We start from the raw sequence: 94,367 nt of genomic DNA on the forward strand, positions 1-94,367 counted from the left end.
GCCCGCGAGGAACTCGGCGTGGACCCGGAGGACCTGCCCTCGCCGCTGGTCGCCGCCGGCTCCTCGTTCGCCTGCTTCGCCCTGGGCGCGCTGCTGCCGGTGCTGCCGTACCTGCTGGGCGCGACCGCACTGTGGCCGGCCGCGCTGCTGGCGACGCTCGGCCTGTTCGGCTGCGGCGCGGCGGTGGCCCGGGTGACCGCCCGCACCTGGTGGTTCAGCGGCCTGCGCCAGTTGGCGCTGGGCGGCGTGGCGGCGGCCGTCACCTTCCTGCTGGGCCGCCTGATCGGCGGGGCGATCGGCTGACCGGCCACCTGGCAGGGCCTGTACGAACACCCGGATCTCTGCATGGTTATGCACTGCGGCGCGTGATGTTCCACACATGGGCAGCGGCCTCCGCCTTGCCCTAGTCTCAACATCCGATCGCCGAACCGAACAATCCCCACCGTGTCCGGCGCCCGGCCAGGGAATCCCAGGCCGGCTCCGGACCGGGGGCGTTCCGAGGGTGTTTCGCCCCTGTTTCACCCCCCTGGACACCGGGCACACTGGTCTGGACGCGCGACGCTGCGCCCTCCCCCCGTCCGTCCCGTGACCTGGGGTTGCGTCCGGGATGTGGACGCAGATTCCACTTCCCGGGACGATCGGCATCATGTAACCTGCACCGACACATCGCATCAGGGCCAACGTCGTCCCTTTGCATCAAGCAACTGATCACGACGACGGGAGAGCCGATGCTGTCTGCATCCATGCACTCCGGCCACGAGGACGCCCGGGCCACCCGCCCCTACGCCCTCGTTCCGGACGCGCGTCCCCAGGCCCAGGGTCTGTACGACCCGCGCAACGAGCACGACGCCTGCGGCGTCGGCTTCGTGGCCACGCTGACCGGTGTCGCCGACCACCGGATCGTCGAGCAGGCACTGACCGTGCTGCGCAACCTGGAGCACCGCGGCGCCACCGGCGCCGAGCCCGACTCCGGCGACGGCGCGGGCATCCTGACCCAGATCCCGGACGCCTTCCTGCGCGCCAGCACCGACTTCGAACTCCCCGCCGCCGGGTCCTACGCGGTCGGCATCGCCTTCCTGCCCCAGGACGAGGAGGCGACCGCCGCCGCCGTCGCCCGGATCGGCGCGATCGCCGCCGAGGAGGGCCTGGCCGTCCTCGGCTGGCGCGAGGTCCCGACCGCCCCCGAGCTGCTGGGCGCCACCGCCCGCTCCGTCATGCCGCGGTTCCGGCAGCTCTTTGTCGCGTCGGCGCCTTCCGGCGAGCACGGCGGGCGGGCCGGGATCGAGCTGGACCGGGTCGCGTTCGTGGTGCGCAAGCGCGCCGAGCGGGAGGCCGGGGTGTACTTCCCCTCGCTGTCCGCCCGGACCCTGGTCTACAAGGGCATGCTGACCACCGGGCAGCTGGAGCCGTTCTTCCCCGACCTGTCGGACCGGCTGTACGCCTCCGCGATCGGCCTGGTGCACTCGCGGTTCTCCACCAACACCTTCCCGAGCTGGCCGCTCGCCCACCCGTACCGCTTCGTCGCGCACAACGGCGAGATCAACACCGTCAAGGGCAACCGCAACTGGATGACCGCCCGGGAGTCCCAGCTCGCCACCGACCTGATCCCCGGCGACCTGGGCCGGATCTTCCCGGTCTGCACTCCGGACCACTCCGACTCGGCGTCCTTCGACGAGGTGCTGGAGCTGCTCCACCTCGGCGGCCGCTCGCTGCCGCACGCGGTGCTGATGATGATCCCGGAGGCGTGGGAGAACCACGCCACCATGGACCCGGCCCGCCGCGCGTTCTACCAGTACCACTCCAACCTGATGGAGCCCTGGGACGGCCCGGCCTGCGTCACCTTCACCGACGGCACCCGGATCGGCGCCGTCCTCGACCGCAACGGCCTGCGCCCGGCCCGGTACTGGATCACCGAGGACGGGCTGGTCGTGCTCTCCTCCGAGGTCGGCGTGCTCGACATCGAGCAGGACAAGGTCGCCAGGAAGGGCCGCCTGCAGCCCGGCCGGATGTTCCTGATCGACACCGCCGAGCACCGGATCGTCGAGGACGAGGAGATCAAGTCCGCGCTCGCCGCCGAGAACCCTTACGAGGAGTGGGTCGCCGCCGGGCAGATCCAGCTCGCCAAGCTCCCCGAGCGCGAGCACATCGCCCACACCCACGCCTCGGTGACGCGCCGGCAGCAGACCTTCGGCTACACCGAGGAGGAGCTGCGGGTCGTCCTCGCGCCGATGGCCAAGACCGGCGCCGAGGCGCTCGGCTCGATGGGCACCGACTCGCCGATCGCCGCGCTCAGCGAGAAGCCGCGGCTGCTGTTCGACTACTTCACCCAGCTGTTCGCCCAGGTCACCAACCCGCCGCTGGACGCCATCCGCGAAGAGCTGGTCACCTCGCTGCACAGCAACCTCGGCCCCGAGGGCAACCTGCTGGACGCCACCCCGGCGCACTGCCGCTCGGTCGGCATCACCTTCCCGGTGATCGACAACGACGAGCTGGCCAAGCTGATCCACATCAACGCGGACGGCGACCAGCCCGGTCTGAAGGCCGTCACGCTCTCCGGCCTGTACAAGGTCGCCACCGGCGGCCAGGGCCTGGCCGCCCGGCTCGCCGAGATCGCCGCCGAGGCCGACGCCGCGATCGCCGACGGGGCCAGGATCATCGTGCTCTCCGACCGGCACTCGGACGCCGAGCACGCCCCGATCCCGTCGCTGCTGCTCACCTCGGCGATCCACCACCACCTGATCCGCACCAAGCAGCGCACCCAGGTGTCGCTGCTGGTCGAGGCCGGCGACGTCCGCGAGGTGCACCACGTCGCGCTGCTGATCGGCTACGGCGCCGGCGCGGTCAACCCGTACCTGGCGATGGAGTCGGTCGAGGACCTGGTCTCCCAGGGCGTGTTCGTCAAGGGCGAGCCCGAGAAGGCGATCAAGAACCTGATCAAGGCGCTCGGCAAGGGCGTGCTGAAGGTGATGTCCAAGATGGGCATCTCCACCGTCGCCTCCTACCGCGGCGCGCAGGTCTTCGAAGCCATCGGCCTGTCCCAGGAGCTGGTGGACGCCTACTTCGCGGGCACCACCAGCAAGCTCGGCGGCATCGGCCTGGACGAGCTCGCCAAGGAGACCGCCGCCCGGCACGCCAAGGCGTACCCGGCGTCCGGCATCTCCGCCGCGCACCGCGCGCTGGAGATCGGCGGCGAGTACCAGTGGCGCCGCGAGGGCGAGCCGCACCTGTTCGACCCGGAGACGGTGTTCCGGCTCCAGCACTCCACCCGCACCAAGCGCTACGACGTCTTCAAGCAGTACACGGACCGGGTGAACGCCCAGTCCGAGCGGCTGATGACGCTGCGCGGTCTGTTCCGGCTGGACGCGCTCGGCCGGACCCCGATCTCCGTGGACGAGGTCGAGCCGGTCTCCGAGATCGTCAAGCGCTTCTCCACCGGCGCGATGTCGTACGGCTCCATCTCGATGGAGGCGCACGAGACCCTCGCGATCGCGATGAACCGGCTCGGCGGCAAGTCCAACACCGGCGAGGGCGGCGAGGACCCGGAGCGCCTGTACGACCCCGAGCGCCGCTCGGCGATCAAGCAGGTCGCCTCCGGCCGGTTCGGCGTCACCTCCGAGTACCTGGTCAACGCCGACGACATCCAGATCAAGATGGCCCAGGGCGCCAAGCCCGGCGAGGGCGGCCAGCTGCCCGGCCACAAGGTCTACCCGTGGGTGGCGAAGACCCGGCACTCGACCCCGGGCGTCGGCCTGATCTCCCCGCCGCCGCACCACGACATCTACTCCATCGAGGACCTGGCTCAGCTGATCCACGACCTCAAGAACGCCAACCCGGACGCCCGCATCCACGTGAAGCTGGTCTCCGAGGTCGGCGTCGGAACGGTCGCGGCCGGCGTGTCCAAGGCGCACGCGGACGTGGTGCTGATCTCCGGCCACGACGGCGGCACCGGCGCCTCCCCGCTGACCTCGCTCAAGCACGCGGGCGGCCCCTGGGAGCTCGGCCTCGTCGAGACCCAGCAGACCCTGCTGCTCAACGGCCTGCGCGACCGCATCGTGGTGCAGACCGACGGCCAGCTGAAGACCGGCCGCGACGTGGTCATCGCCGCCCTGCTGGGCGCCGAGGAGTTCGGCTTCGCGACCGCCCCGCTGGTGGTCTCCGGCTGCATCATGATGCGGGTCTGCCACCTCGACACCTGCCCGGTCGGCGTCGCCACCCAGAACCCGGTGCTGCGCGAGCGGTTCTCCGGCAAGCCCGAATTCGTGGTCAACTTCTTCGAGTTCATCGCCGAAGAGGTCCGCGAGCTGCTCGCCGAACTGGGCTTCCGCTCGATCGAGGAGGCCGTCGGCCACGCCGAGCACATCGACGCCCGGGCCGCGATCGACCACTGGAAGGCCTCCGGGCTCGACCTGGCCCCGCTGTTCCACGTCCCCGACCTGCCCGAGGGTGCCGCCCGGCACCGCACCACCGAGCAGGACCACGCGCTCGACAAGGCACTCGACAACCAGCTGATCGAACTGGCCGAGGACGCCCTGGAGCGCGGCGACGCCGTCCGCATCCAGCTGCCGATCCGCAACGTCAACCGCACCGTCGGCACCATGCTCGGCCACCGGGTCACCAGGAAGCACCGCGGCGAGGGCCTGCCCGAGGGCACCATCGACGTCACCTTCACCGGCTCGGCCGGCCAGTCCTTCGGCGCCTTCGTCCCCCGGGGCGTGACGCTGCGACTGGAGGGCGACGCCAACGACTACGTCGGCAAGGGCCTGTCCGGCGGCGTGATCGTGGTCCGCCCGGCCCGGGACGCCGCCGCGATCGGCGCCGACGCGCAGCAGCACGTGATCGCCGGCAACACCATCGGCTACGGCGCCACCTCGGGCCGGATCCACCTGCGCGGCAAGGCCGGTGAGCGTTTCGCCGTCCGCAACTCCGGTGCCACCCTGGTGGTGGAGGGCGTGGGCGACCACGGCCTGGAGTACATGACCGGTGGCCGGGTGGTGATCCTCGGCGAGACCGGCCGCAACCTGGCGGCGGGCATGTCCGGCGGCATCGCCTACGTGCTGGACCTGCGCCCCGCCAACGTCAACAGCGGCATGGTGGGCATCGAGGCCCCGGGCGCCGCCGACCGCGAATGGCTGCGCGAGACCGTGCAGCAGCACTACGAGGAGACCGGCTCCACCGTCGCCGCCGAACTCCTCGCCGACTGGGGCAGTGGGGTCTCCCGCTTCTCCACGATCATGCCGACCGACTACAAGGCAGTGCTCGCCGCCAAGGACGCCGCTGAGCGCGATGGCCTCTCCGAGGCCGACACCACCGCGAAGATGATGGAGGCGGCACGTGGCTGACCCCAAGGGCTTCCTGACCACGCCCAAGCAGCTGGCGGAGCGCCGTCCGGTGGACGTGCGACTGCGCGACTGGAACGAGGTCTACGTCGAGCGCAGCCTCCTTCCGATCATCAGCAAGCAGGCCGGACGCTGCATGGACTGCGGCATCCCGTTCTGCCACAACGGCTGCCCACTCGGGAACCTGATCCCCGAGTGGAACGACCTCGCCTACCGGGACGACTTCGTCGGCGCCATCGAGCGGCTGCACGCCACCAACAACTTCCCGGAGTTCACCGGCCGCCTGTGCCCCGCCCCGTGCGAGTCCGCGTGCGTGCTCGGCATCAACCAGGACGCGGTGACCATCAAGAACGTCGAGGTCAGCATCATCGACAAGGCCTGGGACCGGGGCGGCGTCACCCCGCAGGTCCCCGAGCGGCTGTCCGGCAAGACCGTCGCCGTGGTGGGCTCCGGCCCGTCCGGCCTGGCCGCCGCCCAGCAGCTCACCCGGGCCGGGCACACGGTGGTGGTGTACGAGCGCGCCGACCGGATCGGCGGACTGCTGCGCTACGGCATCCCCGAGTTCAAGATGGAGAAGCGCCACATCAACCGCCGCATCGAGCAGATGCGCGCCGAGGGCACCCGGTTCCGCACCGGGGTCGAGGTCGGCGTCGACCTCACCGGGCAGGACCTGCGCTCGCGCTTCGACGCCGTCGTGATCGCGGCCGGCGCCACCACCGCGCGTGATCTGCCCGTCCCCGGGCGGGAGTTGAACGGCATCCACCAGGCGATGGAGTACCTGCCGCTGGCCAACAAGGTCCAGGAGGGCGACTACGTCGACTCCCCGATCTCGGCCAAGGGCAAGCACGTCGTGGTCATCGGCGGCGGCGACACCGGTGCCGACTGCGTCGGCACCGCACACCGCCAGGGCGCGGCCTCCGTCACCCAGTTGGAGATCATGCCGCGCCCGTCGGACGCCCGTCCGGCCGGGCAGCCGTGGCCGACCATGCCGATGACGTACAAGGTCACCTCGGCCCACGAGGAGACCAACTACCTCCTGCAGGCCAAGAATGGCGGGATGCAGGCAGAGGGACCCTCCTCGCCGAAGGCGGGCAAGGAGGGACGGATCTACTCGGTCTCCACCACGCACTTCTCGGGTGACGCGAACGGGAATGTGCAGGAGCTGCACCTGGTCGAAGTCGCCTTCAAGGACGGCAAGTTCGAGCCGGTGCCCGGGAGCGAGAAGGTGATCCCCGCTCAGCTGGTCACCCTCGCCATGGGGTTCACCGGGACGGACGTCAAGAACGGCCTGGTCGAGCAGCTGGGTGTCGAGCTCGACGCCTGCGGAAACGTCGCCCGCGACGGCAAGTTCGGCACCAACGTCGATGGGGTGTACGTTTGCGGTGACGCCGGTCGCGGTCAGTCGCTGATCGTCTGGGCGATCGCGGAAGGCCGCTCGGCCGCCGCGGCGGTCGACACCTACCTGGGCGGCAGGACAGCGCTCCCCGCGCCGATCAAGCCGACCGACCGGCCCCTGGTGGCCTGACCCCCACCACCCCGAACACCGACCCGCCAGCGTTGCCGGGATCCGGTCGACGCCTGCCCCTTTCCCCGACCAGGTTGAGGGCAGGCGTCGTTGTTTTGGCTCTCCCTGGTTGCTCACCCCCTACGCGGCTGGCACCTTGTCCAGGAAGCCCACGACCGTGGCAACGCGACCGTCCTCCGTGGCCGTGAGGACGTCGAAGCCGACGATCAGGGCCTCCTCCGCGCCTTCGGGGGCGAGTTCCCAGGTGAAGCGGGCGGCGTTGTGGTGGGCGTCGATGGGGCTGCCGAGGCGGAAGACGAGGCCGGCGAACTGGGTCTGGACGGCGGCGACGGCGGCGTCGAACTCCTCGCGGCCGCGGGTGGCGACCATCGGGTCGGTGTAGGTGCCGTCGGTGGCCCAGACGTCTTCGAGGAGCTTGCGGCGGGCGGTCGAGTCGGTCTCGTTCCAGACGGCGAGGTAGCGCTCGACGAGGTTCTGCAGGTCCATGGTGGGCTCCGTTTCGAGTGTTTCTGCCTTGCGGGACAAGAAGTTACGGATCTTGCGGCGCAGGGGAATCAGTCACGTATAGGTAGGGTGCTGAGCATGCTGCTGTACGGGCGGGGAACGGAGCAGGCGGCGGTCGGCCGGCTGCTGGCGGAGGCGGGTGCGGGCCGGGCCGGGGTGCTGGTGCTGCGCGGTGAGCCGGGGGTGGGGAAGAGCGCGCTGCTGGCCGCGGCGGCGGAGGACGCGCCGGGGCGGGTGCTGCGGGCGACGGGCGTGGAGCCGGAGGCCCGGCTGCCGTACGCGGCGCTCAGTCAGCTGCTGGCCCCGGTGCTGGACCGCACGGACGCCCTGCCGGGGCCTCAACGGGCGGCGCTCGAACGGGTGTTGGGGCTGGCGGACGGCCCGGCCGGGGACCGGCTGCTGGTCGGGCTGGCGGTGCTGACGCTGCTGGGCGACCTCGCCGAGCAGGGCCCGCTGCTGTGCCTGGTGGACGACATGCAGTGGGTGGACCGGGAGTCCGCGGAGGCGTTGCAGGTGGCGGTCCGCCGGCTGGGCGCGGAGGCGGTGGTGGTGCTGCTGGCGACCCGGACGGACGGGCCGGAGCTGCCCGGGCTGCCGGAGTTGCGGGTGGAGCCGCTCGGCGAGCAGGCCGCCGCCGAGCTGCTGGCCGCCGTCGCGCCCGAACTCGTCGATGTGGAGCCGGTATTGACGGCGGCTCAGGGCAACCCGCTGGCGCTGGTGGAGCTCGCGGCGGCCGGCGCGGCCGGCGTGCTGCCCCCGGCGGGGCGGTTGCGGCTGACGTACCACGGGCAGGTGAGCCGGCTGCCGGGTGGCGCGCAGCGGTGGCTGCTGCTGGCGGCGCTGGAGGAGACCGGTTCGCTGGAGGTGCTGCTGCGGGCCGCCGGGGAGTGCGGGCTGGCGGTCGCGGATCTCGCACCGGCCGAGCAACAGGGCCTGGTGCGGGTGGAGTTGGCGGCGGGCCGGGTGGTGTTCCGGCATCCGCTGCTGCGTTCGGTGCTGGTGGACCGGGCGCCGCTGGTGGACCGGCTGGCCGCGCACACCGCGCTCGCCCGGGCGTGCGGGGAGCGGGAGCCGCTGCGGCGGGCCTGGCACCTGGCGCTGGCCGCGACCGGCCAGGACGCGGCGGTGGCGGAGGAGTTGGCGTCGGCGGCGGCCGGCGCGGCGTCGCGGGGCGGGTACACCGGCGCGTCGGCGGCGTACGAGCGGGCCGCGCGGCTGAGCCCGGACCCGCTGCGGGCGCGGGAGTTGACGGTGGAGGCGGTGGAGGCGGCGCTGGAGGCGGGCGAGGTCGGCCGGGCCGAGGCGCTGGCGGCCGCGGCGGACGCCCCGGGGCTGGACGCGGTGACCCGGGCGCACCTGCTGTGCGCCCGCGGGGTGGCGGAGTTCTGGCGGGGCGAGCACCGCTCCGCGCACCGGCGGATGGTGGAGGCGGCGGGCCTGGTGGCGGAGCTCGCGCCGAACCCGGCGGCCCGGGTGCTGGTGCAGGCGGTGCACGCGGCCTGGTACCTGGACGCGGCGGTGGTGCGCCGGACGCTGGCCCGGCTCGGCGCGCTCCCCCTGCCGGCGGGCGATCCGCTGGTGCCGGTGGCGGGCTACCTGATCGGGGCGCTGGGGGACGCACCGGACGGGCCGACGCTGGCGGAGACCGAGCGGGCGGCCCGGGCCGCAGGGGCGGTGGCGCCGGTGGACCTGGCGCTGCCGTGCGGGGCGGCCCTGCTGCCGGGCCGGGACGAGGATGCCCTGGACCTGGCGGGCCGGCTGGTCCGGGAGGCCCGGGAGAGCGGCGCGTTCGGGACGCTGCCGACGCTGCTGTTCTTCCTGGCGGAGGCCGTGCTGTTCACGGGCCGTCCGGGCACCGCCGACGAGCACGCCGCAGAGGCGCTGCGGCTGGCCGAGGACTGCGGGCAGCCGCTGTGGACCGGGCAGTTGCACGGCTTCCTGGCGTACCTGGCGGCAGCCCGCGGCGAGGACGCCGCGTGCCGGGAGCACGCCGGGCTGGCGCGGGCCCGCGGCGCCTCCGGGATGCCGTGGGCGCAGTGGGCGCTCGGGGTGCTGGAGTTGGGCGCCGGCCGGGCCGAGGACGCCTTCGCGCAGCTGGCGGCGCTGGCCGGCGGCGGGCAGAACTTCCAGGTGTCGGCCGTCCGTTCGGTGCCGGACCTGGTGGAGGCGGCGGTGCGGCTGCGCCGGCCGGAGGAGGTCGCCGAGCCGCTGGACCGGTTCGAGCACTGGGCGCGGCGCAGCGGCCTGCCGTGGGCCCGGGCGCTGGTGCACCGCTGCCACGCGCTGCTGGCCCCCGAGGAGTTGGCGGAGGAGCTGTACCTGGCGGCGCTGGCCCGGCACGCCGAGCAGCCGCGTCCGTGGGAGCAGGCCCGCACCGAGCTGCTGTACGGCGAGTGGCTGCGCCGGGCCCGGCGCAAGGCGGAGGCCCGGGTACCGCTGCGGGCGGCCGAGCAGACGCTGCGTCACCTGGGCGCGCTGCCCTGGGCGGAACGGGCCCGGCTGGAGCTGGACGCCGCCGGCGCGCCCGCCGCGCGCGGCCCGGTCAGGGCGGTGGCGGGCCTGACGCCGCAGGAGTCGCAGATCGTCCGGCTGGCCGCGCAGGGCCTGTCCAACCGGGACATCGCCGCGCAGCTCTTCCTGAGCGCCCGCACCGTCGGCCACCATCTGTACAAGGCGTATCCGAAGCTCGGGGTGAGTTCGCGCACCGATCTTGCGGAGGTGCTCCCGGCGCTGTCCTGAGCGGGGCCGAAGCACAAGTGTGCAACGGCTCGGCCAAATGCCGGAAGCCCCTCGCGGAGTGTCGCCGGGCAGTGGCAGACTGCATCCCTACGGGGTCCAACTGATGGTTCGGGGCGGAGGTTTGCATGACGGGCCTGCAGACGGGCAGCGGTGCGACCGCGCGTCGCATCCAGTTGGGCGCCCAGTTGCGGCGCCTGCGCGAGGCCCGGGGGGTGACCCGGGAGGACGCGGGCTACTCGATCCGCGCCTCCGAGTCGAAGATCAGCCGGATGGAACTCGGCCGGGTCGGCTTCAAGCAGCGCGACGTGGCGGACCTGCTGACGCTGTACGGCGTCGAGGACGAACACTCCCGGGCGGCGCTGCTCGGCCTGGTCGGCGAGACCAACGCCCCGGCCTGGTGGCACGGCTACGGGGACGTCATCCCCGGCTGGTTCCAGACGTACCTCAACCTGGAGGACGCGGCGAACCTGGTGCGCAGCTACGAGGTGCAGTTCGTGCCCGGGCTGCTGCAGACCCCCGAGTACGTGCACGCGGTGATGCGGGCGGGCAGCCCGGGCGTGGCGGAGGAGGAGATCACCCGGCGGGCGGCCGTCCGGCTGCGCCGCCAGGAGCGCTACCTCGCGCCGGACACCACCGCCCGGCTGGAGCTGATCGTCGACGAGACGGCGCTGCGGCGGCCGTGCGGCGGGCCGGAGGTGATGCGCGGTCAGCTGGCGCGGCTGGCCGAGCTGTCGCTGCGCGAGACCATCAGCCTGCGGGTGCTGCCGCTGGGCATGGGCGCGCTTGCGGCGGACAGTGGGGCGTTCACGGTGCTGTGCTTCCCGGAGCCGGACTTGGCGGACGTGGTGTACGTCGAGCAGTTCACCACCGCGCTGTACCTGGACAAGCCGAGCGAGGTCGCCGAGTACACGGCCGCGCTGGACCGGGTGTCGGCGGCGGCGCTGTCCGAGGAGGAGACCCGGTCGCTTCTGGCGGAGATCCTCCAAGAGAGCTAGCCCGCAATTAAGATGATGATCCGTCAGTAGGTGATCGTTAACGCCGAAAGGGATCAGATGTCCTTGATCGCGGAACTCGCCCAGCAGTACATCGACGGCCAGTGGCGGCCGGGAACCGGCTCCTGGGACATCGTGGACCTCGATCCCTTCAGCGGGGAGAAGCTGGCCTCCTTCACCGTGGCCACCGCCGAGGAGATCGACCAGGCCTACCGGGCCGCCGAGCGGGCCCAGCCCGCCTGGGCCGCCACCAGCCCCTACGAGCGCCGGCTGGTGTTCGAACGGGCACTGCAGGTGGTGGAGGCCCGCGAGGCCGAGATCCTCGAGGTGATGACCGTCGAACTCGGCGGCACCCTGATGAAGTCCGCGTTCGAACTCTCGCTGGTCAAGGACATGCTGCGGGAATCGACGGCGACGGCACTGCGCGGCGAGGGCAAGATCCTGCCCTCCCCGGTGCCCGGCAAGGAGAACCGCCTCTACCGCCTGCCGGTCGGCGTGGTCGGCGTGATCAGCCCCTTCAACGCCCCCGTCTTCCTGTCGCTGAAGGCCGTCGCGCCCGCGCTCGCCCTCGGCAACGCGGTCGTCCTCAAGCCGCACCAGGACGCGCCGGTGGCCGGCGGCACCCTGATCGCCAAGATCTTCGAGGAGGCCGGGCTGCCCGCCGGCCTGCTCAACGTCGTCCTCACCGACATCGCCGAGATCGGCGACGCGTTCATCGAACACCCCGTGCCCAAGGTGATCGCCTTCACCGGCTCCGACACCGTCGGCCGGCACGTCGCCACCGTCGCCGCCGGCCACCTGAAGCGGACCGTGCTCGAACTCGGCGGCAACAGCGCCCTGGTGGTGCTCGACGACGCCGACGTCGACTACGCGGTGGACGCCGCCGTCGCCAGCCGCTTCGTCCACCAGGGCCAGATCTGCATGGCCGCCAACCGGATCCTGGTCCACCGCGGCCTGTTCGCCGAGTTCAGCGAGAAGTTCACCGCGAAGGTCGCCTCGCTGCGGGCCGGCGACCCCGGCGACCCCGCCACTCAGCTCGGGCCGCTGATCAACTCCGCGCAGGCCGAATCCGTCACCGCCGAGGTCGACCAGGCGATAGCCGCCGGCGCACGGCCGCTGCTGCACGGTGCGACCGTCGGCACGCTGGTGAAGCCCACCGTCCTCACCGACATTCCGGCCGACGCCCCGATCCTGCACCGCGAGATCTTCGGCCCGGTCGCCCTGCTGATCCCCTTCGAGGACGAGGACGAGGCCGTCCGGATCGCCAACGACACGCCCTTCGGCCTCTCCGGCGCCGTCCACACCGCCGACATCGAGCGCGGCGTGCGGTTCGCGCAGCGCATCGACACCGGCATGATGCACGTCAACGACGGGACCATCGCGGACGAGCCGATCGTGCCCTTCGGCGGCCAGAAGAACTCCGGCCTGGGCCGACTCAACGGCGAGACCAGCGTGGACGCGTTCACCACCGTCAAGTGGATCTCGATCCAGCACGGGCGGTCGCGCTTTCCCTTCTGAGAGAACGCGAGAGCACAACCAGGGGCGCGGGGAACTGCGCGAAGCGGAAGGATCCGACCGCAAGATCGCGATGTGGGCAATGACTTGCACTTGATCGCGACCTTGCGGACGTGGTGTGCGCTTGTCGCGCAGTTCCCCGCGCCCCCGGTTTCGCACCCTCCTGCGTTCGCGCCCAAACGCTCGCGTCCGCGTTGCTCAGCCGAGGCGGAACGCCTCCATCTCGGTGCCGTACCAGCGGTCGGTGCGGCCGAGCGGGGTCATGCCCAGGCGGTGGCAGACCGCCATGGAGCGGGTGTTGTCCGGGCGGACGACGGCGTACAGCTCGGTGAGGCCGTCGGTGAAGGCGCGGTCGCGGATCGCGGTCGCGGCCTCCGTCGCGTAGCCGTGGCCCCAGCTGTCGGGGTGGAAGTGCCAGCCGATCTCGATCTCGCCGGCGCCGTCCGGGATCGGGATCAGCAGCAGCGTCCCGGCGATCACACCGGTCTCGCGGACTTCGACCGCCCACACGCCGTACCGGCCGTCCGGGGTACAGCGGGAGCGGAAGCGGGTGATCACCTCGTCCGCCTCGGCCGGTTCGGCGAGGGCGCGGGGCTCGCGACCGAGCCAACGGGCCACCTCCCACTGGGAGTACAGGTCGAAGGCGCGGTCGCGGTCGGCGGGTTGCCACGGGCGCAGCACGAGGCGTTCGGTGGTCAGCATTCCGTCAGGCTACTGGGCTGTGCCCGTCTCGTCCCAGGGGTCAGCGCTTGCCGCGCGGGGACTGCGGGAGTCCGTCGTCGAGGCCCAGGACGGCGCGGGTGCCGAGGGGGTGGGAGAGGCGGAACTCGACCGGGGCGAAGCCCAGCCAGGCGGCGCAGGCGGTGCCCTCGGGGAGGCGGCGTCGGGTGGTGCGGCCGATCAGGACGACGGCCTGGTCGGTCTCGTGGACCTCGCCGGGCTGGACGAGGTCGCAACTGCCGTGCGGGACAGTGGCGGTGAGGACCAGGCCGTCGGGGGAGACGGAGACCAGCGTGGTGCCGCCGCTGCCGGCGGCGGGGCCGGGGCCGGGGGTGGGCGGGTTCTGGGCCTGGGTGAGAACGGCGGGGTAGCGGAACGGCTGGTCGTAGCCGGCGATGGTGAACTCCCAGACGGGGATGGTGGCCCGGCCCCGGCTGGTGGTGACGGTGGTGGTGCCGGGCTGGACGGCGGTGATGGACAGCCGGCCGTCGCCGCACCCGCCGAGACAGGGGTCCTTGCGGCTGGTCAGCCAGGTGAGGGTGTCCTTCGCGGAGCGCTGCGGGAGGGTCATCCGGGAGCCGTCCGCGAACTGCACCTCGGCGGTGCCGGAGACGTTCACCGGCAGCGTGGTCCGCAGGTCGATCCGGGCGGCCTCGTAGGCCTCCTTGTCGGCGCTGTTGTGGAACGCCCCCTGGGGGATCCACTGGGTGGTGTCCTCGGTGGGGTAGTAGCCGTGCGTCCAGGCCTGTTGGGCGGCCGACCCGGGCCACGCGGCCGTCACCTCGGCGGCCCGCCGGGCGGCGTCGCCGGTGGCGGGGCGCACCTCGGGTCCGGCCGTGATCAGCGTCGGCCCGGGCTCCAGGTCCGGTGCCTCCGGGGTGCTCGTGCACCCGCCCAGCAGCAGGGCCGCCGCCACCACCGTTACTGCGATTCGTCCGCGCATCACTGTTTCCCCTCAACGCCCATGTGCAGGTCGGGAGTTGGACGGACGCCGGGGCGAGTCGGTTCCGTGGGGAACGCGGCGGGGCCGTCCGGACAGCGTCCGAACGGCCCCGGGGCGGTGGGGTTTTAGAAGCAATGCCGTTCAGTTAAGGCCGCACACCGCCCGAGCCTCTGCCACGCCATCCACTCAGTTCCGGCCGCGCAGGAGAAGACGCACTCGCTGTAGTTGAGTGTCGAACTCCGCGGCACGGGTGTTGCGCTGCTTCCAAAGGACGGCGAGCCACCGGAGTGCGCAAGTGCGTTGAGCTGCCCGGAAGCGGTGTTCGTCGTAGATGCCGAGCAGCGGGATGGTCTGTTCCCAGTCGGCATCACCGATCTGGCGTGCGCTGATGTGCTCGATGAGATCGGCGGCATCGAAGTCGGTGTCACTCGATCCGGTGAATTCCCAGTCCACGCAGCCGATCTGGTCCCCATTCGCGAGCCAGTTGAGCAGGTTGGCGTCTCCGCGGGAGAGCACCGGTCGGGCGTCTCGGGCGACGTGCCGGCCGTCTTCGGCGTCCCACCACGCGTTCAGCAGCTTCCGCAGGTCGCGGGTCAGCGCGTCGTCTTCGACCTGTTCCGCGAGTTGCTTGGACCAGATGTCGGCGATGCGTTCGACGTAGTGCGGCCCTGAGTCGATCCGGACGAACTGGGCGATCGGCCCGGTGAGCGGCACCGCGTGGATCTCGCGCCAGAGTTCTGCCAGTGCTGGCAGTGCGGTGGCCGGGCGGTCAAGATCGGGGATCGGCGTCCCGGGCACGCGGGCCATGCCGATCACGGGGGCGCCCGGTCCGGCGTCCCACCACAGCGGGGCCGGGACGCCAACGGTTCCATAGCGGGCGAGAAGTTCGAGGGAGTGCCATTCCCGTTCGTCGCGGCGTCGTTCGTCGGTCTTGTAGATCTTGATGCAGACCTGGCCGTCGGGGCCGTCCCACAGGTAGACGTGGTTGTTACGGCCGCCCGTCATCGCGGTCAGCCCGAGTTCGGTGATGCGCTGTTCACGCTCGGCGGTGTCGGATGCGTGGGCGTCCCGGAGTCCCGTGATCAGCGCGACTGGGGGCTCGTGGTCGGTGGCCAGCAGCACAAGAAGCTCCGTGGTGAGGGACGGGTGGGCGCGGTTGGGCACTGCCCAGCCTAGGGTCTGGAGGCGCCCGGATCTGCCAGCTGCAACAGGCTGCGTGGAACGGGCTCAGTGGTGCGGGAGCGGTCCTGGCGCAGGCAGACCGCTTGTCGCACCAGGGCGTTCACCTGATCGATGTCGCGTCCGTCCGAGTCGATGCCGATCAGGGACTGGTCGCGTTCCTGGAGCTTTTCGTACGCGTGATCGACGTGTCCGAGGAAGATCTGCTGCTCGGTGTTCAGCGGGGTGCCGTCGCGCTCGCACGACCTCCGGTGGGCGATGTGGGGGGATACCCGCAGCCAGATCGCGAGGTCCGCTGCCCGGCCGGTCAGGGCGCCACAGGCTCGCGACCAGGCGGTCGCGGCTTCGAGGTCCATCCGGTGTCTGCTGGTGGTGGAGGCCAGGCTGTAGGAGTACATGGTGTGGATACCGCGGTCCTCGATGACCACGTGCCCGGCGGCGAGCGCGGGTTCGATCAAGGTGGCCACGATGTTCGCGCGGATGGCGGCGGCGAGGAAGGTTTCGGTGATCGCCGAGCTGTGGCGCTTGAACGGATCTCCGGATGAGGAGAACAGGCTGTAGAGCGTGTCTCCGAGGGGATCGGTGGCCAATGTCATCAGGTCGGGCAGGTAAGTGACCGGGATGTCCTGGGCGCGCAGGGCGTCGGCCAGCAGGCCGGCCTGGGTGGTCTTGCCCGCGCCGGGAAGCCCTTCGAAGCTGATCAGCATGTCGCATCCTCTCCGAGCATCGGTTGCGCAGCAGGAGTACTGGCGGCCTGCTGGAACAGGTCGAGCAGCGCCGGGGCGAGGTCGGGCGCGCAGACGATGGTGGCCCGGGATCGGCTGCTGTGGGGTGTGCCGTCGAGGTCGGTCACTGCGGCCCCGGCCTCGCGTGCGATACAGGCCCCGGCCGCCATGTCCCAGGCGTTGTTGCTGAGGGTGATGCTGGCCCCGAGGGTGCCATCCGCGACCCAGGCGAGGTCTACGGCCGCGGAGCCGAGCATCCGGACGCGGTGGACGGTGGCGGCCAGGGCCCGGTGGACGCGCAGGGCAGTCTCGTTGAGAGATTCGGCGCCGGGGCCGTAGCGGTAGTCGCCGATCGCGACGATGGCCTCGTGGAGCTTGCGGCCGGTGCGCGTGGTGATCTTCTGGTCGTTGCGGAACGCGCCGTGTCGGTCGGCTGCCAGGTAGCGGCGGCCGAGCGCGGGCAGGTCAATGATTCCGATGACCGGCCGGCCGTTGCGGACCAGGGCGAGCGAGATGCCCATCAGCGGCAGGCCGTTGAGGTAGTTGGAGGTGCCGTCGATCGGGTCGAGGACCCAACTGTTGGCCGCATCGCCGCTCTGGCCCTCCTCCTCGCCGAGGAAGCCGGTGTCCGGTGCCGCTCGGAGGAGGAAGGCCCGCAGGTTCCGTTCGATGGTCAGGTCGATGTCGGTGAGCAGGTCGCGGTCGCCTTTGGCGGTGACGGTGCTGATCGTCCGGTCGCGGACGACGGTGGCGGCCATGTCCGCAGCCCGTTGGGCTACGGGGAGGAGGCGGGTGACGTCATCGGGCATGGTGTGCTGGTTGTCCTTCGGGCCGGGGCCGGGGGTCGCGTGCCAGCTGCCGCAGGCACTGCTGGAGGAGGTTCGATGGGTCGGTGTCGGTGTCGAGGGCGATCTTGGGCGGCGGGATCGGGTCGGCGGTCGCCTTCAACTGCTGATAGAGGGCGTAGTTTCTGTTGGCCGCGACGTGAGCGGTGTCGGCGGCCAACCGGGTCCGCACGGTCCGGTCCGGGCACACGCACTCGACGATGTGCAACACCTGGCGGTGCTCGGCGGCGAAGCGGGTGACCTGCCGTACCTGGTAGGCGCGCAGGAGGGTCCGGCCGTCGAGGATCACGGTGGTGTCCGGGTCTTCGCCAATGAGGTGGGCGGCCGCCTGGAACAGCATGTCCACGCACAGGTCGTCCTGCGCGCGGGTGTAGGAGACCTTTGTGGTGAACACGGCGTGCCGCACCCGGTCCTTGTCCAGGACGGCCGCGCCGAGTGCACGGGCCAGCGCGGCGGCGAGGGTGCTCTTGCCGGTGCCGGGCAGCCCGGCCATCTGGATGATCACGGCGGTGTCTCCGCAAGGTGGGGATGCAGGGCCAGGAACCTGCGCAGGTCGGCGTGCAGGACCGGCTTGTCCGGCCGTCCGGCGGCCGTGCCGCGGGCGATCAGGGCAGCCATGTAGTGGTACTGGTCCTCCCCAGCCAGGACCGGAAGGCCTCCTGGCTCGGGCCGGGCCCGGGTCAGGGCTTCGCTGGGTCTCGGGCGTCCGTCGGGCCAGGTGGTGGAGATGTCCACGACGAAGTGCGGTGTGAGGAGGTTGCCGGTCGGCCGCCGGGCGGTCAACGCGGCGCCGTCCGTGCCGTCGGCCGGGTACCCGAGCGTGGCGAGCACTTCGGTGAGGTGGCCGAGGTGGGCGGGGTGGATGAGGAGGTCCAGGTCGCTGAACTCCCGGGCACCGCGGCCGCCGTACAGGGGCTGTTCGACGGCGAGGCCCTTCGTCACCGCGACGGGGATGGCGTGCTCCGCGGCCGTCGCGGTGATCCTGCGGGCCTCGCGGCGGTAGAGCGCGGTGGTGTGCTGGTTGGCCCGTAGGAACCTGTTCAGGGCCCGTCCGATGGGCGCCGGTGGGAGCTGCTGGAGTCCGTGCTGCGTGAGGGTATCGGCGAGCAGGCACAATAGCCGGTTGCTGATCGCGGCTTCGAGGAGCTGTCCCCAGGAGAATTCGGGCGCGCGGACCGCGGTCGCGAGGAGTTCGCCGGTGCCGGGGGCGGGAGCGCTCACGCAGGCGTCCAGCACGGCGCGCTCGGCGGCCCCCGGGTCACCACGGTAGGTGGGCGCCGGAATCGGGATCATCGGGGGACCAGCTCCTGGATGGCGTCGGCGAGGGCCGCGGTGTCGACTCCGGCGCGGACCCGGTAGCAGGGCACGGACGCGGCGAGGTGGGAGGCGATGCCCTCCAGTGCGGCTTGGCATTCGGTGGCGCCCGGCGTGGGCAGCAGCCAGTGGTTGACGTGGGAGCTGATCCCCGCGCCCGGGTCGGTCATGAACAGTCGGGTGCGGATCAGAGTGTCCCGGACCTCGGCGGCCTGGACCGGTTTGACGCTGATCCGGCTGTGGCCGGCCTGGATGTCGGGCCAGATCATCAACGCGGGCACGCAGGAGCCGCTCACATTGCCGCCGCTGATCAGCCGCCGGAAATCCGGGGGCTCGATGCTGACCTTCTCCCGAAGGCCCCACAGCTCCTCGCCCGGCAGGATGCGCAGGCGTTCGGGAACCAGGTCGGCGAGGTCCGGGTAGGCCAGCAGCGTGCCGATCCCGGCCCGCATGTGGGCCGGCCAGGCCCACCCGGCGACTCGGTTCCCGTCCCGGCCGAGCAGGAGACGGTCGTTGGTCACGAAGTCCCCTGGGAGGCGCCGCAGAAGGGCCAGCAGGGTCGTCGTCTTGCCGCGGTGCCGGTGGCCGCTGATCAGCACGCCCTGGCCGTTGATGCGGGCGGCGGCTGTGTGGGCGTACACGGCGCCGTCCGCGAGAAGCTGCGCGGTCATGGCCTGCCGGACGAGCCGGGCCGTGAAGTACACGGCTCCGCTGTCGTGGCCGAAGCTGGCGGTGATCAGGCGGGCGGCCCGATCGACGCTGATCAGCGCCTTGTGGTCCTCGACCCAGTACTCGGCGCCGTCCGGGAGCGGGTGGGCGAAGGCGTGCAGCCGTGGTCCGATCTCGACCACGCCGGCGTCCGCGAACCGGTCGCCCGGCTCCGGCCCGCCGAGGCCGACGCCGAGCCGCCACGAGGCGGTCGGTGAGCTGTCGCGTCCGTAGGCGTACAGGGTGGCTGCGGCATGGGCGAAGGCGGCCGGGATGCTGCTGGTGAGGCGGACGGCGGCGTGGTGCTGGGTGAAGCGGGTGCTGAAGGTTGCCAGGTCTAGCTGTGCGCTCATCACATCCCCATGACGGCTGGTAGTTGGGTGGCTGCGTGACGTGGGCGAACCGAGTGGCTGGTGGCTCAGGCGTACGGCCAGCCGCTGGCGCGGGCGTGCTGTTCGGCTTCGACGATCAGCCCGAGCGCGGGCCCGGCGAGGTAGTGCTCGGCCAGCACCGATCCCTTCGGGAGGACGTGTGTGAGCCACGGGACGCGGTTGAAGTCCGGTCCCGGAATGCCGTGGGCGGGCGCACTCGTGAGGGTGAAGCCGTCGGCAGTGCGGTGGACGGTGGTCTCGGGGCCGGGCGCGCGGTGGTACTTCCGCGCGGGGTCCAGCGCGCCCTGGCGGCTGGTGTGCCCGGATTCCTCGCCGGGCTGGTCGGTGTAGATGTTGAAGACCACCGCGGGCCCGTCGAGGCAGTACGTGGCGTGCCAGGCCCTCGGCGGGACCACGGTGATGTCTCCCGGTCCGCACTGCTGGGTCGTCAGGTAGGGCGTGCCGTCCGGGAACAGGTCGGCGATCAGCATCACCACACGGCCGGTCAGGGTCTGGAAGATTTCCAGCTGCCGTGCGGTGTTGTAGTGGCCGGTGGACCGGAACGGCTGTCCGTCGGGCAGCGTGCCGTGTCGGTAGGCGACCAGATCGGCGTACCAGAACTCATGGGCCCTCTCTGGGGCCGACAGCACGGTCAGGGCGCCGCGTCCGGTGGTGCTCTTGTGCCGGGGCGGCAGGATGTCGCGCCAGGCGTCGTAGAGCACCGGGTCCTCGCCGCGGGCTGCGGCCTGCTGGAGTCGGTGCCGGCCGGGGAACGGCAGGCCCGGCGGCGGCAGGATCTGGGACAGCGAGCGGGTGGCGGAGCGGCAGCGTCGCCCGGCGACCGCCAGGGTGTGGCGGTCTCGGTGGTAACGGGCGCCAGGGATACCGAGCGGGAGGAGCAGTCCGTCAGCGTTCCCGACCAGCTCGGCGCTGACGGTTCCGGCCCGCTCGAGATGGGTAAGCACCAGGCCGCCGAGTTCGCTTGTCTCGGCCGGCCTGGTGGTGGCGGCGGTCATGGGTGGTCAGACCTCGCAGAGGCAGGTGGAGGCGATGGTGGCGAGCGCGGCAGCGGTGTGCGACAGGTCGCCGATCGACAGGGCGCCGGGACGCGCGGGCTTACCGGTGGGGTTGAACCAGACGGCATGCCAGCCCGCGTCGATCGCTCCCTTGGCGTCGCTGTGCCACTCGTTGCCGATATGGACGATCTGCTGAGGACGGCATCCGGTATGGCGTTCGACAGTGGCGAAGACGGCGGGGTGGGGCTTGGCCACGCCGATGTCGCTGGAGAAGAACATCGCGTCGAAGGCGTCGTGCACGTCGAGGTAGTCGAGGAGGGCGCGGGTCACCGAGGCCGGGGTTGCCAGGGTGTTCGAGGTCAGCACGACGTGGTAGCCCGCAGCGCGGGCGGCGTCCAACGCGTCCCGGGCGTGCGCAAGCAGCTCGGGGTCCGCCCGCAGGACGGCGTGGGTGTGCGCCACGGTGAGCACGTCGGTCAGCACCTCGCTGGTCACGCCGATGCGGGCCAGCATCTGCGTGACCTGCTCGCGGGCCGCAGCCTGCCGGCCGGTCGCTCGTTGCCGGTCCAGGGAATCGCGGCGGACCCCGAGCACTGCGTCCTCGACCACCTGATCCGGCACCTGGCGTCCGAACTTGGCGATGACGGCCTTGAACTCCCGCAGCCGCCAGGCGGATTCAGCGTGGCGGTCGCCGTAGGAGATCAGCGTCCCCCACAGGTCGAAGCTGACGACCTTGAGCGTCACGAGTCGCCTCCGGTCCTGACGCCACGGCGGGTGTGGCCGTGTATCCAGTGCACCGTGACGGCAGGCTCTGCGGCGCCGAACAGGATCGAACCGGGAACCACACCGTCGGCTCCGGCCTCGAGGAGCGGTGCGACCGTGTGTCGGCGAATCCCGCCGTCGGCGAGGACCACGAACTCGCGGCCGGGTGCTTCCTTGTCGATCAACCTGCGCAACTGTGTGATGCGGTCGGCTGCCTCAGTTGATGCCTCGGTACCCTTGGTGCCGATCGGCGTGCCGATCATCACGATCACGTCGATGGCGTCCAGGTGGGGCAGGACGGCATGCACCGGGCTGTCCAGGGTGAGGGCGAGGCCGGCCGCCTTACCAAGGCCGCGGATGGCGCGCAGGGCAGTGGTGGCGCGGTCTCCGCTCTCGGCGTGGACCGTGATCAGGTCCGCTCCTGCCTCGGCGAACGCCGCCGCGATCCAGGCGGGGTCACGGACCATCAGGTGGGCGTGGAGCGGCACGCTGGTGCGCGGGCGCAGGGCGGCAACGAGGCTGGGGAAGAACAGCAGGTCCGGAACGAAGTGTCCGTCGGCGACATCGAGGTGGAACAAGTCGGCGTACGGCTCCACGCGCTTGACCTCGCTGGTGAGCGCCCCGAGGTCAGCCGACCACAGGGACACGTCGAGCAGCGGACGGTTCTTCGGCAGAACGGACGTCAGCTCGGTGCGGGCGGTCATGCGAGTGCCTTGCGGCAGTGCTCGACCGTCCCAGTGATCAGTCGGCGCACCTGCTGGTCGTCGTCCTCGAAGCGGGGGTAGACCTCGAGCATCAGCGGCACGTCGTCCAGGCCGGCCGCGCGCAGGTCCACGGCGAGGTCGTCGACGTCGATACGGCCCTGCTCGTGCGGCCAGCCCCAGTGCGGGTCGCCCTGGCCGTCGGAGTTGTCCAGGTGCACCAGGCGGATCGCGCTGCCGAGGGCACCGATCCACTCCCCTACCGTGGCGTCCGGGCCGTACAGGGGCTCGTAGATGGTGTGCCCGGTGTCCAGGACGATCCCAACCGGGACTTCGGCGCGGGAGGAAAGGTCGTCCAGCAGGCGGCGGGTCTGCTCGATGCTGGAGGGGATCTCCCGGGCAATGGGGGTCGGCTCGATCAGGAACTCGGCCAGGCCGGCCGCGCGGACGTGCCCGGTCGCCTTCTCCATGCCTGCGAGAAGGTCGTCCCAACGCCGCCGGCGGCCGTCTTCGGTGGAGGCGTCGGCCACGCTCATAGTGCCCAGCGGGCCGCCGACCGACCGCGCGCCGAGCGCGGCGGCGACATCGCTGGCGCGCTTCCACCACTCGGCGGCGATCGTGCGCCCCTCGGGATCAGGGTCGAGCAGGCTGGCCGGGACGTAGTGGGCCAAGCCCGAGTAGGCGCTGTGGATGGTGATGCCGTAGGCGTCCGTGGTGCGGACGGTCCGCCTGATCAGCGCGTCGCGCTGGGCGGCGGGCCACCAGGGGTCGAGGAGGTCGAAGGTGAACTGGACGGTGTCCAGGCCGAGGTCTTCACGCACCAGGCGGGCCCACTGCTCGGGCTCCAAGTAGCGCTTGACCGCGATGCACAGGTTGATGCCGAGCTTCATGCCGGAATCCCTTCGCCGTTGAGGGCCTTGAGGTGGGTGCCGATGATGCTGGTGAGGTCGTCGATGGAGTGGGCGATGCCGCCGCTCAGCGCGTAGTCGATCATCAGGTTGTTGGAGTCGGTGCCGCCGAAGCGCCGGATATCGGTCTGGAGTCCGAAGCAGGTCTTGCCGAGGGCGTGAGCCATGCCCAGCTCGACGCAGGCGCCCTCGTCGGGCACGCGGCCGTCGAGGACGAAGACGAACAGCTCGCAGTCCTTGACCGCGGTGCAGTCTGAAGTGAACAGGCGGTGCCGCACCTGGTGCTCGTCCAGGCCCTGGCGCACCAGCGGGGCGGCCTCTCCGCCGTCGCGCTGAGGAAGGTAGGTGGACAGGCCGAGTCGACTCAGCGCGGCGTCCACGGCCAGGTTGAACGCCTTTTCGGCGTCATTGAACAGCGGTGCGGCGATGTACACCCTCACGAAGTCCTCCTCGCGGTCGGGTGGAGCGGCAGGTCGGGGAAGTCCAGGCCGACGGTGGCGAGCGCGGCGAAGAACTCCTCGGCGCGGTGGGGAGGGTAGGTGCCGTCCTGCATCGCGGTGAGGTAGTAGGAGTACACGCTCTCCCACTGCCACGGCGGGTTCTCGAACGGCGCGTCGATTCCGTTGTTCGCCAGCGAGATCCACCGCCGCAGGCAACTGGAGCACTGCCCGCAGTGCAGGGGCTTGTCGTCGGAGCGCGAGCAGGAGAAGGTCAGCAGCAGGTCCGACACGGGCAGGCCCTGGGCGAGGTACCAGCGCACGATCTCGCTTTTCGTCATGTCCCAGAAGGGGCTGGCGAGTTGCACGCTGCGGCCGGTGTAGCGGGAGATGACGGCGGAGATGTCGGCGAACGCGGCGGGGCTCTTGTCGGCCGTGGCGTCGCCCTTCACGCCGACGCACCAGATCCTGTCGGCACGGTTGGCCGCGAGCATGGCCAGGTGGACATTGCGCATCGGGATGATCGCGTCGGGGGCTTCCCACGCGGACAGATCCAGCTCAGTGCTGATCTCCACCTGCATGCCGGCCGTGTCCCGCAGGGCGCTCACGGCGGCCAGCTCCTGGACTTGGTAGCGGTGCCGCAGGTCGAAGTAGATGGCCGGAGGGCGGCCGAGGTAGTGCCAGGCGGGGAAGGAGTCCATCCCTCCGCCGAACAGCAGGATTTCGCGGGTCACAGGCTCCTCCGGGGCGGCGCGGCCAGGGTGGTGAGGATCTTCTGCTCGATGAGGTGGGCCACGCCGTTGACGTCGAGGCCGCGGGGGACGATGCGGGTGACCGTCTCGGGGAAGGCGCGGGCGACGTGGCGGTGCGCGTGGTCGTAGCGTGGCAGGAACAGCAGGCGCTCCACCGAGTCGGCGTCCCCGCTGCCGTAGCCGCGGCTGATCGCCCGCTCGCGGGCGGTCGGCCATGGCACGTCCAGGTAGAACGCCTGGTCGGGTGTGAGGAACCACGGCTCGACCGTCGCGTGAAGCTCGGCGAGGAGGGTGCCGAGTGGCCGGCCGGGGTGCTGCTCGGCGAGGATCGCCAGGCAGTACGCGAGTTTGGAGTAGACACCGTGGTCGATGATCACCACGTCGTGCCGTTCCAGGGCCTGCCGGTAGGTGTGGGTGTGGTGGTGTGCCTCGCGGCAGAGCCGGAGGAACACGTCCACGGTGGCGTGGTGAGGCTGCTCGAAGCCCCCGAGTCCCGAGCGGCGCCGTAGCGGCTCCTTGGTGAGGTGGCGCGACAGCTCCTCAAGGACTGCGGGCAGCGGCCCGTAGTGCACGACGGTGGTGGACAGGCCCTGGGCTTCGGTCAGTTCGGCGACGCGGCGCGCGGTGGTGCTCTTCCCCGCACCCCAGAGGCCCTCGACCGTGAACAGCGCACCTTGGTGCGGGCGCAGTCGGTGTGCGGCCGATGTGAGCGGTTCACCGTCCACGGGTGTCTCCCCACAGGATGATGTGCTGGCGGGACGTCAGGTGCCAGCCGTACTGGAGCGCGGGTTCGGCAAGGGCGCGCATCCCGGCGATCACGCTGTCCTGCGTGGTGGCCTGTGGCATGACCCACACCGGGTCAAGGCCGTGCGCTTCCTGCAAGGCGGCGAGTTCGGGCACATCCGCAGGGCCGTTGAGTACGAACTTGAAGACCGCCCGGCCGTTGGCCTGGAAGGCCCGCAGAACCTCGGGCCTGATCCTCCGCTCGGTGCTCATGCCCATGTGGGCGAGCTTTGGGGACACCACGTAGAGGCTGACGTGCCGGTCGAGTTCGGGCAGCGGTGCGATGGTGCCGTTCGTCTCGATCTCCACCCGGCAACCGGCGGCGACGAGCGCGGCAGCCATCGGTGCCAGATTCGCCTGCTGCATCAGCGGCTCACCGCCAGTGATGACAGCCAGCTGCGTGGAGTACTCCAGCACGATGCGGACGACCTCCGCCACAGGCACCAGTCGGGTCTGCTCGGCGCGGGAGTAGGTCTTCCAGTCCCACGAGTACTTCGTGTCGCAGGAGTTGCAGGCCAGATTGCAGTCACCGAGGCGGACGAACGCGGCGCGCTGGCCGACCGACGGGCCCTCGCCCTGGAACGTCGGGCCGAACACCTCGCACAGCACAAGGTCCTCGCGGCTGGTCAGGGTCATTGCTGTCATGCCGCGGCCTCACGGTCCGGGGTGTACTCGGCCCAGGTCGAGGGCGTCTCCGAGACCCGGACCGACACCAGGCGGCCGGGGATGCGGGGTTCGAAGTCGGTGATGAACCAGTCCGCCAGGTGTCGGGCGATCATCTCGCTGGTCGGCTGGAACCCGAAGACCTCGTTCAGGTCCCTGTGGTCCATCTGCTGCTTGACACGCTCGCCGAACGGCTTGAGGTCGCCGAAGTCGGTGACGAAGCCCGGCTCGGTGAGGTCGTCGGCGATCACGGTGACCGAGATCATGTAGTTGTGGCCGTGCGGCCGGGCGCACTTGTGGCCGTCGGCGAGACCTTCGAGGTGGTGGCCCGCGCTGAATGGGCCGAATGTCTTGCTGATGCGGTAGCCCATGCTGTCCTCCGTGCTCGCGGTTGGTGGTTCGAGGGGTCTGAGCTGGTGCTGCTTGTGGTGCCGGCCGTCGTGCGGACGCCATCCACGGACGGCCGGCACCGGGGGATCCGCCGGGTCGCTGGTGCCGGGGGAGGCGTCGGCGCGGCCGGGCAGAGTCTTCGGGGTCACGCGGACGGATCGTGATCGGGGAGACTGCGCGGGATCGGCGCGGCCTGAGCTTGGAGTTCCTGCTGGGCGTGGACGGCGACGCCCATCACGACCGGGGCGGCGACGTGTCCGGCCGCCCATAGCACGGTGAAGGTAGTGCCGATGGGGTCGCGGTGCCATCCCTGACGCTTCCCTGCGGCCGGTGGCTGCTGGTGGCTCATCGTGCTCCGATCTCGGATCGCACGATCTTTCCGAACGGGGCTTCGTCAACGCTCCACTTGCGGCTGAGCTTGTTCACCAGCGCGAGGCCGCGGCCTCCCTCGGCGTCGGTTCCGGCGTCGATCAGGATGGGCCAGGCGCGGGAGGAGTCGCGGACGCTGATCCGCACCCGGGTGTCGGTCACCATCCGCACCGCGACCGTCATGTGCCGCGTGCACCCGGTCTTGATCGCGTTGCCGACCAGCTCGCTGACGATCAGCTCCGCGTCGTCCACCAGGTCGTCCATGCCCCACTCTCGGAGCTTGTTGCGGACCAGGCGGCGCGCGGCGGCAGCGGACTGCGGCTCGTACGGAAAGTGGGCGGTCGCCGGGTGGACGGTGCGCGCGGGCTGCTGGACTGCCGCCGTCACGACGGCCCCCGGTGCGGTTCCTTCCGGCGTCGGGGGGCGGGTGTACTGCGCGGGGACGGTGGCGGGCATGGGGGTACTCCCGGCTGGCGTGGTGTGGGTGCTTCGGCGTGTGGGTCAGGCGGTGTGGGGAGCGCCGTCGAGGGTGGGCGGGAAGGTGGCGAATCCGGCGGCGGCGTCGGCGAGGTTGCGGCGGCGAGTGAGGTCACCGGCGGTGCGGCGCAGGTGGCCGTTGCCGTGGCCCGGAGTGGTGGTGTGGATGGCGGCGAGGAAGCCGCCCATCTTGGTGACGTGACGGCGTACGGCCTCGAACGCGGCGGGCTCGGGGGCGACCATCGGCGGGGTGGGGGTGACGATGCCGCGAGCGGCACCGGACTGGAGCAGGTGGAGTACATGCGTCCAGCCGTGCCGCTGGTCGAGCGGCTGGTGCTGGTCCAGGTCCCGCACGGTCTCGATCACGGTCCAGTCGCGGGCGTGCGCGTAGTCGCGAAGGCGGTCGGTGACGAGGTCCGTGGCGAGGTCCGTGGCGAGATCGGCAGCGGTGCAGACGTACAGGGTGACCGGGACGCGGCTGCCGGTCGGAGGCTCAGTCAGCATGCATCCAGGGTCATCAAACGATCACGGTTGGTAAATCCACGGGGTGTAGCACTTCCGGAAGTCCTACCGGCCAGCAGCACCACGCCCCGTGGTAGCCCGCGCCGCCAACGGCGGTGGGTACCACGGGGAGTGGTAGTGGCCAGGGTTCAGCCCGCGAGAAGGTCAGCGCCGAGCACGCCGCCGAGCTTCTTCAGCGCGCCCTTGTTCGCCTTGCCGATCCGCCGTCCGAGGACCACCGTCAGCGCTTGGTGCCGCGCCCACTCCGGGCGCTCGGTGCACACCCTCATTAGCGTCTCGAACGCGGTGTCCCACATCCGCGCGTCGCACTGGGCCATCGTCAGGTCGAGGGCGAGGCGGTTTTGTGTGGCCTGCTGGAGCGCCGACCAGTCGGGCACGCTGTTGCCCAGCGCGAGGGCTTTGCCGGCCTGCCCGAGTGCGACGTTGATCCCGACAGCCTGAGCCGCCGCGTACACCGGACCGAAGCTGACACCGTTGGTGGTGATGTCGCGCCCCATCCGCGCGCCAACGGCGTGGGCGTGGCTGAGCAGGTCCCCGGCCCGGTCGGCGTCCCCGCGGCGGGAGGCGACCACGGAGGCGAAGACGACGTGGCAGCCGTACAGGGCCAGCCGCTGCGGATCGCTGTCGGAGTAGCGGGGTTCGATGGCGTTCGCGGCCTGCTCGGCGACCTGCTGGGCGAGGTCGAGCCGGGCGTCGCGCAGGTACACCCATGAGCGACCAGAGGCGACCAGCGCCACCCGTAGAGGGTCGGCGGCGGCTTCGGCGTGGGCCTGGGCATGGCCGACTGCCGCGTAGGCCAGGTCCCGCGCGCCCATGAGGTTCGCGCAGTACGCGGCGAGCCGGTAACTGTCCGACAGCACCCCGTGCGCCGTGCATACGCCGTCAAAGGGAGCGGCGGCCACCATCGCGGCGGCTTGCCGGATCAGGGGTGCTACCTCCATGGCCGCGCCGGTGTAGTCGCCGAGCTGGTACAGCTTCCACGCTCGTTCCAGGGCGGCGGCGTGACGGGTCGGCTCGGGCGGTTCCTCGCTGACGCCGAGTCCGGCGGCGGTGTCGTGGACGGCCAGTTGCAGGCCCCGCAGCGCGGCGCGGTCGGCGGCGGCCATCGCCCGCCGGGGTGCCTGCTGGCCGACCAGCACCGAAACGTCCGTGTGCAGCGCCTCGGAGATCCGCATCAGCGTGGGCAGGCTGACGTTTCCGCCCTGCTCGATCTTGCGGACCACCCCGACCGACACCCCCGCGGCTTCGGCCAGCCCTTCTTGGGTCAGGTCCGTACCGCGCAGGAGTTTGACGCGCTGTCCAGTGGTGTAGTCATCCCAACTCCCCATACCCTGGCTCCGATCCTGTGGGTGACCTCACAGGTGACGGTACGCGCGTGAAGGTGCGTCAGGTAGCCGTTCCGCCTCCACCTTCGAGTCCGGCAAGTGTGGCGGAACGGTGATCGCTACGCGGCGGCGGGGAGTACTCCGAGCAGGCCGGCAACACGCTGGACCGTGGCGGCCTGCCCGTCGGCGAGGACGGTGGTGATGCCAAGCGCCTCGGCGGGAGGCAGGTTCACGGGATTGTCGTCCACGAATACGCACGCCTCACCAGGGAGCCCCATCCGGTCGAGCGTCCGTCGGTAGATCACCGGATCGGGTTTCGCCACACCCTCGAGTTCGGAGATCACCCGGACGTCGAACAAGTCCCAGACTCCCAGAGCCTCGTAGGGGTTGTACGGGTTGAGGCCGAAGCTGTTCGAGAGCAGAGCCACCGTCAGGCCGGCCGAGCGCGCCGCCTGTGCCAAGCGCACCATGTCCTCCGCCGCCCGCGCGGCAGCCCAGGCCCGGCCCATCAGGTTGTGATGGTTCGCAACTCCCATCAGCGGAGCCGTCCGCCGGTTCCACTCGTCCTGCGTGATCCGGCCGGCCTCCAACTCGACGTACAGCCTGCGGCCCTCCGGGTCGTCCTCCAACGTGTTCGTCCACGCCGTCGCAGCGAGCCCCTGCGACAAACACCACGCCTGGTGCGCTTCCAGCACTCCCGCGGTCAGTACCCCCACGAAGTCCAAGATCAACCCCTTGGGCGTGCGGCTGTCAGTGTCGTTTGCCACGCTTCCACCACCTTCCCGGACAACTGGTCATCCGTGAAGGTACCCGCCCCCTCGCCGCTCCACGGCAGGGGACGGTTTCGTTTCACTCCCACCCAACCGGAGCTGTAGAGTGTCCGGTTGATCAGTTCAGGATGGGCTCGCCCGTGCAACGCAGGGCCTCGTGGCGGTAGTCCAGCGAAGTGCCCATCTGCGCCCGTAGTTTGATGCGGCGTCGGATCGTGAGGTCCGAGCATCCGGGCGAGGAGATTCGCTCGTGCCCGGAGCCTGGACCAGCGCCTGGACGACGTGGTCGAACACGACGCGGTCCGGTATGCGCCGCCGATGGCAGCCGAGCGGATGGCCGGGGTCGAACTCGGCCCGATCGGGCAGCAGGGCCCTGAACTGGTCCCAGGCGGGTTCAAGCAGACATGATGGCAGCGCGGGCACAGTCGTCCTTCGCGATCACAGAGCGTAGAGAACTCCGTGATCACGTGGGGGCCTGTGCCCGTTCTGCTGCCACCCCTCACAATGACCCGGTCCGCCACCTACTGCCGGTCGGTCTTGACTGAACGGCGTTGGTCCTAGAAGACCGGCACGCCGGCGCGGACCAGGCGCCAGCCGGACTGGCCGTAGAAGTCGGCCGGGTCGATGACGCCCTTGGCCTTCACCCAGGCGATCATGGTGTTGCGGATCTCGTCGGAGTTCGCCCACAGCTGCTGAGCCTTGGCGATGTGCGGGAAGTTGCCGCCGCCGTTGGCACGGTAGTTGTTGACGGCGAGGACGAACTGCGCGGCCGGGTCGACCGGCTTGCCCTGGTACGACAGGTTGACGATGCGGCTGCCGACGGGCTGCGCGATGTCGATGTCGTAGCTGACGCCGTAGAGCGAGTCGTAGTTGTAGTCGGGGGTGTTGTTGGCCTGGTTGGTCAGGGTGTCCAGGTTGATCGGCGCGCCCGGGGCGACCTGGGCGTAGTACTTGGCGGAGTACTCCAGGTAGTCCTTGATCTGGGCGCCCGTCAGGATCCGCGCCTCAAGCGTGTTCTCGTAGATGTACAGGCCGGCCGCGTCGCGCAGCTTGACCTGGCCGGCCGGGATCACCGCGGTGCGGTTGAACGGCGCGGCCTGGGCGATCACCGGCAGGCTCGCGTACTGGCCGCCGGCCAGCGCGGTGCGCACCGCGTCGGCCTGGACGCGGCCGATCAGGTCGATGATCGGGGTGTCCTTGAACCGGGACTCGGCGATGGAGAGGCTCTCCTTGCAGGTGCCGATGACCTGGTTGACGTAGGCGACGACCTTCTTGTGCTGGGCGTCCACCAGCTTGACGATCTTCGGGTCCTCGGCGACGGCGTTGGAGTTCAGCAGCCGCGAGGTGACGCCGGTGACGGTCCACTGGCCGCGGGCGAACTCGACCTCGAAGTCGAAGCAGGTCAGGCGCTCGCCCCAGCACAGCGGCTCGGACAGCACGACGTTCTTGCCGGTCTGGGTGTTGACCACGATCCGCTGGGCGATCTCCTTGTGGGCGTGGCCCACCAGCACCGCGTCGATGCCCGGCACGGTGGCGGCCATCGCGGCGCCCGCGTTCTCCGCGTAGGGCAGCTGGTCGCCCCAGGAGGACGGGTCGTCGACACCGGTGTGCGCGGAGACCACGACCACGTCGGCGCCGGCGGCGCGCAGCTTCGGCACCCACTTGGCGGCGACCTCGGGGATGCCCGGGAAGGTCAGCTTGCCCTGGACGTTGGCCTTGTCCCAGATGGCGATGCCCGGGTTGGTCAGGCCGAGGATGCCGACCCGGATGGGCCGGCCGTGGCCGAGGTGCAGCTCGCGGATCACGTACGGCGGGAAGGCCGGCTTCTCGTCCTTGGCGTTCAGCGCGTTGGCGCCGAGCAGCGGGAAGTTCAGCTGCTCCTGGTAGGCGCGCAGCAGCGGAATGCCGTAGTTGAACTCGTGGTTGCCGAGCGCGGCGGCGTCGTAGCCGATGGCGTTCATCGCGGCGGCCATCGGGTGGCGCGGGGCGCGCTTGCCGGTGATCGGCTCGACCCGGGCGTAGTAGTAGGACAGCTGGGTGCCCTGGATGGTGTCACCGGCGTCGATCAGCAGGGTGTGGCCGCGGCCCTTCTCGGCGCGGACCTGCTCGACCAGGGTGGATATCTTGGCCAGGCCGACGTCGTTGTGGGCCTTGTCGTCGAACTCGGAGTCGGTGAAGTACTCCCAGTTGAAGACGTGGCCGTGCAGGTCGGTGGTGCCCATCACGGTGAAGCTCGCCTTGAACGGGACGGGGCCCCGGCCGCGGAACTCGTCCTGGTTCTGGTCCGCCGCGGCGGCGGGGGTGGCCACGGCGGCGGTCAGGCCGCCGGCCAGGGCGGCCCCGGCCGCGGTGGCGGCGGAGCGGGTGACGAAGTCACGGCGGTTCAGGGACATCAAGACTCCAAGTCGGGCGGTACGGGCCGTCAGGCGGGCATGGCGACAGGGCGGCTGACACCCCGCCACCTTCCGCGACGCGCGTAGAAAAACGCGTGTGGCAGTCTGCCCTCTTCTCGCGTCCGGTACCAGCCCCGCGAGCTTTCCAACAGGTGAGATCTGGGCAACTCACCCGTGACGCCGACCCCCGATCCGCACGCCAGTGCGTCAACCGGAACCGGTCGTTCTCACCCCGCACACCACCGACCCGACTGTGCCGGTCCGTTCATCAAATCTTTCGCCAACTGCCATGGGACGACTGGCCGGAAGCGTGCTGTTACGGCCGGGTAATACCTAGGCTGCTGAGGTATGCGCCGAGCAAAAATTGTTTGTACTCTCGGGCCGGCCACGGACTCGTACGACCAGATCAAGGCCCTGGTCGACGCCGGAATGGACATCGCCCGACTGAATCTCAGCCACGGCTCCCACGCGGAGCACGAGGATCGTTACCACGGGGTCCGCAAGGCCTCGGACGAGTCGGGCCGCAGCGTCGGGGTGCTCGCCGACCTGCAGGGCCCGAAGATCCGGCTGAGCACCTTCACCGACGGCCCCGTCCTGCTGGAACGCGGCGACGAGTTCACCATCACCACCGAGGACGTCCCGGGCGACCGGGAGATCTGCGGCACCACCTACCAGGGCCTGGCCGCCGACGTGTCGCGCGGCGAGCGGATCCTGGTCGACGACGGCCGGGTCAGCCTGGAGGTCACCCACGTCGAGGGCCCCCGGGTGCACTGCATCGTCATCGAAGGGGGCCTGGTCTCCGACCACAAGGGCCTCAACCTGCCCGGAGTCGCCGTCTCCGTGCCCGCGCTCTCCGACAAGGACGTCGAAGACCTGCGCTGGGCGCTGCGGACCGGCGCCGACCTGATCGCGCTGTCGTTCGTGCGCAGCGGGAAGGACGTCGAGGAGGTGCACCGGGTGATGGCCGAGGAGGGCCGCCGGATCCCGGTCATCGCCAAGATCGAGAAGCCACAGGCGGTGGAGAACCTGGAGTCCGTCGTGGACGCCTTCGACGGCCTGATGGTCGCCCGCGGCGACCTGGGCGTCGAACTCCCGATGGAGCAGGTGCCGATCGTCCAGAAGCGGGCGATCACGCTGGCCAAGCGCAACGCCAAGCCGGTGATCGTCGCCACCCAGATGCTGGACTCGATGATCAACGCCTCCCGGCCGACCCGCGCCGAGGCGTCCGACGTCGCCAACGCGGTGCTCGACGGCACCGACGCGGTGATGCTGTCCGGGGAGACCTCGGTCGGCAAGTACCCGGTGGAGACGGTCAGGACCATGGCCCGGATCGTCGAGGCCGTCGAGTCCGAGATCCTGGGCGCCGGGCTGCCGCCGCTCACCGGGAAGAACAAGCCCCGCACCCAGGGCGGCGCGGTCGCCCGGGCCGCCGCCGAGATCGGCGACTTCCTGGACGCCAAGTACCTGATCGCGTTCACCCAGAGCGGCGACACCGCCCGCCGGCTGACCCGCTACCGCTCGCCGATCCCGGTCCTGGCGTTCACCTACGAGCCCGCCGTGCGCAGCCAGTTGGCGCTCACCTGGGGCGTGGAGACCTTCCTCGGCCCGTTCGTCACCACCACCGACGAGATGGTCGCCCAGGTCGACGCCCAGCTGATCGGCCTGGGGCGGTGCAAGCGCGGCGACATCGTGGTGATCACCGCCGGCTCCCCGCCCGGCCTGGCCGGCTCCACCAACCTGGTGCGGGTGCACCACGTCGGCGAGCTGGACAACTGAACCGCGGAAGGGGCCGCTGAACCGCGGAAGGGGCCGCCCCCGGCGGCCCCTTCCGTACCAGGCGTCACACCGTCAGGACGATCTTGCCGCGCAGGTGGCCCTGCTCGCTGATCCGGTGCGCCAGCGCGGCCTCGGCCAGCGGCAGCACGCGGTGCAGCGGCAGCACCAGGGTGCCCGCCTCGTGCAGGGCCAGCGCGGCCGCGAACGCCCGCGGGTGGTACGGCTCGACCTCCGCGCCGCCGGTGAAACGGACGCCGTGCTGCTCGCCGGCCATCGGCGAGGTGATGGTCACCACCCGGTCCGCGCTGCCGGTCAGTTCGACCGACACCGCCACCTCGTCGGCCTTCCCGGACGCGTCCACCGCCCGGTCCACCCCGCCGGGGGCGGCCGCCCGCACCCGCTCGGCCAGCCCCTCGCCGTACGTCACCGGGATCGCGCCCAGCTCCCGCAGGTAGCCGTGGTTGGCCTCGCTCGCGGTGCCCACCACGGTGATCCCACGGGCCCGGGCGAACTGCAGCAGCAGCGTGCCGACCCCGCCGGCCGCGCCGTGCACCAGCAGCGTCTCGCCCGGCCGCACGCCGAGCACACCGAGGATCCGCTCGGCGGTCTCCGCGGCCACCGGCAGCGCCGCCGCCTCCGCCCAGTCCAGCGAGGCCGGCTTGCGGGCCAGCAACTCGACGTCCGCCAGGGCGTGTTCGGCGTAGCCGCCACCGTTCACCGCACCGAACACCGCGTCCCCGACGGCGAATTCGGTCACCTCCGCGCCGACGGCCTCCACCACGCCCGCCACCTCGTGGCCGGGCACCCACGGGAAGGTGATCGGGAAGAAGCCGTCCAGCGCGCCGCTGCGCAGCTTGTGGTCCAGCGGGTTGACGCCCACCGCGCGGACCGCGATCCGCACCTGGCGCGGGCCCGGCGCGGGCAGGTCGAGGTCGGTCGGGCGCAGCACGTCCGGGTCGCCGTAGTGCGTGAAAGCAATGGCCTTGGTCATGGCAATGTCCTTGGAATCGAGGGGAGTTGATTGCTCCGGCGAGTTCCATCCTGGGCCTGCGGCACCCGCCGATCGGCCAGCCTTTCGGACAGTTCGACCTGGCCGGAAAGCCAGGGCGGGCCGGCGGCGCCCCAACTAGGCTGGCGGGTATGGACGAGACCGCCCCCTGGGCCCGCCCGCAGGACGCCCTGGCCCGCGTCGTCGAGGTGCTGCGCGAACCCCGCCCCGGACTGCTGCCCCGGCTGTCCGAGGTGCTCGAACCCCTGGTCCCGCACCTGGCGGCCGCCCAACTCAGCGGCGTCTGCGCGTACTCGCCGGCGAACACCGTCGGACCGGCCGAGTTCGCCGACGCGTTCGGCAGCCTGGTGATCTCCCGGCTCGGCGAGCGCGCCATGGCCGAGGCCGGGCCCGGCCGCCCCTGGCAGGGGAAAGCCCAACTCGCCGGGGAAGAACGGCCGTTGGTGGTCGTCACCACCACGCCCGGCGGCGGAAAGGGCGCCGTCCTGGTGCTGGTCCGGTCGGACGGGCGGCCGCTCACCACGGACGTCCTGGAGATCCTGCAACACCTGTGGGACCTGATGGTCGCCCACTCCGACCACCGCGCCACCGACTCCGCCCCCACCCAGGCCGCCGTCTCCCGGGTCTCCGCCAACGCCCGCGCCTGGGCCATCGCCAAGTCCACCGGCGCCCACAGCGCCGCACTCACCGCCATCCTCGCCCCGCTGCGCTCCGCCGACCTGGACGACGCCGCCGCCCGCCGGGCCGCCACCGAACTCGCCGTCACCGCCCTGCTCGACCTGCGCCGCTCCGCCGACCTGGACCGCACCCTCAGCGAGGAACCCGCCGACGCCGCGTTCGCCCGGCTGGCCCGCGAACTGCGCCCGCTGCTGCGCCACACCAAGGTCCGCCTGGATGTCGCACCCCCGGCCGACGCCGCCCGCTCCGTCCCCGCCGATCTGGCGTACACCGCCCGGGACGCCGTCCGGGTCGCCGTGCTGCTGATGCTCGACCAGGACAAGCCCGGCCGGATGCACGTCAGTTGGCAGTTCGCCGACGGCCTCGCGGGGCACGGCACCGTGCTGCGCGCGGTGGTACGCGGCGACGGCCTCGGCGTGCTGGCGGCCGACGCGCTGGGCGCGCACCGCACCGCGGAGCGGATCGCCGCGCTGGGCGGCCGCAACACCGTCGAGGCCGTCCCCGGCTGGGGCGCCACCGTCACCGTGGACCTGCCGCTCGCCCTGCCCGAACCCGCCGCCCGCGACCCGCTGGACGGCCTTCAGCCGCGCGAACTGGAAGTCCTCGACCAACTCGCCCGGGGCCGCCGCAACCGGGACATCGCCGCCGCGCTGCACATCAGCGAGTCCACCGTGAAGTTCCACGTCGCCAACATCCTGGCCAAACTCGGTGTCGCCTCCCGCGGCGAGGCCGCCGCCCTCGCCCACCGGGCCGGTCTGCCCACCGGGCTGCACCTGGCCTCCTGATCAGGCCAACTGCCCTGCGGCGGAGGGGATTTCACCGTACGGGCGCGGATTGGTCACGGCCCGGACCGCGCCTGCCCGGGCGACGGTGTCTCCCTGATGCTCGGCACCCCGGCAGCGAGCAGGCCGTCGTCCCACTGGGCGAGACGGACGTTCCGGAGACAGCGACGCCGCCGTGGTGATGATCACCGCGGCGGCGCGCACCCCAAGGTCGGTGACCTTGGAATCGAAGGAAAAGTGCCCCGAGTGGGATTCGAACCCACACCGGACGGTGTTTGAGACCGTTGCCTCTGCCGATTGGGCTATCGGGGCCCAGCGGTTCGAAGGTCAAACCCCCCACCGTGGTGAACCAAACATACCGTGTCTCGGTAGGCTCGTGCATGCAGCACCCCGCCGGACCGAGGAGCCCCGTGAGCACCGCCGACGAGCAGGCCCAGCCGCTTGACACCGACTCGCCCCAGATCACCCGAATCGTCATCGCCGAGGACGAGGCACTGATCCGCCTCGATCTCAAGGAGATGCTGGAGGAGGAGGGCTACACCGTCGTCGGTGAGGCCGGTGACGGTGCGACGGCGCTCCGGCTGGTCGAGGAGCTCAAGCCCGACCTGGCCATCCTGGACGTCAAGATGCCGGTGCTGGACGGCCTGTCCGCCGCCGAGCGGATCCACGAGCAGCACCTCGCCCCGGTGCTGATGCTCACCGCCTTCTCGCAGCGCGAACTGGTCGACCGGGCGCGCGACGCCGGCGCGATGGCGTACATCGTCAAGCCGTTCAGCAAGAGCGACCTGGTGCCGGCGATCGAGATGGCGGTCTCCCGCTACACCGAGATGCGCACCCTGGAGCAGGAGATCGCGGACCTCGCGCAGCGCCTGGAGACCCGCAAGCTGGTCGACCGGGCGAAGAGCGTGCTGCAGACCAAGTTCGGGCTGAACGAGCCCGCCGCGTTCCGCTGGATCCAGAAGACCTCGATGGACCGCCGGATGACCATGGCCGCCGTCGCCGAGGCCGTGATCGAGGAGGGCGCCGCCCAGGACCGCAAGAAGGCCGAGGCCGCCGAGGGCTGAGCCGGCCCGACCACAAGGCCCGGACCGCAAGGTCCGGACCGCAAGGCTTGGACCGCAAGGCCCGGACCACAAGGCTTGGACCAGGCCCGGACAACGCACCGTGCCCGCCGTCGGGGATTCCGACGGCGGGCACTGTGCCGGCGGCGGGTCAGTCCTCGCCCAGGTACGAGCGGCGCACCGTGTCGTCGCGCAGCAGTTCCGCGCCCGTGCCGGAGAGGGTGATCTCGCCGGTGGTCATCACGTACGCGCGGTCCGAGAGCGAGAGCGCGGCCTGCGCGTTCTGCTCCACCAGCAGGATGGTGGTGCCCGAGGCGCGCAGTTCCACGATGGTGGCCATGATCTTCTGCATCATCAGCGGCGACAGGCCCATCGACGGCTCGTCCAGCATCAGCAGCTTCGGACGGGACATCAGCGCCCGGCCCATCGCCAGCATCTGCTGCTCGCCGCCGGACAGCGTGCCCGCGGCCTGCTTGCGCCGTTCGGCGAGGATCGGGAACAGCGTGCAGGCCCGCTCCACGTCCTGCGCGATGCCTGCCTGGTCGCGTCGCAGGAACGCGCCCAGCAGCAGGTTCTCCTCGATGGTCATCCGCGGGAAGATGTGCCGGCCCTCGGGGGAGTGGGCCAGGCCCAGGGCGACGATCCGGTGCGCGGGCACCGTGTCGATCGGCTCGCCCTGGAACAGGATCTTTCCTGTGGTCGGCCGGAGCAGCCCGGAGAGCGTGCGCAGGGTGGTGGTCTTGCCCGCGCCGTTGGTGCCGATCAGGGTGGTGACCTCGCCCTGTTCGACGGTGAAGCTGATGCCCTTGACGGCCTCGATCTTGCCGTAGGCGACGCGGAGGTCCTCGACCTCCAGCAGAGCGGTCACTGGTCGGCCTCCGTTGCGGTGGTGTTTCCTTCGAGCGGGGCGCCCAGGTAGGCGGTGACGACCCGCTCGTCGTTCTGGACGGTCTCCCGGTCGCCCTCGACGATCTTCTCGCCCTGCACCAGCACCGCGGTGCGGTCGCACAGGTTGAAGATGAACTTCATGTCGTGCTCGATCACCAGCACCGCGATCCCGAGGTCCCGGATCGCGAACACCAGCTCCTCGGCGGCCCGGGTCTCCTGCGGGTTCATGCCGGCGGTCGGCTCGTCCAGCAGCAGCAGGCCGGGCTCGGAGGCCAGCGCCCGGGCGATCTCCAGCTTGCGCTGCTCGCCGTAGGGCAGGTTGCGGGCCAGGTGCTCGGACTTCGCGGCCAGGCCGCAGAACTCCAGCAGCTCCATCGCCCGCTCGCGGCTCTCGGCCTCGGCCCGCCGGTAGCCGGGGCCGCGCAGGATCGCCGAGAACAGGCCCTCCTTGGTGCGGGTGTGCCGTCCCACCAGGACGTTCTCCAGCACCGTCATGTTGGAGAACAGTCGGATGTTCTGGAAGGTCCGGGCGATGCCGGCCTGGGTGACCAGGTGCGGCTTGGGCGGCAGCACCTGGCCCTTGTACATGACGACGCCCGAGGTCGGGACGTACAGCCCGGTCAGGCAGTTGAAGAAGGTGGTCTTGCCGGCGCCGTTCGGGCCGATCAGGCCGACGATCTCGCCCTGGCGGACCGTCAGGTTCACCTGGTTGACGGCGGTCAGGCCGCCGAAGCGCATCACCACGTTCGTGGCGGTCAGCACGGGTTCGGCGAGCGGCGCGGGCCCGGCGGACGCGGTGTCGGTGGTCATGGTGCTCACGCCCCTGCCTTCGAGAGTGCGTCGTCGGTCGGGCCGCCCTGCGCGGGCAGCTCGGCCTCGTGGAACTCCAGCTTCTGTCGGCGGTTGGCGATCAGGCCCTCGGGGCGGAAGCGCATCAGCAGGATCAGCGCGATGCCGAACGCCAGCAGCTGGTAGGACTGCAGGAACTGGAGCTTGGCCGGGATCAGGAACAGCAGCGCCGCACCGACCAGCGGGCCGCTGATGGTGCCCATGCCGCCGAGGATCACCGCGGCCAGCAGGAACGCCGAGTTCGGCGGGACCGGCCCGGCGAACTGGTACTGGTCGGGGGAGACCGCGCCCGCCACGTGGGCCTGCACCGCGCCGGCCAGGCCGGCCAGGGTGGCGCCCAGCGCGAAGGCGATCAGCTTGACCCGGAAGCCGTTGATGCCCATCGCCTCGGCCGCCGTCTCGTCCTCGCGGATCGCCACCCAGGCGCGGCCGATCCGGGAGTTGGCGACCCGGCCGAACACCACCACGACGATCGCGGTGACCACCAGCATCAGCAGCAGGTAGTTGCCGAACTTGCCGAGCTGCACGAAACCGAAGTCGTGCGGCTGGCCGAAGTCGAACCCGAACAGGTTGACGTCGGGGATCGCCGCGACGCCGTTCGGGCCGTTGGTCAGGCTCGGGCCGGAGCGGCCGTCCAGGTTGTTCATGGCGATCCGGAAGATCTCACCGAAGCCGAGCGTGACGATCGCCAGGTAGTCGCCGCGCAGCCGCAGCGTCGGGGCGCCGATCACCACGCCGAACACCAGCGCGGCCAGCGCGCCGATCAGCACCGCGACCGGGAACGGCAGGTGCAGGCCGCGGAACACCGAGTACGGCGAGCCGGAGACCAGCGCGGCCGCGTACGCGCCGACGCCGAGGAAGGCGACGTAGCCGAGGTCCAGCAGACCGGCCAGGCCGACCACCACGTTCAGGCCGAGCGCCACGGTGGCGAAGATCAGGATGTTGGCCCCGATCAGCACGTACGTCTCGCTGCTCTGGGTGAACGGGAACGCGCCCGCGGCGGCGAACGCCGCGCCGGTGGTCACCGCGCGGTGGCGGGTGGTCAGTTCGCTCAGCCGGCCGACCGCTCCGCAGGCCAGCAGCGCGGCGGTGGCGAACACCGCGAGCAGCAGGAAGCCGATGAACAGCTCGCCGTACTCGGTGGAGATGCCGAACTCGACCACGCCCAGGCCGAGCGCGAACACCGCGGTGATCACCAGGATCTCCGCCCAGGACGGCAGCGCGCGGGCGGCGAGCAGCGGGCGCTCGATCCGGCCGATCCGCAGCCAGGCGTCCAGCAGCTGCCAGAGCCGGTAGCCGAGGATCGCGGCCGGCAGCGCGACGAAGAACCACAGGTTCTCGGTGAAGATCGGCCGGATCCCGGTCGGGACGGCGTTCAGCGCCCAGCCCTGGCCGAAGCCGAGGCGCAGCACCAGGGCGACACCGGCCACCAGGTACCACCACCAGGCCACGGCGGGCTGCTTGACGGTGCGGCGGCGGTCCAGCGGCAGGCCGAGCGCGCCGACCACGGCGAGCAGCGAGCCGACCGCGGCGACCCAGCCGCCCGGGTCGAGGTTGACCAGGCCGTCGAGCTGGACGGCGATCGCGATCACCGAGTACCAGCACACCGCGAGGGTGCCGAGGGCGGCGAACAGCACGCCGTTGTGGCTGCCGGACGGGCTCAGCCAGCGCAGGCCCGTCACGCCGCCCGCGGCGAGCGCCAGCAGCACGGTCAGCAGGCCGCCGGCCAGCGCCAGCCACTGCAGGCCGGCCGGGGAGCCGTAGTAGGTGAGGTCGCCGGGGAACTGGGCGGTCCAGGTCCAGGACATTGCCGCGGACGCGGCGGCCACCACCCCGCCGGCCACCGTCGCGGCGAGTGCAGCGGCGCGGGGCAGCGGCAGAACGGGCGTGGTCTCGTGGGAAGTTGTCGTCATCTGTTCACGCCCGATCCGCGACGCGCTCGCCGAGCAGGCCCTGCGGCCTCACCAGCAGCACGACGATCAGCAGGACGAACGCCCACACGTTGGCCCAGGCGCCGCCGCCGAGCTGATGCATGCCGGGGACGTTCTGGATGTACGCGGTGGCCAGCGATTCGGCGACGCCGAGGACCAGCCCGCCGAGCATCGCACCGTAGATGTTGCCGATGCCGCCCAGGACGGCGGCGGTGAAGGCCTTCAGGCCGGCCAGGAAGCCCATCATGAAGTCGACCTGGCCGTACCGCAGGCCGTGCGCCACGGCCGCGACGGCGGCGAAGGCCGCCCCCAGCGCGAAGGCGATCACGATGATCCGGTCGGTGTTGATGCCCATCAGCTTCGCGGTGTCCGGGTCCTGCGCGGTGGCCTGCATGGCCCGGCCGGTGCGGGTGAAGCGCACGAACGAGGCCAGGATCAGCATGCACAGCGGCGCGGCGGCCAGCAGGAACAGGTCGTTGCGCTGGAGGTGGAACAGGCCGAGGCTGACGGTGTCGCCCTCGAACTGCGGGAAGGAGATGGCCTTCTTGGCTCCTGGGTAGAACGCCCAGACCACCTGCTGCAGCGCGATGGACAGGCCGATCGCGGTGATCAGCGGGGCCAGCCGGGGCGCGCCGCGCAGCGGCCGGTAGGCGAAGCGCTCGGCCGCGGTGGCGGTGAGCACGGAGGCGATCACGCCGCCCAGGATCATGACCGGCAGTGCCAGCCAGAGCGAAGTGCCGTGCGGCAGGGCCGCGAAGGCGGTGAGTGCGCCGAAGCCGCCGATCATGAAGATCTCGCCGTGGGCGAAGTTGATGAGTTGGACGATGCCGTAGACCATCGTGTACCCGATGGCGATCAGGCCGTACATCAGGCCGAGCATCAGTCCGTTGGCCAGGTTTTGCGGCAGTTCGTGCACCGCGGGCCTCCGTGTTCAGGGGGTATGAGAAGGCGGGGGGCACTTGTGGCGCCCCCCGCCCGACGGGCTGGTGCGGTGCAGGTGGTCAGCCGTTGTAGGTGCCGCTCTTGACCGGCTTCCAGTCCGGGCCCTTGACGGTGTAGACGGTGAGCTGCTTGTTGGTGGTGTCGCCGTACTGGTCGAAGGAGACCTGGCCGGTGACGCCGGCGAAGTTCACCTTGGCCATCTCGGCCAGCACCTTGGCACGCAGGTCGCTCGGGACCTTGCCGTTGTTGTGCTCGACCGCGGCCTTGACGGCCTGGATGATCGACCAGGCGGCGTCGTAGGAGTAGCCGCCGTACGCGGAGTACGCGTCCTTGTAGCCGGCCGCGGTGTAGTCGGCGACGAAGGTCTTGGCGGAGTCCAGCTCCTCCACCGGGGCGCCGACCGAGGTGGCCAGGTCGCCCTCGCTGTTGCTGTTGGAGAGCTTGATGAACTCGGGGTCGACGAGGCCGTCGCCGCCCATCAGCGGGATCTTCGCGCCGGCCTTCTTGATCTGGTCGGAGAGCGGGCCGCCCTCCGGGTACTCGCCGCCGTAGTACACCGCGTCGGCGCCGGAGGAGGCGACCTTGGTGGCGACGGCGGAGAAGTCCTTGTCGTCCGGGCTGATGTGGTCGGTGCCGACCACGGTGCCGCCGAGCCGCTTGAACTCGCCCTGGAAGATGGCCGCGAGGCCCGCGCCGTAGGTCTTCTTGTCGTCGATGACGTAGACCTTGGTCTTCTTCGCGTCGTTGAACAGGTACTGGGCGGCGTACTTGCCCTGCACCACGTCGGTGGTGGCGGTGCGGAAGTACGTGGAGTACGGGCGGGTGAACTTGTTGCTGCCCCAGTCCGGGCCGAGCGACAGGTCGGGGGTGGTGTTGGCGGGGGAGACCTGGGTCAGCTTGCCGTCGTCGAAGACCTTCTGCATGGTCTGCGAGACGCTGGAGTTCAGCGGGCCGACCACGCCGACGACGTCCTTCATGTCGACCAGGGCGGTGGCGTTCTGCTTGCCGGAGGTCGGGTTGGCCTGGTCGTCCTTGGCCTCGATGGTGAAGGTGACACCGGGGACCAGGTTGTCCTTGTTGGCCTTCTTGGCGGCCAGGTCGGCCGAGTTCTTGATGCCCAGGCCCAGCGCGGACAGCTTGCCGCTGAGCGGGGCGTCCACGCCGATGACCACCTTGGTGGTGCCACCGTTCGCCTGGCCCGACCCCGATCCACCGCCACGCGAGCCACAGGCCGAGAGGGTGAGCGCTCCGGAAACTGCAATGGTCACGACAAGAAGTGAGCTCTTTCGCACGACGGGGGTCTCCTTCTGGACGGAAGACACGCGCACAGGGCTGGCGGTGCCGGAACGCGTCGACCGAGCCCGAAAATCGGACAGGCGGTGACTGGGCGTGACTCTAGACCGGGCGCGGCGGCTCGGGCAGAGGGACGAGAGAGGCTGTGATTCTCTTGTTATGACCACGCCGGAAGTTGATCTCCGTGCGCGGTCGAAAACCCCAGGTGGAGCCCCCGGTTCCGGGCCTCGCTCCGCGGAGTGAACGGTGCGCGTTCTCAACTCCCTGTTCAGGCTTGGGAAATCCGCTTATCGAACAGGTTTGTCCGGCGCGGTCGGGCTGGTCGTCGGCGTCCGATTATCGGGAGCGTCGCAGGTGGCGTGCAGCGCTGCGGACAGGTCGCGGGCGTACGCGTCACCCGGGATCTCGCTCACGGTCTCCATCGCGCGCGCGTTACGCAGGGTGACATCGAGGAAGGGCATTCCGGCGTCCGCCGGGGCCGCCGAACAGTCCGTCACCCGCAGGCCGACCCGCAGCGAGACGGTCTGCCCCGGCGGCACCGTCTGCGGCAGCCAGCCCGACACCACCACCGACAGGCCGCGGTACCCCTGGCTCACCCCCAGCACGTCCACCGGGCCCGCGCTGGTGTTGTGCACCCTGAGCGACAGTGCGAAGGAGTCCTGCCAGGCCGGCAGCGGACCGCCGTATTCGAACCGGGTGGCCTGCGAGGGGAACGGAAGTGCGGGCGGCGGCGGCGAGTTGGCCTCGGCGGTCGAGCGGTCCATCGCATGCCGGACCGTCAGCGCGAGCGCCAGAGCAAGCAACAGCCCGACCACCAAGGACTTCTGACGCAGACTCAGCAGGCGCGGCGGCTTCTCGACGGACATCCTCGGCTGCGTCCAGGTGCCCTCGCCCGGCTCCACCGGGCTGAGGAACCCCGCCCGCTCGCCCGGTCTTTCGCTCTCTGCGGACATGGCGGCGCCCCCTCGTCCAGCCGAGATTTCCCGTGTCGGGGAGCGGCCAAACCCAGGGGGCGCGTAGGGAGTTGGGGACTTTCGGGCTACAGGTCGCGCAGCATGCAGGTCAGCCGGCAGCTGGTGACCCGGCGGCCGGTGTCGTCCGTCACCGCGATCTCGTAGGTCGCCGCGGTGCGGCCCTTGAACACCGCCGTCGCCACGCCCGTCACCAGGCCGGAGGTGGCCGAGCGGTGGTGGGTGGCGTTCAGGTCCACGCCCACCGCGTAGCGGCCCGGGCCGGCGTGCAGCATCGCGCCGATCGACCCCAGCGTCTCCGCCAGCGCGGCCGAAGCGCCGCCGTGCAGCAGCCCGTACGGCTGCTGGTTGCCCTCCACCGGCATGGTGCCCACCACCCGGTCCGGGGAGGCCTCGACGATGCTGATGCCCAGCTTCTCGCCCAGGTGCCCGCCCGAGAAGGTCTCCGGGCTCACCCCCAGCTTCGCGAAGTGGTCCAGCACGTCCTGGGGCACGTTCAGTACGGGCGCCGCGTCGGTCATGGTGCTCCTGTTCGGGGTTCACTTCGTCTGGCGCGTCGATGGTACGACTGTCTACCTGCCGGTAGGGAGGTGCTCCGCGCCGCGCCCGGAGATGTCGGCCCCGGGTCATAGGATCGGGGAGGCAGTGCAATCCGGCAGGAACAGGATGTGACGTGGCGACACAGGGTGCAGGCAAGAGTGCGGCCGGGCGGCCCCGGCTGATGCTGCTGGACGGGCATTCGATGGCCTACCGGGCCTTCTTCGCCCTGCCGGTGGAGAACTTCTCCACCACCACCGGCCAGCACACCAACGCGGTGTACGGCTTCACCTCGATGCTGGTCAACACCGTCCGCGACGAGGCACCCACCCACCTCGCGGTCGCCTTCGACATCTCCCGGCAGACCTTCCGGGCCGCCGAGTTCCCGGACTACAAGGCCAACCGCGCCAAGTCCCCCGACGAGTTCCGCAGCCAGATCCCGCTGATCTTCGAACTCCTCGACGCCATGCGGATCCCCCGGCTCACCGCCGAGGGCTTCGAGGCCGACGACATCATCGCCACCCTCGCCACCGCCGCCGTGGCCGAGGGCTTCGAGGTGCTCATCGTCACCGGAGACCGGGATTCGCTCCAACTGGTCAACGAGCACGTCACGGTGCTCTACCCGACCAAGGGCGTCTCCGAGTTGACGCGCTACACGCCCGAGAAGGTCACCGAGAAGTACGGCGTGCGCCCCGACCAGTACCCGGACCTCGCGGCGCTGCGCGGCGACCCGTCCGACAACCTGCCCGGCATCCCCGGCGTCGGCGAGAAGACCGCCGCGAAGTGGGTCAACCAGTTCGGGTCCTTCGAGGAGTTGGTCAACCGGGCCGACGAGGTCAAGGGCAAGATCGGCGAGAAGCTCCGCGAGCACCTCGACTCCGTCAAGCGCAACCGGATCCTCACCGAACTCGTCCGGGACGTCGAACTCCCGCTCGCCGTACCGCAGTTGGAGCGCACGCCGTTCGACCGGGAGGAAATCGCCCGGCTGATGGAGGCGTTGGAGTTCCGCAACCCCAACTTCCGCGACCGGGTGCAGGGCATCGACCCGGCCGGCGCCGAGGCCGCCGCCGAGATCCCCACCGGCCCCGCCGTCGAGGGCGACCTGCTCATCGAACCCGGCGCGCTCACCGCCTGGCTGGAGGAGCACACCGGTGGCGGCGAACGCACCGCGCTCGCCGCCGACTACGAATGGGCCCTCGGCGCCGGCCGGGTCAAGCAGGTCGCCCTCGCCACCGGCACCGCCGCCGCCTGGTTCGACCCCGTCACGCTGGACGAGAACGACGACCGGGCCTTCACCGCCTGGCTCGCCGACCCCGACCGCCCCAAGGCCCTGCACATCGCCAAGCAGGTCATCCGCGCCTTCGCCGAACAGGGCTGGCAGTTCGCCGGCGTCACCGCCGACACCGCGCTTGCCGCCTACCTGGAGAAGCCCGGCCGCCGCACCTTCACCCTCGACGTCCTCGCCGAGGAGTACCTGGCCCGCTCGCTCGCCCCCGCCGCCCAGGCCGAGACCGGCCAGCTCAGCTTCGACGCCGACGAACCCGACCCCACCGCCGGCGCCCAGGCCCTGATGACCGAGGCCCGCGCCGTCCACGACCTCGCCGAACTCTTCGACACCCGGCTCGAGGAGGTCGGCGCCGCCAAGCTGTTCCACGACATGGAACTGCCCATCGCCGAACTCCTCGCCCGGATGGAGCGCTACGGCATCGCCGCCGACCGCGCCTGGCTGCAGGGCCTGGAGGCCCAGTTCGCCGCCGAGATCCAGCGCTGCGTCGAAGAGGCGCACGCCGCCGCCGGCCGCGAGTTCAACCTCGGCTCCCCCAAGCAGCTCCAGGAAATCCTGTTCGGCGACCTCGCCCTGCCCAAGACCAAGAAGATCAAGACCGGGTACACCACCGACGCCGACGCCCTCACCTGGCTCGCCACCCAGACCGACAACGAACTGCCGGTCATCCTGCTCCGCCACCGCGACCAGGCCAAGCTGCGCACCACCGTCGAGGGCCTGCTCAAGACCGTCTCCCCGCAGGGCCGCATCCACACCACCTTCAACCAGATGGTCGCCGCCACCGGTCGGCTCTCCTCCCAGGACCCGAACCTGCAGAACATCCCCGTCCGCACCGAGGAAGGCCGCGCCATCCGTCGCGCCTTCGTGGTGGGCGAGGGCTACGAGTCGCTGCTCACCGCCGACTACTCGCAGATCGAACTGCGCATCATGGCGCACCTGTCCGAGGACGAGGCCCTGATCGAGGCCTTCGCCTCCGGCGAGGACCTGCACACCACCGTGGCCTCCCAGGTCTTCTCGGTCTGCCCCGACGGGGTCGACGCCGAGATGCGCCGCAAGATCAAGGCCATGTCGTACGGCCTCGCCTACGGCCTGTCCGCGTACGGCCTGGCCCAGCAGCTCGGCATCAAGCCCGGCGAGGCCCAGGGCCTGATGGACACCTACTTCGAGCGCTTCGGCGGCGTCCGCGACTACCTGCACAACGTGGTCGAGGAAGCACGCGCCGTCGGCTACACCGAGACCCTGCTCGGCCGCCGCCGCTACCTGCCCGACCTCACCAGCGACAACCGCCAGCGCCGCGAGATGGCCGAACGCATGGCCCTCAACGCCCCCATCCAGGGCTCCGCCGCCGACATCGTCAAGATCGCCATGCTCCGGGTGGACGAAGCCCTCCGGGCCGCCGGTCTCGGCTCCCGCATGCTCCTCCAGGTCCACGACGAAATCGTCCTCGAACTCGCCCCCGGCGAGCGCGAACCGGTCGAAACCCTGGTCCGCGAACAGATGGCCGCCGCCTACCCGCTGCGCGCCCCGCTCGACGTCTCGGTCGGCGTCGGCCCCAACTGGGAGGCCGCCGCCCACTGATCCCTTGCGGCGCGGCCCCGCCGGTCCCGAGACTGGCCCGATGACCGAACCGCGTGCCCCCTTCGCCGACAAGCCCACCCTGGTGGGCGAGAAGGTCCTCCTGCGTCCCGTCCGGCCGCAGGAGGACCTTCCGCTGCTCCGCGTCCTGCTCCAGGACGCGGAGATCCTCCGCTGGACCTCCGGTTCCTGGACCCCTGCCGTCCCCGACTGGGACGAGGCGCTGGAGCGCCGCACCATCGACCGGTACCGCACCCGCAACGACCGGACCGACTGCCTCGACCTGATCGTGGTCGACAGGTCCACCGGCCGCGGTGTCGGCGAGATCGGCCTCGACGAGTGGGACGAGCCCGGCAACTCCTGCACCCTCCGCATCGCCCTCGGCCCCGACGGCCGCGACCGGGGCCTCGGCCCCGAGGCAATCCGCCTCCTCACCGACCACGCCTTCCGCGTCCTCGGCCTCCACCGCGTCTCGCTCTCCGTTCACCGCCTCAACAGCCGCTGCCATGTCTTCCAGAAGGCGGGGTTCAGGGTCGAGGGGGTGCGGCGGCGTGCCCTGCCGTTCAACGGACGGTGGGTCGACCGCGTCGAAATGGCGGCCCTCGCGGAGGACTGGGGTCATGAACTGCCCCCCGGCCCGGACCCGGAGCGTCCCGCCGGCGTCCTGGAGGACGACCCCGAGCGCAGGCTGACGGACGCCGAGTGGACCAGGCTCCGCGACTACCTGCGGCGCTACGTCGTGCACGAGCTCGACCAGTGGGAGTGCTGGCGCATCGACACGGCCCACGGCCCGATCGCCATGACGCTCAGCAACGCGTTCCGGGAGGACGACCACCCCGGGGCGTGGCGCGCGATCTGATCCGGACGTCCGCTAATTCGATTGCCCTCGGTCGCCCGGGCCTCGGAGACTGGCCGGATGACTGATCAACTTGCCGTCCCGACCGCCACCTTCGCCGACAAGCCGACGCTGGAGGGGGAGCGGATCGTGCTCCGGCCGGTGCGGCCGGAGGAGGATCTGCCGATGCTCCGGGTGATGCTCGAGGACCCGGAGGTGCTCAAGTACACCTCGGACGAGTACACCCCCGTGGCGCCCGAGTGGGACGAGGCGATGGAGAAGCACATCGTCGACTGGTACACCACCCGCAACGAGCAGACCGACCGGCTCGACCTGATCATCGTGGACAAGTCCACCGGCCGGGGCGTCGGCGAGGTCGTCCTCAACGAGTGGAGCGAACCCAACCGCTCCTGCAACCTCCGGATCTGCATCGGCCCCGACGGCCGCGACCGGGGCTTCGGCACCGAGGCCGTCCGGATGGCCACCGACCACGCCATCCGCGCCCTCGGCCTCCACCGGGTCTCGCTCAACGTCTACGCCTTCAACGGCCGCGGTCAGCGCGCCTACGAGAAGGCCGGCTACAAGGTCGAGGGCGTCCGCCGCAAGGCGCTGCGCTGGGGCGACGAGTGGATCGACGACATCGACATGGCCGTCCTCGCGGAGGACTGGGTGTGACCCGGCCTCACTTGCGCGGGTTGGCCCGGCGGGTGGGTTCGGCCGTGGTCGGGTCCTCCGGCCACGGGTGGCGGGGGTAGCGGCCGCGCAGGTCGGCCCGGACGGCGCGGTAGCCCTCGCGCCAGAACGCGGCCAGGTCGCCGGTGACGGCGGCCGGCCGGCCCGCGGGGGAGAGCAGGTGGACGGTGAGCGGGGCGCGGCCGTCGGCGAGGGCCGGGGCGGCGTCCCAGCCGAACAGCTCCTGGAGCTTGACGGCGAGGACGGGGCGGTCGCCCGCGTAGTCCACCCGGATCCGGCTGCCGCTGGGCACGGTGATCCGCTCGGGGGCCAGCTCGTCCAGCCGGCCGGCCTGGCCGCTCGCCCAGGGCAGCAGCCGCTGAAGCGCGGCGGCGGTGTCGATCCGTTCCAGGTCGGCACGGCGCCGGGCCCGCGACAGCTCCGGCTCCAGCCACTGCTCGGCGGCGGTCAGCAGCGCGGCATCACTCACGTCCGGCCACACCCCGCCCAGGGTGCGGTGCAGGAACGCCAGCCGCTCCCGCAGCCCGGCCGCGGCCGGCGGCCAGCTCAGCAGGGCGGAGACCCCCTCGCGGGCCAGGCCCTCCAGCAGCGCCCCGCGCACCAGCGCCGGATCGGGCGCCGTCAGCGGCACCGCGGCGAGCTCGATCGCGCCGAGGGTCTCCACCCGGCGGGCCGTCACCTCCCGCTGCCGGGCCGACCAGTGAACCTCCTCCCGCCCGTCCAGCAGCGGCGCACCTGCCCGGCGGGCCGTCGCCTCGTCGATCGCCACCGCCCGCAGCACCCGCGCCGACGGCGACCCGGCGGGCCGGTCGGCCACCGCGATCGCCAGCCACCCGCCGGCCGGCAGCCGCGAGCCGCCCTGCACCTGGGCGGCCGTCCCGGAGGCCATCAGGTACGCGCCCTCGCCGCCCTCCCGGGCCCGGGCCAGCCGCTCCGGGTACGCCAGGCCGACCACCAGCCCGACGGCCGCGGCGTCCGGGAGACCGCCCGGTGAACCTTCGACCTGGCGCTCCAGCCGCCGGGTCTCGTCCTTCCAGCGGCGCGCGTACGGGTCGTTGCTCTGCTTGACGGTGCGCCAGATGTGGGCCAGGTCGTCGCCGAGGGCGCGCGGCGGCTCCTCGGACAGCAACGCGACCAGCTCGGCGGCCCGCCGGGAGCCCACCGCTGCGGCGCCGTCGAGCAGCGCCCGGGCCAGCCGGGGGTGAAGGCCGGTGCGGGCGATCGCCCGGCCGCGTTCGGTGGGGCGGCCGTCGGCGTCCACCGCGTCCAGCGCGCGCAGGGTGGCGCGGGCGGCGGCCATCGCCCCGGCGGGCGGCGGGTCGGGGAGGGTGAGGCCGCCGGCGTCCGGGTCGCCCCAGCAGGCGGCCTGCAGGGCGAACGAGGTCAGGTCGGCGAGTGCGATCTCCGGCGTGGGGAAGCGGGCGGCGCGGGCGTCCTCCACCTCCGCCCAGCACCGGTACACCGTGCCCGGGGCCTCGCGTCCGGCCCGGCCGGCCCGCTGCCGGGCGGCGGCCAGCGAGGTGCGGACGGTGACCAGCCCGGACAGGCCGCGGGCGTGGTCGGTGCGCGGCTCCCTGGTCAGCCCGGAGTCGACCACCACCCGCACGCCCGGCACCGTCAGCGAGGACTCGGCGACCGAGGTGGCCAGCACCACCCGCCGCCGCTCGCCGGGGCTCAGCGCCGCGTCCTGCACGGCCGGCGGCGCCTGCCCGTGCAGCTGCAGCACCTCGACGCCGTCCAACTGCCCGGCCACCCGGGCGATTTCACCCACCCCCGGCAGGAAGCACAGCACATCCCCGGCCCGCTCGGCGAGCGCCCGGCGGACCGTCGCCGCGACGTGCGCGAGCAGCGCCGGATCGACCTTCGTCCCGTGCGGCGGGCGGACGGTACCGGGCGGCGGCGCCCACACCACCTCCACCGGGTGCGAGACGCCCTCGGCGGCCACCACCAGTGCGCCGTCCAGCAGTTCGGCCCAGGCGTCGGTGTCGGCGGTGGCCGAGGCCAGCAGCAGCCGCAGCTCCGGGCGCAGGGCCGCCCGGACGTCCAGCAGGAACGCCAGCGCGGTGTCCGCGTCCAGGTGCCGCTCGTGGCACTCGTCGAGCACCACCACGTCCACGCCCGGCAGCTCCGGGTCGCGCTGAAGGCGCTGCAGCAGGACGCCGGTGGTGACCACCTCGACCCGGGTGTCCGGGCCGACCCGGCGCTCGCCGCGCACCGTGAACCCGACCCGCCCGCCGACCGGCTCGCCCAGCAGCCAGGCCATCCGCCGGGCCGCGGCCCGCACCGCCAACCGGCGCGGCTCGGCGACCAGCACCCGGCGCGGCGGGCCCGGGACGGGGCTACCTCCCAGCCCGCTCGGGGCTGGGGGAGCGTCCAGCAGACCCGCCAGCGCGAGTGGCACCAGGGTGGTCTTGCCGGTGCCCGGCGGCGCGGACAGCACCGCCGCGCCGTGCTCCTCCAACGCCGCGGTCAACCCGGGCAGCGCGGTGCGGACCGGCAGTTCGAGCCCCCCGGTGCGCACCGTCAGCCGTCCCGGCGGGCGACGAAGATCGCCGTCCCGGGGATGTGCCGGCCGCGCAGCGGGCTCCAGCCGCCCCACTCCTGCTCCAGCTCCTCCGGCCACTCCGGCTCGATCAGGTCGAGCAGCGTGAACCCGGCCCCCACCAGCTCCCGCACCCGGTCGCCCAGCGTCCGGTGGTGCTCGACGTAGGTCGCCACGCCCTGCTCGTCCTGCTCCACGTACGGTGTGCGGTCGAAGTACGAGGAGGACGCCGTCAGGCCCTCCTCGCCCGGCTCGTCCGGGAACGCCCAGCGGATCGGGTGCGTCACCGAGAACACCCACCGCCCGCCCGGCCGCAGCACCCGGTGCACCTCGCGCATCAGCCGCGCGGTGTCCGCGCTGAACGGCACCGCGCCGTACGCCGAGCACGCGTGGTCGAACGAGCCGTCCGCGAACGGCAGCGCCGCGCCGTCCGCCTGCACCACCGCGACCGGCTCCAGACCGCGGCCCAGGTCGATCCGCCGCGAGTGCTGCAACTGCCGGTACGAGATGTCCAGCGCCACTGGCCGGGCCCCCTGCGCCGCCAGCCAGCGCGAGCACTGGGCGGCCCCCGAGCCGATCTCCAGCACCTGCGCGCCCTTCAGCGCCGCCGGCTCCCCGAGCAGCCGCACCTCGGCCTCGTCCACCCCCTCCGGGCACCAGGTGAACCGGTCGTCACCGAGGAACTCCCCGTGCTCGTCCTGGTACTCGTCCGCGTTCCGGTCCCACCAGTGCCGACTCGCCCGGCTCGACTCCACCTCCCCGACCTCCCGGCGGAGCGCCTCGTCGCCGTCGTCGTCCTGGTCGGACTCGACGTGGTAGGCGCTCGGGACGTCGTACTCGGCGGGGTCGTAGTCGCGGGGCACGATGGGACCGGGGGTGGTGGAGTGGGTCATGGAATCCGTCACGTAAGGTATGGGATGCGGAAGCGCCGCTGCCGCGGAGCCGGTCCCTTGCGGGGCCGGGTCGGGCTGTGGCATCCGGGGTAGGGCCGGTGTTCGAGCCGCCGCGAGGTGCGCCTTCGGAGGATATGGCCTGATCCGTCCCGGCCTCTACCGGTCTTGCCGTCTTCGGCATTGACCGTGTCCGGGTGTCCCCGTATGCTACAAGTTGCGCTGCGGGCCTGCGCGCCTCGGACGGAGCAGGTCGCGCTCGCATCTGTCGAAGACCCCACGGTCGTCAGACGGACACCGGGATTCCGATCGCAGGAATCTTTTCGGTGGCCGTTTTCTGGCCTGTACGGCTTTCGGTGGGAGCGATCAGGGCCCTCCGCGTGGCATTACTACGACTTCATGTCCGTACCGGAGCCCTTTTCCTAATGACGAGCCCCACCGACACCTCTGTCAGCACCACCCCGCAGGTTGCGGTCAACGACATCGGCGACGCCGAGGCCTTCCTCGCCGCCATCGACGAGACCATCAAGTACTTCAACGACGGCGACATCGTTGAGGGCGTCATCGTGAAGGTCGACCGTGACGAGGTGCTCCTCGACATCGGTTACAAGACCGAGGGTGTCATCCCGTCCCGTGAGCTCTCGATCAAGCACGACGTCGACCCCCACGAGGTTGTCGCGGTCGGCGACAACATCGAGGCCCTGGTTCTCCAGAAGGAGGACAAGGAGGGTCGCCTGATCCTGTCCAAGAAGCGCGCCCAGTACGAGCGCGCCTGGGGCACGATCGAGAAGATCAAGGAAGAGGACGGCATCGTCACCGGTACCGTCATCGAGGTCGTCAAGGGTGGTCTCATCCTCGACATCGGCCTCCGTGGCTTCCTCCCGGCCTCGCTGGTCGAGATGCGCCGCGTCCGCGACCTCCAGCCCTACGTGGGCAAGGAGCTCGAGGCGAAGATCATCGAGCTGGACAAGAACCGCAACAACGTGGTCCTGTCCCGCCGTGCCTGGCTCGAGCAGACCCAGAGCGAGGTCCGCCAGACCTTCCTCACCACCCTGCAGAAGGGCCAGGTCCGCTCCGGCGTCGTTTCCTCGATCGTCAACTTCGGTGCGTTCGTGGACCTCGGCGGCGTCGACGGTCTGGTGCACGTCTCCGAGCTGTCCTGGAAGCACATCGACCACCCGAACGAGGTTGTCGAGGTCGGCCAGGAGGTCACCGTCGAGGTTCTCGACGTTGACATGGACCGCGAGCGCGTCTCCCTGTCGCTGAAGGCGACCCAGGAGGACCCGTGGCAGCAGTTCGCCCGCACCCACCAGATCTCGCAGGTCGTGCCGGGTAAGGTCACCAAGCTGGTTCCGTTCGGTGCGTTCGTCCGCGTGGACGAGGGCATCGAGGGCCTGGTCCACATCTCCGAGCTGGCCGAGCGCCACGTCGAGATCCCGGAGCAGGTCGTCCAGGTCGGCGACGAGATCTTCGTCAAGGTCATCGACATCGACCTCGAGCGTCGTCGCATCAGCCTCTCGCTGAAGCAGGCCAACGAGTCCCTCGGTGCCGACCCGGCGTCGGTCGAGTTCGACCCGACCCTGTACGGCATGGCTGCCTCGTACGACGACCAGGGCAACTACATCTACCCGGAGGGCTTCGACCCCGAGGCGAACGACTGGCTGCCCGGCTTCGAGAAGCAGCGCGAGGAGTGGGAGCGGCAGTACGCCGAGGCCCAGGCCCGCTTCGAGCAGCACCAGGCCCAGGTCATCAAGTCCCGCGAGGCCGACGCCGCTGCCGCGGCCGAGGCCGGCGAGGAGGCCCCGGTGTCCGGTGGCGGCTCGTACTCCTCCAGCAGCGACGAGGGCTCCGGCGCGCTTGCCTCGGACGAGGCCCTGGCCGCTCTGCGCGAGAAGCTGGCCGGTGGCCAGAGCTGAATCGCTCTCGCTGAGTAGCTGACTCAACAGGAACCCCCCACCCAGGCTTGCCCTGGGCGGGGGGTTCCTGCTTTTTTGCGCCCACCCAGGGCAAGGCGCTGTGCGCGGCCGGGCTGGGTTTTGTTGGAGTTGCGCCCACCCGCCCGAGCACCCTGCGCCCACCCGCCCACCCGCTTTCGCCATGGCCCGCCGCCTGCGGCGCCGTGTGCTTCCGTCCTGGCTCGCTGCTCACGGTGTGCTGTTCGATGGCGGGTGCTCGGGCGGGCGGGTGGGTGGGAACGGGGGAGCTTAAGTGGCGTTTATGTGAAGGGAATTGTGAGATGAGGCTCATCGTCCGCCTATAGGACGTTCGGGAAGTCGCGCATACATTGAGGTGACTTGTCCGAAAGGCTCCCCGCATGCGCAGCTCTCGCCCCACCGCAGCAGAGGTCGAGGTTTCCCAGGTTTCCGGTCGGTTGGCCGGGCTTGGGCGAGTGTGTTTCCGGCACCGGCGTTGGGTGTTGGGGGTGTGGGCGGTGGTGCTCGCGGCGGGGGTGCTGATCGGCGGGCGGGTGTTCGAGGGGTCGGTCGCGGGGACGGGCACCGGGGGGTCGGAGTCGGCCCGTGGCGTCGCGGTCGTGCAGGCGGCGGACCCGGTGCAGGGCACCGTCACCGCGGTGGTGGACGGGCCCCAGGTGGGCAGCGAAGGCGTGCGGACGGCCGTCCAGCAGGCGAGTACCGAGGTGGCGAAGCTGCCGGGCGTGCTCTCGGTGGCGGACACGTACTCGACACAGGGGCAGCTGACCGCCGACGACGGCCGGGCGTCGCTGGTGAACGTGCGGATGGCGGACGGGGCGAGCGCCAAGCAGCTGAGCGCGGTGACCGACCGGCTGGAGCGGATCACGGCGGACGGGGCGCACACCGTGGTGGGCGGCGATCTGGTGCTGCAGCAGGAGGTGAAGGACCAGACCGCGAAGGACACCCGTTTCGGGGAGATCGTGACGCTGCCGCTCACCCTGATCGTGATGGTGCTGGTGTTCGGCGGGCTGGCCGCGGCCGGTTTGCCCGGGATCGGGGCGGTGGCCTCGGTGGGCGGGGCGCTGCTGGCGATGTTCGGGTTCAGCAAGATCATGGACATCGACACCAGCGTGCTGCCGATCGCGACGGTGCTGGGGCTGGGCCTGTCGATCGACTACGCGCTGCTGATGGTGAACCGTTTCCGCGAGGAGCGCGGCCTGGGCGCGACGATCGCGCAGGCGGTGGAGCGGACGTCGGCGACGGCCGGCCGGACGGTGGCGTTCTCGGGGCTGACGGTGGCGGTGGCGCTGAGCGGCCTGTTCGTGTTCACCAGCCCGGTGTTCCGGGCGGTCGCGGCGGCGGGCGTGAGCGTGGTGGTGATCGCGGTGGCGGCGGCCCTGACGCTGGTGCCGGCGCTGCTGGGTTTCATGGGGCGGCGGATCAAGGCGCCGAGCACGCCCGTCCCGGACGAGGGGTTCTTCTCCCGGACGGTGCGCCGGGTGCAGCGGAGGGCGGTGCCGGTGATGCTGGCGTGCGTGGCGCTGCTGCTCGCGGCGGGGGCGCCGTTCCTGGGCTCGCACTTCCGCAACTCGGGCGCCGATGTGCTGCCGAAGAGTTTCGCCTCCCGGCAGGTCGCCGAGGCCGTGCAGGAACGTTTCCCGGCGCAGGTCCCGGCCCCCGTGCAGGTGGTCGTCAAGGGCACGCCGCAGCAGGCGCAGCACTACGCGGACACCGTGGTGGCGGCGCTGCCGGGCGTGTCGGGCGTGCGGGCCGTCACCCCCGTCTCGGAGGGGGTGCAGACCGTGGACGTGCTGGTGAAGGGTGACCCGCAGGGCGCGGAGGCCAAGCGGGTGGTCGGTGAGCTGCGCGAGCACCGGGGCGGCCTGGAGACGTACGTGACGGGGGACGCGGCGTCGCTGGTGGACTTCCAGCACGAGATCGGCTCGCGCGGGCCGTGGGCGGTGGGCCTGGTCGCGGCGGGGACGCTGGTGCTGCTGTTCATGATGACCGGCTCGGTGGTGCTGCCGATCAAGGCGCTGCTGATGAACGTGCTGTCGCTGGGCGCCTCGCTGGGCGCGCTGACGCTGGTGTTCCAGCACGGGTACTTCAGCGGGCTGCTCGGGTTCACCCCGACCGGCGGTCTGGAGACGATGATCCCGGTGCTGGTGTTCGCCTTCGCGTTCGGGCTGTCGATGGACTACGAGGTGTTCCTGCTGTCCCGGATCAAGGAGCTGTACGACCAGGGCCACGGCTGCCTGCGGTCGGTGGAACTGGGACTCCAGCGAAGCGGTCGGATCATCACCTCGGCCGGCCTGCTGATGGTGATCGTGTTCGCCGGATTCGCCGCCGGACAGATGCTGATGGTCAAGCAGATGGGCGTCGCGCTCGCCGTCGCCGTCGCCGTGGACGCCACCCTGGTGCGCACCCTGCTGGTGCCCGCCACCATGTCCCTGTTCGGCCGGCTCAACTGGTGGGCACCCGCCCCGCTGCGCCGCCTGCACCGGATCATCGGCCTCAGCGAGCACGTCGAACTGCCGCCGCTGCGCCAGGCCGCGCTGCCCGCGCCGCGCACTGCCGAACAGTCCGCGCTGGTGCGTGCGTCCTAGGCTCTGTCCGGTCGATCGCGCCCGGCAGGATCGGCCGGACAGACCCTAGGCTTGGGGCATGCGACTGACGAAGTTCGGCCACGCCTGCGTCCGGATCGAGCACGCGGAAGGGGCGGTGCTGATCGACCCCGGCATGTTCACCGGCCCCGAGGTGGTGCGGGACGTGAACGCCCTGCTGATCACCCACGAGCACGCCGACCACTTCACCGAACCGCTGGTGCGGGCCGCCGTCGAGGCCAACCCCGGGCTGCGGGTCTTCACCAACCACTCGGTGGCCCGGCAGCTGGAAGGCATCGGCGCGCGCGTGACGGTGGTCGGCGAGGGCGACGCGTTCGAGCTGGACGGGCTGCCGGTGACGGTGCACGGCGAGTGGCACGCGGAGATCCACCGGGACATCGAGCGGATCCCGAACATCGGCTTCCTGCTCGGCGGCCGGGTGTTCCACCCGGGCGACGCGCTGACCGTTCCGCCGGACACCGTCGACACGCTGCTGCTGCCGCTCGGCGCGCCCTGGCTGCGGGCCGGCGAGCTGGTCGACTACCTGCGCGACGCCCGGCCCCGGCAGGCGGTGGCGATCCACGAGGAGACGCTCAGCCAGACCGGTCGGGCCATCCACGGGCGGCTGCTCGGCCCGCAGGGGCCCGGCACCGGCGGCGTGGCGTACCGGACCCTCGACATCGGCGAAGCGCTCGACCTGGTCTGACCCCGCAGGCCGGACGGCCGGGCCATGGCGGCCGCGAGCGGTCGGCCGGTGCGCGTCGGGGTCGATCTCCGATGCCGCGCGCACCTGCCGGCCGAGCCGCCCGGCCTCGGAGGTTTCAGACGGCCGGCGCGGCGGCCGTGAACGGGCGGCCGTCCAGCGTCCAGTGCGGGTCGGGGGCGATCTCCAGCGCCGCGTACACGTGCGCCGCGACGTCGGTGTGGTGCAGCGGGCCGACCGGTGCACCCGGGGTGATGCCGGGGCCGAAGGCGGCGATCCACGCGGTGCGCTCCAGCGCGCTGCGGCCGCCGTGGCCGCCGGCGTCCACGTGGCCGTGGTCGGTGACCACGATCACCGTCCACTCCTCGGCGGCGTAGGTGGACCGCTCCCGCAGGGCGGCCAGCAGGCGGCCGAGGCGGACGTCGGCGGCCTCGATCGAGCGGCGGTAGTCCTCGCCGCAGCCGCGGAAGTGCGCGGTCTCGTCGACCGCGCCGAGGTAGACGAAGGAGGCCTGCGGGTCGTCGTCGGAGCGGGCGAGCACGTACTCGGCCTCGGCGGTGACCCGCTCGTCGCAGACCTCCCACGCCTCCGGGGTGTCCTCCAGCGGCGCGATGTACGAGAGCCGGCCGGGCGCGGCGAACAGCGGGCCGCCGTCGCGGGCCAGGAACAGCGGCTCCCAGCCGCCGACCGCGAAGGTGCGGCGGCGGTGCGCCTTGGCCAGGCGGGTGGTGAAGTCCGGGAACACGTCGAGCCGGTGGCCGCCCAGGTGGTTGCCGAGCACGCCGTGCTTGGCGACGCCGACACCGGTGGCGATGGTCGCCCAGCACGGGCCGGACATGGTCGGGGTGGCGTCGTCCACCTCGACCGGGCCGAGGAAGCCGGCGGCGGCGACCGCGTCCAGGTGCGGGGTGTGCAGCTCGGGCAGCAGGTCGAGTCGGACGCCGTCGATGCCGACGACCAGGACCCGGCGCGGGCCGGCGGGCCAGTTGCTGGACACGGGTGGTGCTCCGATCGTTCGAGGGTGGTGCAGGTGTTCGGCACCCTAGCGGCCGGATCGGGCCCGTGGAGCTGTATGGACAACTCTTTTCGGGCGCCCCTTGGACGGAGGGCCGGAGAGTTCCCGCGAAGTTCGCCCGGCGGTCGCCCCGAGTTCCGTCCCGCCCGGGCCGCTGCGGGCGCTCCCGTACGGGCCGGTAGCCTGACGGCATGCTGAGGATCGGACTGACGGGCGGCATCGGCGCGGGCAAGAGCGAGGTCTCCCGCCAACTGGCCGCGCTGGGCGCGGTGATCATCGATTCGGACGCGATCGCCCGCGAGGTGGTCGCCCCCGGAACACCCGGACTGGCCGCCGTGGTCGCCGAGTTCGGCCCCGAGGTGCTGCTGCCGGACGGCTCGCTCGACCGCCCCGCGCTCGGCCGGATCGTCTTCGCCGACCCGGCCCGGCTGGCCGCGCTCAACGCCGTCGTGCACCCGCTGGTGCGGGCCCGCTCCGCCGAACTGGAGGCCGCCGCCGGGCCGGACGCGATCGTCGTGCACGACGTGCCGCTGCTCGCCGAGAACGGCCTCGCCCCGCTGTACGACCTGGTCGTGGTCATCGACGTCCCCGACGCCGAACGCCTGCGCCGCCTCACCGCCCTGCGCGGCATGCCCGAGGACGAGGCCCGCGCCCGGATGGCCGCCCAGGCCACCCGCGAGGACCGGCTCGCCGTCGCCGACCTCGTCCTCGACAACAGCGGCGACCTCGACGGCCTCACCACCCGCGTCCAGGAGCTGTGGCGGCAACTGGAGCAACGCAACGCCTGACCCGCACCCGGCCTGACCTGCGCCGATCCGGCCGCAGCGGCCTGTGCCGACCGGGCCGCGGCGCGCGGGCGGGCGGCCCCGACCCGATGCTGGGACGAGGAGGGCGCGGCGGACGGCCCCGCCCGGGGTCGTCGGCTGGGGGCCGGTCGCGATGAGTTCCGGCAGAAGATGGTCCGCGGTGCCGTGCGGGCGGCGTCGGAAGTGGGTGGTGCTGGCGCTGTGGCTGGTACTGCTGGTGGCCGCCGTGCCGCTGGCCGGGAAGCTGACGGGCGCCGAGGACAACCAGGCGTCCAGCTGGCTGCCCGCGAACGCCGAGTCGACCCGGGTGCTGGACGCGCAGCGCCGGTTCCAGCCGGTGGAGACCGCCCAGGCCGTGGTGGTGTACCAGCGGCCGGGCGGCATCACCGCCGAGGACCACGCCAAGGCGGTGCGCGACGCAGAGAACTTCACCACCGCGCCGCACGTGGTCGCGCCGGTGGTCGGGCCGACCGTCTCCGCGGACGGGCAGGCGATGCAGACCGTGGTGCCCGTCGAGGTCGGTACGAACGGGTGGAACAACCTCCGCCCGGCCGTGGACAGCATGCGCGCCACCGCCACCACCGACGCGCCCGCCGGGCTGGTCATCCACGTCACCGGTCCCGCTGGGATCGCCGCCGACCAGGCGAAGACCTTCGCGGGCATCGACAGCACCCTGCTGTTCGCGACCGTCGGCGTGGTGATCGTCCTGCTGCTGCTCACCTACCGCAGCCCCGTGCTGTGGCTGCTGCCGCTGCTGTCCGCCGGGGCGGCGCTGATGGTGGCCGAGGCCGTCATCTACCTGCTGGCCAAGCACGCCGGGCTGGTCGTCAACGGGCAGAGCGCCGGCATCCTGATCGTGCTGGTGCTCGGCGCGGGCACCGACTACGCGCTGCTGCTGACCGCCCGTTATCGGGAGGAACTGCGACGCCACGAGGACCGGCACGAGGCGATGGCCGCCGCCCTGCACCGGGCCGGGCCGGCGATCCTGGCCAGTTCGGCGACGGTCGTCGCGTCCATGCTCTGCCTGCTGGTCGCCGAGATGAACTCCACCCGCGGCCTCGGACCGGTCTGCGCGATCGGCGTACTGGTCGCCCTGCTCGCCATGCTCACCCTGCTGCCCGCGCTGCTGGTGGCGTTCGGACGCTGGGTGTTCTGGCCGGTCCGCCCCGGCTACGGCACGCCCGAGCCGACCAGGACCGGGCGCTGGGCGCGGATCGGCACCTGGATCGCCGACCGCCCCCGCAAGGTGTGGATCGGGACCGCGCTCGCCCTGGCCGCCTGCACCGCCGGACTGGTGTCACTGAACGCGACCGGCCTGAGCGTCGCCGGATCGTTCACCGGCACACCCGACTCCGTCACCGGCCAACAGGTGCTCGCCGCGCACTTCCCGGGCGGGACGGGCGCGCCGCTCTCGGTGATCAGCAACGCCGGGCCACCACTGGACGCCGTCCGGCAGGCCACCGCGAGCACCCCCGGAATCGCCGGGATCGGTCCCGCCGGGGTGCGCGGCGGCGAGGCGTACTTCCCCGCGACGCTCACCGACCCGCCCGACAGCGCCGCCGCCCGGGCCACCGTGGACCGGGTCCGGGCGGCCGTGCACGCCGTGCCCGGGGCGAACGCGCAGGTCGGCGGCTCCACCGCGGTGGTACTCGACGCCGGGCGGGCCGCCGCCCGCGACAACCGGGTGATCATCCCGCTGGTGCTGGCCGTGGTCGTGGTGATCCTCGCCGCCCTGCTGCGCGCCGTGGTGGCGCCACTGGTGCTGATCGCCACCGTGGTGCTCTCGTACGCGGCGGCGCTCGGCATCAGCGCGTTCTTCTTCGCGCACGTCTTCCACTTCGAGGCCCAGGACCCGGCCTTCCCGCTCTTCGTCTTCGTCTTCCTGGTGGCCCTCGGCATCGACTACAACATCTTCCTGATGACCCGCGTCCGCGAGGAATCCGCCCACCTCGGCACCCGCCGCGGCGCGGTCGCGGGCCTGGCCGCCACCGGCGGCGTGATCACCTCCGCCGGCCTGATCCTCGCCGCGACCTTCGCCGTCCTCGGCACCCTCCCCCTGGTCGCCTTCACCGAAATCGGCTTCGCCGTCGCCCTCGGCGTCCTCCTCGACACCCTGGTCGTCCGCTCCGTCCTGGTCACCGCCCTCACCGCCGACCTCCGCCACCACATGTGGTGGCCGGGCCGCCTGTCCCACGAGCTGCCACCGGCGGTGGAGGCCGACTGAGGCGCCGCCTTCTCGACGGGCGGGACGGTTCCGAAGAAAATGGTGGCATGTCCATCTGGAGACGTTTCCGGTCGACGTTCCGTCAGTTGCCGGTGGCCACCGGCAGGTCGGTTTCCGGGCGGGCCCAGTCGGACCAGGAGCCGTCGTAGACGGTGGGGGTGGGGTGGGTGGTGAGGTGGGCGGCGAAGGCGAGGATGCAGGCGGTGACGCCGGAGCCGCAGGTGGTGATGAGGTGGGGGCGGTTGGCGGTGGCGGTGGTGAGGCGGGTGTGGAGGTCGGGGAGGGGGAGGTAGCGGCCGTCGGGGGTGAGGAGGTCGGTGAAGGGGAGGCTGGTGGAGCCGGGGAGGTGGCCGCGGCGCAGGTGGGGGCGGGGTTCGGGGGCGTCGCCGGTGAAGCGGTCGTGGGAGCGGGCGTCCAGGACGGTGGTGTCGGGGTCGGCGAGGGCGGCGGCCACGGCGTCCCGGTCGATGAACAGGCCGGGGCGTGGGCGGGCGGTGAAGTCGCCGGGGGAGTAGGGGAGTTGCCGGGAGGTGACGGGGTGTCCGGCGGACTGCCAGGCGGGCAGGCCGCCGTCCAGGACGGCTGCGCGGTCGAAGCCCATGGCGCGCAGCATCCACCAGGCGCGGGGGCTGGAGTGGATTCCGGCGCCGTCGTAGAGGACGACGGTGGAGTGGTCGTTGACGCCGAGGGCGCGCAGTTCGCGCTGGAAGTCGGCGGCGGAGGGCATGGTGTGCGGAAGGCCGGAGCGGGGGTCGGACAGGGCCCCGTCGAGGTCGAACGGGCGGGCGCCGGGGATGCGGTGGGCCGCGTGGCGGTGGGCGCCGACGCTCGCGTCGAGGACGACCAGGTCGGGGTGGTCGAGGTGGGCGGCCAGCCAGGCGGGGCCGATCAGCGGCGGGGGCGGCGGCAGTGCGGTCATGGCGGGGGCTCCGTCGGTGAGGGGAGCCTCATGATCGCACCGCCGCCGTCGGCGGATTGAGGCGGCGTCAGGGCTTGCGGGCGACGCCGGCCCAGATGGCGACCTCGCTGTCGGTGTCCTGCGGGTCCTGGTCGGGGCGCCACTGCGGGGCGGTGACCAGGCCGGGCTCGAGCAGTTCCAGGCCGTCGAAGAAGCGCAGGACCTGCGCGCGGGTGCGCATGGTGAGCTGGGCCGTCGCGGAGCGGTAGATGGCCGGGCCCTTCCCGGCCTGCGCCGGGTCGATGAAGTCGGCGGTGGCGTGCGAGAGCGCCAGGTGGCTGCCGGAGGGCAGGGCGTCGATCAGGGTGCGGACGATGGTGTACGGGTCGTCGGCGTCGTCGATGAAGTGCAGGATCGCGAACAGCATCAGGGCGACCGGCCGGTCGAGGTCGAGCAGTTCGCGGACGGCGGGGTCGGCGAGGATCGCCCTGGGGTCGCGCAGGTCGGCCTGCAGGACGCTGACGCTGCCCTGCTGGGCGCCGGCCAGCAGGGCCCGGCCGTGCACCAGGACGATCGGGTCGTTGTCCAGGTAGGCGACCTTGGCGGTGGGGTCGACGGCCTGGGCGATCTCGTGGGTGTTGCCCGCCGTGGGGATGCCGGTGCCGATGTCGAGGAACTGGCGGATGCCCTGCTCGGCGGCGAGGGTGCGCACCGCGCGCTGCAGGAAGGCGCGGTTGGCGAGTGCGCTGATCCGCACCAGCGGGCTGATCGCGATCACCTGTTCGGCGGCGGCCCGGTCGGCGGGGAAGTTGTCCTTGCCGCCGAGGTAGTAGTCGTACATCCGGGCCGGGTGCGGAACCTCCGGGCGCAGCTCGGCGGACGGCGGCGGACTCTGGTCGCCAGACATCCAGTCCAGCGAGATCTCCTGATGATCGGTCATATCCGGCCCCCCGTCGCTTGGAACGCGCTTTCGGGGGCAGCATAGACGGCCGGGAAACCGGTGCGACCACGGATGGCCGAAACCGGTCGCCCGGCAACGCGGCAAGGCTACCGGTCGGGTCCGACATCCGGATCGGTGACGGGCTCGGGCCCGCGGTCCGGGTCGCGGGTGAGCAGGTAGCGGGCGCCCGGTCCGGCGGCGCCCGCGCGGTCGTCGGCGTTGTACAGCGCGCAGCGGCTCATGGAGAGGCAGCCGCAGCCGATGCAGCCCGTCAACTTGGCTTTCATCAGTTGGAGTTCGGCGATCTGCCGGTCGATCCGGTGCTGCCAGGTGGCGGCCACGGTGTGCCAGTCGCGGGGCGTGGGAGTGCGGTTCTCGGGCAGCCGGGCGAGCGCGGTGCGGACCTCCTCCAGCGAGAGGCCGACCTGCTGGGCGGCCCGGACGAAGGCGATCCGGCGCAGCGCGGAGCGCGGGTAGCGGCGTTGGTTGCCGCTGGTGCGTTCGGCATGGATCAGGCCGAGGCTCTCGTAGTAGCGCAGCGCGGAGGTGGCGAGGCCGCTGCGTTCGGCGAGCTGGCCGATGGTGAGGCGGTCGTGCCGGGACGGCGTCATGCTCCGGAAGACTACCTGCGGACGCCCTTGACCTGAAGCGGACTTGAAGTTGGATGCTCGTTGCCATGACGAGCGAAGCAACGAGCACTCTCGGCAGTCACGCGGACATGGCTTCCACCGGGCTGGCTTTCACCGACCTGCCGCACCTGATCTCCCTGATGACCGGCGACGAGAAGCACACGCCGGCCGCCACCTCCACCCTGGACGCCCTGTGGGTGCTGTACGACCGGGTGCTGAGGGTCGGCCCGGCCACCGCGGAGGACCCCGACCGGGACCGGTTCCTGCTGTCCAAGGGCCACGGCCCGATGGCGTACTACGCGGTGCTGGCCGCGAAGGGCTTCTTCCCGGTGGAGCTGCTGTCGAGCTTCGGGGCGTACGACTCGCCGCTCGGCCACCACCCGGACCGACTGCTGGTGCCGGGCGCGGAGATCGGCTCCGGGTCGCTGGGGCACGGGCTGCCGCTGGCCGTCGGCACGGCGCTCGGCCTGCGGGCGCAGGGCCTGGACGCCCCGGCGGTGTGGGTGCTGGTCGGGGACGCCGAGTTCGACGAGGGCAGCAACCACGAGGCGGTGGCGTTCGCCGGGGCGTACGGCCTGGAGCGGCTGCACGTCGTGGTGATCGACAACTCCTCGGCCACCCACGGCTGGAGCGGCGGCATCGCGGCCCGGTTCGCCGGCGAGGGCTGGTCCACGGCCGCCGTGGACGGCCGCGACCACGAGGAGCTGCACCGGGCGTACACCACCCCGCACCCCGGCCGCCCGCACGTGGTGGTGGCCCGCGTCGAACCCAAGAACTGAGCGCCCGAGCACCGAGAGCGCTCGAGCACAGCCGATCACCCGAGCACCGAGAGCACCCGAGCACAGCCGAGCACCCGAGCACAGCCGAGAGCGGAGACACCAGGCCATGACCACCCAGGAGTTCACGATGCGCGACCAGTTCGCGCTCACCACCACCGAGTTGCTCGACCAGGACCCGCGCACCGTCCTGGTGCTCGCCGACATCGGCGCCGCCCAGTTCCCCGAGGCGGCTCGCGCCCACCCGGACCGGGTGGTGAACGTCGGCATCCGCGAGCAGCTGCTGATCGGCGTCGCCGGCGGCCTGGCGCTGACGGGGATGCGGCCGATCGCGCACACCTTCGCCAGCTTCCTGATCGAGCGGCCCTTCGAGCAGGTGAAGCTGGACCTGAACCACCAGGGTGTCGGAGCGGTGCTGGTGAGCGCGGCCGGCTCCTACGACTGGCCGGCCGGCGGCCGCACCCACATGGCGCCCGGCGACGTCGCCCTGCTGGACACCCTCCCCGACTGGAACGTGCACGTCCCCGGCCACCCCGCCGAGGCCGACCTGCTGCTGCGCCACGCCGTCGCGGCCGGCGACAGCCTGCAGTACGTGCGGCTGTCGGTCCAGCAGAACCGTGAGGCCCGGCCGATCGTGCCGGGGAAGTTCCTGACGGTCCGGGAGGGCGGCCGCGGCGTGGTCCTGGCGGTCGGCCCGATGCTGGACGAGGTGCTGGAGGCCACCGAGACGCTGGACGTGACGGTGCTGTACGCGACCACCGTGCGGCCGTTCGACGCGGCGGGCCTGCGGGCGGCGGTCGGCGGCCGGGCCGACGTGGTGCTGGTCGAGCCGTACCTGGCGGGCACCTCGGAGCGCGAGGCGCACCTGGCGCTGGAGCAACTGCCGCACCGGGTCCTCGGGTTGGGCGTGCCGGTGGCCGAGCACCGGCACTACGGCTCGCTGCCCGAGCACCTGACGGCGTACGGCCTGGACGCGGCCCACCTGCACGCCCGGATCGCAAGCTTCCTCCAGTGAAGCGGCCGGTGGTTCAGGCCGTGCGCAGCACCGCCGCCGCGTCCGGCCCGAGCAGCACCGTGCCGTTCGGGCCGGGCCGTACCTCGCCGAACGCGGCTTCCAGCGCGGCGAGTTCGCCCTCCAGCGGGACGGCGGCGGGCTGCTCACCGCCGATCCTGACCAGCACCCGGTAGCGGCTGCGGTGCACGGCCAGCCAGCCCGCCGCCGCGTCGTGCCGCACCCGCACGGCCGCCAGGTCGCCGGACGCCAGTTCGGGCGCGGCGCGCCGCAGCCGGATCAACGCCCGGTACCAGGCGAGGAGTTCGGCGTGCGGGGCGCGCTGCGGCTCGGACCAGTCCAGGGTGGAGGCGCGCACCGTGGCCGGATCCTGCGGGTCGGGGACGTCCTCGGCGCGCCAGCCGTGCTCGGCGAACTCCCGGCGGCGGCCCTGCCGGACGGCCTCGGCGAGCTGCGGGTCGGTGTGGTCGGTGAAGTACTGCCACGGGGTGGACGCCCCCCACTCCTCGCCCATGAACAGCATCGGCGTGAACGGGGACGTCAGGACCAGCGCGGCCGCGGCGGCCAGCCGGCCGGGCGGCAGTGCGGCGGAGAGCCGGTCGCCGGTGGCCCGGTTGCCGATCTGGTCGTGGGTCTGCGCGTAGCCCAGCAGCCGGTGCCCGTAGGCCGACGGGAACGGGCGGCCGTGGGAGCGGCCCCGGAAGGAGGACCAACTCCCGTCGTGGAACCACCCGTTGGTGAGCGTCTTGGTGAGCGCCGCCCACGGGTCGGCCGCGAAGTCCGCGTAGTAGCCCTGGCTCTCGCCGGTCAGCAGCGTGTGCAGGGCGTGGTGGAAGTCGTCGCTCCACTGCGCGCTCAGCCCGAGCCCGCCGGCCTGCCGGGGCGCGGTGGTGCGCGGATCGTTCAGGTCCGACTCGGCGACCAGGAACAGCGGACGCCCGGTCGCCTGCGCCAACTCCTCGACGGCGGCGGCCAGTTCCTCCAGGAACGGCAGCGCCCGGCCGTCCGCCAGCGCGTGCACGGCGTCCAGCCGCAGCCCGTCGATCCGGTAGTCGCGCAGCCAGGCCAGCGCGCTGCCGATCAGGTACGCCCGCACCTCGTCCGAGCCCGGCGCGTCCAGGTTCACCGCCGCGCCCCACGGGGTGTGGTGCCGGTCGGTGAAGTACGGGCCGAACCGGGGCAGGTAATTGCCGGACGGGCCGAGGTGGTTGTGCACCACGTCCAGGATCACGCCGAGGCCGCGCAGGTGCGCCGCGTCCACGAAGCGCTTCAGCCCGTCGGGGCCGCCGTACGGCTCGTGCACCGCCCAGGGCGACACCCCGTCGTAGCCCCAGCCGGAGCGGCCGGGGAACGGGCAGACGGGCATCAACTCGACGAAGTCCACGCCGAGTTCGACCAGGTGGTCGAGGCGGGCGGCGGCCGCGTCGAAGGTGCCCTCGGCGGTGAAGGTGCCCACGTGGAGTTCGTAGACCACCGTGCCCGGCAGCGGGCGGCCCCGCCAGGCCGTCGGGGACCAGCGGAACGCGGCGTGGTCGACCGGGCGGCTCAGCCCGTCCGGGCCGAACGGTTGCCGGGGCGAGCGCGGGTCGGGCAGCGCCGGGCCGCCGTTCAGCCGGAAGCCGTAGTCGCCGTCCGGGCCGTCCCCGTGCCACCAGCCCGGGTGCGCCGCATCGCGCTCCAACAGGTACGGGATCGCCCCGACCTCCACCTCCACCACCTTGGCCGCCGGTGCCCACACCCGGTACCGCATCAGGCCCCCTCGACCAGCAGCGCCACCGGCAACTGCTGGAACAGATACGACAGTTCGACCGGCCCGCCGACGAAGTGGCGGCCCGTCAACCGGTCCGTCCAGCGGCCCGGCGGCAGTTCCAGCAGGGTGCTGTCCCAGCCGCCCGCCCGGTGCAGCCCGTACGGCAGCCGGGTCGCCGCGCCCAGCACCCGGCTGCCGCGGGCGAACGCCACCAGGTGCTCGGCCGCCGGGCCCACCCCCGCCAGCGGGCGGTAGCGGCCCAGCGCGCCCTCCCGGCGCAGGTGCAGGGCGGTCTTCGTCAGGTGCAGCTTCTCCCGGGCCAGGTCGCCGGGGCGCGGCGCGGCCGCGTCGGTCAGCCGCACCGCCAGCGCGTCCAGGTCCACCGGCGCCCGGTTGTCCGGATCGACCAGCGTGTACAGCGGCTCCTCGCCGCCCTGGAACACGTCCGGCACGCCCGGCACCAGCAGGTGCAGCAGCGCCGCCGACAGCGAGTTCACCCGGGCGAACGGCTCCAGCATCCCGACGAACCCGGCGATCCGCGGACACAGCCCCGGGTTGGCCAGCGCCCCGCGCGCGTACTGTGCGAGCCGCTGCTCGAACGGCTCGTCAGGCTCCGTCCACGAGGTCCGGCGCTTCGCCTCCCGCACCGACTTCAGCAGCACGCCCAGCAGCCGCTCCTCGGACAGCGGCCACGCCGCCAGCAGGGTCTGCCACAGCAGCCACGCCGAGGCCCGGTCCGGGCACGGCCCGGCCGCCACCGTCCACGCCGCGCACTCCGCCGCCCACGCCTCGGGCAGCTCCGCCAGCACCGCGAGCCGGGCCCGGGCGTCCGCGCTGCGCTTGGTGTCGTGCGTGGACAGCGCCGTCATCGCGTGCGGCCAGTGCTGCTCCTGCCACTCGCACCAGCGGTGGAAGTCGGCCGGCGGCACGCCCGGGTGTTCGGGCAGGCCGCCGACCTCGTTCAGCGACAGCAGCGCGTTGAACCGGTAGAACGCGGTGTCCTCGACACCCTTGGCCGACACCGCCGAGGCGGTCTGGCCGAAGCGGTGGCAGAACTCGTCCTTGGCGGGGGAGCGGCCCAGCTCCCCGAGGGCGAGCAGGTGCACCAGCCGCTCGGCGTCCGACGCCTCCTCGGGCAGGGCGAGCGCCCGGGCGGCCTCCGGCGGGGCCGGCTCGCCCGGCACCACGTACGGGCGGTACACCGGGTACTCGGTCAGCAGGGTCTCCAGCGCCCGGCGCACCGCCAGCGGCGAGTGGTCGGCCAGCTCGGGGCCGTCCGCGCAGATCCGCTCCACCAGGCGCACCAGCCGGTCGGTCTCGGCCGACAGCGCCCCGTCCGGCGCGACCATCTCGGCCCGGCCGATCAGCGCCGACGCCGCCGCGTCCGTCCGGTCGCCGACGTCGCGCCGGTAGGCGACCGCCAGCTTCTCCGCGCCCCGGCGGTCGGTCAGTACCCCGTCGATCCGGCGCAGCGCGTCGTAGCCGGTGGTGCCCGCGCACGGCCAGTCGGCGGGCAGCCGCTCCTCGCCGGTGAGGATCTTCTCCACCACCGTGTACGCGCCGCCGGTGGCCTCGGCCAGGCGCCGCAGGTAGCCGCGCGGGTCGGCCAGCCCGTCCGGGTGGTCGATCCGGAAGCCGTCCAGGACGCCCTCGCGGTGCAGCCGCAGCAGCACCGCGTGCGTCGCCTCGAACACCTCCGGGACTTCCATCCGCACCGCGATCAGCTCGTTCACGGTGAAGAAGCGCCGGTAGTTGACCTGCTCGTCGGCGAGCTTCCACCAGGCGAGGCGGTACCACTGGTGTTCCAGCAGCTGCGGCAGCGGCAGCTGCGCGGTGCCGGGGCGCAGCGGGAACTCGTGCTCGTGGTAGCGCAGCACCTCGCCGTCCACCGTCAGCCGGTCGAGTTCCACGCCCAGCCGGTCGCCGAGCAGCGGCAGCAGCAGCCGGCCGCGCCCGGGGGCGTCGACCGGGCCCGGCTGGGACGTCCAGTCGATGTCGAACCAGGCGGCGAACGGGTCGTCCGGGCCGTTCGCCAGGACCTGCCACAGTGGCCGGTTCAGCTGTTCGGGCACCGGCAGCGCCATGTGGTTGGGCACCACGTCCGCGATCAGGCCCAGGCCGTGCCGCCGGGCCTGCGCGGAGAGTTCGCGCAGCGCCCTCTCTCCGCCCAGCTGCTCGGCGATCCGGCCGTGGTCGACCGTGTCGTAGCCGTGCGTGGAGCCCGGCACCGCCTCCAGCAGGGGCGACAGGTGCAGGTGCGAGACGCCGAGCGCCGCCAGGTACGGCACCGCCCGGCGGGCGTCGTGCAGGGTGAACTCCGGCTGCAGCTGGAGCCGGTAGGTGGCCGTCGGGAAGCGGGCCGTGGAAGGGCGCGCGGCGGCTGACGTCATAGCCGCATCCCTACCCGGACGGCCGGAGGCCTACCGCCGATTGCCCCGATCGGGCGGCGTCAGGCGGGCCGTTGGAGGACCAGCAGGGAGTAGTCCGGCAGGTGCAGGGTGTCGCCGGCCTTGGCGCGCGGGCCGGTGCCGGGGGCGGGGAGGGCGGGCAGCGAGGTGTCGACGACGACCTGCCAGACCTCGCCGTGCCCGGCCGGGACGGTGAAGGCGATCGGCTCCGAGTGGGCGTTGAACATCAGCAGGAACGAATCGTCGACGATCTTGCCGCCGCGCCGGTCCGGCTCGGAGATGGCGTTGCCGTTCAGGAAGACCGTCAGCGATTTCGCGTACGAGGTCGACCAGTCCTGCTCGGTCATCTCCTCGCCGCCCGGGGTGAACCAGGCGATGTCGGTCAGCGCGTCGTGGGTGCCGGAGACCGGGCGGCCGTGGAAGAACCGGCGGCGGCGGAAGACCGGGTGGTCGCGGCGCAGCCAGATCATGCCCTGGGTGAACTCCAGCAGCCGGGTGTCGGCCTGCTCCCCGGCCTCCCCGGCCTCTCCGGCGCGGTTCGGCCAGGCCAGCCAGGTCAGTTCGGAGTCCTGGCAATAGGCGTTGTTGTTGCCGTGCTGGGTGCGGCCGAGTTCGTCGCCGTGCGAGAGCATCGGCACACCCTGGGAGAGCATCAGGGTGGCGATGAAGTTGCGCTGCTGGCGGGCGCGCAGGTCGAGCACGCCGGGGTCGGTGGTGGCGCCCTCGACGCCGCAGTTCCACGACCGGTTGAAGGACTCGCCGTCCTGGTTGTCCTCCCGGTTGGCCTCGTTGTGCTTGTCGTTGTACGACACCAGGTCGCGCAGGGTGAAGCCGTCGTGGCAGGTGACGAAGTTGATCGAGGCGATCGGGCGGCGGCCGTCGTCCTGGTACAGGTCGGAGGAGCCGGTGAGCCGGGAGCCGAACTCGGCCAGGGTGGCCGACTCGCCGCGCCAGAAGTCGCGGACGGTGTCGCGATACTTGCCGTTCCACTCCGTCCACAGCGGCGGGAAGTTGCCGACCTGGTAGCCGCCCTCGCCGAGGTCCCAGGGTTCGGCGATCAGCTTGGCCTGCGAGACCACCGGGTCCTGCTGGACCAGGTCGAAGAACGAGGACAGCCGGTCCACCTCGTGGAACTGCCGGGCCAGCGTCGCCGCCAGGTCGAAGCGGAAACCGTCCACGTGCATCTCGGTGACCCAGTAACGCAGCGAATCCATGATCATCTGAAGGACGTGCGGCGAGCGCATCAGCAGCGAGTTGCCGGTGCCGGTGGTGTCCTCGTAGAACCGCTGGTCCTTCGCCAGCCGGTAGTACGAGGCGTTGTCCAGGCCGCGGAAGGACAGCGTCGGGCCGAGGTGGCTGCCTTCCGCGGTGTGGTTGTAGACCACGTCGAGGATCACCTCGATACCGGCCGCGTGCAGCGCCTTCACCATCGACTTGAACTCCTGCACCTGATGCCCCCGGTCGCCCGTGGAGGAGTACGAGGAGTGCGGGGCGAAGAAACCGACCGTGTTGTAGCCCCAGTAGTTGGACAGCCCCAGGTCGCGCAGCCGGTGGTCGCGGACGAACTGGTGCACCGGCATCAGCTCGATCGCGGTGACGCCCAGCTTCGCCAGGTGCTCGATCACCGCCGGGTGCGCCAGGCCCGCGTAGGTGCCGCGGATCCCCTCCGGGATGCCCGGGTGCAGCTTGGTCAGGCCCTTCACGTGCGCCTCGTACACCACCGTGCGGTGGTAGTCGGTGTGCGGCGGCCGGTCGGTGCCCCAGTCGAAGTACGGGTTGATCACCACCGAGTGCATGGTGTGCGGCCCCGAATCCAGGTCGTTGCGGCGCTCCGGGGCGCCGAAGTGGTAGCCGTACACCGACTCGTCCCAGTCGATGTGGCCGCCCATCGCCTTCGCGTACGGGTCCAGCAGCAGCTTCGAGGCGTTGTGCCGCAGGCCCAGGCCCGGCTGGTACGGGCCGTGCACCCGGAAGCCGTACCGCTGGCCCGGGTGCACGCCCGGCAGGTACGCGTGGCGGACGAAGGCGTCGGTCTCGCGCAGTTCGACGGCCGTCTCCGAGCCGTCCTCGGCGATCAGGCAGAGCTCGATCCGGTCCGCGCTCTCGGAGAACACCGCGAAGTTGGTGCCGGCGCCGTCGTAGGTGGCGCCGAGCGGGTAGGGCTGTCCCGGCCAGACCTGCATGTGTCCTCGACTTCCCTGTGCCAGACGCCAATCGGCGCCCCTGCGGGTGGTCACCCGGCGGAGCGCCCGAGCATGTGCGGGGCGTCGGCGGCGCGATCGGGCCGGACGCACGGCACACCCGCATACTCCCCGCCGGACGGCCGAACGCCGTGCCCATCGGGGCCCATTCGCCCGTTGTTCGCCCGAACGGGTGTCCCGGATGTCGGGTCGGACAGCAGGGCCCTGACGGACCGTCGATTGCCGGTGCGCGAGCTGTCAAGAGGGCTGTGTCGCGGCCACGGAGGGCGATACCCTTGATCGTCCGGACCGCGAGAACCCCGGGCCCGTGCGGCCGACGACCAGGGGCCGGCATGGCGAGTCAGCGGACAGGCCGTCGGCCCAGGGGCGGCGGGCGAGAGGTGAGGTAGCGGATGGCGTTCCCCGCCGGCGGCGACGGACCCGACCCGCGGGCCGGTGGCAGCGAGGCCCCGACACTGGTCGTCCGCACCGGCGGACGCGGAGCGCTGCCCCCGCAGGGCGGTCCCGCCGAGGGCATGCCGCCCGCCTGGGCCGCCGACCAGTGGGACGGCGCCTACCGCCGGGTCCGGCTGGCCGGCCGCGCCTACGTCTGGCTCAACCTGGTCGAACAGCGGATGCGCGCCCTGGTGCACGAGGTGCTGCACCCCGTCTACGCGCCCGCGCACGGCGAGGAGTGGGTCACCGCCGCCGCCGGACCGGCCGGCGAGGAATGGGTGCACCGGGCCGCCGCCGTCCGCGAGGTCTCCCGCCGCAAGGGCTACCTGCTCGACCCCGTCGACGACGACCCGCTGGTCTTCCTCACCCTGCCGCAGCTGCGCGAACTGATGGTCCAGCACTGGCCGTTGTTCGAACCGCACCTGGTGGACCGCCGGGAGATCGAACTCGCCCTCGACGAACTGGAGGTCGCCCGGCACGTGGTCTCCCGCAACCGGGCGCTGACGAAGACCGTCCTCGACCAGACCGAACGGGCCGCCGCCCGGCTGCTCGCCCTGCTCGACGGCGCGCACGGCGGCGTGCCCGCCGACGTGGTCGAGGAACTCGTGGCCGGCCGCTACGCCGACGTGGTCGCCGTCCACCCCGACCGGGTCCGCCTGCAGCGCGACCTGCCCGTCGAGGACCTGCTCGACGGCGCCCGGCGGCTGGACGCCGTCGGCATCGGCCTCGGCCTGCTCTGCCAGAACTACACCGGCAAGCGCCTGGTGCGGCTGGCCGGCGACGGCTGCCGGATGCGGCTGCTGTTCCTCAACCCCGCGAGCAGCGCCGTCCGCCGCCGCGAACGCGAACTCGGCCTCGGGCGCGGAGAGTTGGGGCGCTCAGTGGAAATGAACATCATGCACGTGCGGCGGGTGCGGGCCCGGCTGCGCGACCCCGGCAGCTTCGAGATCCGGGTGTTCGACGAACTGCCCCGGTTCACCGCCTACCTGGTCGAGGGCCAGCGCGCCACCGGCGCGGGCGGCCGGCGGCGCTCCACCGACCTCGGCGTGATCCAGCCCTACCTGCGCCGGGCCCGCGGCATCGAATCGCCCGCCCTGGTGCTGCGCGGCGGCGCCGGACAGGAGGCCGGCGGCACCGAACCGGGGCTGCTGGAGGTCTACCGGGAGGAGTTCGAGGACCTCTGGGGGGACTCCCGCGCGGTCTCCTGACCGGCACCGTTGCCGCCCGCGGGCGGGACGCGCCGTCGGCGCTGTCACAGCGGCACGCGATGATGGTCCGCATCTTGGCAGTGCTGACGGAAGGACACACCCCATGACCTGGTGGAAGGGGCCACTCACCGGATTCGACCTGGAGACCACCGGCACCGACCCGCAGGAGTCCCGGATCGTCACCGCCGCCGTGGTCGACACCCTCGGCGGCCGCGTCGAAACGTCCACCAACTGGCTGATCGACCCCGGCGTTCCGATACCTGCCGAGGCCACCGCCATCCACGGCATCACCGACACCGAGGCCCGCACCCACGGCCGGCCCGCCGCCGAGGCGATCGAGGAGATCGCCCGCGCCCTGCACCAGCGGCTCGCCGCCGGGCGGCCCGTGGTCGCCTTCAACGCGCCCTACGACCTGTCGCTGCTCGACGCCGAACTGCGTCGCCACGGCCGCCCCACCCTCGCCGAACGCCTCGGCGGGCCGGTCACCCCCGTGGTGGACGCCATGGTCGTCGACCGCGCCCTCGACAAGTACCGCAAGGGCTCACGCACCCTCCAGCGGGTCTGCGAGGTCTACGGCGTCGAACTCCACGACGCCCACGAGGCCGGCAGCGACGCACTCGCCGCCGTCCGGGTCGCCGTCGCCCTCGGCCACCGCTACCCCGAACAGGCCGGCGACCTGCCGCTGGACGAACTGCACCGGCGGCAGATCGACTGGTACCGCGACTGGGCCACCGGCCTGCAGGACTGGCTGCGCCGCAAGGACCCGGCCGCCACCGTGGACCCGCGCTGGCCGCTCAAGGCGGCGTCCTGAGGACGCTTCGGCCGTCGATCAGGTGAGCGCCCGGCGGCGGGACAGCAGGAACCGCTGCCGGGCCAGGTCCACTTCGAGGATCCGCACAGCCAGCGGGTCGCCGACCTGAACGGCCTCCCCGGCCAGCTCGGCGGTGGGGACCAACCCCTGGAGACCGTCCGGCCGGTCCTCGATCCGCACGAAGACGCCGAACGGCAGCACCTTCGTCACCACGCTGTCCACCAACTCGCCGACGCGGTCGGCCAGTTGCTTGAGCGGGTTGTCCTGAAGGGCCTTCAGTGACAGATACAGTTCCTCGCGCACCAGGTCGGTGCCCAGCACCTCGGCCGTGATCTCCTGACCCACCGGGACGAGATCCGACGGGTGGTGCAACGGCCGCCAGGACAGCTCCGGTTGGCGGATCCGCGCCGTGAAGCCGTCGACGTCCACGAAGGTGACGGTGTCGGCGACCCCGGTGACCGTGCCGGTGACGACCTGGCCCGGGCGCAGCGCGCTCAGGAACGCCCAGGTCCGGTCGCACGGCGACCAGGTGGTCCGCCAGCGGGCCCGCAGTACGCCGTCCGCGTCCGGCAGCACCGCGCTCGCCAGCGGCCGGTGCTCGTCGACCGTGGTCGGCAGCGCGGCAGCGGCCCGCGCGCCCGTCACCAGGACCGCCAACTCCTCGCGTTGCTCAGCGTCCGCGTGGACGCTGCTGATCGTGCCCGCCGGGTCCTCCCAGACGAACTCCATCCGGTCGTCCTCGGGGAGCGAGGCCAGCACGGCCGCGACGTCGGTGGACAGCGGCGGCCAGAGCGTCAGCATCGCGCGCGGCGCGAGGCCCGCACGCACCGTGTCGATCGTGTCGGATGTCAGGCGGTGCCAGCGGGAAGCGTTCTGGACGTACCCCTCCTCCAGCACGCCCGCCTGCCCTTCGGCGACCAGCCGGCGCACCCGCGCCCAGAACTCCACGTCGGCGGGTCGCTGCGGACCCGGCTCGTCCGGCTCCTCCGCGTAGGGCGAATCCGCGATCAGCTCCGGGAACAGACCGAGCTGCCGAGTGTGGGCGATGGCACGCCCGCACGGGCGGTCGGTGCCGAGGTACAGGTACTGGTCCCAGCCGATGTGCACGAAGAACTCGTCACCGGCGGCCTCCAGCCTGCACCAGCCCTCGCCGCCGCGGAGCATCATCCGCACCAGCTCCAGCGCGACCTCGAGGGAGACCTCCGCGCCGTCGTGGAACCCCCGCAGGCCCGGGAACAGGGCCTCCAGGCTGCCCCCGTCCTCGGCCGCCGCGAAGAAGGAGGCCTCCGGTTCGCGGACGCTCAGCCGGTCGATGCCGCACTCCGCGGCGAACGCGGACACCGCCTGCAGGTACGCCGCCTCGATCGGCCCGCGGTCGCTGTCGGTGTCGTCGTCGCCCAGGTAGCGGCCACGCTCGTCGCGGTTGGCGGGGTCGTACTTGGTGACGCGGTGCACGAAGGCCGGCACGCTGCTCCTGCGGTCGTCGGAGGAAGGGGCCCGCGATACGACGACGGCGCCCCGACGGAACGTCAGGGCGCCCAGGCCAAAAGGTCGGTCAGGACTGCGGGAAGTCGAAAGTGTAGCCCTGCGCCACCAGCCACGGCAGCAGCTGCTTCAGGGCCGCCACGGTCTGGGTGCGGTCGCCGCCGCCGTCGTGCATCAGCACCACGCCGCCCGGGCGGAGGTTCTGCTGCACGTTCGTGACGATCGACTGCACGCCCGGGCGGGACCAGTCGCGCGGGTCCACCGACCAGCCGAGGGACTTCATGCCCTGGTCGGCGCCGATCTTCTCGTTCTCGGCGGTGAAGTCGCCGCCCGGGGCGCGCCACCAGGTGATCGGCACGTTGCCGCCGGCCGCGTTCTCGATCTGCGTCTTGGCGTCGGCGATCTCCGCCACCTGCTGCTGGTGCGACTGGGTGTGCATCGGCTGCGGGTGGTCCACGGTGTGGTCGCACAGGCGGTGGCCCTCGGCGACGATCCGCTTGACCATCGCCGGGTGCGCCTGCGCGTTGTCACCGATCTCGCAGAACGTCGCCTTCGCGTCGTACTGCGCCAGCAGGTCCAGCACCTGGCCGGTGGCCTGGCCCGGGCCGTCGTCGAAGGTCAGCGCCACAGTCCTGCCGCCGGAGGCGGTGTGCGCCAGCACGTGGGTGGCCGGGGCGTGGCTCTGTTGCCCGCCGGACGGCTGCGAGGCGCCGGTGCCGGGCGTGGCCGGGGTGGACGGGACGGTGCTCGGCGCGGGCGCCTTGCTGGGCACCGGATCCTGGCTCGGCGAGGCGAACGGGGACGAGGTGCTCTCGCTCGGCGTCGGCCGGGCCGCCACCGAGGAAGCCCCGCCGCCGTCCGTGGTCGCGCTCGTGCTCGTGCTCGGCGAGGCCGACTGCTGCGCGGCTGCCCCCGCCGCGGAGGGGGAGCCGTGCGCACCGCACGCCACCAGCAGAGCCGGGGTGAGCAGTGCGGTGGCACCGAGAAGAAGAGAACGACGACGGGCGGGGATGCGGGACTTCAGCATGGACGACTCCTGAGGCCGTACCTGCCGCATGCGGCGGGGCGTCCGGTCGACTACGACGACGCCAGGTACGGCCGAGGTGGTTCCGTCCGGGTGTGCGCTGCGCCACAAGGCGGGCACCGAACGGAAGCGGTCAGAACGCGAACCAGCGTACTTCCGCCTCGCCGTCACGCAGCGAGTTGACGCGGCGACGGAACTCGGTTCGAGCGGACGGGCTACCGGGCGTCTGCTGCGCCACCCACGCGGCGCTCGCGGTCTCCCGGGCGCCGCGCAGCACCGCGAAGCCGGGCCACTCGCGGACGTCCCACCCGTAGGCCGCGTTGAACGCCGCGACCTCCTCGGCCGGTACGCCGTACCGGTCCTGACTGAGGGCCAGCACCACCAGGTCGTGCTCGCGCAGGTCCGAGGCCATGTACTCCAGGTCGAGCAGCACCGGGCCGGTGGGGGTGAGGTGGACGTTGCGCGGCAGGGCGTCGCCGTGGATCGGGCCGGAGGGGAGGAAAGGGGTCAATTCGGAAATAGCGGTGACAAAGGTCTCTTTCCGGTCACGGAGGAATGCCACGTCGGCCGGATCGATGTGACCCTCCGCAGTCGCCAGCCAACTGTCCACCGGGGCGAGGAGGTCGCGCCGGCCGAGCGGCACCGGCGGGGCCGGCTCCGCGGGCAGGGCGTGCAGGGCGCGCAGCAGCGGGGCGAGGTCCGCGGGCCGGGCCGGGCGGACGGCGGGCTCCAGCCGGTGCCACAGCGTGACGGGGTGCTCCTGGGCCAGGTGCACGACGGGCTCCGCCGGGCGGACCACCGGTACGCCCGCGCCGTCCAGCCAGCCGGCCAGCGCGAGCTCGCGGGCGGCCCGGTCGGCGGAGCCGGGGGTGCGGCCGACCTTGGCGACCAGGCCGAGCTCCGGCAGGTCGAAGACGGCGTTCTGGCCGAGCGAAATGAGCGTGGCCCCGGCCGGGTCGACACCGGCCGGGGCGCACGCCTGCTGCAGGAGGGCCTGGGCCCCCGATTCGTCGAAAATCACCTGCTCATTGTCGGCGAACCGGGGGCGTACCCAGGAGGGAGGGGTGGCGGTGTCAGCCGACCAGCTCGTGCTCGCCGCGGCCGTGGTGGGTGCCGGTGCCGGCCGGGGCGGCGGCGGGCGCCTCGCCCTCGAGGCGGGGCAGCCAGTGCAGCCAGCGCGGCAGGTACCAGTTCCGGTCGCCGAGCAGGGACATCACGGCGGGGAGCAGGACGGCGCGGATCACCGTGGCGTCGATCAGGACGGCGACGGCGAGGCCGACACCCATCTGCTTCATCACCTGCATGGAGAGCGTCCCGAAGACCGCGAACACCCCGACCATGATCACGGCGGCGCTGGTGACCACACCGGCGGTGGTGCGGATGCCGTGGGCGACGGCCGCGCCGGTGGGCAGGCCGCGGTCGTACGCCTCCTTGATCCGGGAGACCACGAAGACGTGGTAGTCCATCGACAGGCCGAACAGGATCACGAACAGGAACAGCGGGATCCAGCTCTCCACCGCGCCGACGCCGGCGGTGCCGATCAGCGAGGCGCCGATGCCGTGCTGGAAGACCAGCGTCAGCACGCCGTAGGCGGCGCCGACCGAGAGCAGGTTGAGTATGACGGCGGTGACGGCGATGGACAGCGAGCGGAACGAGCAGAGCATCAGCAGGAAGGCGAAGGCGACCACGAACCCGAAGACCGGGAGCATCGAGCCGGACATCTGCTTGTTGAAGTCGACCGAGGCGGCGGTGCTGCCGGTGACCGGGGCCTCGGCGCCGGCGATCTTCCCGACCGTGGCGGGCACGACCTGCTCACGCAGGGCCTTCAGCGCCTCGGCGGAGGTGGTGTCGTTGCCGCTGCCGTTGAGCGGGATGCCGACCGTGGCGACGTTCTGCTCGGCGTGCACCGTCAGGCTGGTGGGGCCGTGCATCTTGCCGGTGGCGAGGGCCTTGGACTGAAGATCGGCGAGGGCCTGCGTCATCTCGGGCGAGGAGATGTTCCGCGCCTTGACCACCACGGTGGCGGGGGAGGGGCTGCCGGGGAAGGCGTCCTGGATCCGCTGCGAGACGGCCACCAGGGTGTTGTCCTTGGGCAGCTGCTGCTGGAACGTCAGGTTGGCGGTGTGCATGGTGAGCATCGGTGCGGCGATCGCCAGCAGGGCGGCGGTGGCCAGAGCGGCGGCGGCCAGCGGGCGGCGCAGCACCGGGGTGAGCACCGCGTTCCAGAACCGGCTGCCCTCGCCTGCATCGCGGCGCAGGCGGTGCAGGAAGGGGACCTTGCCCTTCTCCACCCGGTCTCCGAGCATCGAGAGCAGGGCGGGCAGTACCGTCAGCGAGCCGAGCACGGCGGTGATCACGACCAGGATGGTGGCGAAGGACATCGCCTTGAAGGTGCCGATGCCGGTGAGGAACATCCCCGCCATCGCGACCACGACCGTGATGCCGGAGACCAGCACGGCGCGGCCACTGGTGGCGGCGGCGATCCGCAGCGCCGTCTCGGAGTCGTGCCCGGCGGCGCGCTCCTCGCGCTCACGGCGCAGGTAGAACAGGCAGTAGTCGACGCCGACGGCGAGGCCGACCAGCAGCATCACCGAGGAGGCGTCGTTGCTGGTGTGCAGCACGCCGGAGGAGAGCGCGACCAGGCCGGAGGCGGCGACGAAGGCGGTCATGGCCAGCACCACCGGGAGGACCGCGGCCACCAGCGCGCCGAAGGCGATCAGCAGGATGCCGAGGGCGAGCGGCACGGCCGTCCACTCGGCGCGGGCGAAGTCCGTGGAGAACTGCTCGTTGAACCACTTGCCGGCGCTGGCCTGGCCGAACTCCTCGACCAGCAGCTCGGGGTGCTGCTTCTGCACGCCCGTCACCGCGTCCATCACCGGCGGCACGTTGGCGACGGCCGCCTGGTTGTCCTCCCCGAGCACCGTGAACTGGATCAGCGCCGAGTGCTTGTCGGCGGAGATCGCGCCCGTCTCGTACGGGCTGTGCAGCTCCCCGGCCTTGCCGGTGGCCCGGACGGCGGTGGCGACCTGGTCCACGACCGCCTTGAAGGACGCGTCGTCGGCCGTCATCGTGCGGCTCTGCACCAGGACGGTCTCACCGGCCGGCGACTTGATGCCTGCTTCGTCCAGAATCCTGGCGGCCTGCGCGACCTGGCCCGGCATCTGCTCGGACTCGGTGATCTTGGTGGAGCCGTGCACTCCGCCGAGGTAGGCGGCGAGGACGACGAAGAGCAGCCAGCCGAAGACCGCGGTCTTTCTGTGACGGGCGCTCCAGGCGCCCATCGTGGCGGCGATTCCATGCTTCACGGTGGTTGTCCCCCAGGGGTTTCGGGCGGGTGCGGGCCGCCCGGGTCGGTGAGCCGCTGGGCTGCTTCCGGCGGCACAACAGACGCTATGAGCTGGGGTTCTGACGAACCATCCGGCTAGTCACCGACTTTTCCCTGGCCCTGCCCCCAGGGGGGAGTAGGGGGTTAACCCCACCCCCGGGGTCGGGGTCTCCTCCTTGAGGGCAACCGGGCGTCCACCCTGAGGGGGAGCGATCTCCACCCCACGCACGAGGTGGGAAGGGGTGCGGCCCGGTGACGATAGTGCGGGGGCAGGCTCCGTGGCCGCCCCTAGGGGGCACACGCGAAAACCACTTGCCGGGCGGCAAGCAAGGTCCCGTAAGCTGCTCGCTGCTACTTACCTGCCGACCGGCTAGGCCCTGTTGAGGGATTCGCGCGCCGGTCCAGCCGTTGCCCGGTACCTCGTCCCCCGGCTGCGGTGAACCATGCCCAGGGGAGGCATTTCGAGCATGTTCCACCGACTTGGACACTTCGTCGTCAAGCGGGCCTGGTGGGTGATCATCGCGTGGGTGATCGGCTCCATAGCCCTGATCGCCACCGCTCCGAAGATCAGCGCCTCGACCGACGAGTCAGAGTTCCTGCCGAAGCACTACGAGTCCATCCGGGCCGCGGTGGTCCAGCAGGACAAGTTCCCGGCCGAGTTCTCCCCCAGCGCCCTCCTGCTGTTCGAGCGCAAGGACGGCGCCGCGCTCACCGACGCCGACAAGGCCGACATGGCCAAGGTCGTCAAGGGCCTGACCGACAAGCACATCCCGCTGGTCGAGCAGATCATCCCCCCGGTCGAGGGGAAGACGTTCTCGCCCGACGGGCAGTACGCCCTGGGCATGGTCTCGATCGACAAGACGAAGATCCAGACCGACGATGCCACGAAGGCCGCCAAGGACCTGCGTGAGGAGGGCAAGGCGCTCGCCAACGGCACCGCGCTGAAGTACCAGGTCGGCGGTCCGGTCGCGATGGGGCTGGACCAGAAGGAGTCCTCCAGCGCCACCGACGCGATCACCATGTTCGCCACCATCGTCCTGATCGTGGTCATCGTCGGTGTGATCTTCCGCGGCATCCTGGTCGGCTGGCTGCCGGTGCTGCTGTCGCTGTTCCCGATGATCGCCGCCTCCGGCCTGATCGCCTTCGTCACCAAGGCGTTCGACCTGAAGTCCTCGCCGATCGCCTCGGCGATCGACATCGTGGTGATCCTCGGCGTCGGCACCGACTACTTCCTGTTCCTGATGTTCCGCTACCGCGAGCGCCTGCGGGCCGGTGACGACCGCAAGGCCGCCGTGGCCAACGGCGTCGGCCGGGTCGGCGAGGCGATCGCCTCGGCCGCCGGCGCGGTCACCGTCGCCTTCGCGGTGCTGCTGCTCTCCGAGCTCGGCATGTTCACCGCGCTCGGCCCGGCACTGGCGATCTCGGTGATCGTCACCGCGCTGGCCTCGCTCACCCTGACCCCCGCGCTGCTGGCCGTGACCTCCAGCAAGGCGGTGTTCTGGCCCGGCCGCAAGTGGATGCAGGAGCCCGAGGGTGCCCGCTTCCACAAGCTCGGCAAGGCGGTCAGCCGTCGCCCCGGCCTGGTCGCGCTGATCTCCGGCGGCCTGCTGGTGGTCCTCTCGCTGGCCGGCCTCGGCTACCAGGGCACCTTCGACATGGCGAAGAGCATGATGCCGAAGGACAAGGAGTCCATGGTCGTCCTGGACACTCTCAGCAAGAAGGGCGGCGAGGGCGCGGCCGACCCCACGCACGTCTTCCTGACCACCGGCACCAAGGGCGGCGGCAAGCTCGACCCGGCCGCGCTGGACGGCTTCGGCGCCAGGCTCGGCCAGGTCCCCGGCGTCGCCGCCGTCCAGCCCGAGCCCAAGCTCAGCGAGGACGGCACCACCGCCGACTTCGTCGTGGTGCTCAAGGACTCCGCGGCCAGCAACGCCGCGATCGACACCGTCACCAAGCTGCGCTCCGCCGCCCACCCGGCCGCCCCGGCCGGCAGCGAGGCACTGGTCGGCGGCACCTCCTCGGTGTACAAGGACATCAACCTGGCGATGGCGCACGACTACAAGCTGGTCTTCCCGGTGGCGGGTGTGCTGATCCTGCTGATCCTGGGCCTCCAGCTGCGCAGCGTGGTCGCGCCCTGGTACCTGATGGCCTCGGTCGGCCTCGGCTTCGCGGCGACCCTGGGCGCCACCACGGTGGCCTTCCTCAAGCTGGGCTCCGAGTCCGGCCTGATGTTCATGCTGCCGATCTTCATCTACCTGTTCGTGGTGGCGATCGGCACCGACTACAACATCCTGATCATCGCCCGGCTCCGCGAGGAGGCCCGCGAGGGCCGCAACCCCCGCGAGGCGGCCAAGGAGGCGATCCGGCACGCCGGTCCGACCGTCGCCGCAGCCGGCTTCATCCTGGCGGCGTCCTTCGCGACCTTCATGCTGGCCGGCAACGTGCTCTTCGCCGAGCTGGGCTTCGCGCTGGCCATCGGCATCGTGCTGGCGGCCTTCGTGATGGCGATGTTCTTCACCCCGGCGATCACCGCGCTGCTCGGCAAGAAGGCCTGGTGGCCCGGGCACGGCGCGATGCCCGACCACGGCCCCGAGCTCGTCGGCGAGCGCGAGCCGCAGCCTGCCGGGCGGGCCTGACGGGCGCCTGGCGGGCGGGCCCGGCGGTAGCGCCAGGTAGCCCTGAGTGAAAGGGGGCATGCGGTCCAACCGGATCGCATGCCCCCTTGGCGTCGCGGCGAAACACGGTGTGACCAGCGGAACTTTTGCCGCCGTTGACGAGGGGGACCGTGCTATTGTCGAAGCAGTTGCAGTATTGGTTCCCATGAACGTGTGTGTGCGCCTGCTGGTTCCAACCACAGGCGCATTTGTTTTGTCCGGTGTTTAGTCTCCGGATGGGGATCGCGGCTACGTGGGGCTCACGAGGTGTGTGCCCCAACGCCCCAGTGAAAGTGGAGACGGTTATGGCTACCGGCACCGTGAAGTGGTTCAACAGCGAAAAGGGCTACGGCTTCATCGAGCAGGACGGCGGCGGCGCCGACGTCTTCGCCCACTACTCGAACATCCAGTCCACCGGCTTCCGTGAGCTCCTCGAGGGCCAGAAGGTCGAGTTCGACGTCACCCAGGGCCAGAAGGGCCCGCAGGCGGAGAACATCCGCGCCATCTGAGTCCCGGCCTACGCCGACTCAGTCTGACGCAGGCGAGGGCCCGTACCTCCACGGTACGGGCCCTCGCCCATGCCGCCCGACGGCCGGGGCGGCGCCTTTTTCCCCCTGACGGCCGATCCCCCGCCGCCGTGCTGCCGCACGCGTCGGCCGAAGGCCCTCAGGAAGAGGAACACGCATGTCCGAACAGTCCCGTCCGCGCGCCGAGAAGTCGAGCTCGCGGGGTGAACAGCCCCGTGCCGACAAGCCGCGCACCCGCAGTGGGAAGCCGCGCACCGGCGCGCCCCGCAGCGCTGCCCCGCGTACCGGCGCGCCCCGCGGTGGTGCCCCGCGTACCGAGCAGCCGCGCCGGCCGCGCCGGGGTGCCGCGCCGGTGGCCGCGCCCGCCGAGGACTTCACGACCGTGCAGGGCACCCCGTCCCGCCCGCCGGCCGCGAGCTTCGCCGAACTGGACCTCCCCGCCGGGCTGCTGAAGGAACTGGGCGCGCAGGGCGTGACCGAGCCGTTCCCGATCCAGGCCGCCACCCTGCCGGACGCGCTGGCCGGACGCGACGTCCTCGGCCGCGGCCGCACCGGCTCCGGCAAGACCCTGGCGTTCGGCCTGCCGCTGCTGGTGCGCACCGCCGGGAAGCGGGCCGCCGCCCGCCACCCGCTGGCCCTGGTGCTGGTCCCCACCCGTGAGCTCGCCCAGCAGGTCACCGACGCGCTCGCCCCCTACGCCGGGGTGCTCGGCCTGCGGATCACCACCGTGGTCGGCGGCATGTCGATCACCCGCCAGGCCAACCAGGTCCGCCGCGGCACCGAGGTGCTGGTGGCCACCCCCGGCCGACTGGACGACCTGATCCAGCGCGGCGACGTGCGCCTGGACGACGTGGCGATCACCGTCCTCGACGAGGCCGACCAGATGGCCGACATGGGCTTCCTGCCGCAGGTCGTCAAGCTGCTGGAACAGGTCGCCGACGGTGGGCAGCGGATGCTGTTCTCCGCCACCCTGGACCGCAACGTGGACCGGCTGGTCAACCGCTTCCTCAGCGACCCCGTCACCCATTCGGTGGACCCGTCGGCCGGTGCCGTCACCACCATGGACCACCACCTGCTCCAGCTCGACCCCGCCGACAAGGCCGAGACCACCGCCCGGATCGCCGCCCGCGAAGGCCGGGTGATCATGTTCGTGCACACCAAGCACGGCGCCGACCGGCTCGCCAAGCAGCTGCGCGCCCACGGCGTGGTCGCCGCCGCGCTGCACGGCGGCAAGTCGCAGCCGCAGCGCAACCGGGTCCTCGACCAGTTCCGCGACGGCCAGGTCACCGCGCTGATCGCCACCAACGTCGCCGCCCGCGGCATCCACATCGACGGCCTCGACCTGGTCGTCAACGTCGACCCGCCGATCGACCACAAGGACTACCTGCACCGCGGCGGCCGCACCGCGCGGGCCGGCGAGTCCGGCACCGTGGTCACCCTGGTGCTGCCCGAGCAGCGCCGCGAGGTCAACCGCCTGATGAGCATCGCCGGCATCCGGCCCACCATCACCAAGGTCCGCCCCGAGGACGGCGAGCTCAAGCGCATCACCGGCGCGAGGACGCCGTCCGGGGTGGCGGTCATGCTTCCCGTTCCGGCGGCGGTGGCGCCCGTGGCTTCTGTTGCTTCCGCTGCCGAGCGCACGGAGAGCCGTGGCCGTGGGCGCGGCGGGGCCAAGCCGGTGGACGGCGAGGCGCGACGCCGCCCGGCGAAGCGTTCCGGCGGCGGGCTGCCCAAGGACGTCGACATGAGTGGCAACCCGCGCCGCCCCCGGCCCAAGCAGCGCCCCGGCGGCGGGAGTTCGCAGATGGCGGCGGGCTTCATCGGCAAGGCGTCCGGGCGGGCGAAGCCGGGCTCCGGGTCGAAGAGCGGCTCCAACTACGGGACGGGGCGGCAGCGGCGCAAGGCCGACTAGCGGGTACGCAACCAGGGGCGGGGGGGGGGGGGGCCCCCCCCCCCCCCGGGGGGGGGGGGGCCCCCCCCCCCCCGCCCCCGGTTTCGCACCTCCGCTAGCTGCTCGCCTGCCGGCTCATCGCCCTGACCGTCGCGACCAGGGGGGCCAGTTCGGGGCGGGTCTCGGCGGTGGTGAGGGCCTCGGCGAGGGCGGTGTCGTTGGTGGGGCGGGCCTGGGCGAGGAGGTCGAGGCCGGCCGGGGTGACGTTGGTGTAGATGCCGCGGCGGTCGGTGGGGCAGAGGTAGCGGGCGAGCAGGCCGCGGTCTTCCAGGCGGGTGACCAGGCGGGTGGTGGCGCTCTGGCTGAGCACGACCGCGTTGGCGAGCTGGTTCATGCGGAAGTGGCCGCCGTCGCCGTCGTGCTGTTCGCTCAGGACGTCCAGGACGGAGAACTCGCGGACGCTGAGCTCGTGTTCGGCCTGCAGGGCGCGCTCGATGTGGGCCTCGATCCGGCCGTGCAGAGCGGTCAGGGCGCACCAGCCGTGGGCCAGGGCAGGATCAGGGCGGGTCATCGGACACGCTCCCTTCGGGGTCGTTTTACTCCGTACAAGCTTAGTCGAAATGCGCAAATTCCCGCGCCTGCAAGTATCCGGTGGGAGTTCGCGGGAGGTGAGGAGACGTCGATGGAGCGGCACCTGCGGCTGGACGTGCAGGAAGTGGCGCTGGACGCCCTGCTGGAGGCGCTCGGCGAGGCGGTCGACGACACGTCGCAGGACGACCGGGTGGCGCGGCTCGACGCGCAGGCCCCGGGCTACGCGCAGTACCACCGGATCGGCCACAAGCGGCAGGCCGCGTACCGGCGGCTGGCGGCGGACCGGGCGGCCGCGCACCGCTGCTACCCGCTGGTGCTGGCCGCGCTGCTGACCGACGACGACCCGTCCTCGCCGCGCTGGCTGGCGCAGGCGCTGCTGACGGCGGGCGGCCGGCGGCGGCTCCAGGAGGAGCTGGTGGCGGCGATGGAAGGCGGCGACCCGCTGCGGCAGGTGTGCGCGGTGGGTGCGTGGCGGTGGGCGGACGCCGTGGACGGGCCGGTGACGGAGCGGTTCCTGACGGCCCGCCGGGAGGCCGCCGTACGCTGCGACGATCCGTGGGCGCGGGAGCGGCTGGCCGACTGAGCGTCAGCAGAACATGCAGGGGTACCACTTGTGGGTGGCGCCGTGTTAGCTTCTTTGCCAATTCATGGTCTGCGCATGGCGTCGCCTATGCCGTCGCCCGGCGTCAGGCCCTGGCAACGGGGAAGAGGTACGCCGACATGGCGGGGGAGTTCACGGTCGATCCGGACGCGTTGCGCCGGTTCGCCCGCACCAGTGCCGAACGGGCCGAGCAGCTGCGGGCGATCCGCGCCGAACTCGGCGGGCACCAGCTGTCGCCGTCCGCCTTCGGGAAGCTCCCGGAGTCCGACGAGACCGGCCGCGACTACGTGGAGCGAGCCGAGGCGGCGATCGACAATGCCGGGTCCGCCTCCGACACCATGGACCGGATCGCCGAGTACGCCGACGGCATGGCCGGCGCGTACGAACGCACCGACGAGGGCGTCGGGCAGACCATGCAGGCGATCGCCGGAGGGCTGGGCGGATGAGCGGGCCGATCGCGGGCGCCGTCGACGCCTACACGAAGATCAACGACTGGATGACCCCGCTGGGCAGCGTGATCGACGAGATCATGCGCCCCATCGTGGAACCGCTCGCCGAGCCGCTGGAGTTCGTCACCGGCGACCCCGAGGGGCTCGAAGCCGCCGCCCGGATGTGGCAGAAGCAGGCCGAGCAACTGCGCGAGGTGATCGCGGACCAGCGCCGCGACCGGGCCGCCCTGGCCGGCGAGTGGCAGGGTGCCGCGTCCGAGGCGTTCCAGCGTGAACTCGCCGAGTACGAGCAGGCGTTGGAGGAGGAGGCGGAGGACATGGCGGGCACCGCCGAGCTCCTCACCGAGGCCGCCGCCGAAGCCCGGATGGCGCAGGACCTGGTCGAGACGATCATCCGCGAACTGATCGAGTGGGCGATCATCACGCTCGCCGCGTCGCTCGCCTTCAGCGTGATCACCGCCGGCATCTCGCTGGCCGCCGAAGCCGCCGCGGCCGCCGCCGAGGGCGCCATCGCCAGCGCCCGGATAGCCAACCTGGTGCGCAAACTCGCCAACGCGCTGAAGAAGATCGCCGACGCGATGAAGGCACTCAAGGCGGTCTCCAAGCGCCCGCACCTCAACCCGAAGAAGCCCTGGACCTGGAACAAGCCGCTGGACGTCGAGGCGTACCTGGCCAAGACCGGCGTCAAGATGGTCGGCAAGGCCGGCCTGCACGGCATCGGCCTGACCGGCAACCCGGCCGGCGAGGCGCTCCAGCAGATCACCCAGAGCGGCGCCGGAATCATCGCCGACGAGGCCGACGACCGGATCAGCGGCAACCGCGGCCCCAGCACCGGCCTGCGACAGAAGACCGGTATCGCCCAGCCCGCCCAGGCGCCCGAGCTCAGCCCCGAGGAGCGCCGCCGCCGCTTCGAGGACGCGTTCGGCTGAGCCGCCCCGCTCCGTCGCTTCGAGGACGCGTTCGGCTGAGCCGCCCCGCTCCATTACCTCCAGGAGGACCACTGTGCTCGACCGGGACCGCCAGTTTGCCGCGCCGTTCCTCGCCGTCGGCGAGCAGCTGCGCGGCGCCGCGCCCATCTCGCTGGCGCCCGGCATCCCCCGCCCGCCCGAAGAGTTGCTGACCCCGCGCCAACCCGGCGAGCTGGAACAGAAGTTGGCCAAGCCGTTCAGCCTGCTGCGGCGCGCGTACGCGGTGGTCAACCCGGTCTCCGCCGGCGTCGGCGCCGTCGAGGACCGGATGATGGACGCCGTGCCGGACTCCGTCTGGCACGGCAAGGGCATGGCCGGTGACTGGCACACCACCGCCGGCCGCCTGGTCGTCCGCCTCCACGAGGACGGCGCGAACGGCAGCGCCCTGCTCGCCCTCACCGACCGCCGCCTGCTGCTGCTCGCCGACCGCGCCAAACTCTGGCAGCTCACCGAACAGCACGCCCTCCAGTTCGAACTCCCCCGCCACGAGATCGCCGCGGCCCACCGCAACGCGAAGGGCGTCACCCAGCGCGGCCGCCTCGACCTGCACTTCCGCGACGGCTCCTGGGTCGGCGTCACGACGCCACTGCCGTCGGCGGCGGACGAGCTGGCGGCGGCGTTCGCGGCGTTCTGACACCTGATCGAAATCCGGCGCGACTCGCTGTGCCGGGCCGCCCGACCGGCGCTGCGGGCCCCGGCCGCTCCAACCGCAGCCACATCGAGGGTCTGACACATCCCCAGCTTCTTGGAGAAGTCGGGTCCGCCGGAGAGCTCTGAACCGGACGCAACGTCCACGTAGCCGAGGTCTTCCCAGCCTCGTTCGACGGTCAGTCGCAATCGTGCCGCGAGTGCCTCCAGCGGCGGCTGAAGTCCTGCCACCACTCGGAACGAGCTGGCGGCGAACTCCCACATGCTCTGCTGGAACGCAGGATTGCGCTTCCCGCCCTGATACGACGGAGCTTCCTCCCAATCCGGTTCAGGCCCCGGAACGTTGACTGCCGCCATGCCGTCCTCCCCTCCGAACCACTGCCGCCGGCGTTGACCGTAGCTCAGGGCCCAAAGCGGCTCGCACCCCGGTGAACCTTGCCGGTCAGAGCTAGGCGGTGCGGGCCGTCGGTGCGGCGGTGGCGGCTTCGGCGTGGCGGATGAGGACGAGGTGGGCGAGTTCCGGGGCGGCGCCGAGGGGGAGGGCGAGGTGGTCGGCGGGGGCTGCGGCGGTGGCGATGCGGTCGGGGAGGAGGCCCGGGGCGAGGAGGTAGGGGGCGACGGCGGTGGTGTGGACGGTGGGGGTGTGGCGGAGGGTGGTGAGGGCGTCGGGGACGGTGGGGGTGGTGGCGGAGGCGTAGGCGGTGGTGACGGCGGCCCAACCCCGGGTGCGTTGCCAAGTGGCGGCCACGGCGCGGGTGGTGGCGTTGGCAGCCGGGTCGGAGGAGCCGGCGGCGGCCAGGACGATTCCGGTGCGGGCGCGGACGGACGGGTCGGTGACGTCGAGTCCGGTTTCGGCGAGGCGGCGGTCGAGGGCGTCGAGGAGGAGGGGGGACGGGCCCAGGACGTCGGCGACGGGGATGGTGGAGCCGGCGGCGCGGAGGGCGGCCGGGATGTCGTGCTTGGCGTGGAAGGCGCGGTTGAGGAGGAGGGGGACGGCGATTGCCTCGGTGAGGCGGGGGGCGACCTGGGCGATGCGAGGGGCGCAGTGGTCCAGGTAGGCGGTGGTGACGGGGAGTTCGGGGCGGAGCGCGCGGATCGCGTCGGCGAGGGACTCGACGGTGGCGGCGTGGCGGGGGTCGCGGGAGCCGTGGGCGAGAAGGAGAAGCGGTGCGGCGGCAGCGGGGTGCGAGAGGTGGGTGGGGGCGGGTGCGGTGCGCGGCTGCGACGCGTTGCCTTCCGCCTCGCGCAGTTCCGCCCCCTCGCCTTCGGCTGGGAGGTGCCCCCAGCGCCCCTGAAGGGGCGCGGGGTTTCTGTGCGTCAGGGCGCTTCGCTTCTGACGGCGTGCGGGGGTGCCGTCGGGTGTCAGGGCGCTGCGCTTCTGACTGTTGCCGGTGCGGGGAGCCATTGGTCTCAGCGGGTGGTGACGAGGAGGCCGCGGGTGCGGAGGACGTGGCGTTCGAGGGGGGAGAAGACGAGGAGGTCGATGGCGACGCCGACGGTGAGGATGAGGAGGATGCCGAGGAGGACGCCGGACATGTTGGTGAACTCGCGCTGGTTTTCCAGGTAGCGGCCGAGGCCGAGGCCCAAGTCCGGGGAGGAGGCGATGAGTTCGGCGGCCATCAGGGAGCGCCAGGAGAACGCCCAGCCCTGCTTCAAACCCGCCAGGTAGCCGGGGAGTGCGGCGGGGAGCAGGATGTGGCGGGCGCCGCTCAGGCCGGTCGCGCCGAGGGTTTGGCCGGCGCGGAGGAAGAGCGGGGGGACTTGGTCGACGCCCGCGATGAGGCCGTTGGCGATGGAGGGGACGGCGCCGAGCAGGATGACCGCGTACATGGCGGAGTTGTTGATGCCGAGCCAGATGACGGCGGCGGGGACCCAGGCGACCGAGGGGAGGGACTGGAGCCCGGAGAGGACGGGGCCGAGTGCGGCGCGGACCGGCTTGACCTGGGCGACCAGCAGGCCGATGGGGGTGCCGATCAGGACGGAGAGCAGGAAGCCGGAGAGGCCGCGCCAGACGCTGGTCCAGATGATGGAGAACAGCGTTCCGGCGTACCAGAGTTCGGTGAGGGAGTCCCAGACGTCGGCGGGGCTGGGGAGCTTGTCGGGGGTGGTGAGTTCGAGGGTGTAGGCGAGCTGCCAGAGGGCGAGGACGAGGAGGACGCCGAGGACGGGTGGCAGGACCGAGCGGCGCAGGACCGAGGAGAGGGGTGTGCGCTGGACGGCGACGGTTTCGAGCGCGTCGAGGCCGGCCTCGACGCCCGCGGAGTCGTCCGCGGCGACCGGGAGGGTGTCAGTGCTGGACATGGCGGCGGATCTCCCCACGCAGTTCTTCGGTGATCTCGATGGACAGATCCGCGACCCCGGCGGATTCGATGCGGCGCGGCTGCGGCAGGTCGATGCGCCATTCGCGGGCGATCCGGCCGGGGCGGGAGGAGAGCAGGACGACGCGTTGGGCGAGTCGGACGGCTTCGCGGACGTTGTGGGTGACGAACAGGACGGCGAGCTTTCGTTCGGCCCAGATGCGGGTGATCTCGTTGTGCAGGACGTCCCGGGTGATGGCGTCGAGGGCGGCGAACGGCTCGTCCATCAAAAGGACTTGGGAGCCCTGGGCGAGGGAGCGGGCGAGGGCGACGCGCTGGCGCATGCCGCCGGAGAGTTCGTGGACGCGCTTCTTGTAGGAGCCGCCGAGACGGACCAGGTCGAGCAGGCGTTCGGCCTCGGTCCGGCGTTCTGCCTTCGCCACACCCGCGAGGCGGAGGGCGAGTTCGATGTTCTTGCCGGCGGTGAGCCAGGGGAAGAGCGCGTGGTCCTGGAACATCAGGGCGGGGCGGCCGCCGGGGACGTCGATGGTGCCGGAGGTCGGCCTGTCGAGGCCGGCGACCAGGTTGAGCAGGGTGGACTTGCCGCAGCCGGAGGCGCCGAGCAGGGTGACGAACTCGCCGGGGGAGACGGTCAGGCTGATGTCGTCCAGGACCGGGGCGGCGGTGCCGGGGCGGCCGAAGGTCTTGTGCACGTGCGAGAGCCGGACGGCGAAGCCGCCGTCCGGGTGGCCCGCGCCGGGGGCGTCGGGCGAGGTGGTCAGTGCCGTGGTCACGGGCACCTCCTGCGGGTGTGGTCCGGGCAGGGCAGAGGCGGGGAGCGGTGGCCGGGGTCCGCCCCGCGCCCGCCCGGCGAGTGGGCATCGAGTGGGTGGGAGCGAGGCGGAACCCGGGGCCTGGAGGGGCTACCGGAGGACGGGGCTACTTGGTGCCGAGGCCGGCGTCGGCGACGGCGGGCTGTCCGGCGGCGGCCAGCACCTTGTTGAGCAGGGTGAGGTCGTAGATCCCGGCCAGGTTCGCCCCCGCGCCGGCGGAACTCGACTTGGGCAGCTTCAGCAGTCCCGCGGTGACGGCGTGGTCGGCCTCGGCCTGCAGGGTGCCCGCCAGCGGGTCGTCGATGAAGTCGATGTCCTGCCAGGCGGGGTCGAGGATCGCGGCGTCCAGCGCGTTGCCGGCGTCGGCCTTGATCTGCTCGTTGGCGACGGCCTTGGCCCGGTCGGAGTTGGCCTTGATCCAGGCGTTGGTCTTCACCGAACCGCGCAGCACGGCCTCCACCACGTCGGGGTGTTCGGTGAGGAACTTCTGCGACACGATGATGTTGGTGATGACGAACTTCTTGTCCGGCCAGACGTCCTTCTCGTTGAGCAGGACCTTCGCGCCGAGGGTGACCAGCTTGGAGGCGGTCGGCTCGGGCACCCAGGCACCGTCGATGGAGCCGGACTTGTAGGCGTCGGGGGTGACCTTGTTGTCGCTGCGGATCACCTTGACGTCGCCGTCGCCGGTGTTCGCGTCCACCTTCCAGCCCTTGCCCGCAAGGTAGTTGAGCAGCGCGACGTCCTGGGTGTTGCCGAGCTGCGGGGTGGCGATCCGCTTGCCCTTGAGCTCGTCCACCGAGCCGATCTTCGCCGGGTTGACCACCAGCTTGACACCGCCGGAGGCCGACCCGCCCACGATCTTCAGCGACTTGCCGCCGGACTGGGTGTAGCCGTTGATCGCCGGGGAGGGGCCGATCCAGCCGATGTCGATCGAGCCGGCGTTCAGCGCCTCGATCTCGGCGGGGCCGGCGTTGAAGACCTGGGTCTTGATCTGCGTGCCGCCGAGTTCCTGCTGGAGGATGCCCTGCTTGAGGCCGACCAGCGCGGTGCCGTGGGTGAGGTTGGCGAAGTAGCCGATCTTCACGGTGTCGGCGGAGAGCTTCGCGCCGGACGCGGCCGGGGCGGCCGAGGACTTGTCCTCGCTCTTGGAGCCGTAGCCGCAGGCGGTGAGCAGGCCGGCCGTGGTGAGGACGGCGACGGTCGCGACGGCGGCCCGTCTGATCCGGCCGGCGGTGGGGCGGGACTGGGTATGAGTGGGCAGGGTGCTGGGTGCCATGACAGAGGTGTCCTGTTCGTGGAGAAGGAAGGTGGTCGTGCCTGACCGGGGCCGGGCCGGCCCCGCCGTACCTGCTGTGGGAAGGCACGGCGGCTGCGGGCCCGGTGACAGGGGCTCAGCGCCCCTGTCGGCCCCCACATCGCGTCAGGCCGCCTTGGCCGCTGCCGAGGACGCCGCTGCCGATGCGGCCGCCTTCCTTGTCCATGCCCGAGAACGCCTCGCTGGGCATCAGACCCAGTCCTCCTCTGTGGAAGCGTCGATGGTGCTGACGGGGGTGGTGTCGAACGCCTCGCCCGCCATGCCGGCGGTGAGGGTGGTGCCGTCGGCCGGGTCGATCAGGATGAACGAGCCGGTGCGGCGGTTGTCGGCGTAGGTGTCGAGGGCGAGTGGTTCGGCGGTGCGCAGGGTCACGTGGCCGATGTCGTTGACGTTCAGGCCTTCGGTGGCGGGCCGTTGTTGGAGGGTGTCGATGTCGATGCGGTAGGAGATGTCCTTGACGAGTGCGCGCACGGTGCGGGTGGTGTGTTTGAGGAGCACTTTGGCGCCGGTGTGCAGGGGGCGTTCGTTCAGGTGGCAGACGGTGGCTTCGATGTCCTTGGTGGGTGGGGCGGCCCGGCCGGTGGCGATGAGGTCGCCGCGGGAGATGTCGAGGTCGTGGGTGAGGCGGAGGGTCACCGACTGCGGGGCGCGGGCGGTGTCGGTGGGGGTGCCGAGTGCGTCGATCGCGGCGATGGTGGTGGTGTGGCCCGACGGCAGGACCGTCACCAGGTCGCCGACGCGCAGGACGCCGGAGGCCAGTTGTCCGGCGTAGCCGCGGTAGTCGTGGAATTCTTCGTTCTGCGGGCGGATGACGTACTGGACGGGGAAGCGGGCCGGTTCGGTGTGGGGGTCGGTGCCGACGGGGACGGTCTCCAGGTGTTCGAGGAGGGTCGGGCCGCTGTACCAGTGCGTGTGGGGGGAGGGTTCGACGACGTTGTCGCCGGCGAGGGCGGATATCGGGATCGCCGTGACGTCCTTGACGCCGAGGGTGGCGGTGTAGGCGGTGAACTCTTCGGCGATCGCCGCGAAGACGTCCTCCGCGTAGCCGGTGAGGTCCATTTTGTTGACGGCGAGGACGAGATGGGGGACGCGCAGGAGGGCGGCGACGGCCGCGTGGCGGCGGGTCTGTTCGACGATGCCGTTGCGGGCGTCGACGAGGACGACGGCGAGTTCGGCGGTGGAGGCGCCGGTGACCATGTTGCGGGT

79 protein-coding genes, 1 tRNA gene and 1 pseudogene (1 of these 81 only partly in view) are annotated in these 94,367 nt (G+C 71.9%); 28 read left to right on the forward strand and 53 right to left on the reverse strand.

Annotated elements, in window-relative coordinates; translation table 11 throughout:
• The 3 genes from ACZ6R9_RS30335 to ACZ6R9_RS30345 all read left to right on the forward strand — a co-directional run.
• Window positions 1-303: the final stretch of a VIT1/CCC1 transporter family protein gene (locus tag ACZ6R9_RS30335; protein WP_380486531.1), read on the forward strand. The gene continues 438 nt to the left of window position 1, outside the view; the window shows 303 of its 741 coding nt (coding positions 439-741); its start codon lies off the left edge, out of view; its stop codon occupies window positions 301-303.
• A 425-nt stretch (window positions 304-728) separates the two neighbouring features.
• A complete protein-coding gene (gene gltB / locus ACZ6R9_RS30340) occupies window positions 729-5,339 on the forward strand; it encodes a glutamate synthase large subunit (protein ID WP_465541710.1) in 4,611 nt (1,536 codons plus the stop codon).
• On the forward strand, window positions 5,332-6,861 hold the full coding sequence (locus ACZ6R9_RS30345) for a glutamate synthase subunit beta (protein WP_465541712.1): 1,530 nt from the start codon (window positions 5,332-5,334) through the stop codon (window positions 6,859-6,861). The genes gltB and ACZ6R9_RS30345 overlap by 8 nt, the downstream gene beginning before the upstream one ends.
• A 120-nt stretch (window positions 6,862-6,981) precedes the next feature.
• Here the strand turns inward: ACZ6R9_RS30345 and ACZ6R9_RS30350 are convergent, their stop codons facing one another.
• Complete coding sequence (locus tag ACZ6R9_RS30350; protein WP_380486537.1) at window positions 6,982-7,347, reverse strand: nuclear transport factor 2 family protein; 366 nt, start codon at window positions 7,345-7,347, stop codon at window positions 6,982-6,984.
• Window positions 7,348-7,443: 96 nt separating this feature from the next.
• Here ACZ6R9_RS30350 and ACZ6R9_RS30355 point away from each other — a divergent pair, with 96 nt between their 5' ends.
• The 3 genes from ACZ6R9_RS30355 to ACZ6R9_RS30365 all read left to right on the forward strand — a co-directional run bounded on the left by ACZ6R9_RS30355 (window position 7,444) and on the right by ACZ6R9_RS30365 (window position 12,614).
• Window positions 7,444-10,104, forward strand: coding sequence for a helix-turn-helix transcriptional regulator (locus ACZ6R9_RS30355; RefSeq protein ID WP_465541715.1), 2,661 nt, complete (start codon window positions 7,444-7,446; stop codon window positions 10,102-10,104).
• A 125-nt stretch (window positions 10,105-10,229) separates the two neighbouring features.
• Window positions 10,230-11,099: a helix-turn-helix domain-containing protein gene (locus ACZ6R9_RS30360; RefSeq protein WP_380486540.1), complete on the forward strand. Its 870-nt coding sequence runs from the start codon at window positions 10,230-10,232 to the stop codon at window positions 11,097-11,099.
• A 57-nt stretch (window positions 11,100-11,156) separates the two neighbouring features.
• Window positions 11,157-12,614, forward strand: a complete 1,458-nt coding sequence (locus ACZ6R9_RS30365; protein WP_380486542.1) for an aldehyde dehydrogenase family protein — start codon at window positions 11,157-11,159, stop codon at window positions 12,612-12,614.
• 195 nt (window positions 12,615-12,809) lie between these two features.
• Here ACZ6R9_RS30365 and ACZ6R9_RS30370 read toward each other — a convergent pair whose 3' ends face one another.
• The 24 genes and pseudogenes from ACZ6R9_RS30370 to ACZ6R9_RS30485 all read right to left on the reverse strand — a co-directional run bounded on the left by ACZ6R9_RS30370 (window position 12,810) and on the right by ACZ6R9_RS30485 (window position 31,684).
• The gene (locus ACZ6R9_RS30370; RefSeq protein WP_465541718.1) at window positions 12,810-13,313 is read right to left on the reverse strand and encodes a GNAT family N-acetyltransferase; all 504 of its coding nucleotides are present in this window, start codon (window positions 13,311-13,313) and stop codon (window positions 12,810-12,812) included.
• A 40-nt stretch (window positions 13,314-13,353) separates the two neighbouring features.
• The gene (locus ACZ6R9_RS30375) at window positions 13,354-14,274 is read right to left on the reverse strand and encodes a hypothetical protein (RefSeq protein WP_380486547.1); all 921 of its coding nucleotides are present in this window, start codon (window positions 14,272-14,274) and stop codon (window positions 13,354-13,356) included.
• A 186-nt stretch (window positions 14,275-14,460) separates the two neighbouring features.
• The gene (locus ACZ6R9_RS30380) at window positions 14,461-15,396 is read right to left on the reverse strand and encodes a phosphotransferase (protein ID WP_465541720.1); all 936 of its coding nucleotides are present in this window, start codon (window positions 15,394-15,396) and stop codon (window positions 14,461-14,463) included.
• Between the two features lie 50 nt (window positions 15,397-15,446).
• Window positions 15,447-16,160, reverse strand: a complete 714-nt coding sequence (locus ACZ6R9_RS30385; RefSeq protein WP_465541722.1) for a dTMP kinase — start codon at window positions 16,158-16,160, stop codon at window positions 15,447-15,449.
• Complete coding sequence (locus ACZ6R9_RS30390; protein ID WP_465541724.1) at window positions 16,154-16,987, reverse strand: inositol monophosphatase family protein; 834 nt, start codon at window positions 16,985-16,987, stop codon at window positions 16,154-16,156. The genes ACZ6R9_RS30385 and ACZ6R9_RS30390 overlap by 7 nt, the downstream gene beginning before the upstream one ends.
• Complete coding sequence (locus ACZ6R9_RS30395) at window positions 16,977-17,528, reverse strand: P-loop nucleotide/nucleoside kinase family protein (RefSeq protein WP_465541726.1); 552 nt, start codon at window positions 17,526-17,528, stop codon at window positions 16,977-16,979. Before ACZ6R9_RS30395 ends, ACZ6R9_RS30390 begins: the two co-directional genes overlap by 11 nt.
• Complete coding sequence (locus ACZ6R9_RS30400; protein ID WP_465541728.1) at window positions 17,525-18,316, reverse strand: nucleotidyltransferase family protein; 792 nt, start codon at window positions 18,314-18,316, stop codon at window positions 17,525-17,527. The genes ACZ6R9_RS30395 and ACZ6R9_RS30400 overlap by 4 nt, the downstream gene beginning before the upstream one ends.
• The gene (locus tag ACZ6R9_RS30405) at window positions 18,313-19,398 is read right to left on the reverse strand and encodes a hypothetical protein (RefSeq protein ID WP_465541730.1); all 1,086 of its coding nucleotides are present in this window, start codon (window positions 19,396-19,398) and stop codon (window positions 18,313-18,315) included. The genes ACZ6R9_RS30400 and ACZ6R9_RS30405 overlap by 4 nt, the downstream gene beginning before the upstream one ends.
• A gap of 65 nt (window positions 19,399-19,463) precedes the next feature.
• Window positions 19,464-20,432: a hypothetical protein gene (locus tag ACZ6R9_RS30410; RefSeq protein WP_465541732.1), complete on the reverse strand. Its 969-nt coding sequence runs from the start codon at window positions 20,430-20,432 to the stop codon at window positions 19,464-19,466.
• 6 nt (window positions 20,433-20,438) lie between these two features.
• Window positions 20,439-21,176, reverse strand: coding sequence for an HAD family hydrolase (locus ACZ6R9_RS30415; protein WP_465541734.1), 738 nt, complete (start codon window positions 21,174-21,176; stop codon window positions 20,439-20,441).
• The gene (locus ACZ6R9_RS30420; protein WP_465541736.1) at window positions 21,173-21,898 is read right to left on the reverse strand and encodes a ribulose-phosphate 3-epimerase; all 726 of its coding nucleotides are present in this window, start codon (window positions 21,896-21,898) and stop codon (window positions 21,173-21,175) included. Before ACZ6R9_RS30420 ends, ACZ6R9_RS30415 begins: the two co-directional genes overlap by 4 nt.
• Window positions 21,895-22,785, reverse strand: coding sequence for a sugar phosphate isomerase/epimerase family protein (locus ACZ6R9_RS30425; RefSeq protein WP_465541738.1), 891 nt, complete (start codon window positions 22,783-22,785; stop codon window positions 21,895-21,897). Before ACZ6R9_RS30425 ends, ACZ6R9_RS30420 begins: the two co-directional genes overlap by 4 nt.
• Complete coding sequence (locus ACZ6R9_RS30430) at window positions 22,782-23,243, reverse strand: nucleoside 2-deoxyribosyltransferase (RefSeq protein WP_465541740.1); 462 nt, start codon at window positions 23,241-23,243, stop codon at window positions 22,782-22,784. Before ACZ6R9_RS30430 ends, ACZ6R9_RS30425 begins: the two co-directional genes overlap by 4 nt.
• Window positions 23,240-23,974 (reverse strand): 7-cyano-7-deazaguanine synthase, encoded by a 735-nt coding sequence (locus ACZ6R9_RS30435; protein WP_465541742.1) that lies wholly within the window; start codon window positions 23,972-23,974, stop codon window positions 23,240-23,242. Before ACZ6R9_RS30435 ends, ACZ6R9_RS30430 begins: the two co-directional genes overlap by 4 nt.
• Window positions 23,971-24,717, reverse strand: coding sequence for a dTMP kinase (locus ACZ6R9_RS30440; RefSeq protein WP_465541744.1), 747 nt, complete (start codon window positions 24,715-24,717; stop codon window positions 23,971-23,973). Before ACZ6R9_RS30440 ends, ACZ6R9_RS30435 begins: the two co-directional genes overlap by 4 nt.
• Window positions 24,707-25,420, reverse strand: coding sequence for a 7-carboxy-7-deazaguanine synthase QueE (locus tag ACZ6R9_RS30445; protein WP_465541746.1), 714 nt, complete (start codon window positions 25,418-25,420; stop codon window positions 24,707-24,709). Before ACZ6R9_RS30445 ends, ACZ6R9_RS30440 begins: the two co-directional genes overlap by 11 nt.
• Complete coding sequence (locus tag ACZ6R9_RS30450) at window positions 25,417-25,977, reverse strand: 6-pyruvoyl trahydropterin synthase family protein (RefSeq protein WP_465541748.1); 561 nt, start codon at window positions 25,975-25,977, stop codon at window positions 25,417-25,419. The genes ACZ6R9_RS30445 and ACZ6R9_RS30450 overlap by 4 nt, the downstream gene beginning before the upstream one ends.
• Entirely contained in the window at window positions 25,974-26,177 is a 204-nt protein-coding gene (locus tag ACZ6R9_RS30455) for a hypothetical protein (RefSeq protein WP_465541750.1), read from the reverse strand. Before ACZ6R9_RS30455 ends, ACZ6R9_RS30450 begins: the two co-directional genes overlap by 4 nt.
• Window positions 26,174-26,653 carry an ATP-binding protein gene (locus tag ACZ6R9_RS30460; protein ID WP_465541752.1) on the reverse strand — a complete coding sequence of 160 codons (480 nt, stop codon included), beginning with the start codon at window positions 26,651-26,653 and terminating at the stop codon, window positions 26,174-26,176. The genes ACZ6R9_RS30455 and ACZ6R9_RS30460 overlap by 4 nt, the downstream gene beginning before the upstream one ends.
• 45 nt (window positions 26,654-26,698) lie before the next feature.
• Window positions 26,699-27,178 carry a hypothetical protein gene (locus tag ACZ6R9_RS30465; protein WP_465541754.1) on the reverse strand — a complete coding sequence of 160 codons (480 nt, stop codon included), beginning with the start codon at window positions 27,176-27,178 and terminating at the stop codon, window positions 26,699-26,701.
• A gap of 146 nt (window positions 27,179-27,324) precedes the next feature.
• Complete coding sequence (locus tag ACZ6R9_RS30470) at window positions 27,325-28,524, reverse strand: helix-turn-helix domain-containing protein (RefSeq protein WP_465541756.1); 1,200 nt, start codon at window positions 28,522-28,524, stop codon at window positions 27,325-27,327.
• A gap of 116 nt (window positions 28,525-28,640) precedes the next feature.
• Window positions 28,641-29,288, reverse strand: coding sequence for an HAD family hydrolase (locus ACZ6R9_RS30475; RefSeq protein ID WP_465541758.1), 648 nt, complete (start codon window positions 29,286-29,288; stop codon window positions 28,641-28,643).
• A 181-nt stretch (window positions 29,289-29,469) separates the two neighbouring features.
• Window positions 29,470-29,714 (reverse strand): annotated as a pseudogene (locus ACZ6R9_RS30480) (IS5/IS1182 family transposase); the annotation flags it as partial.
• Between the two features lie 134 nt (window positions 29,715-29,848).
• Window positions 29,849-31,684, reverse strand: coding sequence for a bifunctional metallophosphatase/5'-nucleotidase (locus tag ACZ6R9_RS30485; protein ID WP_380486549.1), 1,836 nt, complete (start codon window positions 31,682-31,684; stop codon window positions 29,849-29,851).
• A gap of 348 nt (window positions 31,685-32,032) precedes the next feature.
• Here ACZ6R9_RS30485 and pyk point away from each other — a divergent pair, with 348 nt between their 5' ends.
• Complete coding sequence (gene pyk, locus ACZ6R9_RS30490) at window positions 32,033-33,460, forward strand: pyruvate kinase (RefSeq protein WP_465541760.1); 1,428 nt, start codon at window positions 32,033-32,035, stop codon at window positions 33,458-33,460.
• A 64-nt stretch (window positions 33,461-33,524) separates the two neighbouring features.
• Here the strand turns inward: pyk and ACZ6R9_RS30495 are convergent, their stop codons facing one another.
• Window positions 33,525-34,451 carry an NADP-dependent oxidoreductase gene (locus tag ACZ6R9_RS30495; RefSeq protein ID WP_465541762.1) on the reverse strand — a complete coding sequence of 309 codons (927 nt, stop codon included), beginning with the start codon at window positions 34,449-34,451 and terminating at the stop codon, window positions 33,525-33,527.
• A gap of 149 nt (window positions 34,452-34,600) precedes the next feature.
• On the opposite strand from ACZ6R9_RS30495, the gene ACZ6R9_RS30500 reads away from it, so the two are divergent.
• Complete coding sequence (locus ACZ6R9_RS30500; RefSeq protein ID WP_465541764.1) at window positions 34,601-35,932, forward strand: helix-turn-helix transcriptional regulator; 1,332 nt, start codon at window positions 34,601-34,603, stop codon at window positions 35,930-35,932.
• A gap of 235 nt (window positions 35,933-36,167) precedes the next feature.
• On the opposite strand, the gene ACZ6R9_RS30505 is transcribed toward ACZ6R9_RS30500, so the two are convergent.
• A tRNA-Leu gene (locus tag ACZ6R9_RS30505) sits at window positions 36,168-36,241 on the reverse strand.
• A gap of 98 nt (window positions 36,242-36,339) precedes the next feature.
• Here ACZ6R9_RS30505 and ACZ6R9_RS30510 point away from each other — a divergent pair.
• Complete coding sequence (locus tag ACZ6R9_RS30510) at window positions 36,340-36,993, forward strand: ANTAR domain-containing response regulator (RefSeq protein WP_380486556.1); 654 nt, start codon at window positions 36,340-36,342, stop codon at window positions 36,991-36,993.
• Window positions 36,994-37,141: 148 nt separating this feature from the next.
• Here the strand turns inward: ACZ6R9_RS30510 and ACZ6R9_RS30515 are convergent, their stop codons facing one another.
• From ACZ6R9_RS30515 to ACZ6R9_RS30545, 7 genes are all read right to left on the reverse strand, one after another.
• Window positions 37,142-37,858: an ABC transporter ATP-binding protein gene (locus tag ACZ6R9_RS30515; RefSeq protein WP_465541767.1), complete on the reverse strand. Its 717-nt coding sequence runs from the start codon at window positions 37,856-37,858 to the stop codon at window positions 37,142-37,144.
• Window positions 37,855-38,697, reverse strand: coding sequence for an ABC transporter ATP-binding protein (locus tag ACZ6R9_RS30520; protein WP_465541769.1), 843 nt, complete (start codon window positions 38,695-38,697; stop codon window positions 37,855-37,857). Before ACZ6R9_RS30520 ends, ACZ6R9_RS30515 begins: the two co-directional genes overlap by 4 nt.
• Window positions 38,694-40,640 carry a branched-chain amino acid ABC transporter permease gene (locus ACZ6R9_RS30525; RefSeq protein WP_465541771.1) on the reverse strand — a complete coding sequence of 649 codons (1,947 nt, stop codon included), beginning with the start codon at window positions 40,638-40,640 and terminating at the stop codon, window positions 38,694-38,696. Before ACZ6R9_RS30525 ends, ACZ6R9_RS30520 begins: the two co-directional genes overlap by 4 nt.
• A gap of 4 nt (window positions 40,641-40,644) precedes the next feature.
• The gene (locus tag ACZ6R9_RS30530) at window positions 40,645-41,574 is read right to left on the reverse strand and encodes a branched-chain amino acid ABC transporter permease (RefSeq protein WP_380486563.1); all 930 of its coding nucleotides are present in this window, start codon (window positions 41,572-41,574) and stop codon (window positions 40,645-40,647) included.
• Window positions 41,575-41,659: 85 nt separating this feature from the next.
• Window positions 41,660-42,892: a branched-chain amino acid ABC transporter substrate-binding protein gene (locus ACZ6R9_RS30535; RefSeq protein WP_380486565.1), complete on the reverse strand. Its 1,233-nt coding sequence runs from the start codon at window positions 42,890-42,892 to the stop codon at window positions 41,660-41,662.
• Between the two features lie 288 nt (window positions 42,893-43,180).
• The gene (locus ACZ6R9_RS30540) at window positions 43,181-43,846 is read right to left on the reverse strand and encodes a hypothetical protein (RefSeq protein ID WP_380486567.1); all 666 of its coding nucleotides are present in this window, start codon (window positions 43,844-43,846) and stop codon (window positions 43,181-43,183) included.
• An 86-nt stretch (window positions 43,847-43,932) separates the two neighbouring features.
• On the reverse strand, window positions 43,933-44,385 hold the full coding sequence (locus tag ACZ6R9_RS30545) for a PaaI family thioesterase (protein WP_380486569.1): 453 nt from the start codon (window positions 44,383-44,385) through the stop codon (window positions 43,933-43,935).
• A 200-nt stretch (window positions 44,386-44,585) separates the two neighbouring features.
• On the opposite strand from ACZ6R9_RS30545, the gene polA reads away from it, so the two are divergent.
• From polA to ACZ6R9_RS30560, 3 genes are read left to right on the forward strand one after another with little or no spacing between them, the layout of a single operon-like run.
• Window positions 44,586-47,264, forward strand: coding sequence for a DNA polymerase I (polA, locus tag ACZ6R9_RS30550; protein WP_380486627.1), 2,679 nt, complete (start codon window positions 44,586-44,588; stop codon window positions 47,262-47,264).
• A 40-nt stretch (window positions 47,265-47,304) separates the two neighbouring features.
• Entirely contained in the window at window positions 47,305-48,120 is an 816-nt protein-coding gene (locus ACZ6R9_RS30555; protein WP_465541775.1) for a GNAT family N-acetyltransferase, read from the forward strand.
• 57 nt (window positions 48,121-48,177) lie between these two features.
• Window positions 48,178-48,771, forward strand: coding sequence for a GNAT family N-acetyltransferase (locus tag ACZ6R9_RS30560; protein WP_380486573.1), 594 nt, complete (start codon window positions 48,178-48,180; stop codon window positions 48,769-48,771).
• A gap of 7 nt (window positions 48,772-48,778) precedes the next feature.
• Here the strand turns inward: ACZ6R9_RS30560 and hrpB are convergent, their stop codons facing one another.
• Window positions 48,779-51,310 carry an ATP-dependent helicase HrpB gene (gene hrpB, locus ACZ6R9_RS30565; RefSeq protein WP_465541777.1) on the reverse strand — a complete coding sequence of 844 codons (2,532 nt, stop codon included), beginning with the start codon at window positions 51,308-51,310 and terminating at the stop codon, window positions 48,779-48,781.
• Between the two features lie 2 nt (window positions 51,311-51,312).
• Window positions 51,313-52,308 (reverse strand): class I SAM-dependent methyltransferase, encoded by a 996-nt coding sequence (locus tag ACZ6R9_RS30570; protein WP_465541779.1) that lies wholly within the window; start codon window positions 52,306-52,308, stop codon window positions 51,313-51,315.
• A gap of 338 nt (window positions 52,309-52,646) precedes the next feature.
• Between ACZ6R9_RS30570 and rpsA the strand changes: the two genes are divergently transcribed.
• From rpsA to ACZ6R9_RS30585, 3 genes are all read left to right on the forward strand, one after another.
• Window positions 52,647-54,137 (forward strand): 30S ribosomal protein S1, encoded by a 1,491-nt coding sequence (rpsA, locus tag ACZ6R9_RS30575; RefSeq protein ID WP_043913368.1) that lies wholly within the window; start codon window positions 52,647-52,649, stop codon window positions 54,135-54,137.
• Between the two features lie 515 nt (window positions 54,138-54,652).
• Entirely contained in the window at window positions 54,653-56,740 is a 2,088-nt protein-coding gene (locus tag ACZ6R9_RS30580) for an MMPL family transporter (RefSeq protein ID WP_465541782.1), read from the forward strand.
• 58 nt (window positions 56,741-56,798) lie between these two features.
• A complete protein-coding gene (locus ACZ6R9_RS30585) occupies window positions 56,799-57,443 on the forward strand; it encodes an MBL fold metallo-hydrolase (protein WP_465541784.1) in 645 nt (214 codons plus the stop codon).
• A gap of 115 nt (window positions 57,444-57,558) precedes the next feature.
• On the opposite strand, the gene ACZ6R9_RS30590 is transcribed toward ACZ6R9_RS30585, so the two are convergent.
• The gene (locus ACZ6R9_RS30590; RefSeq protein ID WP_465541786.1) at window positions 57,559-58,437 is read right to left on the reverse strand and encodes an alkaline phosphatase family protein; all 879 of its coding nucleotides are present in this window, start codon (window positions 58,435-58,437) and stop codon (window positions 57,559-57,561) included.
• Between the two features lie 209 nt (window positions 58,438-58,646).
• On the opposite strand from ACZ6R9_RS30590, the gene coaE reads away from it, so the two are divergent.
• Both coaE and ACZ6R9_RS30600 read left to right on the forward strand, forming a co-directional pair.
• On the forward strand, window positions 58,647-59,243 hold the full coding sequence (coaE, locus tag ACZ6R9_RS30595; protein WP_380486583.1) for a dephospho-CoA kinase: 597 nt from the start codon (window positions 58,647-58,649) through the stop codon (window positions 59,241-59,243).
• A gap of 151 nt (window positions 59,244-59,394) precedes the next feature.
• Window positions 59,395-61,485, forward strand: a complete 2,091-nt coding sequence (locus ACZ6R9_RS30600; protein WP_465541789.1) for an MMPL family transporter — start codon at window positions 59,395-59,397, stop codon at window positions 61,483-61,485.
• Between the two features lie 82 nt (window positions 61,486-61,567).
• On the opposite strand, the gene ACZ6R9_RS30605 is transcribed toward ACZ6R9_RS30600, so the two are convergent.
• The 3 genes from ACZ6R9_RS30605 to soxR form a co-directional block, all read right to left on the reverse strand.
• A complete protein-coding gene (locus ACZ6R9_RS30605; protein ID WP_465541791.1) occupies window positions 61,568-62,404 on the reverse strand; it encodes a sulfurtransferase in 837 nt (278 codons plus the stop codon).
• Between the two features lie 67 nt (window positions 62,405-62,471).
• Window positions 62,472-63,323 (reverse strand): SAM-dependent methyltransferase, encoded by an 852-nt coding sequence (locus ACZ6R9_RS30610; RefSeq protein WP_465541793.1) that lies wholly within the window; start codon window positions 63,321-63,323, stop codon window positions 62,472-62,474.
• 107 nt (window positions 63,324-63,430) lie between these two features.
• Entirely contained in the window at window positions 63,431-63,934 is a 504-nt protein-coding gene (soxR, locus tag ACZ6R9_RS30615) for a redox-sensitive transcriptional activator SoxR (protein ID WP_380486591.1), read from the reverse strand.
• 65 nt (window positions 63,935-63,999) lie between these two features.
• On the opposite strand from soxR, the gene ACZ6R9_RS30620 reads away from it, so the two are divergent.
• On the forward strand, window positions 64,000-64,731 hold the full coding sequence (locus ACZ6R9_RS30620; RefSeq protein ID WP_465541795.1) for a thiamine pyrophosphate-dependent enzyme: 732 nt from the start codon (window positions 64,000-64,002) through the stop codon (window positions 64,729-64,731).
• A 106-nt stretch (window positions 64,732-64,837) separates the two neighbouring features.
• Window positions 64,838-65,743, forward strand: a complete 906-nt coding sequence (locus ACZ6R9_RS30625) for a transketolase family protein (protein WP_465541797.1) — start codon at window positions 64,838-64,840, stop codon at window positions 65,741-65,743.
• A gap of 13 nt (window positions 65,744-65,756) precedes the next feature.
• On the opposite strand, the gene treZ is transcribed toward ACZ6R9_RS30625, so the two are convergent.
• From treZ to glgX, 3 genes are read right to left on the reverse strand one after another with little or no spacing between them, the layout of a single operon-like run.
• Complete coding sequence (gene treZ / locus ACZ6R9_RS30630) at window positions 65,757-67,490, reverse strand: malto-oligosyltrehalose trehalohydrolase (RefSeq protein ID WP_465541799.1); 1,734 nt, start codon at window positions 67,488-67,490, stop codon at window positions 65,757-65,759.
• Complete coding sequence (gene treY, locus ACZ6R9_RS30635; protein WP_380486598.1) at window positions 67,490-69,880, reverse strand: malto-oligosyltrehalose synthase; 2,391 nt, start codon at window positions 69,878-69,880, stop codon at window positions 67,490-67,492. The genes treZ and treY overlap by 1 nt, the downstream gene beginning before the upstream one ends.
• A 59-nt stretch (window positions 69,881-69,939) precedes the next feature.
• Entirely contained in the window at window positions 69,940-72,081 is a 2,142-nt protein-coding gene (gene glgX / locus ACZ6R9_RS30640; RefSeq protein WP_380486600.1) for a glycogen debranching protein GlgX, read from the reverse strand.
• Between the two features lie 410 nt (window positions 72,082-72,491).
• Between glgX and ACZ6R9_RS30645 the strand changes: the two genes are divergently transcribed.
• Both ACZ6R9_RS30645 and ACZ6R9_RS30650 read left to right on the forward strand, forming a co-directional pair.
• On the forward strand, window positions 72,492-73,742 hold the full coding sequence (locus ACZ6R9_RS30645; protein WP_465541802.1) for an SAV2148 family HEPN domain-containing protein: 1,251 nt from the start codon (window positions 72,492-72,494) through the stop codon (window positions 73,740-73,742).
• Window positions 73,743-73,845: 103 nt separating this feature from the next.
• Window positions 73,846-74,553, forward strand: a complete 708-nt coding sequence (locus tag ACZ6R9_RS30650; RefSeq protein WP_380486603.1) for an exonuclease domain-containing protein — start codon at window positions 73,846-73,848, stop codon at window positions 74,551-74,553.
• A gap of 18 nt (window positions 74,554-74,571) precedes the next feature.
• Here the strand turns inward: ACZ6R9_RS30650 and ACZ6R9_RS30655 are convergent, their stop codons facing one another.
• The 4 genes from ACZ6R9_RS30655 to ACZ6R9_RS30670 form a co-directional block, all read right to left on the reverse strand.
• On the reverse strand, window positions 74,572-76,020 hold the full coding sequence (locus ACZ6R9_RS30655) for a S1 RNA-binding domain-containing protein (RefSeq protein ID WP_465541804.1): 1,449 nt from the start codon (window positions 76,018-76,020) through the stop codon (window positions 74,572-74,574).
• Window positions 76,021-76,108: 88 nt separating this feature from the next.
• Entirely contained in the window at window positions 76,109-77,065 is a 957-nt protein-coding gene (locus ACZ6R9_RS30660) for a polysaccharide deacetylase family protein (RefSeq protein WP_465541806.1), read from the reverse strand.
• A 130-nt stretch (window positions 77,066-77,195) separates the two neighbouring features.
• On the reverse strand, window positions 77,196-78,083 hold the full coding sequence (locus ACZ6R9_RS30665; protein ID WP_380486609.1) for a phosphotransferase enzyme family protein: 888 nt from the start codon (window positions 78,081-78,083) through the stop codon (window positions 77,196-77,198).
• A 52-nt stretch (window positions 78,084-78,135) separates the two neighbouring features.
• Window positions 78,136-80,343, reverse strand: a complete 2,208-nt coding sequence (locus ACZ6R9_RS30670; protein ID WP_465541837.1) for an MMPL family transporter — start codon at window positions 80,341-80,343, stop codon at window positions 78,136-78,138.
• Between the two features lie 511 nt (window positions 80,344-80,854).
• On the opposite strand from ACZ6R9_RS30670, the gene ACZ6R9_RS30675 reads away from it, so the two are divergent.
• The 3 genes from ACZ6R9_RS30675 to ACZ6R9_RS30685 all read left to right on the forward strand — a co-directional run bounded on the left by ACZ6R9_RS30675 (window position 80,855) and on the right by ACZ6R9_RS30685 (window position 85,480).
• Entirely contained in the window at window positions 80,855-83,023 is a 2,169-nt protein-coding gene (locus tag ACZ6R9_RS30675; RefSeq protein ID WP_465541808.1) for an MMPL family transporter, read from the forward strand.
• 323 nt (window positions 83,024-83,346) lie between these two features.
• A complete protein-coding gene (locus ACZ6R9_RS30680; RefSeq protein ID WP_380486613.1) occupies window positions 83,347-83,550 on the forward strand; it encodes a cold-shock protein in 204 nt (67 codons plus the stop codon).
• A gap of 175 nt (window positions 83,551-83,725) precedes the next feature.
• Entirely contained in the window at window positions 83,726-85,480 is a 1,755-nt protein-coding gene (locus ACZ6R9_RS30685) for a DEAD/DEAH box helicase (protein WP_465541811.1), read from the forward strand.
• A gap of 94 nt (window positions 85,481-85,574) precedes the next feature.
• Here ACZ6R9_RS30685 and ACZ6R9_RS30690 read toward each other — a convergent pair whose 3' ends face one another.
• On the reverse strand, window positions 85,575-86,030 hold the full coding sequence (locus tag ACZ6R9_RS30690) for a MarR family winged helix-turn-helix transcriptional regulator (protein ID WP_465541813.1): 456 nt from the start codon (window positions 86,028-86,030) through the stop codon (window positions 85,575-85,577).
• Window positions 86,031-86,141: 111 nt separating this feature from the next.
• On the opposite strand from ACZ6R9_RS30690, the gene ACZ6R9_RS30695 reads away from it, so the two are divergent.
• The 4 genes from ACZ6R9_RS30695 to ACZ6R9_RS30710 all read left to right on the forward strand — a co-directional run bounded on the left by ACZ6R9_RS30695 (window position 86,142) and on the right by ACZ6R9_RS30710 (window position 88,702).
• A complete protein-coding gene (locus ACZ6R9_RS30695) occupies window positions 86,142-86,633 on the forward strand; it encodes a hypothetical protein (protein ID WP_465541815.1) in 492 nt (163 codons plus the stop codon).
• Between the two features lie 137 nt (window positions 86,634-86,770).
• Window positions 86,771-87,097: a type VII secretion target gene (locus ACZ6R9_RS30700; RefSeq protein ID WP_380481968.1), complete on the forward strand. Its 327-nt coding sequence runs from the start codon at window positions 86,771-86,773 to the stop codon at window positions 87,095-87,097.
• Complete coding sequence (locus ACZ6R9_RS30705) at window positions 87,094-88,029, forward strand: WXG100 family type VII secretion target (protein ID WP_465541817.1); 936 nt, start codon at window positions 87,094-87,096, stop codon at window positions 88,027-88,029. The genes ACZ6R9_RS30700 and ACZ6R9_RS30705 overlap by 4 nt, the downstream gene beginning before the upstream one ends.
• A 73-nt stretch (window positions 88,030-88,102) precedes the next feature.
• Complete coding sequence (locus ACZ6R9_RS30710) at window positions 88,103-88,702, forward strand: hypothetical protein (protein WP_465541819.1); 600 nt, start codon at window positions 88,103-88,105, stop codon at window positions 88,700-88,702.
• 462 nt (window positions 88,703-89,164) lie between these two features.
• On the opposite strand, the gene ACZ6R9_RS30715 is transcribed toward ACZ6R9_RS30710, so the two are convergent.
• The 5 genes from ACZ6R9_RS30715 to ACZ6R9_RS30735 form a co-directional block, all read right to left on the reverse strand.
• Window positions 89,165-90,121 (reverse strand): sirohydrochlorin chelatase, encoded by a 957-nt coding sequence (locus tag ACZ6R9_RS30715; RefSeq protein ID WP_465541821.1) that lies wholly within the window; start codon window positions 90,119-90,121, stop codon window positions 89,165-89,167.
• A gap of 5 nt (window positions 90,122-90,126) precedes the next feature.
• The gene (locus tag ACZ6R9_RS30720; protein ID WP_380481960.1) at window positions 90,127-91,017 is read right to left on the reverse strand and encodes an ABC transporter permease; all 891 of its coding nucleotides are present in this window, start codon (window positions 91,015-91,017) and stop codon (window positions 90,127-90,129) included.
• Window positions 91,004-91,807 carry an ABC transporter ATP-binding protein gene (locus ACZ6R9_RS30725; protein WP_465541823.1) on the reverse strand — a complete coding sequence of 268 codons (804 nt, stop codon included), beginning with the start codon at window positions 91,805-91,807 and terminating at the stop codon, window positions 91,004-91,006. Before ACZ6R9_RS30725 ends, ACZ6R9_RS30720 begins: the two co-directional genes overlap by 14 nt.
• A 145-nt stretch (window positions 91,808-91,952) precedes the next feature.
• Window positions 91,953-93,122 (reverse strand): aliphatic sulfonate ABC transporter substrate-binding protein, encoded by a 1,170-nt coding sequence (locus tag ACZ6R9_RS30730; protein WP_465541825.1) that lies wholly within the window; start codon window positions 93,120-93,122, stop codon window positions 91,953-91,955.
• 228 nt (window positions 93,123-93,350) lie between these two features.
• On the reverse strand, window positions 93,351-94,367 hold a 1,017-nt coding region (locus ACZ6R9_RS30735), incomplete at its 5' end, for a sulfate adenylyltransferase subunit 1 (protein WP_465541827.1).

Source organism: Kitasatospora sp. NPDC048662, assembly GCF_055587065.1.

Excerpts from the sequence above, each read along its gene's own strand:
- gltB (WP_465541710.1), top strand. The coding sequence starts at position 729 with ATGCTGTCTGCATCCATGCACTCCGGCCACGAGGACGCCCGGGCCACC.
- ACZ6R9_RS30350 (WP_380486537.1), bottom strand. The coding sequence starts at position 7,347 with ATGGACCTGCAGAACCTCGTCGAGCGCTACCTCGCCGTCTGGAACGAG.
- ACZ6R9_RS30355 (WP_465541715.1), top strand. The coding sequence starts at position 7,444 with ATGCTGCTGTACGGGCGGGGAACGGAGCAGGCGGCGGTCGGCCGGCTG.
- ACZ6R9_RS30360 (WP_380486540.1), top strand. The coding sequence starts at position 10,230 with ATGACGGGCCTGCAGACGGGCAGCGGTGCGACCGCGCGTCGCATCCAG.
- ACZ6R9_RS30365 (WP_380486542.1), top strand. The coding sequence starts at position 11,157 with ATGTCCTTGATCGCGGAACTCGCCCAGCAGTACATCGACGGCCAGTGG.
- ACZ6R9_RS30370 (WP_465541718.1), bottom strand. The coding sequence starts at position 13,313 with ATGCTGACCACCGAACGCCTCGTGCTGCGCCCGTGGCAACCCGCCGAC.
- ACZ6R9_RS30375 (WP_380486547.1), bottom strand. The coding sequence starts at position 14,274 with ATGCGCGGACGAATCGCAGTAACGGTGGTGGCGGCGGCCCTGCTGCTG.
- ACZ6R9_RS30385 (WP_465541722.1), bottom strand. The coding sequence starts at position 16,160 with ATGCTGATCAGCTTCGAAGGGCTTCCCGGCGCGGGCAAGACCACCCAG.
- ACZ6R9_RS30390 (WP_465541724.1), bottom strand. The coding sequence starts at position 16,987 with ATGCCCGATGACGTCACCCGCCTCCTCCCCGTAGCCCAACGGGCTGCG.
- ACZ6R9_RS30400 (WP_465541728.1), bottom strand. The coding sequence starts at position 18,316 with ATGATCCCGATTCCGGCGCCCACCTACCGTGGTGACCCGGGGGCCGCC.
- ACZ6R9_RS30405 (WP_465541730.1), bottom strand. The coding sequence starts at position 19,398 with ATGAGCGCACAGCTAGACCTGGCAACCTTCAGCACCCGCTTCACCCAG.
- ACZ6R9_RS30410 (WP_465541732.1), bottom strand. The coding sequence starts at position 20,432 with ATGACCGCCGCCACCACCAGGCCGGCCGAGACAAGCGAACTCGGCGGC.
- ACZ6R9_RS30420 (WP_465541736.1), bottom strand. The coding sequence starts at position 21,898 with ATGACCGCCCGCACCGAGCTGACGTCCGTTCTGCCGAAGAACCGTCCG.
- ACZ6R9_RS30425 (WP_465541738.1), bottom strand. The coding sequence starts at position 22,785 with ATGAAGCTCGGCATCAACCTGTGCATCGCGGTCAAGCGCTACTTGGAG.
- ACZ6R9_RS30445 (WP_465541746.1), bottom strand. The coding sequence starts at position 25,420 with ATGACAGCAATGACCCTGACCAGCCGCGAGGACCTTGTGCTGTGCGAG.
- ACZ6R9_RS30455 (WP_465541750.1), bottom strand. The coding sequence starts at position 26,177 with ATGAGCCACCAGCAGCCACCGGCCGCAGGGAAGCGTCAGGGATGGCAC.
- ACZ6R9_RS30460 (WP_465541752.1), bottom strand. The coding sequence starts at position 26,653 with ATGCCCGCCACCGTCCCCGCGCAGTACACCCGCCCCCCGACGCCGGAA.
- ACZ6R9_RS30465 (WP_465541754.1), bottom strand. The coding sequence starts at position 27,178 with ATGCTGACTGAGCCTCCGACCGGCAGCCGCGTCCCGGTCACCCTGTAC.
- ACZ6R9_RS30470 (WP_465541756.1), bottom strand. The coding sequence starts at position 28,524 with ATGGGGAGTTGGGATGACTACACCACTGGACAGCGCGTCAAACTCCTG.
- ACZ6R9_RS30485 (WP_380486549.1), bottom strand. The coding sequence starts at position 31,684 with ATGTCCCTGAACCGCCGTGACTTCGTCACCCGCTCCGCCGCCACCGCG.
- pyk (WP_465541760.1), top strand. The coding sequence starts at position 32,033 with ATGCGCCGAGCAAAAATTGTTTGTACTCTCGGGCCGGCCACGGACTCG.
- ACZ6R9_RS30495 (WP_465541762.1), bottom strand. The coding sequence starts at position 34,451 with ATGACCAAGGCCATTGCTTTCACGCACTACGGCGACCCGGACGTGCTG.
- ACZ6R9_RS30500 (WP_465541764.1), top strand. The coding sequence starts at position 34,601 with ATGGACGAGACCGCCCCCTGGGCCCGCCCGCAGGACGCCCTGGCCCGC.
- ACZ6R9_RS30525 (WP_465541771.1), bottom strand. The coding sequence starts at position 40,640 with ATGACGACAACTTCCCACGAGACCACGCCCGTTCTGCCGCTGCCCCGC.
- ACZ6R9_RS30540 (WP_380486567.1), bottom strand. The coding sequence starts at position 43,846 with ATGTCCGCAGAGAGCGAAAGACCGGGCGAGCGGGCGGGGTTCCTCAGC.
- ACZ6R9_RS30545 (WP_380486569.1), bottom strand. The coding sequence starts at position 44,385 with ATGACCGACGCGGCGCCCGTACTGAACGTGCCCCAGGACGTGCTGGAC.
- polA (WP_380486627.1), top strand. The coding sequence starts at position 44,586 with ATGCTGCTGGACGGGCATTCGATGGCCTACCGGGCCTTCTTCGCCCTG.
- ACZ6R9_RS30555 (WP_465541775.1), top strand. The coding sequence starts at position 47,305 with ATGACCGAACCGCGTGCCCCCTTCGCCGACAAGCCCACCCTGGTGGGC.
- ACZ6R9_RS30560 (WP_380486573.1), top strand. The coding sequence starts at position 48,178 with ATGACTGATCAACTTGCCGTCCCGACCGCCACCTTCGCCGACAAGCCG.
- ACZ6R9_RS30570 (WP_465541779.1), bottom strand. The coding sequence starts at position 52,308 with ATGCCACAGCCCGACCCGGCCCCGCAAGGGACCGGCTCCGCGGCAGCG.
- rpsA (WP_043913368.1), top strand. The coding sequence starts at position 52,647 with ATGACGAGCCCCACCGACACCTCTGTCAGCACCACCCCGCAGGTTGCG.
- ACZ6R9_RS30585 (WP_465541784.1), top strand. The coding sequence starts at position 56,799 with ATGCGACTGACGAAGTTCGGCCACGCCTGCGTCCGGATCGAGCACGCG.
- coaE (WP_380486583.1), top strand. The coding sequence starts at position 58,647 with ATGCTGAGGATCGGACTGACGGGCGGCATCGGCGCGGGCAAGAGCGAG.
- ACZ6R9_RS30600 (WP_465541789.1), top strand. The coding sequence starts at position 59,395 with ATGAGTTCCGGCAGAAGATGGTCCGCGGTGCCGTGCGGGCGGCGTCGG.
- ACZ6R9_RS30605 (WP_465541791.1), bottom strand. The coding sequence starts at position 62,404 with ATGACCGCACTGCCGCCGCCCCCGCCGCTGATCGGCCCCGCCTGGCTG.
- ACZ6R9_RS30610 (WP_465541793.1), bottom strand. The coding sequence starts at position 63,323 with ATGACCGATCATCAGGAGATCTCGCTGGACTGGATGTCTGGCGACCAG.
- soxR (WP_380486591.1), bottom strand. The coding sequence starts at position 63,934 with ATGACGCCGTCCCGGCACGACCGCCTCACCATCGGCCAGCTCGCCGAA.
- ACZ6R9_RS30620 (WP_465541795.1), top strand. The coding sequence starts at position 64,000 with ATGACGAGCGAAGCAACGAGCACTCTCGGCAGTCACGCGGACATGGCT.
- ACZ6R9_RS30625 (WP_465541797.1), top strand. The coding sequence starts at position 64,838 with ATGACCACCCAGGAGTTCACGATGCGCGACCAGTTCGCGCTCACCACC.
- treZ (WP_465541799.1), bottom strand. The coding sequence starts at position 67,490 with ATGCGGTACCGGGTGTGGGCACCGGCGGCCAAGGTGGTGGAGGTGGAG.
- treY (WP_380486598.1), bottom strand. The coding sequence starts at position 69,880 with ATGACGTCAGCCGCCGCGCGCCCTTCCACGGCCCGCTTCCCGACGGCC.
- glgX (WP_380486600.1), bottom strand. The coding sequence starts at position 72,081 with ATGCAGGTCTGGCCGGGACAGCCCTACCCGCTCGGCGCCACCTACGAC.
- ACZ6R9_RS30645 (WP_465541802.1), top strand. The coding sequence starts at position 72,492 with ATGGCGTTCCCCGCCGGCGGCGACGGACCCGACCCGCGGGCCGGTGGC.
- ACZ6R9_RS30650 (WP_380486603.1), top strand. The coding sequence starts at position 73,846 with ATGACCTGGTGGAAGGGGCCACTCACCGGATTCGACCTGGAGACCACC.
- ACZ6R9_RS30660 (WP_465541806.1), bottom strand. The coding sequence starts at position 77,065 with ATGCTGAAGTCCCGCATCCCCGCCCGTCGTCGTTCTCTTCTTCTCGGT.
- ACZ6R9_RS30670 (WP_465541837.1), bottom strand. The coding sequence starts at position 80,343 with ATGGGCGCCTGGAGCGCCCGTCACAGAAAGACCGCGGTCTTCGGCTGG.
- ACZ6R9_RS30675 (WP_465541808.1), top strand. The coding sequence starts at position 80,855 with ATGTTCCACCGACTTGGACACTTCGTCGTCAAGCGGGCCTGGTGGGTG.
- ACZ6R9_RS30680 (WP_380486613.1), top strand. The coding sequence starts at position 83,347 with ATGGCTACCGGCACCGTGAAGTGGTTCAACAGCGAAAAGGGCTACGGC.
- ACZ6R9_RS30685 (WP_465541811.1), top strand. The coding sequence starts at position 83,726 with ATGTCCGAACAGTCCCGTCCGCGCGCCGAGAAGTCGAGCTCGCGGGGT.
- ACZ6R9_RS30690 (WP_465541813.1), bottom strand. The coding sequence starts at position 86,030 with ATGACCCGCCCTGATCCTGCCCTGGCCCACGGCTGGTGCGCCCTGACC.
- ACZ6R9_RS30695 (WP_465541815.1), top strand. The coding sequence starts at position 86,142 with ATGGAGCGGCACCTGCGGCTGGACGTGCAGGAAGTGGCGCTGGACGCC.
- ACZ6R9_RS30700 (WP_380481968.1), top strand. The coding sequence starts at position 86,771 with ATGGCGGGGGAGTTCACGGTCGATCCGGACGCGTTGCGCCGGTTCGCC.
- ACZ6R9_RS30705 (WP_465541817.1), top strand. The coding sequence starts at position 87,094 with ATGAGCGGGCCGATCGCGGGCGCCGTCGACGCCTACACGAAGATCAAC.
- ACZ6R9_RS30715 (WP_465541821.1), bottom strand. The coding sequence starts at position 90,121 with ATGGCTCCCCGCACCGGCAACAGTCAGAAGCGCAGCGCCCTGACACCC.
- ACZ6R9_RS30720 (WP_380481960.1), bottom strand. The coding sequence starts at position 91,017 with ATGTCCAGCACTGACACCCTCCCGGTCGCCGCGGACGACTCCGCGGGC.
- ACZ6R9_RS30730 (WP_465541825.1), bottom strand. The coding sequence starts at position 93,122 with ATGGCACCCAGCACCCTGCCCACTCATACCCAGTCCCGCCCCACCGCC.